105 protein-coding genes and 7 tRNA genes (2 of these 112 running past the window's edge) are annotated in these 115,343 nt (G+C 45.7%); 71 read left to right on the top strand and 41 right to left on the bottom strand.

What is annotated here, in order from left to right; all coding sequences use genetic code 11:
* From EE116_RS10360 to EE116_RS10310, 11 genes are all read right to left on the bottom strand, one after another.
* Positions 1-172: the 5' end (the start) of a NapH/MauN family ferredoxin-type protein gene (locus tag EE116_RS10360; protein ID WP_122874342.1), read on the bottom strand. Its footprint begins 734 nt before the window's first position; only the first 172 of its 906 coding nucleotides appear in the window; it begins with the start codon at positions 170-172; the stop codon falls past the left edge of the window.
* A gap of 3 nt (positions 173-175) precedes the next feature.
* A complete protein-coding gene (locus EE116_RS10355; RefSeq protein WP_122874341.1) occupies positions 176-631 on the bottom strand; it encodes a c-type cytochrome in 456 nt (151 codons plus the stop codon).
* Positions 632-640: 9 nt separating this feature from the next.
* Complete coding sequence (locus EE116_RS10350; RefSeq protein ID WP_122874340.1) at positions 641-1,213, bottom strand: c-type cytochrome; 573 nt, start codon at positions 1,211-1,213, stop codon at positions 641-643.
* 2 nt (positions 1,214-1,215) lie between these two features.
* On the bottom strand, positions 1,216-1,896 hold the full coding sequence (locus EE116_RS10345) for a 4Fe-4S dicluster domain-containing protein (RefSeq protein ID WP_122874339.1): 681 nt from the start codon (positions 1,894-1,896) through the stop codon (positions 1,216-1,218).
* On the bottom strand, positions 1,893-3,128 hold the full coding sequence (locus tag EE116_RS10340; protein ID WP_122874338.1) for a nitrous oxide reductase family maturation protein NosD: 1,236 nt from the start codon (positions 3,126-3,128) through the stop codon (positions 1,893-1,895). The genes EE116_RS10345 and EE116_RS10340 overlap by 4 nt, the downstream gene beginning before the upstream one ends.
* Positions 3,125-3,886 (bottom strand): cytochrome C, encoded by a 762-nt coding sequence (locus tag EE116_RS10335; RefSeq protein WP_122874337.1) that lies wholly within the window; start codon positions 3,884-3,886, stop codon positions 3,125-3,127. The genes EE116_RS10340 and EE116_RS10335 overlap by 4 nt, the downstream gene beginning before the upstream one ends.
* A 135-nt stretch (positions 3,887-4,021) precedes the next feature.
* Complete coding sequence (gene nosZ / locus EE116_RS10330) at positions 4,022-6,616, bottom strand: Sec-dependent nitrous-oxide reductase (protein WP_122874336.1); 2,595 nt, start codon at positions 6,614-6,616, stop codon at positions 4,022-4,024.
* Between the two features lie 15 nt (positions 6,617-6,631).
* A complete protein-coding gene (locus EE116_RS10325) occupies positions 6,632-7,711 on the bottom strand; it encodes a PQQ-binding-like beta-propeller repeat protein (RefSeq protein ID WP_122874335.1) in 1,080 nt (359 codons plus the stop codon).
* 156 nt (positions 7,712-7,867) lie between these two features.
* Positions 7,868-8,398 (bottom strand): SCO family protein, encoded by a 531-nt coding sequence (locus EE116_RS10320; protein WP_122874334.1) that lies wholly within the window; start codon positions 8,396-8,398, stop codon positions 7,868-7,870.
* A 28-nt stretch (positions 8,399-8,426) separates the two neighbouring features.
* Positions 8,427-8,888 carry a hypothetical protein gene (locus EE116_RS10315; RefSeq protein WP_122874333.1) on the bottom strand — a complete coding sequence of 154 codons (462 nt, stop codon included), beginning with the start codon at positions 8,886-8,888 and terminating at the stop codon, positions 8,427-8,429.
* The gene (locus tag EE116_RS10310) at positions 8,888-9,367 is read right to left on the bottom strand and encodes a copper chaperone PCu(A)C (RefSeq protein ID WP_122874332.1); all 480 of its coding nucleotides are present in this window, start codon (positions 9,365-9,367) and stop codon (positions 8,888-8,890) included. The genes EE116_RS10315 and EE116_RS10310 overlap by 1 nt, the downstream gene beginning before the upstream one ends.
* Before the next feature lie 132 nt (positions 9,368-9,499).
* Between EE116_RS10310 and pgp2 the strand changes: the two genes are divergently transcribed.
* Genes pgp2 through EE116_RS10295 form a run of 3 tightly spaced genes read left to right on the top strand, consistent with a single transcriptional unit; the run spans position 9,500 to position 11,672 of the window.
* A complete protein-coding gene (pgp2, locus tag EE116_RS10305) occupies positions 9,500-10,435 on the top strand; it encodes a cell shape-determining L,D-carboxypeptidase Pgp2 (RefSeq protein WP_122874331.1) in 936 nt (311 codons plus the stop codon).
* Complete coding sequence (gene cmeU / locus EE116_RS10300; RefSeq protein WP_122861840.1) at positions 10,436-10,678, top strand: CmeU family protein; 243 nt, start codon at positions 10,436-10,438, stop codon at positions 10,676-10,678. It abuts the gene before it with no gap.
* Entirely contained in the window at positions 10,671-11,672 is a 1,002-nt protein-coding gene (locus EE116_RS10295; RefSeq protein ID WP_122874330.1) for an alanine racemase, read from the top strand. Before cmeU ends, EE116_RS10295 begins: the two co-directional genes overlap by 8 nt.
* 413 nt (positions 11,673-12,085) lie before the next feature.
* On the opposite strand, the gene EE116_RS10290 is transcribed toward EE116_RS10295, so the two are convergent.
* The 7 genes from EE116_RS10290 to ribA form a co-directional block, all read right to left on the bottom strand.
* Positions 12,086-12,922 (bottom strand): TIGR01777 family oxidoreductase, encoded by an 837-nt coding sequence (locus tag EE116_RS10290; protein ID WP_122874329.1) that lies wholly within the window; start codon positions 12,920-12,922, stop codon positions 12,086-12,088.
* A gap of 151 nt (positions 12,923-13,073) precedes the next feature.
* The gene (gene htpX, locus EE116_RS10285) at positions 13,074-13,949 is read right to left on the bottom strand and encodes a zinc metalloprotease HtpX (protein ID WP_122874328.1); all 876 of its coding nucleotides are present in this window, start codon (positions 13,947-13,949) and stop codon (positions 13,074-13,076) included.
* 23 nt (positions 13,950-13,972) lie between these two features.
* Entirely contained in the window at positions 13,973-14,308 is a 336-nt protein-coding gene (locus EE116_RS10280) for a hypothetical protein (RefSeq protein ID WP_122874327.1), read from the bottom strand.
* Positions 14,305-14,682: a hypothetical protein gene (locus EE116_RS10275; RefSeq protein WP_122874326.1), complete on the bottom strand. Its 378-nt coding sequence runs from the start codon at positions 14,680-14,682 to the stop codon at positions 14,305-14,307. The genes EE116_RS10280 and EE116_RS10275 overlap by 4 nt, the downstream gene beginning before the upstream one ends.
* The gene (locus tag EE116_RS10270; RefSeq protein WP_122874325.1) at positions 14,679-14,903 is read right to left on the bottom strand and encodes a PP0621 family protein; all 225 of its coding nucleotides are present in this window, start codon (positions 14,901-14,903) and stop codon (positions 14,679-14,681) included. Before EE116_RS10270 ends, EE116_RS10275 begins: the two co-directional genes overlap by 4 nt.
* On the bottom strand, positions 14,893-15,450 hold the full coding sequence (rsmG, locus tag EE116_RS10265) for a 16S rRNA (guanine(527)-N(7))-methyltransferase RsmG (protein WP_122874324.1): 558 nt from the start codon (positions 15,448-15,450) through the stop codon (positions 14,893-14,895). Before rsmG ends, EE116_RS10270 begins: the two co-directional genes overlap by 11 nt.
* Positions 15,440-16,012, bottom strand: coding sequence for a GTP cyclohydrolase II (gene ribA / locus EE116_RS10260; RefSeq protein WP_122874323.1), 573 nt, complete (start codon positions 16,010-16,012; stop codon positions 15,440-15,442). The genes rsmG and ribA overlap by 11 nt, the downstream gene beginning before the upstream one ends.
* Positions 16,013-16,073: 61 nt before the next feature.
* Here ribA and hemB point away from each other — a divergent pair, with 61 nt between their 5' ends.
* The 35 genes from hemB to EE116_RS10075 all read left to right on the top strand — a co-directional run bounded on the left by hemB (position 16,074) and on the right by EE116_RS10075 (position 56,130).
* On the top strand, positions 16,074-17,045 hold the full coding sequence (gene hemB, locus EE116_RS10255) for a porphobilinogen synthase (protein WP_122874322.1): 972 nt from the start codon (positions 16,074-16,076) through the stop codon (positions 17,043-17,045).
* Between the two features lie 164 nt (positions 17,046-17,209).
* Positions 17,210-18,139 (top strand): ornithine carbamoyltransferase, encoded by a 930-nt coding sequence (argF, locus tag EE116_RS10250; protein WP_122874321.1) that lies wholly within the window; start codon positions 17,210-17,212, stop codon positions 18,137-18,139.
* Between the two features lie 13 nt (positions 18,140-18,152).
* Positions 18,153-18,644: a DUF2603 domain-containing protein gene (locus EE116_RS10245; RefSeq protein WP_122861850.1), complete on the top strand. Its 492-nt coding sequence runs from the start codon at positions 18,153-18,155 to the stop codon at positions 18,642-18,644.
* Positions 18,641-20,002, top strand: coding sequence for an oxygen-independent coproporphyrinogen III oxidase (gene hemN, locus EE116_RS10240; RefSeq protein WP_122874320.1), 1,362 nt, complete (start codon positions 18,641-18,643; stop codon positions 20,000-20,002). The genes EE116_RS10245 and hemN overlap by 4 nt, the downstream gene beginning before the upstream one ends.
* Positions 20,003-20,011: 9 nt before the next feature.
* A complete protein-coding gene (locus EE116_RS10235) occupies positions 20,012-21,265 on the top strand; it encodes a (Fe-S)-binding protein (protein ID WP_122874319.1) in 1,254 nt (417 codons plus the stop codon).
* Between the two features lie 91 nt (positions 21,266-21,356).
* Positions 21,357-21,797: a hypothetical protein gene (locus EE116_RS10230; protein WP_122874318.1), complete on the top strand. Its 441-nt coding sequence runs from the start codon at positions 21,357-21,359 to the stop codon at positions 21,795-21,797.
* Between the two features lie 119 nt (positions 21,798-21,916).
* Positions 21,917-21,992 (top strand) — tRNA-Thr (locus EE116_RS10225).
* A gap of 57 nt (positions 21,993-22,049) precedes the next feature.
* Positions 22,050-22,134, top strand: a tRNA-Tyr gene (locus tag EE116_RS10220).
* Between the two features lie 8 nt (positions 22,135-22,142).
* Positions 22,143-22,219, top strand: a tRNA-Gly gene (locus EE116_RS10215).
* Positions 22,220-22,351: 132 nt separating this feature from the next.
* A tRNA-Thr gene (locus tag EE116_RS10210) sits at positions 22,352-22,426 on the top strand.
* A 63-nt stretch (positions 22,427-22,489) separates the two neighbouring features.
* A complete protein-coding gene (gene tuf, locus EE116_RS10205; protein ID WP_122874317.1) occupies positions 22,490-23,689 on the top strand; it encodes an elongation factor Tu in 1,200 nt (399 codons plus the stop codon).
* 51 nt (positions 23,690-23,740) lie between these two features.
* Positions 23,741-23,911: a 50S ribosomal protein L33 gene (gene rpmG / locus EE116_RS10200; RefSeq protein WP_004322121.1), complete on the top strand. Its 171-nt coding sequence runs from the start codon at positions 23,741-23,743 to the stop codon at positions 23,909-23,911.
* Positions 23,912-23,919: 8 nt separating this feature from the next.
* Positions 23,920-23,995, top strand: a tRNA-Trp gene (locus EE116_RS10195).
* Positions 23,996-24,009: 14 nt separating this feature from the next.
* Complete coding sequence (gene secE / locus EE116_RS10190) at positions 24,010-24,189, top strand: preprotein translocase subunit SecE (RefSeq protein ID WP_004318614.1); 180 nt, start codon at positions 24,010-24,012, stop codon at positions 24,187-24,189.
* Positions 24,190-24,195: 6 nt separating this feature from the next.
* Positions 24,196-24,729, top strand: a complete 534-nt coding sequence (gene nusG / locus EE116_RS10185) for a transcription termination/antitermination protein NusG (RefSeq protein ID WP_100067254.1) — start codon at positions 24,196-24,198, stop codon at positions 24,727-24,729.
* A 10-nt stretch (positions 24,730-24,739) separates the two neighbouring features.
* Positions 24,740-25,165 carry a 50S ribosomal protein L11 gene (gene rplK / locus EE116_RS10180; RefSeq protein WP_004322124.1) on the top strand — a complete coding sequence of 142 codons (426 nt, stop codon included), beginning with the start codon at positions 24,740-24,742 and terminating at the stop codon, positions 25,163-25,165.
* A gap of 120 nt (positions 25,166-25,285) precedes the next feature.
* Positions 25,286-25,990: a 50S ribosomal protein L1 gene (gene rplA, locus EE116_RS10175; protein ID WP_122861859.1), complete on the top strand. Its 705-nt coding sequence runs from the start codon at positions 25,286-25,288 to the stop codon at positions 25,988-25,990.
* A gap of 110 nt (positions 25,991-26,100) precedes the next feature.
* Complete coding sequence (gene rplJ, locus EE116_RS10170) at positions 26,101-26,583, top strand: 50S ribosomal protein L10 (protein ID WP_002947610.1); 483 nt, start codon at positions 26,101-26,103, stop codon at positions 26,581-26,583.
* Positions 26,584-26,599: 16 nt separating this feature from the next.
* On the top strand, positions 26,600-26,977 hold the full coding sequence (gene rplL / locus EE116_RS10165; RefSeq protein WP_002947609.1) for a 50S ribosomal protein L7/L12: 378 nt from the start codon (positions 26,600-26,602) through the stop codon (positions 26,975-26,977).
* A 109-nt stretch (positions 26,978-27,086) separates the two neighbouring features.
* On the top strand, positions 27,087-31,223 hold the full coding sequence (gene rpoB / locus EE116_RS10160; RefSeq protein WP_122874316.1) for a DNA-directed RNA polymerase subunit beta: 4,137 nt from the start codon (positions 27,087-27,089) through the stop codon (positions 31,221-31,223).
* Positions 31,216-35,724 (top strand): DNA-directed RNA polymerase subunit beta', encoded by a 4,509-nt coding sequence (gene rpoC / locus EE116_RS10155; protein WP_122874315.1) that lies wholly within the window; start codon positions 31,216-31,218, stop codon positions 35,722-35,724. The genes rpoB and rpoC overlap by 8 nt, the downstream gene beginning before the upstream one ends.
* Before the next feature lie 106 nt (positions 35,725-35,830).
* Positions 35,831-36,220 carry a DoxX family protein gene (locus EE116_RS10150; RefSeq protein WP_122874314.1) on the top strand — a complete coding sequence of 130 codons (390 nt, stop codon included), beginning with the start codon at positions 35,831-35,833 and terminating at the stop codon, positions 36,218-36,220.
* 99 nt (positions 36,221-36,319) lie between these two features.
* Positions 36,320-36,727, top strand: coding sequence for a 30S ribosomal protein S12 (gene rpsL / locus EE116_RS10145; RefSeq protein ID WP_004322129.1), 408 nt, complete (start codon positions 36,320-36,322; stop codon positions 36,725-36,727).
* 75 nt (positions 36,728-36,802) lie between these two features.
* Positions 36,803-37,273, top strand: coding sequence for a 30S ribosomal protein S7 (gene rpsG, locus EE116_RS10140; protein ID WP_002947591.1), 471 nt, complete (start codon positions 36,803-36,805; stop codon positions 37,271-37,273).
* A 12-nt stretch (positions 37,274-37,285) separates the two neighbouring features.
* The gene (gene fusA, locus EE116_RS10135) at positions 37,286-39,364 is read left to right on the top strand and encodes an elongation factor G (RefSeq protein WP_122874313.1); all 2,079 of its coding nucleotides are present in this window, start codon (positions 37,286-37,288) and stop codon (positions 39,362-39,364) included.
* Between the two features lie 98 nt (positions 39,365-39,462).
* Positions 39,463-39,536 (top strand) — tRNA-Arg (locus EE116_RS10130).
* A 400-nt stretch (positions 39,537-39,936) separates the two neighbouring features.
* A complete protein-coding gene (locus EE116_RS10125) occupies positions 39,937-45,201 on the top strand; it encodes a DUF4214 domain-containing protein (protein WP_122874312.1) in 5,265 nt (1,754 codons plus the stop codon).
* 378 nt (positions 45,202-45,579) lie between these two features.
* Positions 45,580-47,136 (top strand): flavocytochrome c, encoded by a 1,557-nt coding sequence (locus tag EE116_RS10120; protein WP_122874043.1) that lies wholly within the window; start codon positions 45,580-45,582, stop codon positions 47,134-47,136.
* A gap of 323 nt (positions 47,137-47,459) precedes the next feature.
* On the top strand, positions 47,460-48,062 hold the full coding sequence (locus tag EE116_RS10110; protein WP_122874310.1) for a DNA-3-methyladenine glycosylase I: 603 nt from the start codon (positions 47,460-47,462) through the stop codon (positions 48,060-48,062).
* Complete coding sequence (locus EE116_RS10105) at positions 48,062-48,418, top strand: MmcQ/YjbR family DNA-binding protein (protein WP_206159268.1); 357 nt, start codon at positions 48,062-48,064, stop codon at positions 48,416-48,418. The genes EE116_RS10110 and EE116_RS10105 overlap by 1 nt, the downstream gene beginning before the upstream one ends.
* A 546-nt stretch (positions 48,419-48,964) precedes the next feature.
* Positions 48,965-50,281: a UDP-N-acetylmuramate--L-alanine ligase gene (gene murC, locus EE116_RS10100; RefSeq protein ID WP_122874482.1), complete on the top strand. Its 1,317-nt coding sequence runs from the start codon at positions 48,965-48,967 to the stop codon at positions 50,279-50,281.
* Entirely contained in the window at positions 50,278-50,625 is a 348-nt protein-coding gene (locus EE116_RS10095) for a hypothetical protein (protein WP_122874308.1), read from the top strand. The genes murC and EE116_RS10095 overlap by 4 nt, the downstream gene beginning before the upstream one ends.
* A gap of 192 nt (positions 50,626-50,817) precedes the next feature.
* On the top strand, positions 50,818-52,980 hold the full coding sequence (locus tag EE116_RS10090; RefSeq protein WP_420886360.1) for an endonuclease MutS2: 2,163 nt from the start codon (positions 50,818-50,820) through the stop codon (positions 52,978-52,980).
* Between the two features lie 562 nt (positions 52,981-53,542).
* Positions 53,543-54,136: a LysE family transporter gene (locus EE116_RS10080; RefSeq protein ID WP_122874306.1), complete on the top strand. Its 594-nt coding sequence runs from the start codon at positions 53,543-53,545 to the stop codon at positions 54,134-54,136.
* A 68-nt stretch (positions 54,137-54,204) separates the two neighbouring features.
* Positions 54,205-56,130, top strand: a complete 1,926-nt coding sequence (locus EE116_RS10075) for an EAL domain-containing protein (RefSeq protein WP_122874305.1) — start codon at positions 54,205-54,207, stop codon at positions 56,128-56,130.
* A 623-nt stretch (positions 56,131-56,753) separates the two neighbouring features.
* On the opposite strand, the gene hisG is transcribed toward EE116_RS10075, so the two are convergent.
* From hisG to EE116_RS10050, 5 genes are read right to left on the bottom strand one after another with little or no spacing between them, the layout of a single operon-like run.
* The gene (gene hisG, locus EE116_RS10070; protein ID WP_122874304.1) at positions 56,754-57,362 is read right to left on the bottom strand and encodes an ATP phosphoribosyltransferase; all 609 of its coding nucleotides are present in this window, start codon (positions 57,360-57,362) and stop codon (positions 56,754-56,756) included.
* A complete protein-coding gene (locus EE116_RS10065) occupies positions 57,356-57,985 on the bottom strand; it encodes a type III pantothenate kinase (protein ID WP_122874303.1) in 630 nt (209 codons plus the stop codon). The genes hisG and EE116_RS10065 overlap by 7 nt, the downstream gene beginning before the upstream one ends.
* The gene (locus tag EE116_RS10060; RefSeq protein WP_122874302.1) at positions 57,972-58,304 is read right to left on the bottom strand and encodes a hypothetical protein; all 333 of its coding nucleotides are present in this window, start codon (positions 58,302-58,304) and stop codon (positions 57,972-57,974) included. Before EE116_RS10060 ends, EE116_RS10065 begins: the two co-directional genes overlap by 14 nt.
* Positions 58,301-59,311 (bottom strand): PQQ-binding-like beta-propeller repeat protein, encoded by a 1,011-nt coding sequence (locus EE116_RS10055; protein WP_122874301.1) that lies wholly within the window; start codon positions 59,309-59,311, stop codon positions 58,301-58,303. The genes EE116_RS10060 and EE116_RS10055 overlap by 4 nt, the downstream gene beginning before the upstream one ends.
* Entirely contained in the window at positions 59,308-59,874 is a 567-nt protein-coding gene (locus tag EE116_RS10050) for a hypothetical protein (RefSeq protein ID WP_122874300.1), read from the bottom strand. The genes EE116_RS10055 and EE116_RS10050 overlap by 4 nt, the downstream gene beginning before the upstream one ends.
* A gap of 123 nt (positions 59,875-59,997) precedes the next feature.
* Between EE116_RS10050 and gatC the strand changes: the two genes are divergently transcribed.
* From gatC to EE116_RS10005, 9 genes are read left to right on the top strand one after another with little or no spacing between them, the layout of a single operon-like run.
* Entirely contained in the window at positions 59,998-60,285 is a 288-nt protein-coding gene (gatC, locus tag EE116_RS10045) for an Asp-tRNA(Asn)/Glu-tRNA(Gln) amidotransferase subunit GatC (RefSeq protein ID WP_122874299.1), read from the top strand.
* A gap of 11 nt (positions 60,286-60,296) precedes the next feature.
* Positions 60,297-61,412: a type IV pilus twitching motility protein PilT gene (locus EE116_RS10040; protein WP_206159250.1), complete on the top strand. Its 1,116-nt coding sequence runs from the start codon at positions 60,297-60,299 to the stop codon at positions 61,410-61,412.
* Entirely contained in the window at positions 61,412-62,005 is a 594-nt protein-coding gene (locus EE116_RS10035; protein WP_122874298.1) for a CvpA family protein, read from the top strand. Before EE116_RS10040 ends, EE116_RS10035 begins: the two co-directional genes overlap by 1 nt.
* Positions 62,002-62,475: a Fur family transcriptional regulator gene (locus tag EE116_RS10030; protein ID WP_206159267.1), complete on the top strand. Its 474-nt coding sequence runs from the start codon at positions 62,002-62,004 to the stop codon at positions 62,473-62,475. Before EE116_RS10035 ends, EE116_RS10030 begins: the two co-directional genes overlap by 4 nt.
* Positions 62,475-63,977 (top strand): lysine--tRNA ligase, encoded by a 1,503-nt coding sequence (gene lysS / locus EE116_RS10025; protein ID WP_241091699.1) that lies wholly within the window; start codon positions 62,475-62,477, stop codon positions 63,975-63,977. Before EE116_RS10030 ends, lysS begins: the two co-directional genes overlap by 1 nt.
* On the top strand, positions 63,977-65,221 hold the full coding sequence (locus EE116_RS10020; RefSeq protein ID WP_122874295.1) for a serine hydroxymethyltransferase: 1,245 nt from the start codon (positions 63,977-63,979) through the stop codon (positions 65,219-65,221). Before lysS ends, EE116_RS10020 begins: the two co-directional genes overlap by 1 nt.
* The gene (locus EE116_RS10015; protein ID WP_122874294.1) at positions 65,221-65,763 is read left to right on the top strand and encodes a DUF1882 domain-containing protein; all 543 of its coding nucleotides are present in this window, start codon (positions 65,221-65,223) and stop codon (positions 65,761-65,763) included. The genes EE116_RS10020 and EE116_RS10015 overlap by 1 nt, the downstream gene beginning before the upstream one ends.
* Positions 65,764-65,772: 9 nt before the next feature.
* Positions 65,773-66,699, top strand: coding sequence for an SPOR domain-containing protein (locus tag EE116_RS10010; protein WP_122874293.1), 927 nt, complete (start codon positions 65,773-65,775; stop codon positions 66,697-66,699).
* Positions 66,696-67,511 (top strand): shikimate dehydrogenase, encoded by an 816-nt coding sequence (locus EE116_RS10005; RefSeq protein WP_122874292.1) that lies wholly within the window; start codon positions 66,696-66,698, stop codon positions 67,509-67,511. Before EE116_RS10010 ends, EE116_RS10005 begins: the two co-directional genes overlap by 4 nt.
* Here EE116_RS10005 and pyk read toward each other — a convergent pair.
* Complete coding sequence (gene pyk / locus EE116_RS10000) at positions 67,487-68,941, bottom strand: pyruvate kinase (RefSeq protein ID WP_122874479.1); 1,455 nt, start codon at positions 68,939-68,941, stop codon at positions 67,487-67,489. The two genes, EE116_RS10005 and pyk, sit on opposite strands and share 25 nt — an antisense overlap.
* 80 nt (positions 68,942-69,021) lie before the next feature.
* On the opposite strand from pyk, the gene EE116_RS09995 reads away from it, so the two are divergent.
* Complete coding sequence (locus EE116_RS09995; protein WP_122874291.1) at positions 69,022-70,077, top strand: TRAP transporter substrate-binding protein; 1,056 nt, start codon at positions 69,022-69,024, stop codon at positions 70,075-70,077.
* Between the two features lie 246 nt (positions 70,078-70,323).
* Here EE116_RS09995 and recR read toward each other — a convergent pair whose 3' ends face one another.
* From recR to EE116_RS09980, 3 genes are read right to left on the bottom strand one after another with little or no spacing between them, the layout of a single operon-like run.
* Positions 70,324-70,896, bottom strand: coding sequence for a recombination mediator RecR (gene recR / locus EE116_RS09990; RefSeq protein WP_122874290.1), 573 nt, complete (start codon positions 70,894-70,896; stop codon positions 70,324-70,326).
* Entirely contained in the window at positions 70,880-72,133 is a 1,254-nt protein-coding gene (locus EE116_RS09985) for an ArsS family sensor histidine kinase (protein ID WP_122874289.1), read from the bottom strand. The genes recR and EE116_RS09985 overlap by 17 nt, the downstream gene beginning before the upstream one ends.
* On the bottom strand, positions 72,130-72,801 hold the full coding sequence (locus tag EE116_RS09980) for a response regulator transcription factor (protein WP_002948262.1): 672 nt from the start codon (positions 72,799-72,801) through the stop codon (positions 72,130-72,132). The genes EE116_RS09985 and EE116_RS09980 overlap by 4 nt, the downstream gene beginning before the upstream one ends.
* 160 nt (positions 72,802-72,961) lie before the next feature.
* Here EE116_RS09980 and dnaJ point away from each other — a divergent pair, with 160 nt between their 5' ends.
* Both dnaJ and EE116_RS09970 read left to right on the top strand, forming a co-directional pair.
* On the top strand, positions 72,962-74,134 hold the full coding sequence (gene dnaJ / locus EE116_RS09975) for a molecular chaperone DnaJ (protein ID WP_122874288.1): 1,173 nt from the start codon (positions 72,962-72,964) through the stop codon (positions 74,132-74,134).
* Positions 74,135-74,253: 119 nt separating this feature from the next.
* On the top strand, positions 74,254-74,847 hold the full coding sequence (locus EE116_RS09970) for a tetratricopeptide repeat protein (RefSeq protein WP_122874287.1): 594 nt from the start codon (positions 74,254-74,256) through the stop codon (positions 74,845-74,847).
* A gap of 255 nt (positions 74,848-75,102) precedes the next feature.
* Here EE116_RS09970 and uvrC read toward each other — a convergent pair whose 3' ends face one another.
* Together uvrC and EE116_RS09960 are read right to left on the bottom strand one after the other, a co-directional pair.
* Positions 75,103-76,917 carry an excinuclease ABC subunit UvrC gene (gene uvrC, locus EE116_RS09965; protein WP_122874478.1) on the bottom strand — a complete coding sequence of 605 codons (1,815 nt, stop codon included), beginning with the start codon at positions 76,915-76,917 and terminating at the stop codon, positions 75,103-75,105.
* A 64-nt stretch (positions 76,918-76,981) separates the two neighbouring features.
* Positions 76,982-77,464, bottom strand: coding sequence for a hypothetical protein (locus tag EE116_RS09960; RefSeq protein WP_122874286.1), 483 nt, complete (start codon positions 77,462-77,464; stop codon positions 76,982-76,984).
* A gap of 137 nt (positions 77,465-77,601) precedes the next feature.
* Here EE116_RS09960 and nhaD point away from each other — a divergent pair, with 137 nt between their 5' ends.
* From nhaD to EE116_RS09900, 12 genes are all read left to right on the top strand, one after another.
* Entirely contained in the window at positions 77,602-78,993 is a 1,392-nt protein-coding gene (nhaD, locus tag EE116_RS09955; protein ID WP_122874285.1) for a sodium:proton antiporter NhaD, read from the top strand.
* Between the two features lie 11 nt (positions 78,994-79,004).
* A complete protein-coding gene (gene guaA / locus EE116_RS09950; RefSeq protein ID WP_122874284.1) occupies positions 79,005-80,537 on the top strand; it encodes a glutamine-hydrolyzing GMP synthase in 1,533 nt (510 codons plus the stop codon).
* Positions 80,538-80,604: 67 nt separating this feature from the next.
* Positions 80,605-81,339 (top strand): HNH endonuclease signature motif containing protein, encoded by a 735-nt coding sequence (locus tag EE116_RS09945; RefSeq protein WP_122874283.1) that lies wholly within the window; start codon positions 80,605-80,607, stop codon positions 81,337-81,339.
* Between the two features lie 94 nt (positions 81,340-81,433).
* Complete coding sequence (locus EE116_RS09940; RefSeq protein ID WP_122874282.1) at positions 81,434-82,078, top strand: cupin domain-containing protein; 645 nt, start codon at positions 81,434-81,436, stop codon at positions 82,076-82,078.
* Between the two features lie 38 nt (positions 82,079-82,116).
* Positions 82,117-83,337, top strand: a complete 1,221-nt coding sequence (locus EE116_RS09935; RefSeq protein ID WP_122874281.1) for a PIN domain-containing protein — start codon at positions 82,117-82,119, stop codon at positions 83,335-83,337.
* Positions 83,338-83,419: 82 nt separating this feature from the next.
* A complete protein-coding gene (locus tag EE116_RS09930; protein WP_122874280.1) occupies positions 83,420-84,052 on the top strand; it encodes a uroporphyrinogen-III synthase in 633 nt (210 codons plus the stop codon).
* A 231-nt stretch (positions 84,053-84,283) separates the two neighbouring features.
* On the top strand, positions 84,284-85,537 hold the full coding sequence (gene purD / locus EE116_RS09925) for a phosphoribosylamine--glycine ligase (RefSeq protein WP_122874279.1): 1,254 nt from the start codon (positions 84,284-84,286) through the stop codon (positions 85,535-85,537).
* Complete coding sequence (locus tag EE116_RS09920) at positions 85,534-85,983, top strand: RDD family protein (protein ID WP_122874278.1); 450 nt, start codon at positions 85,534-85,536, stop codon at positions 85,981-85,983. The genes purD and EE116_RS09920 overlap by 4 nt, the downstream gene beginning before the upstream one ends.
* 15 nt (positions 85,984-85,998) lie before the next feature.
* The gene (locus tag EE116_RS09915) at positions 85,999-88,146 is read left to right on the top strand and encodes an LPS-assembly protein LptD (RefSeq protein ID WP_122874277.1); all 2,148 of its coding nucleotides are present in this window, start codon (positions 85,999-86,001) and stop codon (positions 88,144-88,146) included.
* Positions 88,146-88,856: a phosphoribosyltransferase family protein gene (locus EE116_RS09910; RefSeq protein WP_206159249.1), complete on the top strand. Its 711-nt coding sequence runs from the start codon at positions 88,146-88,148 to the stop codon at positions 88,854-88,856. Before EE116_RS09915 ends, EE116_RS09910 begins: the two co-directional genes overlap by 1 nt.
* Positions 88,841-91,039, top strand: coding sequence for a polyribonucleotide nucleotidyltransferase (locus tag EE116_RS09905; RefSeq protein WP_122874276.1), 2,199 nt, complete (start codon positions 88,841-88,843; stop codon positions 91,037-91,039). Before EE116_RS09910 ends, EE116_RS09905 begins: the two co-directional genes overlap by 16 nt.
* A gap of 16 nt (positions 91,040-91,055) precedes the next feature.
* The gene (locus tag EE116_RS09900) at positions 91,056-91,910 is read left to right on the top strand and encodes a universal stress protein (RefSeq protein WP_122874275.1); all 855 of its coding nucleotides are present in this window, start codon (positions 91,056-91,058) and stop codon (positions 91,908-91,910) included.
* Positions 91,911-93,215: 1,305 nt separating this feature from the next.
* Here the strand turns inward: EE116_RS09900 and EE116_RS09895 are convergent.
* From EE116_RS09895 to EE116_RS09870, 6 genes are all read right to left on the bottom strand, one after another.
* Positions 93,216-94,799, bottom strand: coding sequence for a coiled-coil domain-containing protein (locus EE116_RS09895; RefSeq protein ID WP_122874274.1), 1,584 nt, complete (start codon positions 94,797-94,799; stop codon positions 93,216-93,218).
* Positions 94,800-94,945: 146 nt separating this feature from the next.
* Entirely contained in the window at positions 94,946-95,260 is a 315-nt protein-coding gene (locus EE116_RS09890) for a hypothetical protein (protein ID WP_122874273.1), read from the bottom strand.
* Positions 95,261-95,325: 65 nt separating this feature from the next.
* On the bottom strand, positions 95,326-96,684 hold the full coding sequence (locus EE116_RS09885; RefSeq protein WP_163028053.1) for a hypothetical protein: 1,359 nt from the start codon (positions 96,682-96,684) through the stop codon (positions 95,326-95,328).
* Positions 96,685-96,792: 108 nt separating this feature from the next.
* On the bottom strand, positions 96,793-98,019 hold the full coding sequence (locus EE116_RS09880) for a tyrosine-type recombinase/integrase (RefSeq protein ID WP_122874271.1): 1,227 nt from the start codon (positions 98,017-98,019) through the stop codon (positions 96,793-96,795).
* A gap of 194 nt (positions 98,020-98,213) precedes the next feature.
* A tRNA-Leu gene (locus tag EE116_RS09875) sits at positions 98,214-98,297 on the bottom strand.
* A 44-nt stretch (positions 98,298-98,341) separates the two neighbouring features.
* Positions 98,342-98,641, bottom strand: coding sequence for a F0F1 ATP synthase subunit C (locus tag EE116_RS09870; RefSeq protein ID WP_122874270.1), 300 nt, complete (start codon positions 98,639-98,641; stop codon positions 98,342-98,344).
* Between the two features lie 270 nt (positions 98,642-98,911).
* Between EE116_RS09870 and EE116_RS09865 the strand changes: the two genes are divergently transcribed.
* The 5 genes from EE116_RS09865 to EE116_RS09845 are packed head-to-tail and all read left to right on the top strand — an operon-like array spanning position 98,912 to position 104,978.
* Positions 98,912-100,249 (top strand): sodium-dependent transporter, encoded by a 1,338-nt coding sequence (locus tag EE116_RS09865; protein WP_122874269.1) that lies wholly within the window; start codon positions 98,912-98,914, stop codon positions 100,247-100,249.
* 2 nt (positions 100,250-100,251) lie between these two features.
* Complete coding sequence (locus EE116_RS09860) at positions 100,252-101,592, top strand: sodium-dependent transporter (protein WP_122874268.1); 1,341 nt, start codon at positions 100,252-100,254, stop codon at positions 101,590-101,592.
* Positions 101,593-102,174 carry a TRAP transporter small permease subunit gene (locus tag EE116_RS09855; protein ID WP_122874267.1) on the top strand — a complete coding sequence of 194 codons (582 nt, stop codon included), beginning with the start codon at positions 101,593-101,595 and terminating at the stop codon, positions 102,172-102,174.
* Entirely contained in the window at positions 102,171-103,496 is a 1,326-nt protein-coding gene (locus tag EE116_RS09850; RefSeq protein WP_122874266.1) for a TRAP transporter large permease, read from the top strand. The genes EE116_RS09855 and EE116_RS09850 overlap by 4 nt, the downstream gene beginning before the upstream one ends.
* 51 nt (positions 103,497-103,547) lie before the next feature.
* A complete protein-coding gene (locus tag EE116_RS09845) occupies positions 103,548-104,978 on the top strand; it encodes a DUF4139 domain-containing protein (protein WP_122874265.1) in 1,431 nt (476 codons plus the stop codon).
* Here EE116_RS09845 and EE116_RS13085 read toward each other — a convergent pair.
* On the bottom strand, positions 104,968-105,093 hold the full coding sequence (locus tag EE116_RS13085; protein ID WP_277418952.1) for a hypothetical protein: 126 nt from the start codon (positions 105,091-105,093) through the stop codon (positions 104,968-104,970). The genes EE116_RS09845 and EE116_RS13085 overlap by 11 nt on opposite strands.
* 566 nt (positions 105,094-105,659) lie before the next feature.
* Positions 105,660-106,661: a hypothetical protein gene (locus EE116_RS09835; protein ID WP_122874263.1), complete on the bottom strand. Its 1,002-nt coding sequence runs from the start codon at positions 106,659-106,661 to the stop codon at positions 105,660-105,662.
* Positions 106,662-106,769: 108 nt separating this feature from the next.
* On the opposite strand from EE116_RS09835, the gene EE116_RS09830 reads away from it, so the two are divergent.
* From EE116_RS09830 to EE116_RS09820, 3 genes are read left to right on the top strand one after another with little or no spacing between them, the layout of a single operon-like run.
* Positions 106,770-108,590: a biotin/lipoyl-containing protein gene (locus EE116_RS09830; protein WP_122874262.1), complete on the top strand. Its 1,821-nt coding sequence runs from the start codon at positions 106,770-106,772 to the stop codon at positions 108,588-108,590.
* Between the two features lie 18 nt (positions 108,591-108,608).
* Positions 108,609-110,186, top strand: coding sequence for a phosphoenolpyruvate carboxykinase (ATP) (gene pckA / locus EE116_RS09825; RefSeq protein WP_122874261.1), 1,578 nt, complete (start codon positions 108,609-108,611; stop codon positions 110,184-110,186).
* A gap of 17 nt (positions 110,187-110,203) precedes the next feature.
* Positions 110,204-111,607: a CAP domain-containing protein gene (locus EE116_RS09820; RefSeq protein ID WP_122874260.1), complete on the top strand. Its 1,404-nt coding sequence runs from the start codon at positions 110,204-110,206 to the stop codon at positions 111,605-111,607.
* 312 nt (positions 111,608-111,919) lie between these two features.
* Here the strand turns inward: EE116_RS09820 and EE116_RS09815 are convergent, their stop codons facing one another.
* From EE116_RS09815 to EE116_RS09800, 4 genes are all read right to left on the bottom strand, one after another.
* On the bottom strand, positions 111,920-112,474 hold the full coding sequence (locus EE116_RS09815) for a hypothetical protein (RefSeq protein WP_122874259.1): 555 nt from the start codon (positions 112,472-112,474) through the stop codon (positions 111,920-111,922).
* Between the two features lie 141 nt (positions 112,475-112,615).
* The gene (locus EE116_RS09810; protein ID WP_122874258.1) at positions 112,616-113,194 is read right to left on the bottom strand and encodes an NAD(P)H-dependent oxidoreductase; all 579 of its coding nucleotides are present in this window, start codon (positions 113,192-113,194) and stop codon (positions 112,616-112,618) included.
* 137 nt (positions 113,195-113,331) lie between these two features.
* Entirely contained in the window at positions 113,332-113,454 is a 123-nt protein-coding gene (locus tag EE116_RS13080) for a hypothetical protein (protein WP_277418951.1), read from the bottom strand.
* A gap of 88 nt (positions 113,455-113,542) precedes the next feature.
* A complete protein-coding gene (locus EE116_RS09800) occupies positions 113,543-113,974 on the bottom strand; it encodes a cupin domain-containing protein (RefSeq protein ID WP_122874257.1) in 432 nt (143 codons plus the stop codon).
* Between the two features lie 108 nt (positions 113,975-114,082).
* On the opposite strand from EE116_RS09800, the gene argH reads away from it, so the two are divergent.
* Positions 114,083-115,343, top strand: the 5' portion of a protein-coding gene (argH, locus tag EE116_RS09795; RefSeq protein WP_122874256.1) for an argininosuccinate lyase. 137 nt of this gene lie beyond the right edge of the window; only the first 1,261 of its 1,398 coding nucleotides appear in the window; the start codon lies at positions 114,083-114,085; its stop codon lies beyond the right edge, outside the window.

The following is a 115,343-nucleotide window of genomic DNA, read 5'->3' as shown; positions in this document are numbered from 1 at the left end:
AAATTTGAATATCCGCGCGGTAAGAAAGCACGAACAAAATATGCACGAGCGCAATCGTCATGAGCCGCCAAGCGCGGATGCTAAGGCGCTTTTTGCCCTCGGCGTTTTTTACCGTGAGCGTGCTTAGAAACGGGACTTTGGCGACCGTGCAACGCGTGCTATATTTATCCATCCGCTACTCTTTAAATTTTGAAATTTCATCAGCTAACGCGCCTAAATCCTCGTCTGAAACATTTGTGAGAAGCCCCTTCATCAGGCTATTTGGCACCTTGCCCTCTTTGTAGTTTTTTAGCGAAGCTAGGATTTCGTCCTTGCTTTTGCCTGCGATGCTAGGCGCCATCACGCCCTTGCCGTTTGCTCCGTGGCAAGGCGCGCAGGAGGTTAGGTATCGCTTGCTAACGCCCTCGCTAGGCTGATTTGCGACGCTGTTTTGTAGCTGTTTTATCTTTTTAATCTCTTCGCTATCTTGCAAATTTAGCTCTTCGTTTACGACTTTCGGCTTTGTTTGCTGCGCCGGCTTTAGCTCGGGCCTGCTAGCGTCCTTTATGGGTGCCGACGGCTGGCTAGTCAGCATAAAAACCATGAGCGCAAGTACCAAAGCTCCAAAGATTATCGCTATTTTCTTTCCCATTTTAGCCTCCTATTTTTTTCTAAATTGCTCGTTAAATTCGCTGATTTCATTAGCTAGCGCCCTTATCTGCGTCTCGTCCATGCCGCGCACCAGATCTTTCATCAAAGGATTTGCCTTTTGCTTGCTCTTATACGCGGCGATCATGTCGTAAATTTGATCCGAGGTTTTATTTAGCAGCGACGGGCCGATGATGCCGTTAGCGTAGTCGTCGTGGCAGGCGGAGCATTTTACGATAAAGTCCTTGCTAAGGCGCCCCTTGATGAGTTTTAAATTTATGCTTTGCAGCGGGCTTCGCACCATCGCTAGAGCGCCTACCGAGCGGCTAGTCTCGCTCTCCTCGTCGTCTAGACCAAATTTGACTCTCTTTTTGCCGTTTATATCGTAGGTCATAAACTGGTCGTAGTCTTTTTGCGCGGTTGTGTTAGCGTCTGCTTTTTGCGTCTCTATCATGCCTGCGGCGGCGGGCGTCGCTTGTGTTTTTGCCGATTGCGTCGCCGGTTTTTTATCATCCTTGCTCTCGCAGCCAGTTATCAGCATGGCGGCGGCGAGGGCGACGAGACAGCCTAAAATTTTATTTCTCATTTTTATCCTTTGTAAATTTCGTCATAGCTGCGGTTTGGCGCTATATCTATGATCTGCGCCGGGCAAACCTCGGTGCACACTCCGCATCCGACGCAGCCTTGTTTAAATTCGGGCAAATTTCGCCCGTCGCTTTTAGCCATCGATATGGCGGCGTCTCCGACGGGACAGAGGCTAATGCACAGATCGCAGGGCTTATCCACGCTATTTTGGACGGCGTCTTTTACGGCTTGCTCGCGGTCGTTGTAAATTTTACGCTCAAGCATTTTCGTAACGCTGCTTAAATTTACGTTTTCGTTTTTGTACGCTAGACAGGCTTCGCGTCCTCGTAGCACGCCCACGCCCATCTTTACGTCGCTGATCTGCGTCGTGGCGTGATCTAGCGCGCCGCTAGGACAGGCCAAAACACAAGGGAAAAGGTCGCACAGATAGCAACCTCGCTCGTGCGGGTTTATGTAGGACGTGCCGTTTGAGTAGCCCTGCGCGATATCTAGTAGCTCGATACTGTGATACGGACAGACCTGCACGCACTGACCGCATTTTATGCAGAGCGATTCGAAATTTTTAACAGCTCCGGGAGGCCGTAAAAAAAGCTCGTCCGCGCGCGTTTTGGGTAAAAAATATCCGATGCTGTAGCCTGCGGCCGCCGCGCCTGCCGTTAGGGCGATAAAATTTCGTCTATTCATAGCGTTGCCTTTTGAGCGTTATTTGGGCGCATTTTAGGAGAGCCGTCCTCTAAAAGCTTAAGCGGCTCGGAAAAGGGAGCAAGCTTAGCTAGAAAATTTAGCCCGCTAATCACGGTGGAGCCGTAGAAAAAGCGCAGAGTCGGATAGTATTGCCAAAGCTTATCGGCGTAAACAAAGTGCAAGTATGGCGTATCGCCGATACCGTCTCTATTGACGTCTAAGCCCTCGTATTCGTCGAAATAATTACCGCTCCACTCGTTTAGCTCGATCTTTGAGCCCGGAGTGTCGTTGATAGCCGTTTCCATGTTGCCGATAAAATCATTGCCCTTAAACACGCTTTTTTCCTGCGTCGCGTGCATTTGCAGCCCGATGACGTTGTATAAAATTTGATTGTTTTCGAGGGTATTTACGGTGCCCGGATTTAGCGGCGAGCGGTCCGAGTAGATGCCGCGCGAGTTATATAAAAAGGTATTTTCTCTGATGTTAAATCCCGAGGCGTCTTTTAGCGCGATACCCACGCCAAACGCTCCGTTTGAGTTGATTATCACGTTTCGGCGCACGAGAGAATTTGTTGAAAACATAAAATACATCCCCACCGCGCCGCCGCTAAATTCGTTATCCTCGATGAGGTTACCCGCAGAGTACATCGTATGCACGGCGTAGCGGTTGTTTTGCCCGTAGTTCTTGCGGATTATATTGTTGCTGGAAAACCACGCCACGATGTCGCGGCTGTTATAGACGTAGTTTCGCTCGATCAAATTTTCGTGCGAATACCACGCGCGCACGGCGTCTCCGCGTCTAGGCACGTCAAAGCCCTCTTTTGAGGTGATGTTGTTATCTCTGATGACGGCTTGGTTGCACTCTGATAGCTCGATACCGAAAAGCACGTCTTTAAAGCGGTTTTTCTCGACTAAAATATTATTGCCCTTAGAGCAGCTGACGCCCGCGTCTAGCTCCATCTGGCTCGTGCCGCTGCCTTCGATGTTTAAATTTATGAGCTTGACGTTTTTTGCCGTTACTTTTATCACGCTTGATTTGCGGTCGCCTCGTATCACGGCGCCGTCGCCCTTGCCTATGATTGAGAGCGGTTTATCGATTATGATATTTCCCTCGTAAAGTCCGTCGTTTAGGCGCAAGATGTCGCCCGGTTCGGCGGCGTTTATAGCGTCTTGTAGCGGACTGGCGAAGGCCGTCAAATTTAGCGCACAAAAGAGCAAAAGCTTAAATTTCATTTCGCGTCTTTGAGCTCTTTTTTCTTTGAAAATACGGCTAGGATACAAAGCGCGCTCATAGCCATCATCACCCAAAATCCTATGCTAGGATACGAGTGCGTAGTAAACTGCGCGACCTTGCCGTCGCCAAGCACTGTCGGCATAAACGGTTTTATCTTAAACGCGCCCCACTCTTGCATATTGTGCCCGTACCAGTATAGCCAGCCCGCAAACGCGCCCATAAAAAGCAGCGGAGCGATGGTCGGAAGCACCATGAGCAGGGAGTTAAATTTACCGTCGTAGTATAAAAATGCTAGCATGCAAAGCGTGGAAATAAGCAGATAATAAGGCGCAATCGCACGCTCGACGTTGCCGCCGTGCTCCATCGGATACATGCCGATGTAGTGGTTTATGGTGTTCATCTCGTGCACGTCGCCGCTGTATCCGTCAACGTGAAAATAAACGGGAATGCCGTTTGGAAAGGCGTCTTTTGGGTAGTTTGGCGCTTCAAGCGCGACGTACCAGATAGGAAAAGACGGCGTGCCGATCTCGGCTTTTTGCTCGATCGCTTTTTGCAGGCTGGCTTTTACGTCGTCTGGCATCAAGTGATTTTTGTACTGAAACGAGGTGTAAAGGTCGTAAATTTTATACGAATACCCGGCAAGCGGCTCGCCCGCGGCGATCTTAGCCTTGGCTCCAAAAAAGCCCAGCACCGGGATCGTAAAACAAACGGTCATCAAGACTAACGCGATAATAGTGTAAATTTGATACTTCTTCATCGTTTCTCCTTTATTAAATTTAAAAAATTTTTCGCAAAACGCTTTTTAAATTTAACGTGGGAGGCTCGGGTTACGCGCGCCGAGCCTCAAATTTAGCGTACTGATTCGGACCGCTAAGCCCGAATCAAATTTTGATTACATTCCTGCGTTTTCGTCGATCCATTTTAGGTATTCGATGATATCTTTGATCTCTTGATCGCTCATGTGCTGATTAGGCATTCTTAGGTTAAAGTAATCGATCATAGACTTGATATACTCGTCGCCGTAAAATTTAGCTGGATCTTTGATAAAGTCAAACACCCATTTCTCGCCGTTTTCGTGACGCAAAAGAACGCCGGTTAGATCTGGACCCGAGCTAACCTGACCGATGACGTGGCAGCCGTTACAACCGCCTTTTAGATAGGCTTCCTCGCCTTTGGCGGCAGCCGGGCTCATAGGTGTGGCGATCTCTTTAGCGAGATTGTTTTTGGCTCTTAGGCCGACGTCCGCGGTTTTAACCATATACTGCCATACTTGGTACTCCCATAGTATCGCGCCGTTTACGTCGCCTTTTTTATAGGCTTCGTCGGCTTTTGCTTTTACTTCAGGGATTTTGCCGTACTGATCCAGCGCGTCCGTAACTAGTTCTTTTACCTTAGGATATTTTTCGTAATGCTTCTCTTTTAGATACGTAACGACGCTTTGGATAACCTCGTCGGTAGCTTTATTCGTAGCGATTACTTTATCGTATTCGGCTTTTAGAGCTTCCGGGCTTAGGGTTTTTAGCTTGCTTGCTTTGGCGGATTCGTATTTTTTGTTCGGATCTTTAACGAGCAAGTAACCCATCATCTCAAGGTGCAGCGCAGAGCAAAATTCGGTGCAGTAGTAAGGGAACACGCCCTCTTCGTCCGCTACGAAATTTACGGTCGCTGTTTTACCCGGCTCTAAAGAGGCGTGGATGTTGTAAAGATCCACTGTAAAGCCGTGCGTCTCGTCCTGGGCACGCTCTAGGTTCGTTAGGTGGATAGTTACGTTGTCGCCTTTATTTACTTCGATGTGCTCAGGGTTGATGTGGCTTCTGATCATCGTGGCGTAGACGGTTACGTTTTTGCCGTTACGCTCGATCCTCTCCTGTCCTGCAAGAGTTACGAACGGACTTTCTTTGCCCGTGCGAGAGTTTGTTCCCATCGTATAGGTAGTAGCCGGTTTTAGCTTGCTAGCCGCAATAGAAACTACGTCGTGAGGCTCGCCAAGAGGTATCGGCATATCGTATAAAAGCTCCATCTTAGCACCCGTGATGTCGATAAGCTGGTGGTTTTGCGGGTGAAGAGGACCTACCGGGTTAAAGCGATCGATCGAAAGTTTATCAAGAGCGATAGCGTATTTTCCCTTAGGTTTTGACGATTTTCCCTCCATAGTATCAAGGTGTCCGATGTTGTAGTGGACGTTGATCCTATCTAGGACTTTTAGATTTTTATAGTCCCATTTTACGATCTGGCTATCGACGTAAAGAGAGGTATAGATGATGCCGTCTTTCTCGTCAAAAGAGTTATGCAGAGGTCCAAGGCCAAGTTCGACTTGTCCTTGCAAGCTCTTTGCCATATCAAGCACAGGGATGCCGTACGGATCGGTGCCGGCAAACTCTTTTTTGTCGATTAGGTTTTTAATCTTTTTAAAATCATAAACCGTCGCGTGAGTATCTAGCTTGCCGCCGATGACGATATAGCGGCCGTCAGGAGTGACGTCTACGCCGTGTGGGCTCTTTGGCTCCGGGATCAAAAATAGCGCGCCGGCTTTAACCGCAGCGTCTATCGTAACTACTCTATGGCCGTTTATCTCCATGTAGTTTTTCTTATCCTGAGCTAGCTTTTCTAAAATTTGCCAGTTATAAACGTGCAAATAGTCAGTGTCGTTTCTGCTCGCGCCCGCTTCAAACGGAGGCAAGCCCTTTTCGATACCGCCCGTATACATCTCGGAGTTTATCGAGTTTGTAAACGCCCAGCCGAAGCTCTCGCCCTTACCGGCGTCGCTTAGGTCCTGCCAGTACGGAGGAAGCTCGAGCGAGAAGGAGGCTTTCTCGTCTATCTTGCCTTTTGGATAGTCGAATTTCCAAAACGTTACCGCGCCGCGGTATGCGCTTTCGTACTCGTCTATCGAGTGGTAGCCGTTATCTAGCGGAGCCGCGTACTGCGCCGCTTCGATGACGTATTCGCTATTTGGAGTGATGAAGCTGCCGCCGTGTTCGCTTTTTACGATTGGATTAACGACGATTTGAGTAGTTTCGAAATCGTGCAAATTTATAACCGCGATGCGAGGATTGGCTTTGTCATTGATGAAAAGATAATCGCCGACGTATTCGCCGTTTTTCTCGGTTAGAGCAGGGTGGTGAGTGTCGCCCCACGTGATTTGTTTGCCTCTGATGGCGCCGCTTTTTAGGATGGCTTTAGACTCCTCGTCGTAGCCGTATCCCTGCCAAGGCTCGGGCGTAAAGACGCCGATATACTTGTAAATCCTCATCGAAGGCACGCCGTAAACCATCACCTGTCCGCTTTGGCCTCCTGAGGAAAATACGATGTAGTCGTCTTTTTTACCGCTTGGCTGATATGTTTTAGCGGCCGCTAGGATGTCTTTTTCCGTTAGCCCGCGCGCTTTCATGATAGCTTGCAAATCGCTATCTGCCGCACACGCGCTACTAACGACAAACGCCAGGCCCGCAGCCGCAACGATACCGCAACTAAGTAGTTTGTTCATTGAAAATCTCCTTTCCTAAGATTTTTTCTTGTAAATTTGGATCTCGCCGTTTATGCTAACGGCTATGACGCTATCTTCGTCGTTAAAAATTTTTATCACGGCGTCAGAGTTTTTGCCTATTTTTTCTATCTGTTTAAACTCCGCGTCGCTTCGTAAAATTTCGCCGTTTCCAAGCCCGATATAAACTTTATCCTGCACGACCAGTAGGCTTTTAACGCGCGAATTTGAGATTTTGTAAATTTGAATTTCTGCGTCCGTCAAATTTGCGTTTGCTTTACCGCTAGTCAAAATTAGATCCGCTTTGTTTTGTGCGTTTTTGACGGCGGTTAAATTTACGCTTGCGTTTTCTTTGTCGCTTGTTTGAGTTAAATTTGCTTCGGCGGTCAAATTTGCCGCGCTAGGCTGCTTGCTTGCTAAATTTTCGTTCGTCAAATTTTCGTATGCGTCAAATTTGAGGCTCGCTATCTCGCCGCTAGCAAGCCCGAAAATCACGCCCGAGTTTATCTCCGCCGCACTCAAAGCTACGGATTTTAACTTGCCTAGATTTTTTGCCTGCATAGTGCTTAAATTTACAGTAAAAACCGATCTACCCCAGCTAGTTATCAGCGCGGCGCCGTTTAAAATTTTACAGGTCGCGATACGGTATGCGCCGTCAAGATTTGCGCGCGTCAGCTTTTTTGACGCAAGATCGTAGGAGATAAAGGCGTTTTTGCCAGCGACCGCGTAAATTTTGCCGTTTGCGATGTGAAGGTGCGTTATCTGCGCATCAAGGCTTAAATTTGAAAGATTTAGCATGCCGGCAAAAGAGCTAAAATCATCGCTAAATTTAGCTATCTCGCCGCTCGCAAATCCTGCATATAAATTTGCGCCGTCAAAGGCTAGAGAGGTTATCTCGTCCGTTTTAACGTCAAATTTGCTTATGGGTTTTAAGTCTTTTTGATTAAGTATTTTTAGCGAATTTTTGGCATCGTAGACGGCTAGTGTTTTGTTTTGCTCGCTACAGGCGCAGCTTTTTACGTCGAGGTTAGCCACATCGCTAACGTTGCTTGCGAAGGATAAAACAAATAGAGCGCATACGAGCGCTATAATTTTCATAAATGTCTTTCAAATTTAAATTTTCTATTAATGAAACTATACAACCGGAAGGCTTAAAGTGAATTGATTTAAATCAATATCGGTAATAATTGAGTATAAAAAAATATCTTTGTGTTATAACGTAACACCTAAATTTACGAAATAATAAAGCTGTTATTATTTCAGATTTTCTAGCGTTTTCTTGATATTTTGCGCCGTTAGATTGGAGATCTCGGCGACAAATTTATCGTTTTTGTCTAGTATGTATAGCGAGGAGCTATGAGCGACGGAGTACTCTATAGCGGATTTTTCGAGCAACACCTTTTGATACTTCACGCCGTAGCTTTTTGCAACCTTAGGCAGATCGTCTAACACTATGCCGTAAGAATTCGGATAAAAATACTTCGCATACTCGTCGACGTTTTTAGCCTCGTCGCGCTCCGGATCGAGAGTGACGAAAATCACGACGATATCGTCTCGTTTAAGCTCGTTTAAAACGCCCGAAAGGATACCTAGAGTCGCAGGGCAGACGTCTGGGCAGGTGGTGTAGCCAAAGTAGATAATCTTATTTTTGCCCTCAAAGCTCTTTAGACTCACCGCGCCGTTTGCGCCTTGGCCGGTAAGAGCGTATTTGTTTGAGTAGAGTGCGAGATAACCTGCGCCAAGAACCGTTAAAATCAGTATAACTGCGATAATAAGCTTTTTCATCATCCGCCCTTTTAAGTAAATTTTGCGTCTATTGATGCAAGTCGAAGTCTATATAAAGCCCGCTTCTTTTGCCATTTTCCAGCACCTCGAAACGGTATCTCATGATGTTTATCAGGCATGCGCTTAGCACGACGTTTGAGACGTAGGCGTTATCGCGCTTTTCGACTTCGGCCTTTATTATGCCCATATCCATATTTACGCCGTGGATCTCAAGGCTCGGGTCTTTAAACCCTTCTAGCCCCTCGATGCGCACGATCGTGGGTTGCATCGTGTAAACGGGCTTTGGCGAGAGGCTAAATTTGACCGTCTTGCCGCGAAACTCTACGCCGCAGGAGTGCTCTGTGTTCATATCGCAGGGAAGCGGGGTTAAATTTGCCCCCACGTCCTCTGCGCTCAAAAAGTCCTCTTGCACTTGCGGTTTAAAAAACAGGTACGCCGAAGTACCCAAAGCGCCGAGCAAAAGGACTAAAATTATGAGAAATTTTTTCATTAATGCTTGTGATGTCCGCCGTGATCGTGTCCGTGTTCGCCGTCTTTTTTAGCTACGACCGACTTTGCGACGATGTCTTTTAGCTCAAGTTTTTGTCCGTTGTCAAACTCTAGCGTAGCATCTAGTTTATCGCCCTCTTTGATCGGAGCTTTAATGTTCATCAACATTACGTGCAGACCGCCCGGTTTTAAATTCGCCTCGCCCATCGCAGGTACTTCGATGTTTTCTATTTGTATCATTTTTTTCATGCCGTCTACTTCTTTATGCGTGTGTATCTCGCCTGTAGCGGCTGCGGGAGAGCTAGCGCCGACTAGTTTTACCGGTTTATCGGTGTTGTTTTTGATATCGAAAAATAGAGCCGTATTTTTGGCGCCAGGAGGCGTAGCTTTAGCGTAGATATCAACGATCTCGATATCTGCGGCATTTGCAAAGCCCAAAGAGGCGACTACTAGCGATAAAGCTAAAAATTTGCTTTTCATTTTTTGCGTCCTTTTACGTGGAATTTTGATATTCGCTATTGTAACACAAAATAAAAGCTTTTTAAAATTTTTAAGAGAAAATGTAATATAATTCGATCCTTTATTACGAAATTACGCAACGTTAGGAAAATTTTGAAAAAACTACTCGGCTTACTTTTTTTTTCTGCTTTTTTTTCTCAAATTTTAGTCGCCGAGGCTTTAGCGGACGCAAATTTGACAGGCGCTAAATACTGGCTGGAAAAGCTAGGCGCAGCCGACGTCAGATACGGCTACTACGAGGCTAAGACCAAAATTATCGTAGTAAATAAAGCGCAAAAAACCCTGCAAAGCTTCGAGTACTCAGGCGGCGCGCTGGAGCAAATTTTTTCGCAAAGCGTGATAACAGGCAAAAGCGGGGATAAATTTAAAGAAGGTGACCTAAAAACGCCGGTCGGAGTTTACGACGTCACGGATAAATTTACGCCGCCCGATCCTTTTTACGGGCCGCTTGCGATGTCGCTATCGTACCCAAACGCCCACGATAAGGCCGCACAAAAAACGGGCGGAGGTATCTGGATACACGGACTGCCGATGAAAGGCAAGCGCGAGGACGAAGTAAAAACGCGCGGCTGCGTGGCGTTTAACAACGATGCGCTGGTGAAATTCGGCCAACTGATCGGCAGCGAGGGCGTCGTGATAATCAGCGAAAGCCAGAAGGTAGACGCTAGCAAAGACGACGTCGCGCGCGTACTGGCACATCTGCACGAGTGGCTACAGGCATGGCGAGATAACGAAACTAAAATTTACCTCGGCTTTTATGCGGACGAATTTGTAAAAATAGACGGCAAAAACGCGCTAACGAGGGCTAAATTTGCCGAAAATAAAAAAAGAATTTTCGCGCTAAACGAAAAAAAGAGCATAAAAGCTTCAAATTTTAGCGTGACGCCGTATCCAAACGTCAAAGGGCAAAATCTTTTTAGAGTGGTTTTTGACGAGGATTATACTGCGCCCAGTCACGAATTTAAGGGGCAAAAAGAGCTCTACGTACGGCTAGATAAAGATAAATTTAAAATCTTAACGGAGAAGTAAATGCAAGAAAAAAAAGAAATAGTAAAAAATCAGATCGAGGAAATTTTAAAGGCTAGGGGCGAGTTTTTCGCCGAGCTAGACCGCCAGGTGCCAAAGGTTGCGGGCACTGACGTGTTTGACTTCGCAGCGGTCAAAGAGGCCGATCTAAAGGCGCTTTACGCTAAATTTTACTCTTATGACTATAGTATTAGGAAGTTGCTTCCTAACGTTTATGAGGCGTTTGGTGTAAAATTCAATGTCTGAACTCGTTTTAAACAGATCTGCCTACATACATAATCTAACCAAAATTTGCGCCAAAGCCGGCGGCAAAGATCGCGTGATTTTGGTGCTAAAAGACAATGCCTACGGGCACGGAGCGGCGCTTGTGGGGCGCGAGGCGGCAAGCTACGGCATCAAATTTTGCGCGGTCAAAAACGAAGTCGAGGCGCGCGAGCTAGAACCCTTTTTTGAGCATATTCTCATCCTTTCGCACATCCCTACGGGCGGCGAAAGCGAGCGATTTATCTACGCGGTAAACGACATTTCGCTGATTGCTAAATTTAAAAAAGGCGCACGCGTGCATATCGCCGTCGATACGCTCATGCACCGAAACGGCGTCTCGGTGGGCGAAGTGCGCGCGGCATGCGAGTCGGCCTTGGCGCACGGACTGCAAATTTGCGGCGCATTTACGCACTTTAGAAGCGCCGAAGAGCTTAGTAGCGATTATTTCGTGCAGAGGCGAAATTTCGCCGCGGCAAAAGCCTTAGTGCGCGAAATTTGCGGCGAGGGTTTGGTCTTTCACTCGCATAACTCCGCTGCGACCGAGCGCTTCGGCGAGCTAGCGGACGAGTACGTGCGCGTGGGCATCGCCGCCTACGGCTACGCGCAGTTTGACGATAGTTTGGGGCTAAAGCGCGTGGCGTCGCTCTGGGCGCATAAGGTTAGCGGCAGAGTGCTAAAAAAGGGGCAATGCGCGGGCTACGGCGCTAAATTTTGCGCGAGCGAGGATATGCAAATCGCCGTTTACGACCTAGGCTACGGCGATGGACTGCTGCGCTATGCGGGCGAGGGCGAGCTAAAGACTGCCGGCGGACAGCAGTTGCTTGGCAAAATGTCGATGGATAGCTTTTGCTGCGAAGACGCGGGCGATAAAATTTGCGTATTTGACGACGCTAGCGTTTGGGCAGATTTTTTCGGCACGATTAGTTATGACGTCTTGACCAAGCTCTCGCCTAGCATCTCGAGGCGGTTTGAGTAAAACTTCTCGCAAGTACGCTTGAGCGCGCAGGTAGCAAACCCTGCGCGCAGAACTACCGATCAAAGTTAACTCTCCAAATTTATGAGCTTAGTTTGCTATCTTCAAAAGTGCAAATTTGTCGTCTGATTCAAATTTACGCCGAATTTTGCCTAAGCGTCAGGTTTGCTAAATTTTGTTTACCGATTTATAGCCCGCCATATCAGCGGGCAAAGCATTTTATGTTTTAGGGCGTTATCGTATTTGCTCTTATGCCTCTACGCCGGCGTTTTTAATTTGGATTTGCGATAAAATCGGACGGGACTCTATGCGGCTAAATTTTCGTAGCTAGATCAAATTTACACTGGGTTGGCGCGAGCCGCATTTTGCAAAAACCGAAGCGGAGCATTTGGCTAGGCAGGCAAAATTATTTAAATTTACTTCAAAACATCCTCAAGCGCTGTTTTTAGATCGCTAAATTTAAAGCTAAATCCGCTTTTTATCAAGGCTTTGGGATAGACTTTTGCTCCTTCAAGCAGTACGACAGACCCCTCGCCAAACATCAAATTTAACGCAAATTTAGGCGCTTTAAAAAATGTCGGTCGACCTAAAACTTCGCCTAAAATTTGAGTAAATTCGCCGTTTGTGCTAGGTTGTGGCGAAACGAGATTAAAAACGCCGCTTTGACGGTTTTGTAGGGTAAATTTAAACGCTTCCAGCAAATCAGCGATGTGAATCCAGCAAAACGCCTGCTCTCCGCTACCGAGCTTTCCGCCAAGACCGAGCCTGAATGCCGGCAGCATCTTAGCCAGCGCACCGCCTCGCCCCAGCACCACGCCTAGGCGAAATATCGCCGTTTGCGTCCGCGCTTTGGCGGCCTCGCTCTCCCACTCGCATGCTAGTTCGCCCAAAAATCCGCGGTCAAATTTGACCGAGCTCTCGTCGTGACTAAGGCCGTTTTCGTAGATACCCACAGCCGAAGCGCTGATGAAAAAGGGCGGATTTTCTAGCTCGTTTATAGCGCCTACTAGCGTGCGCGTAGTCTCTATCCTGCTTGCGTGAAGCTGCTTTTTATAGGTCTCGCTCCATCTGGCCGCGATAGAAGCACCCGCTAAATTTATAACCGCATCGCAGCCGCCAGCGAGGTTTTTGAGCGCGTCTTTGTTGGCGTAGGCGGCCCTTGGTATAGCTACGGCCTCGTGCCCCTGGGCTCTAAAAAAGCGGCAGAGTGCGCCGCCGATAAATCCGCTTGCGCCGTTTACGGCTATTTTCATATTTTGCCTTTTTGATAAATTTTATTTTGACGCGTGCTGTCAAATTTGACGCGGCGCAGGGTTAAATTTGGCGTTAAATTTAACGCCAAGAGTCAAGCTGTTTTGTTCAAATTTGATGGGCGAAACGAAAGTTTAAATTCGCCCGTCAAATTTACTTTCTAAAATACTCTTTCACGCCGTTTTCGCCATCTAGTTGCGAGCGTAAATTTTCTAGCGCGGCGATACGGTCTTGGGTGCTCGGGTGCGTGCGAAATAGCGAACCCAGCGCGCTTTTTACGCCGCTAAAAGGGTTGATGATAAACATATGCGCGCTTTGTTCGTCGGCGTTTGCCATCACGCGTCCGCGCGCGTAGTCCTCGAGCTTTCGCAGGGCGCCTGCTAGGTGCTGGGGCTTGCCCGTTATCATCGCTGCGCCTCTGTCGGCCTCAAACTCCCGCGCCCGCGAGATCGCCATGCGTATGATCGTGGCGGCTAGCGGCATGATGACGGCTATGGCGATTAACATTAGCGGATTTTGCTTGCCTTGACGGTTTGCCGCGCCAAACTGCGCGAAATTTGCCAGTATCGCGATCGCTCCCGCAAAAACCGCCGCGATAGAGCCCGTTAGGATGTCGTAGTGGCGCACGTGGCTTAGCTCGTGAGCTAGCACGCCCTCGATCTCGTCTTTGTTTAGTATATTTAGCAGTCCTTCAGTCACGGCTACCGCGGCGTGGCTCGGGTTGCGACCCGTGGCGAAGGCGTTTGGAACGGCTTCGGGGATGATGTAGATCTTTGGCATCGGCAAATTTGCCTTCGCGCAAAGCTCGCGCACGATCTGATAAAGTCCCGTCGCGTGCGCCTCGTCCACGGGCACGGCTCGGTAGTGCTTGAGCACGAGCGTGTCCGAGAAAAAATACGAAAAGAAGTTCATCCCAAGCGCTATTATAAACGCGACCATCATACCGCTAGTGCCGCCTATAGCGCCGCCGACCGCTACAAAAAGCAGCATCAGCACGGTCATCAAAAATGCGGTTTTAAAAAGTTCCATTTGTTTCCTTTGTTCGTAAAATTTTACGAAAATATCTCGCCGCCCTCTTTTATCTTTTTGATAAAGGCAAAAATATCTCGCTCCGCTATGCGCATCGGAGCCGAGCCCAGCGCGCCTAGATCGTTTAGATAAATCGTATCGTCCGAGTTTAATTTTATGAAAAATCCCAGGTCGCCGTCTTGACCTATCATATAAAAATTTGGCTCGTAAAGCGCCACTTCGTACGTTTCGTTTCGCTCGGCTAGAGCCGCGCGCCCGTATAGATACGCACCCGCTCCCGCCTCGTTAAAAACATCCACGCACTCCTCGCCATCGATACTTTCTAAAAATTTTAGATATAACGGCGGAAATTTTATCATCGTTTATCCTTGCCTATTACGGCGTTTTTAAATATCGCGGCGTCCGCGCCAGTCTCGCTAAGCTCGGCTAGCTCGTCTTCGCCTCCGATAACGACGCAAATTTGAGCGTCAAACAGATAATCCTGCGCCAGCTTTGCCGCTTTGCCGGCAAGCTCACGGGGCACGACGATAAATTTCGCTCCGGCAGCGTTTGCGATGATAGCTTCGTTTAGATTTTCAGCTTCGACGCAAAACTGGGCGCCGAGCTCTTGTGCGCGCTTTATCGCGGCTGCGTCAAATTTAAACAAATTTTGCTTGCCCGCTTCGATCTGCCGGGCATTCTCGCGCCAAAACAGCGGCTCATACGCCACTAGTTCGTGGCCGATTAGTTTCATTTTTTATCCTTTATGCAGTCCTCGCATATATACCCGCCGCCGCTTATTACGGCGTCTTTAGCTTCTATAAAGGTGCCGCACTTTTTGCATTCGACGAAATTTTCGGCATCTTTGTCCTCTTTTTTTGCGCTGCCTTTTACGCCTCTTTTTACGCGGGTTTTAAAAAATATCAAATAAATCGCAATTAAAACCGCTAAAAAAGCCAAAATTTTAAATAACATCGCCGCCCTTTATAAGTACGTAATTTCGGTTGCCGCGCCCGCAAATTTGAGCTTTGAGCCCCTCTAGCTCGCTTTGCACGCTGCTTCCTTTGTAAAGTAAAATTTGAGTTTGCGCGTCAAAAAAACCGTCGCAAATCCCTAGAAAATCTTTCGTTTTCATTAGCGCGCGGCTAGTGATTAGCTGCGCCGCGAAGGGCTCGCCGTCCTCGATCTTGCAAGGTTTTACGCGCACGTTGGTTAAATTTAGCTCGGCCTTGACGTAGCTTAGAAACGCCGATTTTTTCGGGCTGGGCTCAAAGAGATGCCACTCGCACTCCTTTAAAATCATCGCGAGAAATATCGCGGGAAGGCCCGCTCCGCTGCCCACGTCAATCGCTGTTTCGGCTCCCCAAATTTGCGGGAAAATTTCAAGCGGAGCTATGCTATCAGCGATCTGCTCGTTTAAATTTTTGTAGTTGGTAAGGCTGTGCACGCGGTTAAATTTAGCCAAAATTTCGCTAAATTTCGCCGTTTGCGCATCAAAGTCCCTCGGCAGGTCAATTTTCATCTAGCATATGCCCCATCTGCTCTTTTTTCACGCGCAGGTAGTTTTCGTTAAATTTGTTCGCGTGGATGACGATAGGCACGCGAGAGACGATCTGCACGCACTTTAGCCCCGACAGTTTTTTCGGATTATTGGTTAGCAAATTTATCTTTTCGATGCCGAAGTGTTTTAATATAAAATCCACGATCTCGTACGTGCGCTCGTCGGCCTTAAAGCCCAGCTGGTGGTTTGCCTCGATGGTGTCCAGGCCCTCATCTTGCAGGTGGTAGGCGTTTACTTTGTTTAGTAGGCCGATATTTCGCCCCTCTTGGCGCAGATAGATCACCATGCCGCCGTGCTCCTCGATGTATTTTAGGCTGGCTTCCAGCTGGTCGCGGCAGTCGCACTTTAGGCTGCCGATCGCATCGCCCGTTAGGCACTCGGAGTGGATGCGGACGTTTACGACCTCGCCGAACGGTTTTTTGTAAATCGCTAAATGTTCTTTCTCGCCCTCCTTAAAGGCCTGTATCTCAAATATCCCGAAACGAGAGGGTAAATTTGCTGTATTTGAAAGCTCGATATTCATAAATTTTTAACTCCTATTATGTTACACTAAGCGTAAATTGTAGCGAAGTAAAAGGAAAATTATGTTTAAACGTTTTAGAAGGCTTAGGATAAATCCCGCGATCAGGGAGATGGTGCGCGAAACTAGCGTTGCGGCGAGCGATTTTATCTATCCGCTTTTTGTCGTCGAAGGCAAGGGCGTTAAAAAAGAGATAAGCTCGATGCCGGGCGTCTTTCAGATGAGTTTGGACGAAATTTTAAAAGAGTGCGAAATCGTGCGAAATTTAGGCATAAAAGCGGTAATATTGTTTGGAATCCCGAGCCTAAAAGATAGCGTAGGCAGCGACGCTTTGAGCGATGAAGGTATCATAGCTACCGCGCTTCGGGCGATAAAGGATAAATTTGCCGATCTAGTCGTGATAACGGATCTTTGCTTTTGCGAATACACCGATCACGGCCACTGCGGTATCCTGGATCACGTCCATCAGACCGTCGATAACGACGCGACGCTGGAGATCTCGGCTAAACAAGCGCTGATCCACGCTAGAAACGGCGCTGATATGATAGCTCCAAGCGGTATGATGGACGGTATCATCGCTACCTTGCGCGGGGCGCTGGATGTGAGCGGATACGAAAATTTGCCGATTATGGCGTATTCGACCAAATTTGCTTCGGCGTACTACGGGCCGTTTCGCGACGTCGCAGAAAGCGCGCCGAGTTTCGGCGATAGAAAAAGCTACCAGATGGATAGCGCAAACCGCCTAGAAGCCGTGAGCGAGAGCCTAGAAGACGAGGCGCAGGGGGCCGATATCTTGATGGTAAAGCCGGCTCTGGCGTATCTAGATATCATCCGCGATCTGCGCGAGGCGACGAGACTGCCGATCTGCGCGTATAACGTGAGCGGCGAATACGCTCTGCTAAAAGCTGCGGCAAAAGCGGGCGTCATCGACTACGAGCGCGTGATGATGGAGACGCTGGTTGGATTTAAGAGAGCGGGGGCGGATCTGATAATCAGCTATCATGCTAAAGAAGCGGCTCAAATTTTAAGGGGATAGCGGCTTGTCTCGCGAGTATCTTTGCTTGATTTCGCAAATTTCGCCCTGCGATAGGCTACGTGCCTTATCTTGGGACGAAATTTACTTCAAAACAAGCAAATCTATCTCACGATACTTCGCCTTGTAAATTTTATGGGCAAATTTGGGAATTTAAAGGGGGCAAAATGCGGCACTTTTTAACGTTAAACGATTTTAGCAAAGACGAAATCATCGAAATTTTAAATTTGGGTTTGCAGATAAAAAAAGAGGCCAAGGCGCGAGATTTTAAGCCGTATCTAAAAGATCAAAAATTAGCGATGATATTTGAAAAAAGCTCGACTAGAACGCGCGTAAGCTTTGACGTGGGGATGAACGAGCTAGGCGGACACGCGCTGTTTCTTAGCTCGAGCGAGATTCAGATCGGGCGCGGAGAGCCGATAAAAGACACCGCGCGCGTGATCTCGCGAATGTGCGATCTAATCATGGCTCGCGTAAATCGCCACGAGACGCTAGAAGAGCTTGCTAAATTTAGCCGCGTACCCGTGATAAACGGACTTAGCGATAAATTTCACCCCGCGCAGCTGATGGCCGATCTCATGACGGCGGTCGAATGCGGACTAAAAATAGACGAGATAAAAGCGGCGTTCGTGGGCGACGGCAACAACATGGCGCACTCGTGGCTGATGCTAGCTAGCAAGCTAGGCTTTGAGCTAAGGATCGCGACGCCAAAGGGCTACGAACCGGACGCCGACGTCGTAAATTTAGCGATGAAAAACGCTCAAATTTCGGGAGCTAAAATTTATCTAACTCAGGACGTAAAAGAAGCCGTCTCGGGCGCTAACGTCGTCACTACCGATACTTGGGTCTCGATGGGACAAGAGGCGGAAAAAGAAAAGCGCTTGAGGGATTTTGCGGGCTTTTGCGTGGATGAAAATTTGATGAAATTAGCCGCACCGCAAGCGATATTTTTGCACTGCTTGCCGGCTTACCGCGGATACGAGGTGAGCGAGGCGGTGTTTGAGGCGCATGCGGATGAGATTTTTGCCGAGGCGGAAAATAGATTGCACGCGCAAAAAGGCGTGATGGTTTGGCTCGATAGGCACCAAAACGGGTAAGTTAAGGAAGTAAATGAAAGAAAAAAATCTACAAAAAACATACGAAAAAATCGACGAAATTTCGGGCGAGCTCGGGATAAAAGAGGGCGAGAAGACGATATTTGAGATCGTGCCGACAAGCGATCCGAGTCAAATGAGCCTTAGCCTAAAAAGCGGCTCGTGGGACGGAGTGGAGCCGTGGTTCGGCATTGACGAAAATCAAAATTTACACACGATGGTTTCGTTAAAATCGCTCTCGCAGCTCATCGAAGCCTACCGCAACGTCCAAAAGGAAAATTTCGAACTAAGGCTCGAAAAGACGATCTGGCAGAACGTGCCTATAGATTTTGCCGACGTTTGGGTCGTGGCGATGGACGAGATACGCAAGATCGCCGCAAAAAATAAAAATAAAAAAAGCATCGACGTAAATTTGGAAAAACTGGTAAAGGGTATCAAAAAGCAGTATCCAAATTTGTTCGTCGATATGGAGAATATAATGAAAAACGCAAGGAATAAAACGCTATGATAGATTTTGACGCTTACGTGAAGTATTCGCGCCCGGGACCGCGCTACACGAGCTATCCGACCGCGCCCGAGTTTAGCGATAAATTTAGCTACGAGGACTACCTGCGGGAGCTAAAAAACCGCGACGCCTCGCGCCCGCTTTCGCTTTATTTGCACCTGCCGTTTTGCCGCAGCGCCTGTTATTTTTGCGGTTGCAACGTAATTTATACGAGCAAAGAGGACCGCAAAACGCGCTATATGCAGTATCTACAAAAAGAGCTTGATCTACTAGCGGCAAATCTCGACACGAGCGCACCGGTGCTACAAATGCACTTTGGCGGAGGCACCCCGACGTTTTACGGAGCGGATCAGCTAGATGAAATCATCAAGATGATAAAGGCTAAATTTAAAAATTTCTCGCCCGAGGCTGAAATCAGCTGCGAAATAGATCCGAGATTTTTAACCCGCGAGCAGCTTGACGTGCTAGTCTCTCACGGCTTTAACCGTATCAGCTACGGCGTGCAGGATTTTGACGAGCGCGTGCAAAAAGAGATCCACCGCATCCAGCCCTACGAGATCACCAAAAACGCCGTAGATATGGCGCGCGCTAAGGGCATAAACTCGATAAATATGGACCTGATCTACGGCCTTCCGTATCAGACGCTAGAGAGCTTTAAAGCGACGCTGGATAAGGCTCTGACGCTATCCCCGGACCGCCTCGCGGTGTTTAACTACGCGCACGTGCCGTGGATAAAAAAATCTATGCGCAAATTTGACGAAGCCACGCTACCCAGCCCTAAAACCAAGCTTGAAATTTTAAAATATACGGCCGAGTTTTTTATCAAAAACGGCTACAAAATGATCGGAATGGATCACTTTGCAAAGCCAGGCGACGAGCTTTTCGGCGCGCTTGCTAACGGTACGCTACACCGCAATTTCCAAGGCTACACGACCAAGGGCGGAGCCGATCTCATCGGCATCGGGCTAACTAGCATCGGCGAGGGGCAAAGATACTACGCGCAAAATTTCAAGGACATGGACGAATACGAAAAAGCTCTGGATAGCGGCGTTTTGCCGTATTGTAAGGGTATATATCTAACTGGCGACGATCTAATCAGAAAAGCCGTGATAATGAGCCTGATGAGTAACTTCGCTCTTGATATCAAGGCGGTCGAGGATAAATTTGGCATCAAATTTTTCGAGTATTTTAAAGATGATTTGGTCGAGCTTGAAAATTTGAGCGAATTCGTAACCGTAATGCCAGAAAAAATCAGCGTAAACGAGACGGGCACACTGATCATCCGAAATATCGCGATGTGTTTTGACGCGTATTTGAAAAAAATACCTGAAAATTTACGCCGATTTTCAAAAACGGTTTGATGGGCGGACATGTTTAAATTTAGCGAAATTTCAGATAAATGCGTAAAATGCGGCAAATGCATCCAAATCTGCACGATCCACAAGATAAACTCCGACGAGACGACCTCTCCGCGCGGCTTTTTGGATCTCGTGGGAGCTTACGAGCGCGGCGAGCTGAAGCTTGATAAAAGCGCGAAAAATATCTTTGAGAGCTGTTTTTTATGCACGAATTGCGTCGAGGTATGTCCAAATTCCTTGCGCGTGGATACGGCGATAGAAAACGTCCGCCGCGATATCGCGGATAAATTTGGCATAGCGTGGTACAAAAAAGCGTTTTTTTGGTTGCTGCGCCACCGCGCGGTTATGGACTTTTGCGCGAGGCTGGGATATGTGTTTCAAAGCTGCGCGTTTAAGATCCGTGAAGGCGCGATGAGCCCGAGATTTAGCCTGCCGATGGTGAAAAAAGAGCGGCTTTTGCCAACCGCTAGTAAAAAGAGCTTTTTAAACTCGCACGCAGAGTTTATTGATAACGGCGGCGATAAAACGATCGGCGTTTTCATCGGATGTATGGGAAACTACGCGTATACGGGCATCGGCGAGGCTTTGGTTAAGATAGCGCGCGAGCTTGGGTTAAATTTAAATTTGATGAAAAAACAGGCCTGTTGCGGCGCGCCCGCGTATTTTACGGGGGATTTTGCGACGGTCGAGGTTTTGGCAAAGCGAAATATCGAGTATTTTGAAAAAATGCTGGGCGAGCTAGACGCCATCATCGTGCCAGAGGCTACTTGTTCGGCGATGATAAAGATCGACTACGAGCACTTCTTTCACGATGACGAGCAGTGGCGAGAGCGCGCAAAAGCTGTAAGCAAGAAGATATTTTTAGCGACGGAGTACTTTGAAAAATTTACGAATTTGGCTGAAATTTTGGCTAAAAAAGGCAAAAACTTAGCCTCCGTGACCTATCACGATCCTTGTCATGCTAGAAAAATGCAAGGCGTATTTAAAGAGCCTCGCAAACTGCTCGCTCAAAACTACGAAATAACCGAAATGGACGATCCAAACGAGTGCTGCGGATTTGGCGGCGTAACGATGCAGTCTGAAAAATATCACCTAAGCCGCGCAGCCGGACAAAGAAAATCCGAGATGATAAAAAACTCGGGCGCAACGATCGTAAGCGCAGAGTGTAGCGCCTGTAAAATGCAAATTTCAAATGCGCTACATATCGGCGGCTCAGACGTGAAATGCGAGAATCCGATAGAGTTAATCGCAAGGGTGCTTGGATAGAGTTTGACTGTAAGTTTATATTTTTTTGTTGTATAATGATAAGACGGTCGGTCGATACTGTAAAATTTGATAAATATCCTAAGGAAATTTCGTGAAAAAGGTGATATTCGTTATTTTGATGTTTTTTGGCGCCTTGCTTGCAAACGACGAATATCATATTTTTGTGAGCGCTTTTGGCGATGACGTAAGCGAAAAAGCAATAGAAAGCGCGAGAGTAGCCGTCGAAAGAAAAGTAGGCGACCTTGAGGGCGTCGAAAAGGTCGTTAGCGGTAAATTTGGTAGATACCGTGCCATCGCGATAAAAACACAGCCTCTAAGTGGAGAAAAAATTAAAATTTTAATTAATAAAATAAAATCCGCAGGATACAAAGAGGCATATGCTGGGATGGTAAAAAGCGAAAATAACGACGATAAAGGCGCCATTGATTCTAAAACCACAGCAGAAGAAAAAGACGTAACTATGCCAAAAAAACGAGGATTAAGAAAGAAGCCGGACCTATTTTTTAAAGAGGCTCCAGAACCAATGGGCTAAAATTTAGCTTGTATGTGCGGCTAAATTCTAATTTTTTATTCTTATTTTCCAAAAAATTTTAAAAAAAGCTTGACTTTGAAAAGAAATTGGGCTATAATCCAACTTTCATAAATCAGGATGCTGGTGTAGCTCAGTTGGTAGAGCTACTGCCTTGTAAGCAGTGGGTCGGCGGTTCAAGTCCGTTCACCAGCTCCATTTCATAACAGTGTTTGACCAGAAATACCATTGCAAAGCATTTATTTTTTAAAATAGGGTGAGATACTCAAGTGGCCAACGAGGGCAGACTGTAAATCTGCTGACTATGTCTTCCGTGGTTCGAATCCACGTCTCACCACCATGCTACGCGCGGGAGTAGCTCAGTTGGCTAGAGCATCAGCCTTCCAAGCTGAGGGTCGCGGGTTCGAGCCCCGTTTCCCGCTCCAGATTTTGGAACTAAACTGGGAGCTGTAAGATGATAAAAATATTAAATTTTATACATTTTCTACGGCACACCTTTTTAATTTCATTTAGTTGTTTATGCTTTTTCAAAAATTCTCTAATGCCAAGAGTTTGACGCTCATATGGCTCAGAGGTAGAGCACTTCCTTGGTAAGGAAGAGGTCGCGGGTTCAAGTCCCGCTATGAGCTCCACGGATTTTAGAGAAGAAAAATTAAGCATAAATTTAAAACGCAAATATCATTACGGAGGAAGAGATGGCAAAAGAAAAATTTTCACGTAACAAGCCACACGTAAACATTGGTACTATTGGTCACGTTGACCATGGTAAAACAACTTTGACAGCTGCAATTTCTGCTGTTCTTTCAAGAAAAGGTCTTGCTGAACTAAAAGACTATGATAATATCGACAACGCTCCAGAGGAGAAAGAGCGTGGTATTACCATCGCTACTTCTCACATTGAGTATGAGACTGAAAATCGCCACTATGCGCACGTTGACTGCCCAGGCCACGCCGACTATGTTAAAAACATGATTACCGGTGCGGCTCAAATGGACGGTGCTATCCTAGTTGTTTCTGCTGCTGACGGCCCAATGCCTCAAACTAGAGAGCATATCTTGCTATCTCGCCAAGTAGGTGTTCCATATATCGTTGTTTTCATGAACAAAGCTGATATGGTTGATGATGCTGAGCTTCTTGAACTAGTTGAGATGGAAATTCGTGAGCTTCTAAACGAGTATGATTTCCCTGGCGACGATACTCCAATCGTAGCAGGCTCGGCTCTTCAAGCTCTTAACGAGGCTAAAGCTGGAACAGAGGGCGAATGGTCTGCAAAAGTTCTTGAGCTTATGGCTAGAGTTGACGAGTATATCCCAACTCCGGTTCGCGCAACAGACAAAGACTTCTTGATGCCTATCGAGGACGTTTTCTCTATTTCTGGTCGCGGTACGGTTGTTACCGGTAGAATTGAAAAAGGTGTGGTAAAAGTCGGCGATACCATCGAAATCGTAGGTATTAGACCAACTCAAACTACTACAGTTACCGGCGTCGAGATGTTTAGAAAAGAAATGGACCAAGGTGAAGCAGGCGATAACGTAGGCGTTCTTCTAAGAGGCACAAAAAAAGAAGATGTTGAGCGCGGTATGGTTCTTTGCAAACCTAAATCAATTACTCCTCACACTAAATTTGAGGGAGAGGTTTATATCCTAACAAAAGAAGAGGGTGGACGTCATACCCCATTCTTTAACAACTATAGACCGCAGTTCTATGTAAGAACGACTGATGTTACAGGTTCTATCACTCTTCCAGAAGGAACAGAGATGGTTATGCCTGGTGACAACCTAAAGATAACTGTTGAGCTTATTGCGCCAGTTGCTCTTGAAGAGGGAACTCGCTTTGCGATCCGTGAAGGTGGTAGAACAGTCGGCTCAGGCGTTGTTTCTAAGATTCTAGCGTAATTTAATTTTATATTTTGGCGGAGTTTTTCTCCGCTTTTTTGAAGGGAATTTATGGCAAAAGGTAATAGAATAAAAGTCGGTCTTAAATGTTCTGAATCAGGTGATATAAATTATACTACGGTAAAAAATAGCAAAACGACAACCGAAAAATTGGAACTAAAAAAATATTGCCCAAGACTAAAAAAACATACTGTTCATAAAGAAGTTAAGTTAAAGAGCTAAGGCTTTTTAGGGCAATAGCTCCAACGGTAGAGCGCTGGATTCCAAATCCAATGGTTGGGGGTTCGAATCCCTCTTGCCCTGCCATCAAAAGGTTAAAAATGGAAAAAATGATAAATTATATAAAGCTTTCTCGTGCCGAAATCGGAAAGGTAATTTTTCCGCTCAAAGAGCAAATAAGAAATGCTTTTATAACAGTTTTTGCTGTAGTAGCCATTGTTTCACTTTTTTTAGCTCTTGTTGATGCAATTATGTCTTTCTCTCTTTCAAAACTGATTTAAGGTTGAATCATGGCACATAAATGGTATGCGATTCAAACTTATGCCGGTAGCGAAATGAGCGTAAAGAGAGCTATTGAAAATTTAGTTAGAGATAATCACATTGAAGAACAACTAAAAGAGATTATAGTTCCTACTGAAGATGTAATAGAAATCAAAAACGGCAAGAAAAAAATAAACGAAAGAAGTCTTTATCCTGGATATGCTTTTGCACATCTTGATTTGGATACAGCTCTTTGGCACAAGATTCAGTCTCTTCCTAAAGTCGGTAGATTTATAGGTGAAGCAAAAAAACCTACGCCGTTAAGCGAAAAAGATATAAATTTAATTTTAGAAAAAGTCCAAAAGCGAGCTGCTCCTAAACCAAAAATTTTCTTTGATAACGGAGAAAATGTTCGTATTACGGAAGGGCCTTTCGCGAATTTTACTGGTATAGTAGAAGAGTACGATATGATACACGGAAAGCTAAGGCTAAATGTTTCAATATTTGGCAGAAGCACCCCAGTTGAAATTTTATATTCACAAGTCGAGAAGATAGTATAAGGAGAAGTTTATGGCTAAAAAAGTTATAGGCGAAATTAAATTACACATTGCTGCTGCGAAAGCAAATCCAAGTCCTCCGGTAGGTCCGGCTCTTGGTCAGCAAGGCGTTAATATTATGGAATTTTGTAAAGCATTTAATGAAAGAACAAAGGATATGGCTGGCTTTAGGGTTCCGGTCGTTATTACCGTTTATGCTGATAGAAGCTTTACATTTATTACAAAACAACCGCCTGCTACGGATTTGATTAAAAAAGCTGCAGGAATAGAAAAAGGTTCGGATAATCCGTTAAAAAATAAAGTAGCCAAGCTCACAAAAGCTCAGGTACTTGAAATAGTTGAGAAAAAAATTGCCGACTTAAATACTAAAGATAGAGAGCAGGCAGCTAAAATCATTGCTGGTTCAGCTCGCTCAATAGGAATTACGGTAGTCGATTAATCCTTTTACCACATAAGGATTTTATAAAGTTAAATTTATGCACACGCGTTAATATTTATAGCGCGTGTATTTTAAATTTGACAATGTGGAAGCATAAAATTTAAAAATGCGGAGAAATTAATGTCAAAAAAAACTACAAAAAGATTTGGTAAGCTACTTGAAAAAGTTGATACCACTAAAGCTTACTCTTTAGCAGAAGCTATCGATACTGTAAAATTACTAAAAAGCGCTAAATTTGACGAAACAGTCGAAATAGCATTAAAACTTAACGTCGATCCAAGACATGCAGATCAAATGGTTAGAGGCTCAGTTGTGCTTCCTGCGGGAACCGGCAAAACCGTTCGTGTAGCCGTTATAGCAAAAGATGCGAAAGCCGACGAAGCAAAAGCTGCTGGTGCCGATATAGTCGGTAGCGATGAACTTGTCGAGGATATCCAAAAAGGAATTATGAATTTCGACGTTCTTATTGCCACTCCAAATTTAATGGGCTTAGTCGGTAAAGTAGGACGAATTTTGGGACCAAAAGGTCTTATGCCAAACCCAAAAACAGGCACTGTTACTATGGATGTAGCTCAAGCGGTTAATAACGCAAAAAGCGGTCAAGTTAATTTCCGCGTAGATAAGCAAGGAAATATACACGCCGGTCTTGGCAAAGTTAGCTTTTCAAAAGAACAGTTAAACGATAATATTTCAACCCTTATTAAAGCAGTAAATAGACAAAAACCTGCGGCAGCAAAAGGTAGATATATTAAGAGCGCCGCTTTATCATTAACTATGAGCCCTTCTGTTCTACTTGAGACTCAAGAGCTTATGGATCTACGCTAATTTTTAGCTAATAAATTTTTATCTTAGATTGGAGATAGCAGAGGCTTTTGCTTAATCGTGCTTTTATGCCACTCTGCTTGAAATCACTAGTCGGAAAGGAGAAAAACTAGATGACGAGAAACGAAAAATCTGAAATAATCAGTAAACTTGAGGCCGAATTTAAAGAAAATGAAGCGATTATAGTTTGCGATTATCGCGGTCTTAGCACTAAAAAACTAGAAGCATTAAGAGATGCTGCTAGAGTTTTAAACGTAAAAGTTCAAATCGTAAAAAATACTCTTGCAAATATCGCTCTTAATAACGTTGAAAAGTCTGGTATGGTCTTAAAAGATACAAATATCTTTATCTGGGGCGATCAGCTTTCAGCTACTAAGGTTGCGGCTAAATTTGAAGAGACCAACAGCGAACTATTCAAAATCAAAACCGCTCATATTGACGGCGAAGTTGCAAGCGTCGAGAAGGTCAAGGCTCTATCTAAGATGCCTAGCCGTGATGAGTTACTTGCTATGCTTTTGCAAGTTTGGAATGCGCCTATCCAAAATTTCACTATTGGACTAAATGCGCTTAAAGAGAAAAAAGAAAAATCAGCATAATATAAAAGGATAAAAAATGGCAATTACTAAAGAGGACGTATTAGAATTTATCTCTAATCTTTCAGTATTAGAGCTAAGTGAGCTAGTAAAAGAATTTGAAGAGAAATTTGGCGTAAGCGCTGCTCCGGTAATGGTAGCAGGCGGCGCAGCAGCAGGCGGCGCAGCCGATGCAGCTGAAGAGAAAACAGAATTTAACGTTGTTCTAGTTGACGGCGGCGACAAGAAAATCAACGTTATTAAAGTCGTTCGCGCTCTTACAGGTCTTGGTCTTAAAGAGGCTAAAGACGCAGTTGAGCAAACTCCTTCTGTTATTAAAGAGGGTGTTAGCAAAGACGAGGCTGAAGCAGCTAAAAAAGAGCTTGAAGAAGCTGGTGCTAAAGTCGAACTTAAATAATTTCACTTATTTTTACAAAGGAGGCGACGCCTCCTTATTTAATTTTTACAAAGATGCCGCAGACGTGCGGTTATTTACTTTCTTTCAAACTTATACCATGAGGTAGAATATGCTAAATAGTTTATACTCAGGAAATCGTCTTAGGGTTGATTTTTCAAATGTTGCCAAAGAGATCGATGTTCCTAACCTACTACAATTACAAAAAAAGAGTTTTGACCAGTTTTTAAACGTAGATAAAAATCAAGGCGAAAGCGGTATAGAAAAAGTTTTCAAATCAATATTTCCTATACACGATCCACAAAACCGCTTAAGCTTGGAATACGTAAGCTCTGAAATCGGAAAACCAAAATATACGATTAGAGAGTGCATGGAGCGCGGGCTTACTTATTCTGTAAATTTAAAAATGAAAATAAGGCTGATCGTTCACGAGAGAGATGAAAAAACAGGCGAGAAGATCGGTATAAAAGATATAAAAGAGCAGGAAATTTTCGTTCGCGAAATTCCTTTGATGACGGATAGAATTTCATTTATTATTAATGGCGTCGAGCGTGTCGTGGTTAATCAGCTTCACAGAAGTCCCGGCGTTATCTTTAAAGAAGAGGAAAGCCCGACAGTAGTAAATAAGCTTATTTATACGGCTCAAATCATTCCTGACCGCGGTAGCTGGCTATATTTTGAATACGACACAAAAGACGTACTTTATGTGCGTATCAACAAGCGCAGAAAAGTGCCGGTAACTATCCTATTTAGAGCGCTTGGATATAAAAAACAAGATATTATCAAGTTATTTTATCCTATACAAACTTTAACAATAAAAGATAATAAATTTTTGACGCCATTTAACCCAGATGATTATCAGGGCAGGGTTGAATACGACATAAAAGACGAAGAAGGCAATGTTTTACACGAGGCCGGAAAAAGACTAACCAAGAAAAAGGCTGATAAGATCATCGCTGACGGCGTCAAATTTGTCGAATATCCGACTGAAATTTTGGTAAATAGGTTTTTGGCTCACCCGGTTATTGACAAAAACAGCGGCGAGGTGCTTTATGATACTCTTGCACAGCTTGATGAAAATAAATTGGTTAAAATTTTGGCTGATCAAGAGAGTATCGAGATAGCAAACGACCTAGCGGCAGGCGTGGACGACGCTATCATAAATTCATTTATTGCCGATAACGAGACGCTCAAACTACTACGTCAAACCGAAAACGTCGATGACGAAAACGATCTTGCGGCGATAAGAATTTATAAAGTTATGCGTCCAGGCGAGCCGGTTGTCAAAGACGCTGCTCGCGCTTTCGTAAATGATCTATTCTTTAATCCTGAAAGATATGATTTGACGGGTGTTGGCCGTATGAAAATGAACCACAAGCTAGCGCTTGAGGTACCTGAGTACGTAACGGTTTTGACCAATGAGGACATTATAAAAACGGCAAAATATTTAATAAAGGTCAAAAACGGACAAGGACATATCGACGATCGTGATCACCTCGGCAACCGACGTATCCGCTCTATCGGTGAGCTTTTGGCAAACGAGCTTCACCTGGGCTTTGTAAAAATGCAAAAAGCTATCAGAGATAAATTTACGACGCTGGGTAATACCGAAGAGATTATGCCTTACGATTTGGTTAATCCAAAAATGATAACCACGACGATAATGGAATTTTTCACCGGCGGTCAGTTGAGTCAGTTTATGGATCAAACCAACCCGCTTAGCGAAGTTACGCACAAACGCAGACTTTCGGCGCTGGGCGAAGGCGGTCTCGTAAAAGATAGAGCCGGCTTTGAGGTGCGCGACGTTCACCCGACTCACTACGGCAGAATTTGCCCGGTAGAGACTCCGGAAGGTCAAAACATCGGCCTTATCAACACGCTTTCTACTTACGCGAAGGTAAATAATCTCGGCTTCGTCGAAGCCCCGTATAAAAAAGTCGTAGACGGTAAAGTAACTGACGAGATCGTTTATCTAACGGCAACTCAAGAGGAAAATTTGGTTATCGCTCCGGCCTCTACTGCGCTTGATGAAAGCGGCTATATAGTAGAGGACTTGATCGAGGCTAGACAAGACGGCGAGATGATACTGGCTAAACGCGAGGATGTTAAGCTTATCGACCTTTGCTCCGGTATGATAGCTGGTGTTGCGGCATCGCTTATTCCGTTTTTGGAGCATGATGACGCAAACCGTGCCCTCATGGGATCAAACATGCAGCGCCAAGCAGTGCCGCTACTTCGCTCGTCCGCTCCTATCGTTGGAACTGGCATGGAGAGTACTGTAGCGCGCGACGCATGGGAGGCGATCAAGGCTAGACGCGCTGGAGTAGTCGAAAAGGTGGACAATAAAAACATCTTTATCCTTGGTGAAGACGAGGCAGGTCCATATATCGATCACTACTCTATGGAGAAAAATTTAAGAACCAACCAAAATACGACATTCTCCCAACACCCTATCGTTAAAAAAGGCGAAAGCGTAGCGGCCGGGCAGATCATCGCCGACGGTCCGTCTATGGAGCGCGGCGAGCTAGCTATCGGTAAAAACGCCCTTATAGCTTTCATGCCGTGGAATGGTTACAACTATGAGGACGCGATCGTAATCAGCGAAAAAATGATCCGAGAGGATGCGTTTACGAGCGTGCATATTTACGAAAAAGAGATCGAGGCGCGCGAGCTAAAAGACGGCGTTGAGGAGATTACTAAAGATATCCCAAATATCAAAGAAGAAGATCTGCTTCACCTAGATGATAGCGGTATAATAAAAATCGGCACGCAGGTAAAACCCGGCATGATCCTAGTCGGCAAGGTTTCACCAAAAGGCGAGGTTAAGCCAACGCCTGAGGAACGCTTGCTTCGCGCGATTTTCGGAGAAAAAGCCGGTCACGTGGTAAATAAGTCCCTTTACGCGACAGCTTCTATGGAAGGCGTCGTCGTAGACGTTAAAATTTTTACTAAAAAAGGTCACGAAAAAGATAATCGCTCAAATAAAGTTTATGAAGAAGAAAAAGCGGCTTTTGAAAAAGAACACCACGATAGACTCTTGATGCTAGACCGCGAAGAGATGCTAAAAGTGGGCGCTCTGCTTTGCAAAACGCCTTTAAGCTCTGCTCAAACTATCGGTAAAAAAACCTATAAAAAAGGCGAGAAGATCGATAAAGAAGAGTTTGAAAACATCAACCGCTTTACTCTAAGCGCGATCGTTAAAGGCTTTTCAAAAGACGTTCAAAAATCATACGACGACATAAAAAATCATTTCCAAAACGAGAAGAAAAAGCTCAAAGAAGAGCACGACGCGAAGATGGAAATTTTGGAAAAAGATGATATCTTGCCAAGTGGCGTAGTTAAGCTCGTCAAAGTCTACATCGCGACCAAGCGCAAACTAAAAGTGGGCGATAAGATGGCGGGTCGCCACGGAAACAAAGGTATCGTCTCAAACATCGTCCCAGAAGTCGATATGCCGTATCTTCCGAGCGGTCAGCCGGTCGATATCGTGTTAAATCCGCTAGGTGTTCCTAGCCGTATGAATATCGGTCAAATTTTAGAAAGTCACTTGGGTCTTGTCGGCTACCGCTTGGGCGAGCAGATAAATCAAATTTTCCAAGAGAAAAAAGGCGAGTGGGTAAAAGAGCTACGAGCCAAAATGATCGATATAGCCTCTACATCTAAATTTATGGATGCTAAAAAGACTCTAGGTAAAATGAGCGACGAGCAGCTTTTAGACTACGCTAGAGATTGGGCTAACGGCGTCAAATTTGCCACGCCTATATTTGAGGGCGTAAGGGTCGATGAGCTAATGAAGCTGTTTGAGCTAGCTAAGATTGATATGGACGGCAAGACCGAGCTTTACGACGGACGCACGGGTTCAAAGATTAAGGAGCGCGTAAATGTCGGATGTATGTATATGCTAAAGCTTCACCACCTAGTCGACGAAAAAGTCCACGCTAGAAGCACGGGTCCATATAGCCTAGTTACTCAGCAGCCAGTCGGCGGTAAGGCGCTATTTGGCGGACAAAGATTCGGAGAGATGGAAGTTTGGGCACTTGAGGCGTACGGCGCAGCTCATACGCTTCGCGAGATGCTAACGGTTAAATCAGACGACGTCGAAGGACGTTTGTCTGCGTATAAAGCCCTAACTAGAGGCGAAAACGTGCCTGAAACAGGCATTCCTGAGACATTTTTCGTTCTAACAAACGAGCTAAAATCATTGGCGCTTGATGTCGAGATATACGATGAGGATGAAAATAATGAGTGAGTTAAAACCTATTGAGATAAAAGAAGAACGCAGACCGCGCGATTTTGAAGCGTTTCAGCTTCGTTTGGCTAGCCCTGAGAGAATAAAGTCATGGAGCCACGGCGAGGTCAAAAAACCCGAAACCATAAACTACCGCACGCTAAAACCTGAGCGCGACGGTCTATTTTGCGCTAAAATTTTCGGTCCTATTCGCGACTACGAGTGCCTTTGCGGTAAGTATAAAAAAATGCGTTATAAGGGCATCAAGTGCGAAAAATGCGGCGTCGAGGTAACTAGCTCAAAGGTGCGCCGCTCTAGAATGGGCCACATCGAGCTCGTGACTCCTGTTGCGCATATCTGGTACGTAAATTCGCTCCCAAGCCGCATAGAAACGTTGCTTGGCATAAAGATGAAAGACCTTGAGCGCGTGCTTTACTACGAGGCGTATATAGTCGAGAGCGTAGGCGACGCATTTTACGATACCGAAAATAGCAAAAAAGTAGAAATTTTCGACGTTTTAAACGAAGAGCAGTATGTCTCTTTGGCTTCTCGCTTTGAAGAGAGCGGATTTAGAGCTAGGATGGGCGGTGAAGTTATCCGCGATTTACTAGCAAATATCGATCTTGTCGAGCTTTTAAATACCCTAAAAGACGAGATCAGCGCGACAAATTCGGAAGCCAAGAAAAAAACCATAGTAAAAAGACTAAAAGTCGTTGAGAGCTTTTTAAATTCAGGCAACCGTCCTGAGTGGATGATGATTACGAATTTGCCGGTCCTGCCACCGGATCTTCGTCCGCTTGTTAGCCTTGACGGCGGTAAATTTGCGGTTTCTGACGTAAATGACCTATATCGCCGCGTTATAAATAGAAACGCGCGCCTAAAACGCCTTATGGAGCTTGACGCACCTGAGATTATTATCAGAAACGAAAAGCGTATGCTTCAGGAGTCCGTCGATGCGCTATTTGACAACGGGCGACGCGCAAATGCGGTAAAAGGTGCAAATAAACGCCCGTTAAAATCGCTTTCTGAAATCATTAAAGGCAAGCAAGGCCGCTTCCGTCAAAATTTGCTCGGTAAGCGCGTGGATTTTTCTGGTCGTTCTGTTATCGTCGTCGGTCCAAAACTACGTATGGATCAGTGCGGATTACCGAAAAGAATGGCGCTTGAGCTGTTTAAGCCGCATTTGCTAGCTCGCCTCGAGGAGAAGGGCTACGCCACGACCGTAAAACAAGCTAAAAAGATGATAGAGGATAAGACGAACGAGGTTTGGGAGTGCCTGGAAGAGGTCGTTAAAGATCACCCGGTCATGCTAAATCGCGCTCCGACGCTTCACAAATTATCTATCCAGGCGTTTCACCCGGTGCTCGTCGAGGGCAAGGCTATCCAGCTACACCCGTTAGTTTGCGCCGCATTTAACGCGGACTTCGACGGTGACCAGATGGCTGTTCACGTTCCGCTATCGCAGGAAGCTATCGCAGAGTGCAAAATTTTGATGCTTAGTTCGATGAACATCTTGCTTCCTGCAAGCGGTAAGGCTATCACGGTTCCTAGTCAGGACATGGTTTTGGGGATTTACTATCTAAGCCTAGAAAAGACCGATAGCAAGGGCGCAAATAAAATTTTCGCATCGGTAGACGAAGTAATGATCGCCGAGGAAGCGTACTGCCTAGAGGTGCACTCGAAAATCAAAACGATGATTGGCGGCAAGACTCTATTTACGACCGCGGGTCGCTTGATCATCCGCTCGATTCTGCCTGATTTTGTTCCTGAAAATATGTGGAACAGGGTTATGAAGAAAAAAGATATCGCAAATTTGGTCGATTATGTTTACAAAAACGGCGGCCTTGAGGTAACGGCGGGATTTTTGGATAAGCTTAAAAATTTGGGCTTCCGTTATGCGACCAAGGCCGGTATCTCTATCTCTATCGCCGATATCATCGTCCCTGATAGCAAGCAAAAATATATCAACGAAGCCAAGAAAAAAGTCCGAGAGATACAAAATCAATACGGCGCGGGCTTGCTAACGGACTCCGAGAGATATAATAAAATCATCGACATCTGGACGGATACGAACAATGTCGTCGCTGGCGAGATGATGAAGCTTATCCAGGGAGATAAGGGCGGATTTAACTCTATTTATATGATGGCCGATAGCGGCGCGAGAGGCTCAGCGGCGCAAATTCGCCAGCTAGCCGGTATGCGTGGTCTTATGGCAAAGCCTGACGGCTCGATCATCGAGACTCCTATCATATCAAACTTCCGCGAAGGTCTAAACGTTCTTGAGTACTTTAACTCAACCCACGGCGCTAGAAAAGGTCTTGCGGATACCGCGCTAAAAACGGCGAATGCCGGATACCTAACCAGGAAGCTAATCGACGTCGCGCAAAACGTAAAAGTCACTATGCACGACTGCGGTACGCACGAGGGCGTCGAGATCACTGAGATCACCGATAACGGCGAGCTTATCGAGAGCTTGGAAGAGAGAATTTTAGGCCGCGTGCTAGCCGACGACGTGATCGATCCGATAGCAAACGAGGTATTATTTAGCGAAGGTACGCTAATAGACGAAGAAAAAGCAAAAGCGATAACCGAAGCGGGCATAAAATCGGTCAGTATCAGAACGCCGATAACTTGCAAAGCAGCAAAAGGCGTTTGCGCGAAATGCTACGGCGTGAATTTGGGCGAAGGAAAGCTAGTAAAACCGGGCGAAGCCGTCGGTATCATCTCGGCTCAATCTATCGGCGAACCCGGTACTCAGCTAACGCTAAGAACCTTTCACATCGGCGGTACGGCATCGACTGAGCAGCAAGACTACCAAGTCGTCGCACAAAAAGAGGGCTTTATAAGATACTACAATCTAAACGTTTACGAAAACGGCGGCAAGAGAATCGTAGCAAATCGCAGAAACTCAGCCGTCTTACTCGTCGAGCCTAAGATAAAAGCTCCGTTTGACGGAAAGATCGAGATCGAGATCGCTCACGAGGACGTAAATATCATCGTAAAAGGTAAAAAAGAAGAGGTAAAATATACTTTAAGAAGAGGCGACCTAGCGAAACCTAACGAGCTAGCCGGCGTTAGCGGTAAGGTAGAGGGTAAAATTTACATCCCTTATGCCGATGGCGACTCAGTCAAAGAGAACGAGAGTATCGCAGAGGTCATCAAAGAGGGCTGGAACGTACCGAAACGTATCCCGTTTGCCAGCGAGATAAAGGTAGAGGACGGCGAGCCGATCGCTAAGAAAATCCTTGCAGGTGCAAACGGCGTGCTTAAATTTTATATCTTAAAAGGCGATTATTTAGAGCGCTTAAGAAATATCAAAAAAGGCCACGTCGTAACCGAAAAAGGACTATTTGTCGTAGTTGCCGACGAGGACGATAGAGAAGCGGTTCGTTACTATATCCCGCGAAACTCTATCATCAAAGCAAACGATAGCGATATCGTGGATAGCAAAGCAGTTATCTCTGAGCCGGAAAGCCAAGAAAAAACCGTCATAGCCGAGTGGGATCCGTACTCTACGCCGATCATCGCCGAGGCTGCAGGTAAGGTTACGTACGAGGATATCGAGCCAGGCTATAGCGCCGCCGAGCAGTACGACGAGGCGACCGGCCAGAGCCGTCTAGTTATCAACGAGTATCTACCTTCGGGCATCAAGCCTACGATCGTTATCAGCACCGATGATGGCAAAATGATCCGCTATCAGCTAGAGCCAAAAACCGCGATATTCGTAGCCAACGACGAAGTGGTGAAGCAAGCCGATATCCTAGCTAAGACGCCTAAAGCCGTCGCGAAGTCGAAAGACATCACGGGCGGTTTGCCGCGCGTATCCGAGCTATTTGAGGCTAGACGTCCGAAAAATACGGCTATCATCGCTGAAATCGACGGCACCGTAAGGTTTGAAAAACCGCTTCGCTCTAAAGAACGCATCGTGATCGAGGCCGACGACGGCGCTACTGCCGAGTACTTGATAGACAAAACTCGTCAAATTCAAGTTCGCGACGGCGAATTTATCCACGCCGGCGAGAAGCTAACCGACGGACTAATATCAAGCCACGACGTTTTGAGAATTTTGGGCGAAAAGGCGCTGCACTATTATTTGATCAGCGAAATTCAGCAAGTTTACCGCTCTCAAGGCGTTGCGATCGCCGATAAGCACATTGAGATCATAGTTTCTCAGATGCTTCGCCAGGTTAAGATCGTCGATAGCGGCGATACGAATTTCATCACCGGCGATATGATCTCTCGAACGAGATTTAAGGAAGAAAACGAGCGCATAATGCGAATGGGCGGCAATCCTGCGATCGCCGAGCCTATTTTGCTAGGCGTTACGCGCGCGGCTATCGGAAGCGATAGCGTGATCTCTGCGGCATCGTTCCAAGAGACGACTAAGGTTCTAACCGAGGCTTCGATCGCAGCCAAGATCGACCACCTCGAGGATCTAAAAGAAAACGTCATCCTAGGACGCATGATCCCTGTTGGAACGGGCCTTTATCAAGATCAAAAGATCAAGCTAAAACAAAACTAAAATTTAACTCCCTAAGCCTCGCTAAATTCGGCGAGGCTTAAATTTACCTCGCCTTAAAACTAATCAGATAAAATCCATTCTTTAAATTTGAAAATTTGGAGTAAAAATGAAAAATTTCGATTTGGGAATTTTGTTTGCGAGACTAGGGCTTGGTGTCTGTCTTTTTATGCACGGCTTTGCGAAAATTTCACACGGCATAGACGGCGTGAAAGGCATTTTGGCAAAAGTCGGCTTGCCTGAGATTATGGCTTACGGTCCATATGTCGGCGAGGTTATAGCTCCAATAATGATAATTCTAGGGATATTTTCAAGGATCGGCGCGCTACTCGTAATCGGCACGAGCCTAACGATAATGTACGCCTATCACGGGCTTGGAAATTTGCTAGAGCTTACAAATGCAGGCGGCTTTAAGGCTGAAATTTTGTATCTTTACATTGCCTTGTCGCTTTGCGTCATCTTTAACGGAAGCGGAAAATACGCGATTAGAAAAGATTAGCGCGATAAAACTCAGCTTAAAAGATGAAATTTACCTTATATTAAGGCAAATTTAAATAAAATCAAGTCTTTTTAATAAATTTAGTCGAAAGGAATTACTGTGCCAACCATTAATCAATTGGTCAGAAAAGAGCGCAAGAAAGTGACTTTTAAGTCAAAATCTCCAGCGCTAAAAGAGTGTCCTCAAAGAAGAGGAGTTTGCACTAGGGTCTATACTACGACTCCTAAAAAACCGAACTCGGCTTTGAGAAAAGTTGCCAAAGTTAGGCTTACAAGCGGATTTGAAGTGATCAGCTATATCGGCGGTGAAGGCCACAACCTACAAGAACACAGCATCGTGCTAGTGCGCGGCGGTCGTGTTAAAGACTTACCGGGCGTTAAATACCACATCGTACGCGGCGCTCTTGATACAGCCGGCGTTGCGAAAAGAACAGTTTCTCGCTCAAAATACGGCGCTAAACGTCCAAAACCTGGTCAAGCGGCAGCCGCAGCGGGTAAAAAGAAATAAAAATTTAGGTTCGCAGACCATGCCATTAGCGGCATAGGTTTGAGTAAAATTTATAAAATTTGAAGGAATAATCAAATGAGAAGAAGAAAAGCTCCCGTCAGGGAAGTAATGCCGGATCCAATTTACGGCAATAAGGTAATCACTAAATTTATTAACTCTCTTATGTATGACGGCAAAAAAAGCGTCGCTACCGAGATCATGTATGGCGCTATCAAAGCTATCGAGAAAAAAAGCGGCGACGTAAAAGGCATAGACGTATTTAACGATGCTATCGAAAACATTAAGCCTCTTATGGAGGTTAAATCTCGTCGCGTCGGCGGCGCTACCTACCAAGTACCGGTAGAGGTTCGCCCAGCTCGCCAACAAGCTCTTGCTATCCGCTGGATCATCGGCTTTGCTAGAAAAAGAAGCGAAAGAACGATGATAGACAAGCTAGCTAACGAGCTACTTGATGCGGCAAATTCAAAAGGCGCGTCTTTCAAGAAGAAGGAAGACACCTACAAAATGGCAGAAGCTAACAAAGCGTTTGCTCACTACCGCTGGTAAGAGGAGGCTGGTATGGCAGATAGAAAAACCCCTTTACATATGGTTAGAAACATCGGTATCGCCGCTCACATCGATGCTGGTAAAACTACGACCAGCGAAAGAATTTTGTTCTTTACGGGTATGAGCCACAAGATAGGCGAGGTTCACGACGGCGCTGCTACGATGGACTGGATGGAACAAGAAAAAGAGCGCGGCATCACGATTACGTCTGCGGCGACCACTTGCTTCTGGAAAGATCACCAGATAAATTTGATCGACACTCCGGGCCACGTCGACTTTACTATCGAAGTCGAGCGTTCTATGCGCGTTCTTGACGGTGCTGTTTCGGTATTTTGCTCAGTCGGCGGCGTACAGCCTCAGTCTGAGACCGTTTGGAGACAAGCAAATAAATATCACGTTCCAAGAATCGTTTTCGTAAATAAAATGGACAGAATCGGCGCAAATTTTTATAACGTCGAGTCCCAAATCAGAAACCGTCTAAAAGCAAATCCGGTGCCTATTCAAATTCCTATCGGCGCAGAGGATAACTTTAGAGGCGTAGTCGATTTGGTTAAAATGAAAGCTTACGTTTGGGAAGACGACAAAAAGCCGACTGACTATAAAGAGATAGAGATTCCGGCGGAAGTAAAAGAAAAGGCAGAAGAGTACCGCACTAAGTTAATCGAAGCGGTTTCTGAAACCGATGATAGCTTGATGGAGAAATTTTTCTCAGGCGAGGAGCTAAGCGAAGAAGAGATCAAAAAAGGTATTAAAGCAGGCTGCTTAAGAATGACCATAACTCCGATGCTTTGTGGCACGGCGTTTAAAAACAAAGGCATCCAGCCGCTGCTTGACGCGGTCGTAGCGTATTTGCCTGCACCTGATGAGATCGAGGCGATTAAGGGCGTTTATGAAGACGGTAGCGAAGTAACGGTAGAAAGCACCGATAACGGCGAATTTGCAGCTCTTGCGTTTAAGATTATGACCGACCCGTTCGTAGGACAGCTTACCTTTATCCGCGTTTATCGCGGTAGCCTTGAGAGCGGTAGCTATGCTTACAACACAGTTCAGGATAATAAAGAAAGAATCGGTCGCTTGCTAAAAATGCACTCAAACAAACGCGAGGAAATTTCGATTCTCCACGCGGGCGAGATCGGCGCGGTCGTAGGTCTAAAAAATACCCTAACCGGCGATACGCTTGCAAGCGAAAAAGACAAGGTTATCCTTGAGAAGATGGACTTCCCTGAGCCGGTTATCAGCGTTGCTGTCGAGCCAAAAACTAAAGCCGATCAAGAAAAAATGGCTATCGCGCTTCAAAAGCTAGCTCAAGAAGACCCAAGCTTTAGAGTAGGTACCGACGAAGAGAGCGGTCAAACCATCATCAGCGGTATGGGCGAGCTTCATCTTGAGATCATCGTAGACAGAATGCTACGCGAATTTAAGGTCGATGCCGAAGTAGGTCAGCCACAAGTTGCATATCGCGAGACTATCCGCAAAACCGTCGAGCAAGAGTATAAATATGCTAAGCAATCAGGCGGTCGCGGTCAGTACGGACACGTATTCTTGCGCCTTGAGCCGCTACCTGCGGCTAGCGGATTTGAGTTCGTTAACGACATTAAAGGCGGCGTGGTTCCTAAAGAGTACATCCCGGCGGTTGAAAAAGGCTGCAAAGAGGCGCTACAAAGCGGCGTGCTTGCCGGCTATCCGGTCGAGGACGTTAAAGTTACCCTATTTGACGGTAGCTACCACGAAGTCGACTCATCTGAAATGGCGTTTAAACTAGCTGCTTCTATGGGCTTCAAAGAGGGTGCTAGAAAAGCGGGTGCGGTTATCCTTGAGCCTATGATGAAGGTCGAGGTTGAGACGCCTGAGGATTATATGGGCGACGTTATCGGCGACTTAAACAAACGCCGCGGACAAGTAAACTCTATGGATGAGCGCAACGGAAGCAAGATCATCACGGCTTTCTGCCCGCTAGCTCAGATGTTTGGTTACTCTACTGACCTTCGCTCTATGACGCAAGGTCGCGCGACATATTCTATGGAATTTGACCACTACGAGGAAGTTCCAAAGAACGTCAGCGAAGAGATCATCAAGAAAAGAAACGGCTAAGCCAAATTTGGCGGGGATGCAAATCCTCGCCTTTAAATTTAATCCCCATTTTGCCCTTTGTGGTTAAAATGGCATTTTTTTACAAATTTCATATTTTTGTCCTCATAGCTCAGCTGGATAGAGCGCAGAATTCCTAATTCTGAGGCCGTGAGTTCGAATCTCGCTGGGGACATTCTTTTGGAATATACGAATTTAATCTCACTTTTTTGTTGAGTATTTGTTGTTTCTTAAACATAATATAGATTTTTAGTTTTTTCATGCCTATCGTATCTATTCTTTAAGTTGCAAAAATAAAAAGCTATCTAAATTTTCTGAAACAAGTATTTGTGGTATGTTATCGTAGCTATACGGGTACAATTTTTTTAACGCAATCAAATATATAATAGTAAGAAAATGCAGATAAATTATATAATATAAGCTAAATATCTTATGAATATAATCCATAAATTATAATTATTCAGCAATCATCAGTTAATCAAATAAAAAATCATTTCCCCCCTTTTTTTAGAAAATTATGGTATAATTGGCGATAGTATTCTGTAAAATAGAACACAACTTTAAAGGAGTCCTTAATGGCAGTAACACAAGCAGAGGTTGCGCAGCTTTATGTGGCGTTATTTAACAGAGCCCCCGAAGGCGCTGGATTCAAGGCATGGATTAATTTCGGCCACAATAAAACACAGGCCGAGATAGCCCAATTAATGCTAGAATCCCCGGCAGCTATAGAGTACTATGGCGGTAGAATAGACCAAGATAAAGACTATATAGAGCTTATCTATAAAAACATTCTTGGTAAAGATTACACAAAAGATCCTGATGGTATTAACGCATGGGTTAAGCACCTTCAGCTAGGTCACTCAAGAGGTGAAACTCTTGTAAAACTATTTGAGGTAGCTCAGTCTGCAGAAGCAAAAGCGGCAGATCCGGTTGCGGCTAAAATTTTCGAAAACAAGACGGCTATTTCAGCTTATATGGCTGAAAAAATCGCTAACATAGAAACAAGTGTTTCTGGAAGTTATGATTATAAACCGTTTCAGGAAATTATAAAAACTACGACCGATACGAATTATGAAGAGCAAAAAGCAAAAATAGACGCCCTTGCTGCTTCTACGGTTCATACTCTTACCACTGAACCAAATGATCTTACCGGTGGAGTTGGACAAGATATTTTTAACGCGGTTGCAGATTCGTTTGTTGCTACAAACACTCTCAAGCCTACCGATAAAATCGATGGCGGTATGGGCGAAAATACCTTAAATGTTACCGTAAAAGATAATTTTAATGGTATGACTACCGGTTTTATCAAAAATATCGATAACTTAAATTTGACAAGCACCGCTACAACTCAAAAAACCTTCAATGCACGAAATATAGAGGGTCTTAAAAAAGTAAGTTTAGATAGTCAAAATGGTATAAATTTCATAAATCCTCACAATTTAGTCGATTTAACCATTGAGAATTTAAAGAGCAGTACGGAGTCATTTAAATTAAATTATAACACCGGAACTATCGCTGGCACAAATGATACGCAAAATTTAACATTAGATAATGTAAATTTGCATAAAAAAGCTATAGATAACGTGGTTGGTGTAGATGGTACAGGCATAGATATCCCGAATATCGAAAATTTAAACATAGCCACAAAAGGCGAGAAAAGCACTGTATTTATAAAATCAGGCGACAACACAAACCACTATAAAACAATATCCGTTAAAGGTACTACCGATGTTAAGCTTATGGTGGAAAGCGATCGCTTAGAAAAGGTCGATGCTTCTGCATTTACTCACAATCTAGAGTATGAGTTTAACCCTAGCCAACATACCCCTATCGGCGCTACAAATGTTATAAAAGGCGGTAGCGGTAACGACACTATAAAGCTTGACTTTAAAGATGTAGATGCTACAAATAAAACAAATTTCGATATAGACGGCGGTGCTGGTAAAGATACGCTAAATATCGAAAGATTAAAAGCAAAAGAAAACAAATTTACCGTAAACAATATGGAAAAGGTAAATATACAAAAAGTAGACACCGGTACGCCAAATGATACTGCAAGTATAGATTTTGCTGGCTCAGACGTAACGGCTCTTAACACCACAAAAACAAAGAGCAATCTTGTGGTTACGAACTCTACCATAAAAAGCGTTACGGTAGACAAGCCTGATCCGGAAAATACCGATGTAGCATCTGGCCCTTACGGTAGAGTCGAGTTTAAAAACGGTTATTTGCAAGAGATCAATATAACAAACACAATCGATCCTCAAGACGTTAACGGCAATGCTATCATAAATGCTGTTACTCCTGGACTTCGCAGTCAAGTTACCGCTTATGTAGCTGCTGACGAGAGTGAAAGAGTGACTGTAAACGTAGATAAAAACGTATATGCTCAAAAGATCGGCGGAGCCGGCGCTACCGCTGCTTGGGTAGACTCAAACAAAATGCACGCAAACGAAGGTATAGGCATCATAGCTCCAAAAGCTAAAGACATAACCGTAAATTTTAACTCTATCGGTACATATGGCAATAGCGTAGCTAATATTACGGGTATGAGCCTTACAAACATAGCGGTTCACGACCTATCTTCTACTATTCCGTTGCCTCCAAAAACCCTTGAGAAGTTGACCGTAAATTCAAAGTCAAGCATTCTAAGTAACCTAGATGCTACTTTCTTTGAGAAGTTAAAAGCTTTCAACATTAATACCGATGACAACTTTGACGCTTACGGCACTAGAGAGTTTAATGACATCGAGCAGATCAACGCTAGAGGCCTTGCTTCAAATAATATCAAAACCGGTAATGTTTATTTCGTGGATAACATAATCGGTAAAGGTACTTCAGCGGCTGCTACTGCTACTCAGTCTATAGCCATCACTGCTGAGCACCTAAATTCATTTAAGGCGAGCAAAGGCGTATTTACAAAAGGTTCTATTTCTGTAACCTTGAATGACATCGGCGGTAATGTCGAGATGGTAAAGGGCATAAACAACATAACTACTGCCGCAAACAACCCGACTACCGGCTCTACGATGAAGAACTATTTTGATTCTACCCCTACGACTTGGAACTTCCAGTACGCAACAGCCGATAACTCTATCGTTACTGAGGGTACGTTTAGCGTAAACGGTAATAATATCACCAATCTTTTGATAGGCAATATAGCTGCGAGAGATATAGAGATCAATCCGGGTAATGCAAGAGGTAACGTTAGTATCGCAAGCGGCGGTGGACAGTATACTAGCTCATCTTCGTATGCGAATTCGGTAGGTAAAGTCGGTAACGACAAAACCATAAACAACACGATAGATATGTCTCAAATGGCAGGCTCATATAACATAGGCGAGCTGTTTGGACAAAATGTTAATTTCAAAGGAGCTGTATTTACTAGGCCTACGCATTATAGCCCTGAAATAGACACCGGACTAGAGAGCGATAGATGGAATACCGGTCAAGGCTCAACTCCAAATGCGATTAAAGTAAATTTCGGCGGAGCTAGAACCGGAACAAATCCTGGAGATAAGCAAGATGTCGTAAACCTTAACGTAAGCGGCGTCCAGACCGGTGAGAAAACCGACGTATATGTCAAATTTGATGACGGTACGGCTTCTCCTAACGACCTTAAAAAATTTGTCGCTAAGGGCGAAAACATAAACCTTATAGTAAATCCTAAATTTAACGCTGCGACTACTTCAAAGCTAGAGACTATCGATCTAAGCGAAGTAAAAGCAGGGTCTACCTCATGGGTAAACCTATCTGAAGTTCCTTATAGCACGGATACAACAAGCCATAGCGGAGGTACTAAACAAGGATATAGTAGCTGGCACAACAGTACCGCAAATCAAGGTTTCGGCAATGCAGGCAACTCAAATCTAAAAAATCCTCTTTCAGACAACTATGCAACACCTACGCCTACGAATAACTTTAAGGCTACTTCAACATTACCTGATTTCGGTGCCAGAACAGGAGTTACGGGTAATGATGCCCCTAACTTTACCGGTAATAAGTGGAGCCATAAAAATGTCGACGGGTCATCTACATCTTTAACAAGACCGTCTACTGAACTAGTAAGACAAAAGAGTGACCTGGGCACAAATGCTCACGAGAAACTTAAGGAGATTAAGGGCACTCAAGGTAACGACGTGGTATTGCTAGCTAACGATATGGCTGCAAATAACGGCACCGGTAAGCTAAACGTAGATCTAGGCGACGGAGATGATATCATCCACGTAGGTACTTTGGCGGCAAACACCGAGATCATCATCGACGGTGGCAAAGGACGCGATCTATTTGACGTAAGTAGAGCTAAAACCGATGCTACAGTAAGTAAAATCGTAACTATCAAAAATATCGAGGCAGGCGATAGGATCAAACTTGCCGACTGGTTTGCTCACGGCTATGATCCTAAAGACCCAAGCGGCGATAACAAAGACTCTAGTTGGGGCGCTGTACAAACATACGGTAGCGATAAAGTTCAATTCTATGCAGGCAACCACCCTGTTGCTAGTACCAGTGCGGCTGCGCACGGTCAGACCTTTAGCACGGCTAGAGGTACCGCTAATGCAGATAGCACTACTCCTCCGTTAACTATAACTGGAACAACTTCCGGTAATGCTACAAGCACGGTGCACGGCTACGATACTCCGACCGGAACAGCAGCTTTTGAGGAAAATCTCCAACAAACGCCAGTAGCTAGTAACCCTCCTAACGGTGGTCACTGGGGCGGCGACAGATATCAGTATAAGGCTAACCATGGCGACTTCGCTTGGCAAACGGGAAATGCTGCTGCTGCGGCGGCAAGCACCAATATCGCCACAGACGCAAGCGGTAATAGGGGCTTTAATAATTCTACCAGCCCTTTCTATGAGCCTGGTAAGGCGGCTGTGGAAGCTACTAAATCTGCAACTGTTACCGGTGCCGACGCTGGACAAAGTGTTCCTTCTGCATGGACGCTCGGTACCCCGCTAACCCCGCTTGACCCTAACGGTTTGGCTTGGGCCACATGGTCGGTAGCGCAAGTTGGCGGAGGTACGGCAAGCTACTATGCAAATAACGGTACTGCTGCGCCTTTCACGGGTCTTACCATGAAAAAGCAAGGAAATTTACTTTATGATACGACCAAACATACTGAAGTAAGCGGAGTAATGTACTACAACACATATACCGACGTTAACCAGGTAGCAGGCGGCGGAAGCCAGCAGGGTACTCCAATATCAGCACACGGTAAAGTAGTTATCCAAAACTCTGGCGTAGCAAGTACTAAGTCAGCTAACGCAGGTGCTATAACTGCTAATGACCTAATAAAGAGCGTAATCGTTCAAACATCTACTAATAGTGATAAATATACCGGCGGCATAAGCGCTAACGATCAGAGCTTCTATGACGCTCACAACACTATTAAAGTAACGGTTAACTCTAAGCTTACTGATTTGACTACGGTAGCGGGTCTAGATACCTTGATCCAGGCGGTAAACCATGCTATAAAAGACAATATACTATGGGGTAACGATACTACGTATTGGACTGCAAATTATGCGTATTTCAACAAATTTGCAGATGCCAATAGTACTAGTACAACCAGCGATAACGTAGTCATGGGTTATACTAGAACAATCTCTGCTAGCGGAAACTACGACGCTCACAACGATAGACTATATGCGTTCTCTTGGAAGGGCGATACGTATTTAGTTTACGATAAAGAGGCCAAAGCTCTAGGCAGTGTCAATAGCATAGGCCCTGAAGATACCATCGTAAGACTTGCGGGCGTAAACCTAGAAAACCTAAAATACACCGTTGATCCTGAAAAAGGTACTATTACTATCGATAGTCTTGATCAGGCTTAATCTTCTCTCAGGCGGCTTATGCCGCCTGATTTTTTATCTGACTTTATATTCTTATTATTTTTAGTAGATTTTTGTTCTATAATCCTTAGTTCATTCAAACCCACCCCCACCAAATTCGATTTTATTTTCATTCCACCCCCCCCCAGCCCGATATAGTCACGTTTTGAGGCTAAATAAATCTTTAAATATTACAAATAAATTCCAAATTACACCTTCATTTAAGCTTATTCTTTAAAGTTAAGTCCTATAATAACACTAGCTAAAATAAATTTAATCCAAGGAGGACGCCCAAAGACGCCAATAGTAATAAAGGTATTTAGAGTAGAGTCGTAAATTAAAGATTTACAGGTAATAGCTAAGTAAATTTAAGGAGAAGCTATGAAAAACTCAAACGTTTCAAGAAGAGATTTTGTTAAGTTAAGTATGGTAGGTGCCGGAGCTTTAGCTCTAGGCGGAGTAAATGCGCAAGCAGCCGTTAACACTAAGGACGTCAAATTTGACGAGGAGTGGGACGTAGTTATCGTTGGTTCCGGTTTTGCAGGACTAGCAGCTGGTATCACCGCAGCCGAAAAGGGCAATAAAGTCCTAATCCTAGAAAAAATGGGACGCGTCGGCGGTAACTCCGTTATTAACGGCGGTATATTTGCCGTTCCAAACAGCGACAAACAAAAAGCCGAAGGCATCAAAGATAGCAACGAGCTATTTATCAAAGACTGCCTAAAAGCAGGCCGCGGCCTAAACCACGTAGATCTCATCGACACCATCGCTACTCGTGCTCAAGACGCATATAAACTAACTCTAAAATGCGGCGCTAAATACATAGATAAAGTTACTCACGCAGGCGGACACAGCGTACCTAGATCGCTTCAAACAGCTAACGGCTCAGGATCGGGCATCGTTCAGCCGATGGTAGAATACTTTAAAAACCTACAAGGCTGCGAGCTAAGACAAAGGGCTAAATTTGACGAATTCGTCCTAGGCGAGGACGGCGGCGTAGACGGCGTGATCATCAGAGAGGATTATAAATTTGATCCAAAGAGCCAAAAAGACGATGCCGAAAACACTACGGGAACTAAAAAAGTTATAAAAGCTAAAAAAGGCGTAGTACTAGCTGCGGGAGGATTTTGCCGCGACGTATTCTTTAGACAGGTTCAAGACCCGTCTATCCTGCCTACTACGGATAGCACAAACCATCCGGGCGCAACAGCCGGCGCTATGAAAGAGGCGTTTAGGATCGGCGCTACACCTGTTCAGCTAAGCTGGATACAGTTTGGTCCATGGGCATGCCCTGATGAAAAAGGCTTTGGCGTTGGCTCTATGTTTAACGTAAACGGAAGCTTCCGCTACGGTATCTCAGTCGATCCAAGAACCGGCAAACGCTATATGAACGAGCTAGCAGACCGCCGCACTCGCTCTCAAGCTATGTTTAAAGTAATCGACGCAAAAGCCGATATCTATCCGATCAACTTCTGCGACTCTGAGGGTGTAAAAAACATGGTCATACCTGAACACTACACCAAACCGCTAGAGTCCGGCGTACTAAAGAAATTTGAAACCCTAGACGAACTAGCCGCAGCTTATAAAATCCCTGCTGCAGAGCTAAAAAAGACCGTCGAGAGATATAACAGCTTCGTTAAATCAGGCAAGGACGAAGACTTTGGCAAACCTATGGATAAAACCACTACAAACGGCGTAGATATCTCTAAACCACCTTTCTACGCTATGCGCGGTACGCCAAAACTTCACCACACTATGGGCGGTATCGATATCAATACCAAAGCTCAGGTCATCTCTCTACAAACAGAGATGCCTATCCCAAGATTATTTGCCGCAGGCGAGATCACGGGCGGCGTACACGGAGCCAGCCGCTTAGGTAGCGTAGCGATAGCCGACTGCTTAACGTTTGGTATGATAGCGGGAGAGAATATAGGCTAATTTGCGGCGTCTTTCGGACGCTTTTTGCGGATTTTGTTAAAATTTGACTCGATAGGCTACGTGCCTTATCTTTGTCAAATTTTAACTTCTTCTGCTTGCAGCTGCGAGCTTGCGAAGCAGAAAACCCCAAAAATCGCCTCGAAATACTTGCAAATTATTGCATTGCAGGTTAAATTTGATCTGCAATGCTTTTTAAATTTAAAGCATAAAATTTACCAAATTTAAAAATCAAATTTTGCCTGGTAAAATTTGATTCCACATCATCTTTCTTAACCCAAATTTCGCTACAATCTCTCAAATTTTATCAAAGCTAGGAGCTAAATTTGCAAAATACTCAAAAACCCAAAATCCGCTGCGACTGGGCGGAGAAAAGCGATCTGGAGCGCGTATATCACGACCGGGAGTGGGGCAAGCTCGTAAAAGACGATGCGAAATTTTTCGAGCTCATCGTGCTGGAGGGCTTTCAGGCGGGCATCTCGTGGCATGCGGTGCTGCTTAAGCGCGAGGCGATGCGAGCGGCATTTGACGGATTTGACGCGCGCAAAATTTCGCTCTACGGCGAGGAGCAGATGGCAAAATTTATGCAAAACCCCGCACTCATCAGAAACCGCCTAAAGCTAAACTCGCTTGCCGCAAACGCTCGCGCATTCCTTGCCGTCGTGGGCGAGTTTGGCAGCTTTTACGACTATCTTTGGGGCTATCTACTGCCTAAATTTGATCCAGAATTTGACGGCAAGCCCATCATAAATCACTACGAAAGCCTAAAACAGATCCCCGCTACCACGCCGCTTGCGGACTTCGTCGCAAAAGAGCTGAAAAAGCGCGGATTTAAATTTCTTGGACCCACGAGCGTCTATGCGTTTTTGCAAAGCGCGGGCGTAGTGGACGATCATCTGGACGCTTGCTTTTGCAAAGGGGGCAAGTGATGCTCGTGCAGAAGCGAGTTTTTAGCTACATAAAGGAGAAATTCGGCGCGCAGGGCGAGCGAGTATTTGACAAGCACCCGGAATTTGCCGTGTTTCGCCACGCGAAAAACCGAAAATGGTTCGCCGTTTTTATGCGCGTGGACGGCGGTAAATTTGGGCTTAAAAGCGCGCAGGAGCTAGAGATACTAAACCTAAAATGCAAGCCTGATCTCGCGGCGATTTTGCGCGACGGGGAGCAAATTTTGCCCGCCTATCATATGAATAAAAAGCACTGGATCAGCGTAAATTTAAACTCCAAAATCGCACCCGAGCAGGTGGAGGATCTGATCGATCTTAGCTTTGAGCTGACGCGGTAAAATGCCTGCTAAAATCCGCATAAATTTCATCTTTTCAGCATCTCAAAATTTCATTTTCGCTAAAATCGGGCTAATAAATTTAATGGGAAATCTTACAAACTTTGATCGCGGCCGCTAGCGTTTAATAGCATAGAGCTGTATCGCGGCGGACGATGTAGGGGGTCTTAAATTTCGCAAAATAAAGAAAAATGAATTTAGCGGCAAATATGCGAAAGAACTCATCTGTGCGTTTTCGCGCAAGACGACTGAACAAGAACCGAGAATATGGCGAATACGAAAAAATACGCGCGACGTATTTTTGCCGAGATTTGCAAGAACGACAAGCGTTATCTATTGCGCCGCAGGCGACGTAAATATAAATACTTTAAGAATTTACAAGGAAAACGAGTGGAAAATTTAAAACAAGGAAATTTTAACCAAGCAAGCGGGCTTCATCGCACGGTAGAAGCGGGCGGGGCGTCAAATTCGGGTCGCGAAAATTTAGCGCAGTCAAATTTAAACGCACAAGCGGCTAGCTTTAATGAAAGAGAGTGTGCAAGGGAGCGAATAGTCGAGTGTAAAAAGGTTCATTTTATCGGTATCGGCGGTATCGGTATCTCGGCGATCGCGCGCTTTTTGCACGAAAAGGGCTTCATCATCAGCGGTAGCGACATCAAAGAAAGCCCGACCACGCGCGAGCTAGCCGCGCAGGGCATCGACGTCATCACGCCGCACAGCAAGGCCGCGATCAAGGATCAGGACTTCGTCATCTACTCGGCCGCAATAAAACCCGATAACGTCGAACTAGTCGAGGCTCAAAGTAAAGGGCTAAAGTGCCTATCGCGCAAAGAGTCGCTGCCGATGGTACTTGAGGGCAAGCGCGTGTTTTCGGTAGCGGGCGCGCACGGCAAAAGCACGACCTCGGCGATGCTCTCTAGCCTCGTGGAGGGCTCGGTCATCATCGGCGCGATCAGTAAGCAGTTTGGCTCAAATATGAAATACGAGCCCTGCGACAACGTCATTTTCGAAGCCGACGAGAGCGATAGCAGCTTTCTTAACTCAAACCCGTATCTAGCCGTCGTGACCAATGCCGAGCCCGAGCATATGGAGCATTACGGCTATGATTTGGAGAAATTTCACGCGGCGTATCGAGGCTTTTTGGAGCGAGCCAAGGTGCGCGTGATAAACGCCGAGGACGAGTTTTTAGGTACGCTAAAGCTAGATGCCGTGCGCCTTTATCCAAGCGTCGATATCACCGAGCTTAGTATGATCGTACGCGATTTCGTGCCTTATACCGCGTTTAATCTAAAAAATTTAGGCAAATTTGAAGTGCTGGGCATGGGTGAGCATATCGCCGTAGATGCGTCGCTAGCGATCTTGGCCGCGCTAAATGAAACCTCTCTGGCGCAAATCAGGCAAAATTTGCTAAATTTTAAAGGTATCAAAAAGCGCTTCGATATCCTAACCGCGAGCCGCAAATTCGTACTCATCGACGACTACGCGCATCATCCGACCGAGATCAAGGCTACTTTGCAATCAGTCTTTGAATACGCCAAGCTGCTAGGCATCACCAAGATCACGTCGATATTTCAGCCGCACAGATTTACGCGCCTAAGCGCAAATTTGCAAGGCTTTAAAGAGTGCTTTGAGGGCATAGACGAGCTTGTTATCCTACCTGTTTATGCCGCTGGCGAGACGCCGATAGATATAAATTTAAAAGAGGAGTTTAAGCACTACAATCCCGTGATGACGCAAAAAGTCGCGCGCGAGGGCGAGGGGATTGCTTTTACGGACGAGTTTGGCGTGAAAAACTTGCTCGATGACGGCTTAGTGATCGGCTTTGGCGCTGGAGACATCACATATCAGCTAAGAGGCGACGCATGAGGGTCATAATCGTACTTTTAGGCGTACTTGCCGCGATTGCGATATTTAGCGTGAGCGACGAAAAGCTAAGCAAAAAGGCGAAATTTATCATCACTTTTTCGGTTATTTTTGTCGCGGCGGCGCTATATTTTTACGAGATCAGGCTAGAAAGTGAGCAGGGCAAAAGGCTGGAGCTAGTCGCGCTTTTCAACCAAGGCAAAACCCTAAAATGCGGAAATTTCGACGTAAATAACACTAAATTTAACTACGAGTTCGGCACGTCATCCTTCGTCGCAAAACGCTCGGCAAAGGAACTAAACAGCGTCAAGATCGCGCTTGATGGCTGCGAATTTAAAGGCGAATAATTGCGTAATTTTAAAGATAATCAAAATTTGACTCAAGGCGGCGTTTGGGAGGCAAACGGGCTGGAAAATAACATCTCGCGCGAGCAAAGAAACGGCGATGTTTCGGACGCCGCGGCGCACCGTGAGCAAAAAGAATTTACAAACGCGGAGGGCTTTGAGCGGCTTATAAAAATTTTAGATTTGCAAGGCTATATGGAGAGGTTTAACTCCTTTTTAGCGCGCCCCAAGCCGCTTTTTATGGCGGGCGACAGCAGGCTGCATTATGAGAAAATTTTAGAACTCTCGCAAAAGCAGTTTGACCCGCCCTCACCGGCTCAAAATCTAGACGACGCGCTCATGCGCCTAAGCAAACAAGCCACGCTGCACGTGAGCGAGATTTTTGAGTTTGCCAAGATAATCGGCTATTTTACCTACCTAAAAACGCTCAAATTTGAAGGCAAGCTAGGCGAGTGGCTCGCTAAAATCGAGATCCCACAGCCGATGCTAAAGCTCGCAAACTCGTTTGATAAAAACGGCGAGCTAAAAGACGAAGTGGACGAGCGCCTGGGCGGTATCAGAGACGCGTTTAGCGCCAAAAGAGCGCAAATAGACGCCGATCTACGCCGCCTCATCTACTCAAAATCCATCACGCCCTATCTCGTCGATACGCAGGTGCACTATATCAGCTCGGTCGAGGCGCTGCTCGTGCGAGGCGGGTTTAACCACGTGCTAAAGGGCACGGTCGTGGCTAGAAGCTCGGGCGGCTACTTCTACGTCGCGCCCGAAAACATCCAAAAACTCAAAAAAGAGCAAAGCGAACTGCTGGATAAAAAAGAGCAGATCGTCTACGAGCACTGTAAAATTTTTAGCTCCGCGATGCACAAGGGCTTGCCGTTTTTAAAATTTATAAACGGCGCGTTTGACGTATTTGACGCCTACTGCGCACGAGTTTTTACGGCTAAAAGCGCTGATTTTGAGTTCGTGCTGCCAAGCGGCGGGTCAAATTTAAAGCTGGCAAATTTCGCTCACCCCGCGCTAAAAAATCCAAAAAGCATCAGCATCGACTTTAGTAAAAAGGTGCTGTTGATCACCGGCGTAAACGCGGGCGGTAAATCAATGCTGCTAAAATCGCTGATAGCCGCGGCATTTTTAGCTAAATACCTGCTACCGATGCGCATAAACGCGCAAAATTCGCAGATCGGAAATTTCAAAGAATTTGACGCCATCATAGAGGATCCGCAAAACGTGAAAAACGACATCTCGACCTTTGCCGGGCGTATGGTGCATTTTTCTAAGCTTTTTACGAAGAAAAATCTGCTCATCGGAGTCGATGAGATCGAGCTTGGAACGGATTTTGAGGAGGCGGCGAGCCTATACGGCGTGATGATCGAGCGGCTGATGGGTCAGGATATCAAGATGATCATCACCACCCACCACAAGCGCCTTGCGATGCTACTAGCTAAAAACCCCGACGTAGAGCTAGTCGCGGCGCTATACGACGAGGAAAACTCGCGGCCTAAATTTGAGTTTTTAAAGGGCACGATCGGTAAATCATACGCCTTTGAGACTGCGGCTAGATACGGCATCGCGGCAAATTTGGTCGCGCAGGCGAAAAAAATCTACGGCGAAGACAAAGAAAATCTAAACGAAATCATCACAAAGACGTTAAATTTAGAGGTGCAGCTCAAAGAAAAGCTCGAAAGCGCGGAGAAAAAAGAGCAAAAGCTAGACTCGCTAATCGAAAATTTAAAAGAGCAAAAAGAGCGAGCCGAGGCCGAGCAACACGAGGTTATAACGCGGCTGGAGCGGGAATATTTTAAGGCGATAAACGAGGCTAGGCGAGCGATAAATCTAGACGACACCAAGGAAAAACAGCGCGCTCTAAACCGCGCAAACGAGGCCAAGCGCGCCGTGCAAAAGCCCGAAATCTCCGCCCCGCCCGAGCTAAAAGTAGGCGACCGCGTGAAATACGGCAAGATCAAAGGCGTCGTGGCGAGCCTTAGCAAAAATGACGCCGTGATACAAACCGATAACGTGAGCATGCGCGTGCCGATAAATCAGCTAAAAATCAGCGGCGAAACGCCCGCGCCGCCGAAAAAATCAGGTATAAACCTAAGCGTGCAAAAGCCGCAAAACGCCAGCGTCACGCTAGATCTGCACGGCCTGCGCGCGGACGAAGCGGTGCAAAAGCTCGATAAATTTATCTCAGATAGCCTAGTGATGGGCTTTGACGAGGTGCAGGTGTATCACGGCATCGGTACGGGCAAGCTCGCCTACGCGGTCAAAAACTTCTTGCGCGAACATCCAAGCGTGAAGGAGTTTTTCGACGCGCCGGCGGGGCAGGGGGGATTTGGAGCGCAGATAGTAAGGCTGTAAATTTGCCTTGCTACGGCTTGTCTCGCGAGTGCTTTTTGCGGATTTCGTTAAAATTTGACCAGATAGGCTACATGCCTAGCGCACGCTCAATTTTGCTTCAAAGCTCGAAAAATCATCTCGCGATACTTCGCCTTATCGTTTTACGTTCAAATTTGAAGTCAAATTTACAAATTTTATTCGCCGAGACCCGCACCGCGAAAATGCTAAATATTAAACTTGCGACGCGATAGCGTCAAATCTAAATCTGCGCATAGCGCAGCAACTTCTCACGTCGTAGGGGGAGGGGAATTAAAGGGGGTGGGGAGCGACTTCGCAATTTAAGCCCCCACCCCCTTTACAATAAAGTAAAAAATAACCTCAAACGGTTGTTTTTTACGCAAGGAAGCCAAACTCGCAACGCTAAATTTAACCAAACCGAATTTGACGCCTTAAAGGTGCGGGTCTCGGTGAGTAAATTTTCCAAATTCTAAATTTAAATTTGCGTGTTTCGTTCAAATTTAACGACCCCAAAATCTCTCAAATTTAGATAAAATCCAAAATACAAAAATCAAAAGGGACGAAGATGAACGCGTTTTTGCAGGGGTTGCTGCTGGGTTTTAGCGCGGCGGTACCGCTAGGGCCCGTAAACGTGATGATAATGAGCGCGGCGATAAGGTCGTTTTGGTCGGCGTTTGCTATCGGGCTTGGCGCTATGAGTGCGGACGTGGCGTATCTGCTGCTTTTAGCGTTTGGCGTGCTTGAGTATTTGCAGGGCGAAACGGCGGAAAAAATCATCGGGATTTTTGGATTTTGCTACCTAGCCTACATCTCCTATGCTATATTTAAAAATGCAAACAAGCCTATAACGGCGGACGCACAGGGCGGTGAAGTAAAATTTAGCAAAAACTACGCAAAAGGCTTTTTCGTCACGCTTGCAAATCCATATACCGTCGGATTTTGGCTCAGCATCGCAGGCTTTGCCAAAAGTTTTGAAAACGCGGGCGCGGTCGTGGCGGGGCTAGTCGCGGCGATATTTATCTGGATCGTTTCGATGCCGTTTGCCGTGCATAAAAGCGCCAAATTTATCTCGCAAAACGTCGCGAAATGGCTAAACTACGTGTGTGCGGTCATTTTGCTGGGGTTTGCGTTCTTCTTACTTTATAAACTATTTTTATAAAATTTAGCTTTTATAATTAACTTAAGTAAATAATGATAAAATGAGAGTAATTTTTTTAAAGAAGTTTTATGCAAAATTTAGATTTTAAAAAGTCGATGACGCAGTTCATCGTCCTGCCGATCGCCGTACTAGTGATCTGCTCTTGTCTGGCTATGGGTTTTATATTTTATAAAAAACTACAAGACTCCTCCAACTATATCTCAAACGTCGATATACAGAGTAAGGTAGAGTCTTATATGAACATATTGCAAATGATTTATAAAGACGTGGCAAAGCGCGATGTAGAGGAGTTTCAAAGACATAGCGAAGCGGCAAAGTCTATCCCTTCGTGGATCGTAAAGCAAACAGGCGAAAAAAACGAACTCATTATCCTAGCTAGTTCGCAACAGCCAAGTTTGATCGGAGAAAATTTGCCATATAAATTTTGCGGTATGGACGCTAATTCGCATGCGCAACTAGCTCGCAACGGCGCTTATAAAAGTATAAAACTAATTCCAGACAACAAAGCCGAGATTTGCTATTTTAAAAATATAGACGGCGCGATAATAGGCTACAATATGGTTCAGGGCGTTAAAATTTCGGGATTTAACGATCCGCTTTTTACGCAGTGGTTTATCGTAAATATGAAAAATACATTTATCGTAACGAGCGTAATGGTGCTTATTTGTATTTTTCAATATTTGCTTTTTTATAGAAGTATAAGAAATAATCAAGTCTCCCTAATGAAAACTAATGCCAAGCTCGTAGCCAATAATGCCGAGATGCAAAAGCGGCTTTACAGAGACACTCTTACGGGTTTGCCTAATAAAACAGCTCTGGAGCGTGATCTGGAGGCGATGAAAAGCCCTAAAATCATCATTGTGGATATCGACGAATTTAGAAAAATGAATAACTACTTCGGTACTGCAGTTTGCGACAGAATTTTAGTACGCATGACGCAAATTTCGCAAAAATTCGCAGATGATAATAATATGACGGTTTACCGAGTGGGGCCGGATCAGTTTGCGTTTATCGAGGATGCAGCGTTTTTTATCGATAGGTACGAAGATCTAGCGACCGAACTTTTAGATAACATTAAAGGCCTAGTCGTCGATATCGCCGCACTTGACGGCGAGCAAAGCGAGATAGAGATACACTGCACGGTGGGCTTTGCGCTTGATGAGACCGATACGTTTAAAAAGGCGATGGTGGCGCTTGAGTTTGCTAAACAAAGCGGAAAGGACTATTTTTGCTACTTTAAAAACATCGACGATACGCCGCAATACGCCGAGCAAATCACTCGCTCAAATATGATACGAAACGCTATCATAAATGATAGGATCGTGCCGTTTTATCAACCGATATTTAATAAAGAAAAGCAAATCGTAAAGCACGAAACTCTAATCCACATCCAAAACAGTAACGAAATCATATCTCCAAGCGTCTTTTTGGAGGTTTCAAAGCGCATCAAACGCTATACAGATATCGAAAAAATGTTGATCGAAAAAAGCTTTAAACTAATCGCCGATAGGCCCGACGCCGTAATCTCTGTAAATTTATCCGGGCGCGATATGACCGACGGCGACGTAAGCGTGTTTATCATCGAAAAATTAAATAAATACAAAGTTGCCGGACGCGTGATATTTGAAATACTAGAGGATGAAAACGTCGAAAATATCGAGCGTATAGGAACATTTATCGAGCGCGTGCGCAGGATGGGCGTAAAGATAGCGATAGACGACTTTGGCTCTGGCTATAGTAACTTCTCTTACATCCTAAAACTAAAGCCCGATTACATAAAAATCGACGGCTCCATCATAAAAAATATCGACACGAGCGAGGACTCTCGCGCTATAGCAGGCGCCATCATCGCCTTTGCTAAAAAGCTCGACATCACGGTAATAGCCGAATTTGTCCGCTCAAAAGAGGTGTTTGATGCATGCGTAGAGCTTGGCGTGGACGAGTTTCAGGGCTTTTATCTGGGCGAGCCTAGAGATAGCCTTTATGAGGATTAAAATTTAACTGCGACGCTATTTTGTCGGAGGCTTTAATCTTTTGCCGTCTTGTAAATTAGCCTTGATTTTTTGATGAATTATCGCCGATTTTTATATCATTTTAACTTTTAATAAAAACAATAATGTCTCTTGCGGAAATTTTAAAGCGGACCGGTTTTTGTAAATAAACTACCAATTAAAGCTTTATAAAATGAAATCTCGTTGAGATAATTGCCGAATTTATGCACTTGACACGCTTTAGGGCCTGCTTCATTAACTTTTGTAATTATTTATGGATCAATTGCCTTCTTGTGTTTGTACTAAGTTTGGTTTAGACTTTTGTTTTTGCGACATCGGCGTCAAATTTGACTTTAATTTTTATTGGGTTTTGGCGCTTCCTGTTTGATTACGAAAAAGCATTATATCGCGCAAGGATAAGATTTGTCCATGCGCCCAAAAATAAGTACATTTGGTTTTTGTAGTTTGGCTTGCGAGCTTTGTATGGTTTAAATTTTATCAAGATTGATCGCCGAGTATTGTGATTATAAACTATCAAATTTCAAGATATTTTTGCAGAAATAAAAAAGCTAAATTTAGCGACCTGCATCGTAAAGACGCAGGTTAATTCGACTTACAAATTTAGCTTAAATTTGCGCTTTGATTTTTTCGTAAAGCGATAAAATTTCGTCTTTTTTGATGATAAAGCTATTTTTATTTGCGATTAGGTGAGCGGAGCTGTGCATGATGGTCTCGGCGACTCTGAGTCCGTTTTGCTTCATCGTAGTGCCCGTTTCCACGACATCCACGATAGCGTCGGCTAGTCCAACCAGCGGCGCTAGCTCGATCGAGCCGTAGAGCTTGATGATCTTTAGCGCGGTGGCTTTTGCGGCAAAATAGTTGCGCGAAATGTGCGGCATTTTAGTGGCGATCTTTAGCTCTGGAGCGTTTAAATTTAGCTCCTCGCCATCCTTGATACCCACACAAACGCGGCATTTACCGATCTTTAGATCAAGTAGGCGCACGACGTCTGGACGGTGCTCTTCAAGTACGTCAAGGCCCACCACGCCGATATCTGCAGCGCCGTTTACGACGTAGGTCGGGATGTCTTGGTTGCGAACCATTAGAAATTTAAAATCGCCCTCGCTCATCAGCAGTTTTCTGTCCTCAAACTCAAACGAGCTTTGAAAAATTTTCCTAAAAATAGCAAGAGTTTCGTCGGCGATGCGGCCTTTTGGCAAAGCAACCGTTAGCATAAAATGTCCTTTTTTTGTTCGATTAGTTTTTGCATCCCGCGAAATACGAGCATGCGGTCGTAGATACTCGTGGTAAAAAAGCGCGATAAAAACTCGCCGTCGCCGCCCGTGAAGTAGATTTTCGAGCCGTTTGCCATATTTTCGATTAGAAGCAGGATTGGCTTTATGACTCCGTAGCTTACCGCGTCGGTTGTTTTTTGCGGGAGCGCGTCGAGGTCGATCTGCGAATTTAGCGAGATTTTTAGCCTAGGCGAAATTGCTTCGCAAGCTTTTAGGATGTGCGAAATGCCAGGCACTATCGCGCCGCCAAGGTGCATAGAGTCCATCATAACGTCTATGGTTACGGCGCTACCTGCATCGACAATAAGACCGTTTTTTACGGCATAACAGCTAGCCGCACGGTCGATACCAAGGCCTTTATAGATAGTATCTAGTTCAAAATAGGGCTCCAAATTTACGAATCTGGGCGAATTTTGCAACCTTTTGGTTACTTCGTCGTTTACGCTGATAAAATAAATCTTCTCATCGCTTCTAAAATATTTAAAATTTTCAATCCTGATTTTGGTGATTTTACCGTTTTCAAAAAAGGTGGCGTTAGTATTGCCTACGTCACATAGAGTCATGTTTGTAGCCGTTTTCTTTCATTAAATTTGCAGTTTTTGAGCAGATATCAGAGCTATAAAAAATAGCTTTTTTCTTAAAATTTACGCCTGTTTGCTCGGCGATTTTGCCGGCTATTTCGTTGATAGTTTCAAACTCTTTGCTTAAAAATCTAGCCTTTGCGCTGCGAAAAAACAAAAGCGTATAAAAGCCCTTCATATCAACGCCCGTGAGCGCGACAAGGGTCTTTTTTTTAGTAAATTTATCAAGCTCGACCCAGCTAAGATTTTTTAAGATAATCTTTTTGGCTTCCAGAACTTGATAAATTTCTTGTTTCGTCATTTAAGCTCTAAACTGTAATCGTCGTAGTAAAATTCTTTCGCGCCGGCGAAAATTTGGCTCTCGACCTCGTCTGAAAGCTCGTAAATTTTGGCGTTGTCGAGCGCTAGATCAGTCTTGATGAGATAGCCCGTTTTTTCCATTATATAAAGCGAGCCGTTATAGACGGTGGCGCTTGAAAAGATGGCGAATTTAAAATATGCGTCTTTGATTTGTTTCAAATTTAGGTCGCTAAGTACGATTTTGCCGTCTTTTAGCAAGATATATATATATTCGCCGTTTATGACGATGTCTTTGATCTCGCCGTTATAATAAACCGTTTTTTCGGGATTTATCGAGACGATACGTTTGCCGGTGGCAGCTATCATCGTGTCGTTTACGACGTTGAGCGAGATGATGTTGTTAAAAAACTGCTCACTACTCACAACCACGTCACGTAAAATTCGGCCTTGGTTTTTATCCGCGATCATGATCTTTCCGTCAAGCGTAGGAAATATAACGAGCGAGCTCATAAATAACGGCGCAGCGACGCGAGAGTCCTGGGCATAGACGTTTGAGCTTTCAAACTCTAGCAAAGTATCGTTTGTTGCAATGTCGATGAGATATATGACATTGCCCGCGCTTAAAAGGGCTAGTTTATTATCTTCTAGAGCGGCTGAAACGATTGCTTCATTGAAGCTTCTTTGAAATAAAATTTCGTTTGAGCTGTTTGCAACGATCAAATTTCCGTCCAAATCAGAGCTTATAATTTTATCGTCGCCGTAATTTAACAAAGTAGCACCTTTTGTCAGCTTTGTTTCAGGCGCTAGTAAACCGTTTTTAGTTATCGCCATACCGTTTTTTAGTACCGCTCCGTTTATGCTCGCCGTTGCGATGCTAGCCGGTAGCCTGTTTTCTGAAATTTTTTCATTTTGCACGTCGGTCGGCTCGAAATACTGCCTTTTTGTACTGCATCCGCCGAGTACCGTGACGCAGAGTGCAGCCGCTAAAATAGCTTGAAATTTTCTCATTTTGCATTTCCTTGATAGTGTTCTAAATTTTTGACGATGGATTGAAGCTGAGAATTTAAAGGAACCTTTTTAAATTCGTTTTTTGCTTCGTCGATTTTATTTTCTTTCATTAGCTCATACCCTCTAACAACGGCCTTGTATGAAGTCAAAATTTGACCGCTAGGCTCGTTTATCTGGGATTTTACGATATCTTTTAAAAGCGGATCTATTTGCTCGTTTGCTAGCGACTTTAGCGCGTTTGTGTCGTTGTTATCAACCGCTCTTTTAAACTCGTAAAGCGCGTAAAGCGAGGCGTCTTTTTGTTTTAGTTCGGCTTTTGCCTGCTCGTCTTTTGGATTAAGTATCAGTTTTGCATATGCGGCGTTTGCGGCTTTAAACTCTTTTTCTTTCAAAGCGCCGTTTATATAGTATCCCGCCGCACCGATGACGCCTAAAGCGAGCGCACCGATGATAATTTTTTTATATTTTTTAAAAAATCTTTCGCTTTTGATTATGTTTTCTAAAAATTGTTCTTGAGTATTTAACTCTTCCTTTATAGAATCAATATCATCTTTGATGGCCAAGTTTGTTCCTTAAATTTTAGTTATTGAAAGTTCGTAATTGTAGCATAATAAATATAAAACAGCATAAAAATCAAGGCAAATTGTGTTATAATGCGGAAAATTTTAAAAATTTGACGAGGTTTTATGCAGATAGACGATACTTTATTAACCAAACTCGAAAAGCTTAGTTCGCTCAAAGTCGAGAGTGGCAAGCGAAGGGAAATCGAAGGTCAGCTTAGTGAAATTTTGAGCTTCGCGGGAATACTAGACGAGCTTGATCTAAGCGCTTCTCAAGCGGTAGTAAGCTCTAGAGAGGGCGGAACTCCGCTAAGAGAAGACGTAAGTGTGAGCTCTGACGTGATAGAAACTATACTTAAAAACGCTCCAATGAGTAGCGAACACTTCTTTGTCGTGCCGAAAATTATAGAATAAGGAAATTTTATATGGAGCAAATAAGGCAAGAAACTCAAAATGATAGTTTAGAGCCCAAGAAGATAGACGTAAGCTTGGAGACGTTATTAAAAACGGTCGTCCACAATAAGGCCAGTGACTTGCACCTTGTTGCAAGAAGCGAGCCGCAGATCAGAATAGACGGAACCTTGAGGCCGCTTGAGCTCGGCGTGCTAAAAGGGCACGATATACAAGATATCTGCTATGCGCTCATAACCGACGTGCAAAAAAGCGATCTCGAGGAAAATAGGGAGCTTGACTTCGCAATAGAGCTTCCCGGCGTTGGACGTTTTAGAGGAAACTATTACTATACTATGAATGGCGATTTGGCTGCCGCATTTCGTATTATTCCGACAGATATTCCGTCTCTTGACGACCTTAGAGCGCCTGCTATTTTTAAAGAAGTGGTAAAGCGCGAAAAGGGACTAATTTTGGTCACCGGACCTACGGGTAGCGGTAAATCGACGACGCTTGCCGCGATGCTAAACGAGATAAATTTAAACGAAAGAAAGCATATTATTACTGTAGAAGATCCTGTCGAGTTCGTGCACACGAATAAAAAAGGTCTTTTTTCTCATAGAAACGTCGGCGTGGATACCAAGTCTTATGCCAAGGCGCTCAAAAGCGCGCTTCGTGAAGACCCTGATATTATTTTGGTGGGCGAGCTTCGAGACAGAGAAACGATATCTACCGCTATTACGGCAGCAGAGACTGGCCACTTGGTATTTGGCACGCTGCACACAAACTCGGCTATTCAGACTATCAACCGTATCATAGATAGCTTTGAGGGTGGCGAGCAGCTTCAGGTGCGAAATATGCTCTCGGTTTCGTTAACTGCGGTTATATCGCAAAGCTTACTTCCAAAAATAGGCAGCGGACGACTTGCTATACACGAAATACTAATTAACAATAATGCTATCGCAAACCTTATTCGAGAAAACAAGGTGCATCAAATTTACTCCCAAATGCAGCTAAACCAACAAGTAACCGGCATGATGACGCAAACGCAGTCCTTAATGAAAGCTATTAGAGCAAATCAAATCACGAAAGAAATGGCGATGAGATATTCAACCAATCAGCAAGAACTCGCGCCATTGTTAGGTATGTAATGGATTTTGTTACTCTATTTGACGTAGTCGTCGTTTCATTGGTTTTGATACTGGGTATAAAAGGCGTGATAAGCGGACTGATAAAGGAAATATTTGGCCTCATCGGTCTAATTGGCGGTATCGTGGTGGCTAGTAGATTCGGTATTAGAGTCGGTCATATAATAAGCGATAATGTTTATAAAATAGAGGGCGATTCTATTCTGTTTTTTGCTGGATTTTTAACGACGCTTATCGTATTCTGGATACTTTGCTTGGGTATCGGCGCATTTTTATCGAGATTAGTAGGGTTAAGCGGACTTGGATTTTTGGATAAAATGGGCGGATTTGTCATCGGAAGCGCTAAAATTTTCCTAGTTTTTGCGGTTTTGATAGTGACTATTTCAAATATTCAAGTTTTAAACAACAAAATAGAGCCGTATTTCAGGGGAAGTAAACTGTATCCGATTTTGCTGGATACCGGCAAATGGATAATGAATGTTAACGTAAAAGGCATATCAGGCGGCGTGGGAAATATCGAAACGCCGTTTGATGCATCTATGCAGGAGCAAAGACCAAATTTGGAGATAAATTCGACGATTAAGGAGTACAAATAATGATTGAGAATTTAGAATACGACGCGCTTCTTGATAAATTTAAAAAAATTTTGAGAGACAATGGCCTAAAATACACGCAACAGCGAGAAGTTCTACTAAAAACGCTCTACAACAACGACGAGCACTTCACTCCGGAGAGACTTTATTTTTTCATTAAAGAGACCTATCCCGACCTAAACGTCGGTATAGCAACCGTTTATAGGACGTTAAATTTGCTCGAAGAGGCCGAGATGGTAACCTCTATCAGCTTTGGCTCACAAGGTAAAAAATTCGAGCTTGCAACCAAGCCTCACCATGATCACATGATATGCCGCAGATGCGGAACCATCATAGAATTTGAAGACGCAACCATAGAAAAAAGACAAGCAAACATCGCAAAAGAGCACGGCTTTAAGCTAACGGGGCACATGATGCAGCTTTACGGAGTGTGCAAAGAGTGCGCCGCCAAAGAGGCAAAGGGTGGCAAGTGATATTTGAAAATCAATTAGAAATGCAAAGATTAGAGACGGCAAACGAACTAAGAAGCGCGGGCGTAAATCCCTATCCGCATTTTTTACGCCGCGATATGGATATAACTAAATTTAGACTTAAATTTAAACACATTATAGACACCGAAGAAAAGAGCGCTGAAGGTCAGCTAGTAAGCCTTGCCGGACGCGTTAAGCTTATCAGGGATGCGGGCAAGGCGATATTTGCCAACATCGAGGATGAGGATGGCAATCTTCAAATTTACTTTAGCAATAAAACTCTTGATCCAGACTGGTTTAAGGTCGTAAAGAAAAATATCGAAGTAGGCGACATCATATATGTACGCGGATATGCCTTCGTCACGCGAACGGGCGAATTTTCGATGCACGTTAGCGAGCTAACTTTGGCATCAAAGGCTATTTCGCCGCTTCCGGAGAAATTCCACGGACTAACGGATATAGAGACTAGATATCGCCAAAGATACCTAGATATGATAATGAACCCCGAGGTTAGGGCTGATTTTAAGCGCCGCTCTGTTATAGTTAGTACGATTCGCAGATTTTTCGAGGACAAGGGCTTTTTGGAAGTCGAGACTCCTATGATGCACCCGATACCTGGCGGAGCTAACGCTAAGCCTTTCGTTACGTTTCACAACGCACTTGGCGTCGAGAGATTTTTGCGCATCGCGCCCGAGCTTTATCTAAAGCGTCTCATCGTGGGCGGTTTTGATGCTGTTTATGAGATGAATAGGAATTTCCGCAACGAGGGTATGGACTTAACGCATAATCCTGAATTTACAAGCATCGAGTTTTACTGGGCGTGGCACACTTATCACGATTTGATGGGACTAACCGAGGAGCTATTTAATGTACTTCTTGATAAACTCGATATGCCTAAAATAATCGAATTTGACGGTATGCAGATTGATTTTAGCAAGCCGTTTAAGCGCATAAGCTACAAAAAAGCGCTCGTGGAAATCGGCAGCCTAGATGAGGCGATCATCGGCGATAAGGATAAAATTTTAGCTAAACTCAAGGCTGACGGCTTTGAGGCAAACGCTAAGCTTGATTTGGGCCATTTACAAGCCGAGCTTTTCGATAACTATGTAGAAAGCAAGCTAACCGATCCGACTTTTATCATAGACTATCCGATTTCGATCAGTCCGCTTTCACGCAGAAGCGATGCAAATCCTGATATCGCGGAGAGATTTGAGCTGTTTATCGCAGGACGCGAACTAGCAAACGGCTTTAACGAGTTAAATGATCCGATTGATCAATATGGCCGCTTCGCTTCGCAGATCGAAGCCAAAAACGCCGGCGACGACGAAGCTCATGAGATGGATGAAGACTATGTGCGAGCACTTGGCTACGCGATGCCTCCGACTGCCGGACAGGGTATCGGTATAGATAGGCTCGTGATGCTACTGACCAATAAAAAGTCCATCCGCGACGTGGTGCTTTTCCCTGCGATGAGACCGCAAAAAAACGAAACTAAGGAGAATTAATGAGTTTGCAAAGTTACGATAAAGAAATTTTTGATTTAGTAAATTTAGAACTAAAACGCCAATGCGACCACCTTGAAATGATCGCGAGCGAAAATTTTACCTACCCTGAAGTAATGGAGGTAATGGGCTCGGTTCTAACCAACAAATACGCAGAAGGCTATCCCGGCAAGCGCTACTACGGCGGCTGCGAATACGTCGATCAGATCGAGCAGCTAGCGATCGATCGCTGCAAAGAGCTTTTTGGTTGTGAATTTGCAAACGTACAGCCAAACTCGGGCTCGCAGGCGAACCAGGGCGTTTACGGCGCGCTTTTAAATCCGGGCGATAAAATTTTAGGCATGGATCTAAGCCACGGCGGACACCTAACTCACGGCGCAAAAGTAAGCAGCTCTGGCAAGATATATGAGAGTTTCTTTTACGGCGTCGAGCTTGACGGACGCATAAACTACGATAGGGTGATGGAAATCGCGCAAATCGTAAAGCCAAAGATGATCGTGTGCGGGGCAAGCGCATATACGCGAGAGATCGAATTTAAGAAATTCCGCGAGATCGCTGACGCGGTAGGCGCTATACTCTTTGCAGATGTAGCGCACATCGCCGGTCTAGTCGTAGCTGGCGAACATCAGAGTCCGTTTCCGCACTGCGACGTAGTGAGCTCGACTACTCACAAGACGCTTCGCGGACCTCGAGGCGGTATCATTATGACAAACAACGAAGAGTACGCTAAAAAGATAAATTCGTCTATTTTCCCTGGCATTCAGGGCGGACCGCTCGTTCACGTTATCGCCGCAAAGGCGGTAGGCTTTAAACACAACCTAAGTCCTGAGTGGAAAATTTACGCTAAACAAGTCAAAGCAAATATCAAAAAGCTAGCCGAAATTTTAGTAAAACGCGGCTTTGATCTAGTTAGCGGCGGCACGGATAATCACCTGGTTTTGATGAGCTTTTTAAACCGCGAATTTAGCGGTAAAGACGCTGACATAGCTCTTGGCAATGCGGGCATAACGGTAAATAAAAATACGGTTCCTGGCGAAACTAGAAGCCCGTTCGTTACAAGCGGTATCCGTATCGGGAGTCCGGCCCTTACGGCTCGCGGTATGAAAGAGGCGGAATTTGAGATCATAGCAAATAAAATCGCCGACGTACTAAGCGATATCAATAACGCAGCGCTTCAAAGCAAGGTAAAAGCCGAACTAAAAGAGCTTGCGAGCAAATTTATCATCTACGATAGGGCGACTTATTAATGCAGAGCATAGACACCGCGCTAATAAAAATGAACACGAGCCACTACTGGATCAAGCGCGACAGCATCGTAAGCAAGATCGAGTACAAAGGGCGGACGTTTTTTAATAAATTTGAGCTCATAAACGAGCCTCTAAGTTATCAGGTAATAAAAGATCACGACGAGGGCAAGATCACGGTCGCGCACTCGCTGATACTGCCTGGCGACAAGGTCGAAAATATCGTCTTTGATTACAACGGTAGGATGCCTGAGCGCTTTTGGCACCGAGCTCAACTTTTGCTCCGCGAGGAGGGGTTTATAAATTTTACCGCCTACGAGAGCAAGACGCCGGGGCACTTGCACCTTTATATACACAAAGGTCACACGACGCTAAATGAGGGCTACCAGATCGCAAATAAGCTATCTATGCTGCTTAGTTCGCGTTTGGTTAAAGAGTGGAGAGTGTTTCCGACGATGGAGCTACCGAAAGAATTTAATATCTTGACGTTGCCGTATAAGGTCTATCAAAAAGAGCGCGGCGCAAGCTGGTCAAAACATATGTAAGGAGAAAAAATGGAGTATAACGAGCTAAGAGACATTATGCTTGATAACAACGAAGATAAAAAGAGCAAAAACGTCAAGAGGATCCTCATCCTCGTCGCTGTTTTTGTCATTATCTTTTTAGCTGTTCTCATCGTGATGAAATTTTTAAATTCCTCCGAAACAAACGATCAGATTGCGCAAACGGACTCTAGGCTGGTTTTGCCGCCTGAGCCAGACAATACGCGAAGTATCCCTCAGCAAGTGAGCGTGCCTGCTACGCCGCCTAACGAGCCTGCGCCGCAAGTAGCGCAAACTAACGTCCCTCCAGTCGCTCCGCCTCCTCCGTCCGAGCCTCAGGCGCAGCAGCCTAATCCTGCCTTTGAGCAGGTGCCTATCGTACCTGAAAACAAAGGCCAAGATAGCTTTGAGGATATGGTAAAAGCGCTCAAGGAAAAAGAGGATAAAAGACAGCAAGATGCAGGCGCGGCAGCTTCTGCGCCGACCGAGCCTTCTACTATACAGGGCGCTTTAAAACAAAACGATACGCCAAATGCTCAATCAAGCGAGCCAAAAGCCGAGCCTAAGCAGCACGTAAACGTAGTAAAACAAAAAGAGCCTAAACAAGAAAAACCTGCAAAACAGCCTAAAAACGATGCGGCTAAAGAAAAGCAAGCAAAACAAAAGCCGGCCAAACAAGCTCCTGCAGCTAACGGCGGCGATGCTCACAGTGGTAGCTACGTGCAAGTTTTCGCCGTTAAGCACTTTAATGAAAAAGCGCCGGAGCTTGGCAAGTTAAAAGCCGCAGGATACGCATATAAGCTATATAGGACGAACGTAAACGGTAACGAAATCATCAAAGTGCTAGTCGGCCCTTATAGCGGCGAGCAGCTAAAAAGCGAGCTTGCTAAAATCAAGCAAAGCGCCGCTCCAAACGCCTTTATCGTAAATATAAAATGATGGTTTTTGCCGTTTTTGGCAACCCTATATCTCACTCCGTTTCGCCGAGGCTACATAACCTAGCTCTCGGCGAGCTCGGTCTATCTCGCGAAGCCCTCTATACTCGCTACGAGTTAGCGGACGGCTCGCAACTCATCTCCAAATTTAAAGAACTAAAATTAAGCGGCGCAAACGTCACTGTACCTCACAAAGAAGCCGCGCTCGCGCAGTGCGACGCCCCAGACGAAACGGCTGCTAAAATCGGCTCTGTAAATACTCTCGTATCTCGCAGCGATAAAATTTACGGCTACAACACTGACGCGCCCGGGTTTTTACGAGCGATAGAATATTTTGGGCAGATAAATTCAACTCTGATTTTGGGTGCCGGCGGGACGGCTAGAGCGGTCGCATATGCGCTAAAAAGCCGCGGCGTGCGAGTTTGCGTGCTAAATAGAAGCGAGGAGAGGCTGGCAAATTTTACTGAATTTGAAAAATTTAGCTGGGCAAATTTTGCCAAATTTAATGACGGCAAATTTGATCTCGTCGTAAATACGACCTCGGCGGGGTTAAAAGACGAAAATTTGCCCGCACCAATCGAGATTTTGCGCCCGATTTTGGACGAAGCTAAATTTGCCTTTGACGTGATTTATGGCAAAAAAACGCCTTTTTTAAATTTAGCTGCCGCTAGCGGGCTCACGCATAAGGACGGCTCAGAGATGCTACTTTTTCAGGCGGTAAAGGCGTTAAATTTATTTTTCGAGGGCTTGCTTGACGAGGCTAAAATCGAGGCCTCGATGCGAAAAGCCCTCTATTTATCGGCTTCTTCTAGATAATAATCTATCTGAGCTTTTCTTAAAATCCTGATCAGGTCCGAACTGCCCGCCACTCCCGTCGGATATCCAGCAGTCATAATATAGCTTTTGTCGTCTTTTATGTAGCCTTTTTCGACTGCGGCTTTGATCGATTTGGCCATGAGCGTGTGCAGCCTTTCTTCTTTTTCTATCACGAACGCTGCCGTTATACCCCAGCAAAGAGTCAGCCTATACGCAGCCTGCTCGTTGTGCGTTATAGCGATGATATCTATATCGGTGCGGTATCTGGCTAGTTTCGCCGCCGAGCCGCCAGATGAGGTTAGCGCGATTATGCCGTCAACTTTTAGCGCGGAGGCGAGCCTGGCGGTGCTAGACGCCATCATGTCCGTATCATCGTAGCGGTCAAAATCAAATTTGTTAAAAGGATAAATTTGCTGCGTTTGGATTATGGTGTTGCTCATCGCTTCTACGACGGCTACGGGGTTTATGCCGACCGCGCTTTCTTCGCTTAACATGACTACGTCGGTGCCGTCTAGTACGGCGTTTGCCACGTCGCTGATCTCGGCTCTAGTAGCTGTTTCGTGCTCGGCCATGCTTAGCATCATCTGTGTAGCCGTGATGACTGGCTTAACCGCTTCGTTTGCTTTTTTGATGATGAGTTTTTGGATCGTCGGCACCTTGTAGTAGGGCACCTCGATACCTAGATCGCCGCGTGCAACCATCACGCCGTCGCTAACCTCAATGATCTCGTCGATATTTTCTACTGCGTCAAATTTTTCTATTTTGGCGTAAATTTGAGCTCTGGAGCCAAAGCCCTTTAGTATATCTCTGGCTTTTTTTATATCGTTTGCGTTTTGAACGAAAGAGATCGCGACGAAATGCACGCCATTTTTTGCGCCAAATTCCAAATCTTTTAAATCTTTAGGCGTTATAACCTCGATATTTAGCTTGGTGTTTGGGAAATTTACGCCCTTGTTTGATCGGAGTATCCCGTCGTTTTCCACCACGGCTTCTACTTTTTGGGCGCTTGCGTTTATGATCTTAGCGCGGATCTGTCCGTCGCATAGATATATGTACTCGCCCGTTTTTAGCGCGGCTAAAATTTGAGGCTGGTTTATGCAAAGCTTATAGTGATTTTCGTCTATTTGCTCGCCGATTATTTCATCTTTTACGAAGATTAGCGTATCGCCGACTTTTAGTTTAAATTCGCTTCTGTCTAGTTTGCCGACTCTTATTTTAGGGCCGCAGATATCCTGAAATATGCCTATTTTGCGCCCGAGCTTTGCCTCTACTTGCCTGATTTTATCGATATTTGATTTGTGGTATTCGTGCGTGCCGTGGCTGAAATTTAGCCTAAAAGCATTGACTCCGGCTAAAACTAATTGCTCCATAACTTCTATGGATTCGCTGGCCGGTCCGACCGTGGCTAGGATTTTGGTTTTTTTATTCATGGATACCCCTTTTTCGCGCAATTTTACCAAATTTTTAAAAAAAATAAGTATAATCGGCCAATTTATTTTAAGGAGCAAAAATGAAAAAGTTTTTAGCGGTTTTGGCTGCTTTTGGCTTGGCATTAGGCGCGAACGCCGCGGACAAAACCTATAAGCTAAAGCTAGCCAGTACCTGGGAGAGCACGACTCCGGTTTTGGGCGACGCAGCAAAAGAATTTAAGCGCGTAGTCGAGACGCTAAGCGACGGCAGGCTAGAGGTGAGGATAGACTATCCGTCTAAGCACAAGGCGCCGTTTGGTATCCTAGACTTCGTTAAGGGCGGTCAGTACGATATCGGCTACACTGCGTCATACTACTACAAGGGCAAGGATGCAAACACTATGTTTTTTACAGCCGTACCTTTCGGTATGACTGCTAGCGAGCTACGCGCATGGTATGAGTTTGGCGGTGGCAAGCAGCTAGAGGAAAAAGTTTACGATAAATACAACATCAAAGTCTTTAACGCCGGCGACACGGGCACGCAAATGGGCGGTTGGTTTAAAAAAGAGATCAAAAACGTAGAGGATTTAAAGGGTCTAAAGATTAGGATTCCGGGCTTTGGCGGTGAGGTTATGGCGCGCGTGGGAGCGACTATAAACACGATCCCGACCGGCGAGCTATATATGGCGCTAGAGATGGGTACGATAGACTCGGTCGAGTGGGTTAGCCCTGCGTTTGATATGGGTCTTGGCTTTCACAAGATCGCTAAATACTACTACACGGGCTGGCAAGAGCCGAGCGGTCAGACTCAGTTTTTCGTAAATAAAAAGACCTACGAGAAACTACCTGCCGACCTTCAGGCTGTGATCGAGGCTGCGGCTAACGAGGTAGCTAGCATGCTAAATACGCGCTCGTTCTTTGATAATGCCGAATACTGGGCAAAGATGAAAGCGGAGTATCCTGATATCGAGGTTCGCTCGTTCCCGCAGGACGTTATGGACGCGCTTAGAAAAGCAAGCGACGAAATCCTAGACGAGGAGGCGGCGAAAGATCCGCTATTTAAGGAGATTTTGGACTCTCAAAGAGCGTTTTTGGCTAAAGCTCGCGAGTGGACAAAGATTTCCGAGTTCTCGTATATCCAAAAAACTACGAAATAACTTCTCTCGCCCATTTTGGGCGGCTTAAATTTACGGCCTTCGGGTCGTAAATTTCTCTTTTTAAATTTTCTTTTTATTCTTTGTTGCGCTTGTAAAATTTGATTTTAGTGCTACGTGTTAAATTTGAGGAGGTTTGTCGGTTTGCAATGCGATGGAAATTTGTTCGCCCAATCTTAAATTTAGACTTGAGCGAATTTAAAAACGTAGCGTTAAATTTATAAAAAGCCTCACGCGCCCGACTTAAATTTACAGCTCCGTCCTACTATCAAGCGCTTTCATAAGCGATAGAAGGTCGATGTTTTCGAGATTTACGCCTGTGGGTACGCCCTGGGCTATCTTGCTAAATTTGACGCCCAAATCGCTTAGCTTGTCCTCGATAAATACCATCACCGCGTCGCTGCTAAGCCCCGGCGTTAGCGCGAAAATGATCTCGGTCACGCCGTTTTGTTCTATGATCGCGCGCAGTTTTTCGGTTTGCTCCGGCGTTATCTCCTCAAGCACGAAGTAGCGCCCGCGGTAGATCGCGCTTTGCTCGAAAACCAGGATATCTTTTGGACTTTCGACGACGGCTAGCAGCTCCTTCTCGCGAGTTTCGTCGCTGCAAATGTCGCAAATCTCATCCTCGCTAAGCCCGCCGCAAATTTGACATTTGCCCGTAAATCTCACTGCGTCCTCGATGCTTTGCGCGAGTTTTAGCCCACCAAAGCTATCCTTTAGGCAGACGTGATAGGCGTAGCGCTGGGCGGATTTTTTACCCACGCCCGGTAACTGCTCAAAGGCCGCTACGAGTTCGTTAAATTTCTCAAGCCCTTTTTTCAACACTTTCCTTTGGATCGGTGCAAATTTTAAATGAGTGATAGCCGTCCTCGTATGAGTATTTTAGGCTAAATTTGTGCATGCGGCAGATGTGGTCGATGATGTATAGGCCTAGCCCCATGCCGCTGCTTTTGCTGCCCTTTTCGCGGATAAAGGCTTGCATGTAGTGCTCGATAGGATTTTGTAGAGGTTGGCCTAGATTTCTCACGACGATACCGTCTGCGTCGCAGATAACCTGCGCCTTTTTGTCGTTGGCGTATTTTAGGGCGTTATCTATGAGATTTTTGATCGCAAGCGAAAAGAGTCCGAAATCCACGCGCAGCAAGATATCTCGGCGGATATCTACGCCTACTTTTTCTTCAAATTTATCGAGCATCAGCATGTCGCGCGCCTGGTCAAGGATGTTTGAAAAGTATGACTCCTGATAGTTTAGCGCGTAGTTTTTGGATAGCAGCTGCTCGATCTTGCCAAACTCGTTTATGAGCATATCTAGACGCTCAAATATCGCTATCAAGCGGGTTTTGTGCGTAGGGTTTTGCACCATTTCAGAGACTATACGACCTTTACCGATCGGCGTTTTTAGCTCGTGCATGATCGTGCGTAAAAACAGCTGTCTAGAGCGCAAAAGCTCCCTGATCTTGCTAGCTGCGGCGTCAAATTCTATCGCGACCTTGGCGATCTCATCGTCGGAGTCGGGTTTGGCGATATTTACATCCATGTTTCCCGCGCCGAATTTCCTGATATCCGAGCTTAGTTTTTTAAGCGGCATCAGCGACTTCATCACCGAAACGTAGAGCGACACGAGAAGCGCCGTCGTGAGTATAAAGCCCACCCAAATCGGATCATTTATGTTTTTCGTATCGTCGCTTTCGAGTAAAATTTGAAACGAAGGATTTTTGATCTGCAGATATAAACTATCCTGAAAAAGCAGCGACTGAAAGAGTCCTAGCTGCGTTTGCTTGGCAAAGACCGTCTTGCCCGTGCTTATGACGTTTGCGACGGTTTTGTCGCTTTTGACGTAGGTTAGTCCAAAATTTCTAAAATAATTAGTCAAATCGCTAGGTGGATTTGACTTTTCGTATGAGGCAATGAGGTAGTTTATCGCGTTTAGCTGCTTGTTTTTTATCTTTTCTAGCGCGTTATCTAGCTGTATGTTCGCAAACGTATAGAACAAGATGCAAACAAGCGAAAACGCTAGCGCGAAAACTACCGAAATCTTCGTGGTTAAGGAGTATCTCATCCTATGAGTTTATAGCCTATTCCGCGTACCGAAAATATATGTTTAGGCGCTTTTGAGCTGTCGCCGATCTTGGTTCTTAGTCTGCCGATGATGACGTCTAGGCTCTTTGAGTCCTTGTCTTTTAGGCTTTTGCAGTTATAAACCAGTTGCTCGCGAGAGACTGAAAAGCTGTGTTGCTTGATAAGATAGCTCAAGATCTCATACTCTGCCGGCGTTAGCGTTAGGCTTTCGTTGTTGTAGTAGATTTCGTGTCTGCGCTCATCTATCCTAAACAGCGTATCAACGACCTCTTCTTGCACTTCGTTGGTCTTTTTGTAGCGGCGGATTAAGCTCATTATGCGCGCGTACATTTCCTTTGGATCGTACGGTTTTGGTAGATAGTCGTCCGCTCCTAGCTGCAACCCTACGACCTTGTCGCTGATGTCGCTGCGAGCAGAGGAGATGATGATAGGGATGTTGTATTTGCTGCGGATCTCTTTGCACACTTCTAGGCCGTCCATGCCAGGTAGCGTAAGGTCTAGGATGAGCAGGTCGAAATTTTTCACTCCGGCGCTTAGTCCCAAATAAGGATCTTCGAAATTTGTTACTTTTATATTAAAATCGCTCAAGTACTCGGATAGGATTTGCGCGAATTCCGGATCGTCTTCAATCATTAAAACATTAATCATTTTAAGCCTTTCAAATAGATTTAACGAAAATGATTATAACCAAAAAAAGTTAAATTTTTTTCCGAATTTACTATCCTCGTTTAAAATTCTCCTCCGCTTTGAATTTTTATAAATAATAAGATAAAATCGCCCTTTAAATTTAAAAATTTTAGGAGATTTTGTGGAAATAGACTACTACGAAATTTTAGAAATCAGCAAAAATAGCGACTCTGAAACCATAAAAAAAGCATTTAGAAAACTAGCACTAAAGTACCACCCGGACCGCAATCAAGGCGACAAAGAAGCGGAAGAAAATTTTAAAAAGGTAAACGAAGCCTACCAGGTGTTAGGCGACGAGGAAAAGCGCGCGATATACGATAGATACGGCAAGGCTGGGCTTGAGGGCAGAGGCGGCTTTAGCTCTAGCGGGTTTAGCGCGGATTTTGATTTGGGCGACATATTTAACTCGTTTTTTGGCGGCGGATTTAGCTCTGGCGCAAGCAGCCGCAAAAGAAGCAGCGACAAATATCCGCTCGATCTAGAGATAGCTCTTAGGATCAAATTTAACGAAGCGGTATTCGGCGCCGAAAAAGAGATAGATTTTACGATCAAAAAACCGTGCCAGACATGCAAAGGCAGCGGTTCGAAAGACGGCAAAACTCACGTATGTCCGCACTGCGAGGGTAGGGGCCGGATATCGCAGCAGCGAGGCTTTATGAGCTTCGTGCAGGAGTGTCCGTACTGCAACGGCACGGGCGAAACGGTCAAGGATAGATGCTCTGATTGCGGCGGTAGCGGCTTTAAAGAGGAGCGCCAAAGCGTCAAAGTAAATATCCCCGAGGGCATCGACGACGGCATGCGCATGCGCGTGAGCGAAAAGGGCAACGTCTCCTCAACGGGCGCCAGAGGCGATCTATACGTGCATATCGAGGTTGAAGCCGACGAGCATTTCGTACGTCACGAAAGCGACGTTTATATCGAGATTCCGGTATTTTTCACGCAAGCTATCCTGGGCGAGACGATCACGATCCCGACGCTAAAAGGCACGACCGAGCTAAAACTACCAGTCGGCGCAAAAGACAAGCAGCAGTTCGTATTTGACGGCCTTGGCGTAAAAAACGTAAATAGCAAAAGATACGGCAGGCTCGTAGCGCAAATCTCCATAAAAACGCCAAAAGAGCTAACGGGCGAGCAAATCTCTCTACTAAATCAGCTACAAGAAAGCTTTGGTATCAAGGCCGGCAAGGCGAGCTACGACGAAGAAGAGGACGAAGGAATCTTGGACAAGATAAAGGGGTGGTTTAAGGGCGAAGAGTCTGGCGACAAAGGCAAGAAAAAAGGCAAAAAGGCGTAAATTTAGGTCAAATTTGACTTTTGACGGGCGCAATATTTCGTCAAATTTGCTCAGTCGCTCGGGCTTAAATTTGCGTCCGTTACAAAACGGCGCGTTAAATTCGGCATTGAAAATACAAGATGAATAAATTTATATTTTTAGCTATTTTTACGGCGGTTTCTTTAAATGCGGCAAAATGCGATACGAGCGGACTGCAAAAAGATTGCGACGCGGGCGATTTTGAGAGCTGCGATAATTTAGGCCTTGCCTACATCGGCATCAAGCTTGAGGAATGCGACCTGGACAAAAACTATGAAAAGGCCTTTGCGCTGTTTAAAAAGGCGTGCGACGGGGAGTACGTGCGAGCCTGCGTAAATTTGGGCGTCGCCTACCGCAAAGGAGAGGGCGTCAAGGCCGATGCGCCAAAGGCCGCCGAGCTCTATAAAAAAGCCTGCGATAGCGGTTATTTGCTGGGTTGCGCAAATTTAGGCTCGCTTTATGAGCAGGGGCTCGGCGTCAAAAAAGACGCGCAAAAAGCGGGAGAAATCTGGCGCAAATCCTGCGAGGCAAAAGACGGGATGTCGTGCTTTAATCTGGGCGCACTCTACTACAACGCGATGCTTGGCGAAAAAGACGTAGCTAGCGCAAAAAACTATCTGCAAAAGGCGTGCGCTTACGGCTGGAAAGATGGCTGCGAAGCGGCGGAAGCGATAGAAAAAGCCGCGAAACGATAAATTTACCGAAATAGACCTTGGCGGCGGCGCGGAATTTAAATTTGCGCTACGTAATCGCTCGCTTAAATTTTACGTTTAGTGCGCAAATTTGATCGCTTTTTGCGTCAAATTTGACGGGTTGATTTGCGAATAACTACGGCGAAATTTATCCAAGAGCGGGGAGTTAAATTTGCGCTTTCAAATTTGACGAAAACAAATACGTCAAGTTTAGCTCAAATTTCAGGGCGGATTTTACAAAATAAGCCCCAAATTTCATCAAATTTCACTCTCTTTTAGTTGCTTGATCTTGGCTGCTACGCTCCTATTTGTCATCTTTTCTATTTCCTCGCTAGTCGCGGTCATTATCGCCTCAAAGCTACCGTAAAATTTAACGAGCTTTGCGATACTTCCCGCCGATACGCCCGCGTCTGCTAGCTTGCTAGCGCCCAGATCCTCCTTGCGCTTGGTTTTTTGATGAAAGGTAATGGCGAATCTGTGCGCCTCGTCGCGAAGTCGCTGGAAAAACTGTAGTCGTCTGTCGCCGACGGGTAGCGTAAATACGCCGCTGCTAGCGTAAATTTTATCCCTCGCGCCACCTTTTGCGCGGTGGGCTTTGGCGTCTATTTTTTCTTTTGAGATGGCGAGTATATCGACGTTTGCACCGCTACTAGCGATGATATCCGTAGCAAGATCCAGCAGCGCCTGACCGCCGTCGATGAGCCAGAGATCGGGCGGACTAAGTTTGTCAAACCGCAAAGCGCGCTCTGTAAGCATCTGGCGCATCTGATCGTAGTCGTTTGCGTGGGAGAGGTGCATGTGACGGTAGTGCTCCTTGGCGAAGTTTCCGTGCTCAAAGCGCACCATCGCGCCGACTGCAGCCGCGCCGAACATATGCGAGTTGTCAAAAGTCTCGATGGCATACGGCGCGCATGCGAGGCCGAAATACTCCTTTAGCTCGTCCAAAAACGCGTCGTCATGGGTTTTTAGGTACTTTTGGATAGAGACTTGCGCGTTTGTTAGCGCCATTTCGCAGATGCGCTTTTTCTCGCCGATTTTAGGAACGGAGATGCTAAATTTGCGGCCGTGACGAGCGGTCAAGATCTCCTCTACGAGGTTTGCGTCCTCAAAGGCTTCAAGCGCGTAAATTTTGGCGCTCACGACGGGCGCGCCAGCTGGAAAGCTCTCTAGGACGATTTGCTTGTAGGCGTCGTTTAGGTCGCCTTGCGAGCTCATTTTGGCGTTTGTGATGTTTTGATACACGCCGCTGATTTTGCCGCCGTGCACGCTAAAACGCACCGCACAAAGCAAATTTTGCTCCGCGCCCACGGCAAAAACCTCAAAATCTTCAAGCTTAGCTAGATCGACCTCGATTTTGACGTCTAGGTCTTTGATAGCGTTGATTTTATCGCGCACGAGGGCGGCTTGCTCGTAGTTTTCGTTTTGGGCGTATTTGTTCATCAAATTTACGAGCTTTGGCAGCATAGAAAGGGGATTGTTTAGCGCCGCGATCGCGCCCTCTACTACCTTGGCGTAGTCTGCGGGCGAAATTTTACTGATGAGCGGGGCTTCTGAATAGCCGATCTGATAGGGCAGATATGCGCCCGTGGCTTTGAGCGCGCTTTTGCTTTGCACGAGTTTAAAGCTCAGCCTAAGCGCATCCAAAAGCTCGCGCGCTCCGCGAAAATACGGGCCGAAATACTTGACGTTTTTGCCGCGGACGATCTTTCGCGTGATCTCAAAGCGCGGAAAATCCTCGTCTAAATTTACGTAGATGTAGGGGTATGTCTTATCGTCGCGTAGCAAGATATTGTATTTGGGCCTTAGCTGCTTGATGAAGGAGTTTTCCAGTATCAGCGCGTCAGCTTCGCTGGGAGTCACGATATACTCGAGGTGCACGGCCTCGCTGATCATCTTGTGTATGCGCGGGCTAACCTTGGGCGAGGGGGCGAGCGCGGGCGTAAACGAAAAGTAGCTTTTAACGCGGTTTTTTAAAATTTTAGCCTTGCCGACGTAAAGCAGCTTGCCGGCCTTGTCGAAATACTGATAAACGCCGGGCTGAGCAGGCAGCGAGCGGATCTCGTCGATTAGCAAAATTTGGCTCCCGCTAGTAAATTTGAGCTTTTGCCGTTTGGGGTTAAATTTGACCAAATTTGATTCATCGCGCCCCGCTTGATTCTTTAGCTAAATTTTGCTTTATGGCAAGGCGAATTTTTTCAAATCCTTCGAAAATCCGCTCGCTTTTGGCTAAATTTATAAACTCGCCTTTAGCAGGCTCGGCGTAGGTAAAAATTCGCTTTTTTTCGTATGGGTCGGTAGCTTTTTTAAATTTTAAATGCTTTGTCACAAAAAATTTAACGTCCGTTACGCGAGCGAGCCTACCGTCAAAATTTACGCTAGAATAGATTTTTAATAAGCCTTTTAACATTTTTATACTACTATCGCTTTTTAATTCCTGAAGTCCTAACGGATGAAACAGGGCAAAAAACAAAACGCCGTTTTTCTCGTAGCAAAAGGCGATGAGCCTGCGATGATTTAGGCTTAAAAGCTGTAAAAATTCTCCGCATTCGCTACGGTTTTTTAACTCTTTATAAAAAGGATTATCAACAATATGTCGAATAATAGTCTTAGCGTCTTTCATAAGGCGATTTTAGCATTTTTTTTGTTAATTTTTATAGCAGGCTGCGGCCACAAGGGCGATCCGTTCTACGAAGCGCCGTCTGAGCCCTCAAACAGCAAAACCGAAAAGATAAATAAACTATAAATCAAGGAGAGCAAATGAAGATCGTCGGACTTTTGAGTCTGTTTTTCGCTTTGGCCTTCGGTAGCGGCGACGCTGCGGGCGAGGCTTTAAATTTAACGACTACGTGGGTGGGTATCGCGAGCCTCATCATTTTCGTCGTGGGATATTTTTTCATCGCTACGGAGGAAAATTTTCACATCGATAAGGCTAAGCCGGCCATATTTATCGGCACTTTTATGTTCTTGCTTATCGGCTTTTATATGCTGGCAAACGGCCTAGATGTGCATTTGTTGCAAAATGAGGTAAATCACCTGATTTTAGAGATTTCGCAGATCGTATTTTTCCTCATGGTCGCGATGACCTATATCGAGGCGCTTATAGAGCGGGACGTGTTTAACGCGCTAAAATACAACCTCGTCTCAAAAGGCTACACGTATAAAAGACTCTTTTGGCTAACGGGCGTTTTGGCGTTTTTTATCAGCCCCGTCGCCGATAACCTAACTACGGCCCTTATCCTTTCTACCGTTCTTTTAACGATAGATAAGACCAATACGAATTTCCTAGTCGCAGGCGCGATAAACATCGTCGTCGCAGCAAATGCAGGTGGCGCATGGAGTCCGTTTGGCGATATCACGACGCTAATGGCGTGGGCTGCTGGCAAGGCTCCGTTTATCGACTTTTTCGCGCTTTTCCCAGCTTCTATTATCGGCTGGCTAGTTACGGCGTTTTTACTAGTACGCATCGTGCCTGCGGGTAGCCCGCATTTTGACCCTGCGACAGAGCCGAAGGTAAGCATCAAAAAAGGCGGCAAAGTCGTTATCGGTCTTGGCGCATTTACGATATTTTCGGCAGTTATGATGCACCAGCTCTTCCACCTACCTGCGATGTGGGGCATGATGTTTGGCTTCTCGCTTCTTAGCATCTACACATACATCTACAAAAAAACTAATAAAAACGAAGAGCCTATGCACGTCTTTCACTATATGTCAAAAATCGAAAACAACACGCTTTTCTTCTTCTTCGGTATCCTTGCCGCCGTCGGCGCGCTACACTTCGTCGGATTTTTGAACTACGCCGTTTCTCTTTATGATAAATTTGGCGCCACTGCCGTAAATATAGGCGTCGGCTTCCTATCCGCTATCGTGGATAACGTCCCTGTTATGTCCGCCGTGCTAAAAGCAAATCCTATGATGGGCGCGGATACGGGCGAAAATTTAAGCCAGTGGCTACTAGTTACCCTAACTGCCGGTATCGGCGGCTCGATGATTAGCTTCGGTTCTGCTGCCGGCGTTGGCGTCATGGGCAAACTAAAAGGCATCTATACCTTCGGCGCGCATATGAAATACGCTTGGACCGTGGTTGCCGGCTATATCGTATCGGTCGTGATCTGGTACATACAGTTTGAAATTTTCCATTTGTATTTTTAAAGGACGCGCTCATGAATAACACGATAATAGTTCTGGATTTTGGCTCGCAGTATACTCAGCTCATCGCTAGACGCTTGCGCGAGCAGGGCGTTTATACCGAGATTTTGCCTTTTAACGTCAAGGTCGATGAGATTAAAGCGAAAAAACCAAAAGGCATAATCCTAAGCGGCGGCCCTGCTAGCGTTTATGCTCCGGATGCGTATTTTTGCGACGAGGGCGTATTTAAGCTAAAGCTACCGATTTTAGGCATTTGCTACGGCATGCAGCTTTTGGCGCATAAATTCGGCGCAGAGGTCGCTCCGGCTTCTCACAAAGAGTACGGCAAGGCAAGCCTAAACGCCCTAAAATCCCATCCGCTCTTTACCGATACGCCTGAAAAGCAAATCGTCTGGATGAGCCACTCCGACCTCGTAAAAAACCTACCTAACGGCTTTGAGGCGATCGCGACTAGCGAAAATTCGCCTTACTGCGTATTTGGCGATGAAAAGCGCAAATTTTACGCGTTGCAGTTTCATCCAGAGGTACAGCACAGCGAGTTTGGTACTCAAATTTTAAAAAATTTCGCCAAATATATCTGCGGTTGCGAAAGCACGTGGAATATGGGTAGCTTTGCCAAAACCCAGATCGCTAAAATCAAAGAAACCGTGGGCAATAAAAAAGTCCTTTGCGCCGTTAGCGGAGGCGTGGATAGCTCTGTCACCGCCGCGCTTTTGGCTGCTGCGATACCGCAAAATTTGATCCTAGTTTTCGTCGATAACGGACTACTTAGAACGGGCGAGCGCGAGCAGGTTGAAGCGACTTTTAGGACAAAGCTTGGAGTCGAGCTAGTTAGCATAGACGCGAGTAAAACTTTTCTAGAAAGGCTCGCGGGTGTAACCGATCCAGAGAAAAAACGCAAGATAATCGGCGAAACTTTCATCGAAATTTTTGAAAAAGAGGCCAAAAAGCACGATAATGTCAAATTTTTAGCCCAAGGCACTCTTTATACGGATATCATCGAAAGCTCGGTTGTGGGATCTAGCAAGACAATCAAAAGCCACCACAACGTAGGCGGACTGCCTGATTGGATGAGCTTTGAGTTGATCGAGCCTCTAAGAGAAATTTTTAAAGACGAAGTGCGTCAGCTAGGACTTGAACTTGGCCTTTCGCGCGAGCTCGTGTTCCGTCATCCATTCCCGGGACCTGGTCTTGCGATCCGCATAATGGGTGAGGTAAATACTCCAAGCCTTGAGCTACTGCGCAAAGCCGACGTGATCCTGCGCGACGAGCTAAAATCAAGCGGCTGGTACAACAAAACGTGGCAAGCGTTTTGCGTACTGCTAAACGTGCACTCAGTGGGCGTCATGGGCGATAACCGCACCTACGAAAACGCCGTGTGCATACGCGTAGTGGACGCCAGCGACGGCATGACGGCCAGCTTCTCGCGCTTGCCGTACGACCTGCTAGAAAACGTCTCTCGCCGCATCATAAACGAAGTGGACGGCATTAACCGCGTAGTTTACGACATCTCGAGCAAACCGCCTGCAACGATAGAGTGGGAGTAGTAGCTTTTAAGCAATCTATAAATTTTATAGGTTGCTTTCTCCATATGGTTTAGTAGAAGGTATAGTCGTGAAAGAGAATAGTAAAATTTTATCTATCATAGCTTATTATTTGTCTGAATATGGCTCGAGAGCAGTTATTGATTTGGGGTTTAAGAATACGACTCAGGCTTTTGAAGAAATTTCTTTACACTTTGACCGAAATAAAAATTATATAAAGTTGAGAAGAGATGAATTTGATGCTTTGCCTGATAGTTCAAGTCACCGCAGAGGTTGGAAAAATAGACTACCAATAAAAGAAGTTGTTGATATCGCAGAGTATTTAAAGAGACTTTCTTATAGTGAATTAACTCAACTTGTAAAATCTTTTTTAAAACATGAAATAGATTCAGGGACAACCATTGCTAAGCAGTATGATATTTTATATGATTCTGAAACCGACATAGAAAACATTATAAATTTTCAAGATGATACCTCTGTAATTAAGTTAAAGGAGGGTGCAACGTCTGTAAGATTTTATAATAGGAATATAATAACTAGTCTAAAGCTTTTATATAAAGGTAAGTGTCAAATTTGCAATGAAGTACCATCTGATTTAGCTGATATTTCTGAGGCTCATCACATAGAATACTTTTCTGTGACACAAAACAATGATGCAAACAACATAATAATTCTATGTCCAAATCATCACAGATTAATACACAGATTGAATCCAAAATTTGATTATGAAACTTTAAGTTTTATATTTCCAAATGGAGCAGCAGAAAGTGTTGCATTAGATTTTCATTTAGGGCATTTAAAATGAGGATTGAAATTTTACCAAATAAAGATAATCCTTATCAATAAATCGTCCGAAAATTTTAGCTACAATGACGCGTAAATTTACGAAAGGAAGAAAAATGAGTAAAATTTACAATCTAAACGCCGACACGAAAGTTGTCGCAAAAAGCGTTGTTAGCAAGAGAATTTTTGATTGCGATAACGCTCACGTCGACGTGTTTGCCTTTGACACTGGCGAGGAGTTAGACCACGAGATGCTGTTTTGCGACAGCCTTGCGTGGGTCGTCGAGGGCGGCGCGAGCCTGCATTACGGCGAAAGACAAATGCGTCTAGGCGACGAGCAGGCTTGCCTGATAGAGAAAAAAGTTTGGCGAAAACTGGTTTTTAACGAACCGACGAAATACGTCTCAATCGATTTTAAGGAGGACTTAATGATAGATCATTTACCTAAGGCGGCTATTTTTAGCCTAGTAGATGCGGTCGAATACGAAGAAGGCAAAATCGTGAGCAAAACGCTCGTCAAAAACGAAAGCGGCTCGATGTCGCTACTGTCGTTTTCAAAAGACCAACAGCTCTCTACTCACGCGGCTCCGGGCGACGCTCTTTTGATTGCGCTTGACGGCGAGATGAAGCTAACCATCGGCGACGATCATTTTGATATCAAAAAGGGTGATACCATCGTGCTTCCGGGCAAAATCCCGCACGGACTAAAGATCCCGGAAAAATTTAAAATGTTACTCATCGTAACAAAAGATAAGATGTAGAGTTTTGGGGCGATTGCCCCGACTCCTTTAGGAAATATATGGCAAGATTTATAATAGACGACGAAAACATAAGCGTAGATAATCTAGCGACGCTAAAAAAGCTAGGACAAAAAGATAAAATTTACATCGTAACCAACAATAGGCAAAAGCTAAGCATCTCTGTTTTGGCGTGGTTTCTGGCGCGAAAAATCAAAATAAAAATCATACTTTTAGAAAGCGCTCACAAGGACTATGCCGATAAAATAATTACGTTTTTAATGGGCAAACTCTCGCACAAAAAAGACAAAATTTACATCGTCAGCAATGATAAATTTTACGACGACGTGATAGATTTTTTTAATAAACAAGATAAAAGCGGCGGTAAATTTCATAAGCTAAAATTTGACTTCAATCGCTCGCACACTGCGCAGCTCATCGAAGAAAATCAAGACGAAATCGCGATCTTGATACAAAATTCTGGCAGCCTCAGCGAGCTTCATATGAAATTTATCTCAAAATTCGGCAGCAAAAACGGCGCTGGCGTGTATAACGCGTTAAAAGAGGATGCGAGGAAAATTTACAAAAAACCTCAAATAGAAAACTCGCAAAAAGGCGAAGTAAAGCGTATCGCAGCGCCAAATTTCGCAAAATCTAGGCCGGTGACTCAAGGCGATGAGCAAAAACTTGACGAGCGAGAAAAATTAAAAACGGAGTCAAATTTAAGCGGCGAGGTTTTACACGCTCAAAGCGCTCAGACAAAAGAGCAAAATTTAGAAAATCGCTCGCAAATCGATCAAAATGTGGAGCCCAAAAAACCGCAGCCTTTAGATAGCGAAAACGACGCGGCGGCAAAAGAGGAGAAAAATTTACAAGAAGCCAAGGGCGTAGAGTCAAATTTAAGCGATGATCTGGGTCCCGCCGAGCATCCGAAAGACGCGGAGCAAAATTTGAGCGTCAAAGCTTCTAGCGAGGATCTTAAAGCGGATGAAAAAGGGCAAAATTTATCAAACAAGCGTCCGCCGCAAAAATCAAAGCAAGCTAACGCACCGCAAAACGAAGCAAAAAATAAAGCTGAAAATACGGCAAAATCGCAGCCCTCGCCCAAGATAGACGAGGTTAAAAAGCAAGAGATTAGAAAAATCGCGTTTGAGAGTAAAAATTTGGGCGATTTCCACAACGGACTGGTTAAAAAATACGGCGCAGACGAGGCTGGCAAGCTGTATAAAGCGCTAAAACAAAAGGCAAAAGAGTATCTAAGTAGGCGGGGCGTGGCGAAATAGAGTTTGCTTTTTGGCTACGGCTTTTAAAATTTGAGGATTTGCGGTAAAATTTGGTCGTAAAATCATAAATTTAAGGGCGAAAATGATCTATCTGGTCGGGTCAAATTTGGAATTTGATGGCGTAAAGACGCTGGTTTTAAACGAGATAAAATTTAATAAATTTAGCGTAAATTTAGCCGAATTTGACGCGCTGGTTTTGACCTCCAAAAACTCCGTAAACGCGCTAAAATTTAATCAAATTTCGCCAGATAATTTACAAATTTACTCCATCGGCGAAGGCACTAGCCGTGCGGCTATGGAGTTTGGTTTCGCTCAAATTTACACTGCAAAAAACGCTCACGGAAACGACTTTGCTGCCGAGATCGCACCACTTTTGCGGGGTAAAAAAACGCTATTTTTAAGAGCGCGAGAGACGGCTTCGAGCGTGAGCGAAATTTTGCGAGAGAACGGCATAAATTTGACGCAAATAATCGCTTACGAAAACGTTTTTAAACCGCTTGGCGAGGAGCAAAAACCGCCTAAAAATTCGGCGATTATTTTTACTGCCCCCTCGGCGGTACGAAATTTTACTCGAAATTTCGGCTGGGACGAGAGCTATAAAGCCGTTGCTATCGGGCTTACGACGGCAAAAGAGCTAGAAAATTTTACCTCGCCTGCAATAAGTGCCCAGCAAAATATAAATGCCTGCGTAAGCCTCGCAAAAACGCTACTTTAAGCTAAAATTTTATATAATAACCTTGCCTGAGTGATTTGGCAGCGTATTTTTACAGGGTCCAACACATTAGTATCGGCGAAGATGTGCGGAACTGTGTGACGTGGCTTCGTTTGAGCGTGCGAGCGCGAGAAGTTGCGACCTAAAGGAACCGCCTATTTGCAAGGTTGGCTTTGAATTTTCGGGCCACTTATATGCGCACCGCTCACTTGGGTTTTTATTTTTGGAGAAATTATGAAAATTTTGATAATCGGAAGCGGCGGGCGCGAGTACTCCATAGCCCTAAAACTTCAAGAATCCCGCAAACACGAGCTTTTCTTTGCTCCAGGCAACGGAGCCACCTCAAAACTCGGCACGAATCTAAACCCCAAAGACTATAATCAGCTCGCAGAATTTGCCGAGATGGAGCAAATAGAACTAACGATCGTCGGACCTGAAGCGCCGCTAAGCGACGGCGTAGTGGATATCTTTAAGGCGCGAAATTTAAATATTTTTGGACCGAGCAAGGCTGCGGCTAGGCTTGAGGGTAGCAAGGCGTTTATGAAGGATTTTTTGGCTAGAAACGCTATTCGAACGGCTGCTTATCTAAATACCGACGATTATGATGCTGCGGCTAAATTTATCGACTCTCTTGCCGCTCCGATCGTCGTTAAGGCCGACGGACTGTGCGCGGGCAAAGGTGTGATAATCGCGCAAAGCCGCGAGGAAGCAAAGACCGCCACTCGCGATATGCTAAGCGGAGAGAGCTTCGGCGAGGCGGGCAAACGCGTGGTCGTGGAGGAGTTTTTAGACGGATTTGAGCTTAGCTTTTTTACGATTTGCGACGGCGAAAATTTCGTTAGCTTGCCGGTAGCCCAAGACCATAAGCGCCTAAAAGATAACGACGAGGGCCCAAATACCGGCGGTATGGGCGCATACGCTCCTAGCCCGCTAGCAAGCCCCGAGCTAATAAAACAGGTCGAGGAAGAGGTCGTAAAACCGACTCTAAAAGGTATGAAAGCCGAGGGAAATCCTTTCTGCGGCGTGCTTTTCGTGGGGCTTATGGTGGTTAAGGGCGTGCCGTACGTGCTTGAGTTTAACGTGCGTTTCGGCGATCCTGAGTGCGAAGTGCTAATGCCGCTGATCGACGGCGATCTGGGCGAAATTTTACTAAACGCGGCAAAAGGCGATCTAAAACCCGTGAAGCTAAAAGACGAATTTGCCGTCGGGGTCGTGATGGCTAGTAAAAATTATCCTTTTTCAAGCTCGCCTAGGGCCAAGATCAGCGTAAAAAACGTGCCTGAAAACTCGCACATAGCATTTGCCGGCGTGAGTGAGCAGGGCGGCGAGATATATGCCGACGGCGGACGAGTGCTTGTGTGCGTGGGGCTTGGCAAAAGTATAAAACAAGCGCAACAAAAGGCCTATGAGCTTTGCGAAAATGTAGAATTTGACGGCGCGCAGTACCGAAAAGATATCGCCTGGCAAATACTAAAAGGGCGCGAATGAGCAGGAGCGTCATAGATAAGCTCGAAAACGAAAATATCACGCTCGCTAGCGTCGGCAAAAGAGCCGTCGCGTGGGGGATAGATAAATTTCTCATCTCGTTTTTGTTTTATGCCGTTTACTATGATAAATTTGACGGTCTAGACTACGAGCAGATCAGCGCGCTAGCCATGGAAATGATACCGCAGATAGTCTTGCTCGAGGTTATTTATCAGACGTTTTTTACGTGGTATTGTGGCGCTAGTATTGGCAAGGTCGCGATGAAGATCGTGTGCGTGGATATCGATCTGCTCGATAAGCCAGGCTTGCTAAATTCTCTCACTCGATCTTTGGTTCGCATCATCGGTGAAAACGCATTCTTCCTAGGTTTTGCATGGGCGTTTTCAAATCCATTATTTCAAACGTGGCAAGATAAGGCCGCGAAAACGGTAGTTATAAATGTTTACTAGAATTTTTTGTTATTAATGTTTGGGGCTTTTAGTTGCTTTGCGGCTCAAAATTTTGAGCTTTTGGCTGATGACGTAAAACGCGATAAGGGTATAGTTACCGCAGATAAAAACGTGCTTGTGTATTCGCAAGATTATTTGATGAGCGCAGACAGAGCTGTTTACGATCAGCAAAAAGAGATCTTGGAGCTTTTTGGTAACGTAAATTTGATAAGAAACAAGGACGAAATCTCGCGCTGCTCATACGCAAAGATCGACCTAAATAGTAAAGATAGTAGCTACGAAACGCTATTTATGATGAACCGCGACATGGAAGTCTGGATGCAAAGCGACGAGAGCAATAGTACGTCTAAATTTTATGAGGTAAACGGCGCGGTCGTATCGAGCTGCAACGTCCAAGATCCGGACTGGAAGATCAAATTTAGCAGCGGCAAGCTAAACCGCGAGAGTAAATTTTTACACCTTTTTAATCCCGTGTTTTACGTAGGAAACGTCCCTGTGTTTTATCTGCCGTATTTTGGCTTTTCTACAGACACTCGCAGACGCACAGGCCTTTTACCGCCTGAGTTTGGTTACGGCAAAAACGACGGATTTTACTACAAACAACCGATCTATATCGCCGAATACGACAGCTGGGACTTGCAGTTTGATCCGCAAATTCGCACTAGACGCGGTACGGGCATCTACGGCACGTTTAGATTTGCCGATTCGCCTTATTCTAAGGGTTCGGTGACACTTGGAGCATTTAGAGATACCGAGGGATACCGCCAAAGACAGATCGAGAAAAACTCGCTAAGACTCCCGTTAAAAAATAAAACGCATAAGGGCGCTGACGTAAAATATGAGCGCGATAGGCTCGTTAAACATCTGATAAACGAGGATTTGCAGGAGGGCTTGTGGCTCGATGCGACGGCTCTAAACGATATCGACTATATAAATTTGAAAAAACGAGGCTCGGGCAGCGACGACAATCCCCTCGTAACCTCAAAACTAAACTATTTCTTAAGCAGCGACAAGCATTACTTCGGCGCATACGCGAGGTATTACACGGATACGTCAAAGATCGGTAGTCCGAACGAAAATAAAGACACACTTCAAGAGTACCCGAGCTTTCAATATCATAAATTTACCGATAGCTTTATCTTGCCGAATGTGCTTTACTCTGTCGATCTCCACTCGCACAACTACACGAGAAAAATCGGCGTAAAGGCGACGCAGTACGAATTTAACCTACCGGTTTCATTTCACCTACCTTTAGCGGACGATTATCTGAAATTCTCGTATTATCACTATTTATACGCTACCCACGTGGACTATGCAAAGAAAATGTACCGTCCGACCGGAGACGAGGATAGGAGCGCAAACTACATAGAAAATTATCATAAATTTTCGCTCCAGACCGACTTAGCTAAGGCTTACGAGAGCTTCTATCATAGTTTAAATTTGGGCGTGGATTACGTAGTTAAAGCTTATAATGAAGGTGACCTGCCAGATAGATATGAGACAGCCGAAGACGATGGCAACGTATACGTCTACGACATGCTTGGACGAAAATATCAGAGCTTTATCAATCCTCAGCACACTAGAGACGAGGTTTCGGCTAGAGCGACGCAGTATTTCTTTAACAAAGACGGAAGAAAATTTTTGCGCCATACGATTTCGCAGGGTTATTACACCAAAGAGAACAAGCGCTCAAATTTGAAAAACATCATCGGCTGGTATCCGTTACCGAATTTGTCTTTTTATAACAGGCTTGAGTACTCTTATGACAATAAATACTTTGAAAAAGTTCAAAGCGGCGCGAGCTGTACGCATGATAAATTCGGCGCTAGCCTCTGGCACACAATGCAAAGAAAAAATGCGCAGGAAAAGCAAAACTATCTGCACCTAAACGGCTACGTCGAGCTTCCGCATAACTATAGGCTATTTAGCGGTACTCAGTATGACCTTGAGCGCGACTATAACAAGCAGTGGCAGCTAGGCGTCTCTCACCGCAGAAAGTGCTGGAACTACACGTTTGTCTACGAAGAGGAGCTTGAACCGACTACGACTACCAGCGGAACGGCCGCCAAAAAATCAAGAGGTGTTTACTTCTTTATAAATTTCTATCCGATGGGCGGCGTGCATTACGACTTTTCGGTAGGACAGACGACGCAAGGTAGCTGATGAGCGATTACCGGGATCTTATGTTTGAAAACCAGCTCGAAGCAGCCGAAAAGTTGCTCGAAATTTTGCCCAAGAAGGAGTTGGTTGCAGGCGAATATCTGATAATATGTAGCTCTATAGACTCTGTTATCATGGTCGATAGCGTGGCTCGCGGGCTAAATTTGAGCTATGAGATGTTGTTTTGCGAACGTATTCTTGCGCCGAATAACCCAGAGTGTGAGATCGCGATGGTTAGCGAAAAGGATGATGTGGTGCTAAACGATGAGCTGATTAAGAGCTTTGGTATTAGTTACGATTTCGTTTATGGCGAGGCGGATCGCAAATATGACGAAAAAATCCTAAAAAACGTATATAAATTTAGAAAAGGAAATTTAATCGGCGATCTAAAGGATAGAAATATCCTGCTCGTCGATGAGGGCTGCGAGACGGGTCTTACAGCGCTAACCTGCCTAAAAACGCTCATGCGCGAGCGAGTAAAATCAGTCACCTACGCCACGCCGCTCATCGCTACCGACGTCGCCGCAGCTATCGCGCCGCTGGTGGATGAAATTTACGCCGTGCATAAGATCGCAAATTTTATCGAAGTGGATTTTTACTACGAAAACAAAATCGAACCAAAACCCGAAACCGTGCTTTCCATATTAGAGGAGAGTCCGTTTTATATACCATTACAAAAACAAGGAGATATCAGGACATGCAGTATTCAATAGAAGTCAATAATCAAGTCGAAATTTACGATATAAACAAGGTCGCCAAGCAAGCTAGCGGCGCGGTGCTTTTGCGCGTAAAAAATACCGTCGTTTTGGCCACCGTCGCTCGCGAGGATACGCAAGTTACCGAGGATTTTTTACCGCTAACAGTGCAATACATCGAAAAAACGTACGCAGCGGGTAGAATTCCCGGCGGCTACGTAAAAAGAGAAACCAAGCCGGGGGATTTTGAGACGCTAACTTCGCGTATCATCGACCGTTCGCTTCGTCCGCTCTTTCCAAAAGGCTACGCCTATCCGACGCAAATCGTCGTGATGGTGCTATCCTGCGACCCCGAGGTTGATCTGCAAGTCGTCGCTCTAAACGCTGCTTCAGTCGCGCTTTATCTTAGTGACATCCCGGTAAATGCGCCTGTTTGCGGCGTACGCGTGGGATATATAGATAACAAATTCGTGATAAACCCTAGCAACTCCGAGCTAAAAACTTCCGCACTCGATCTTTACGTAGCAGGCGTTAAAGATGAGCTTTTGATGATCGAGATGAGAAGTATCGCTACCGAAAAAGACGAGATAGTGCCTATCGCGCTAGATCCTATGATGGATCCAAATTTAGGCGGCGGCATGATAGCGATGCAGGACATGAACGAATTTAGCGAAGATCTCATCGTGGAGGCGATCGCAGAAGCTGGCAAAGCAATACTTCGCGCCTCAAACGCTTATGAAGAGGCATTTAGCCAGCATAAAAAAGAAGACGCACAGCTCGAGTTAAAACCCGAGATTGAAAACGAGAGTGTCGCGGTTTATCTAAACGAATTTTATAAAAACGACGTCAAGGCTGCGATAAATCAGATGGCTAAAAGCGAGCGCGCCAGTGAGCTAACAAAGATCGCTAAACAAATTTTGACCGACGAAGTAGCGCAAAAAGAGGGCTGGGGGGAGGAGGTCGTCTCTAACGTCCTAGCTAAATTTAAGAAAAAAATCGTCCGCGAGCAGATCATAAACGAGGGCATACGCGCCGACGGCAGGGGACTTAAAGAGGTCCGCCCGATCAGCATCGAGACGAATATCCTGCCAAATGCTCACGGCAGCTGCCTCTTTACCCGCGGCCAGACGCAAGCTCTCGTGGTGGCAACTTTAGGCACCGACGGCGATGCGCAGATGTATGATATGCTAACGGAAAAAGGCGCCGTGACGGATAAATTTATGTTTAACTATAACTTCCCGGGCTTTAGTGTCGGCGAGGCCAGCCCGTTAAAGGCTCCGGGTAGACGCGAGTTGGGCCACGGCAATCTCGCTAAACGCGCGCTTGCGCCTAGCATCGACGCAAATTCGCCTTATACCATTAGACTCGTGTCCGAAATTTTAGAAAGTAACGGCTCAAGCTCGATGGCTAGCGTTTGCGGCGGTTCTTTGGCACTGAGGGCTGCGGGCGTCGATACACCAAAACTAGTCGCGGGCGTTGCGATGGGACTGATTTTTGAGGGCGAAAAACACGCCGTGCTAACCGATATCATGGGACTAGAGGATCACGACGGCGACATGGACTTTAAGGTCGCAGGTAGCAAAGACGGCATAACCGCGCTTCAGATGGATATAAAGCTAGGCGGTATTAGCCTTGACGTGCTAAAAGAGGCGCTTTTGCAGGCGCGCGAGGGCAGGCTGCATATATTAAATTTGATGGAAAAAGCAAACAAAAACATCTCTGTAAACGAAGATATACTCCCTAAACTAGAGCTTTTTAGCGTAGACCCGGGCAAGATCGTTGACATCATCGGACAGGCTGGCAAAACGATAAAAGAGATCATCGAAAAATTTGACGTCGCTATCGATCTAGATCGCGAAAAAGGCGAGGTAAAGATCGCCGGCGCGCAAAAATCAAGCGTCGATGCAGCAAAAGACTATATCATCCAAATCGTCTCAAAAGACGGCGGCAAGGGCTTTGGCGGTAAAAGAGGCGGCAGAGACGGCAAGCCTCACAAGACGCCTGAGTTTAATATCGGAGACGAATTTGAGGGCGAGGTAAAAAGTGTAGTAGAATTTGGCGCCTTTATCGGGCTTCCTGGCGGCGTGGACGGACTTTTGCATATCTCAAAAATCAAAACGCCTCTAAAAGCCGGCGATAAAGTTAAGGTAAAAATCAGCGAGCAAAAAGGGCACAAAATCTCCCTTTCTCTAGCGCAATAAATTTAAAGGAGAAACGATGCAGTATAAAAAAATATTTTTCCCAATCGGCGCGGGCGACGACGTAAAAGAGCGTATCAGAGGGGCTTTGCTGGTCGCTAAGCATTTTAACAGTCACATCGAGATTTTGGCTTGCCAGCTGGATCCCGGCGTCGTTTATAATATGAAAATGACGCTTAGGGGCGGAGTTCTTTACGATGAGTTTTTGAAGGCGGCGAAGGCTGAGCTTGGCGTCGAACACGAGCGTAACGAGACTATTTTTCACAAACTTTGCGAAGAGCTTGACGTGCAGGTCAGCGACGAGCCGATCGAAGGCAAGACGACGGCTAAATTTGTCACCAAAAGTGGTAAACGAAGTGTGGTGGTCGAGCAGGAGTCTAAATTTTGCGATATGGTAGTTGCCGCAGTACCGCTTGACGGTAAGATTACTGGTACGTTTGAGGCGGCGGTGCTAAAAAGCGGCAAAACGGCTATCACGATACCAAGGCGCATAACGAGCTTTAAGGCCGACAATATCCTAGTTAGCTGGAACGGCTCGACGCAAAACTCTCGCGCCGTGAGCAGCTCGATCGAGCTGCTAAAAAAAGCTAAAAAAGTGCATTGTATCACTTGCATGCCGCATTCTGGCGATGGTAGCGCAGAGGAAAATCTAAAAAAACTAGAAGAGTACCTAAAACTGCACGACATACAGGCGACTTACGAGGTCGTGAGCACGACTTCGGTACCGGGCGAGGCGTTGCTGCGAAGCGCTAAAGAGGGCGGATTTGACCTGATCGTGGCGGGCAGATACGGCGAAAACGGCTTTTTAGAGATATTTTTGAGCGGCACTTCGAGATATTTCCTTAAAAATACGACGATACCGGTATTTATGTAAAACAAAATTCGGAGTCGAATTTTTAAATTTGACGTTTGGCTCCAATACAAATTTAAGCGACCGGCTTCTTATAGGAGTTCGGTCGCTTTTTTATTTTAGAATTGACTCCAGGCTCTTGCCGATTAAGTTTGAGATTTTCCTTTTCTCATGTTTTTCTATTATTGTAAATTTAGATATAAATTATAGCGGATTAAATTTGTCTTACAGAGCTGTTACTTTTGACGATTTTTAAAATTTAAATTGTTTATTTGATTCTTTGCGGTTATTTAAATTTGCAAACCGCTTTGTAAATTTGATCGTATAAAGAATTGTGGCGACCACTAAAACAATCCAATAGACTTTTAAGCCCTTTGATATATGATGATAATCGTAAGAACATTTGTGTATATCGACTTAATTTTTGCACGGTTACATTTTAGGCTAGCAGATCATTGATGGTTTTAAGAGTTTTTCTTGAGAGTTAATAAGAATTATGGTGCGACCTGCGTGTCTGCAATTTAGAGAAAAAAGCCCAAAAAATCGAGGCTTTCGCAAAAATAGGAAGTGAAAAAACCGACTTCCTAGGTTTTTAAGGTTTTTAAAGAAAACGTAGCGTTTTTTTGAAAGTTTAACTCGAAACTTAAGAGGATTTGGACTATTTTTGATTAGATAGTAAATCAAAAATAAACCATTTAAGGATTGAACCTTAAGCAGATAGTTAATTCTCTCTTAGCCCGCCTGTTCTGATTGACATGTTAGCATTTTTTTCCCTGCTTGTCAAATTACCCATTATTTCCCACTACTTCGGTCAAGCGGAACGGATTTTTGAGAGTGGCGAGAAAATCCGAGGAGCGTAAATAAATACAATTTTTATGGCATAAGCAACAAAAGACGGCACGGGCGGGCGCTTTGGCACTCGAAACTCGTGCCCCGTCTCGTAAGCTGTGCCGCAACACCCTAAAGGGATATTGCGTCAGAGCAACGAGCCGACGCTCTGCATTTTCGCTTTTATCGCTAAAATTGTAGCGAGCCGTTTCGGGCAGTCAAGGGTCGAGATAAACGGATTTTACGGGCTCGCTTTGCTTGCCACGTAAAAGTCCGCCCTTGACTAAACCCGAAGCCGTTCGCATCCATCGCGAAGCTAGACAAAAACAAAAAACAGCCGCCACCGTGCCTTTTGTATTGCTCTGCTTTTGCCTTGAAGTTGTTTTTTAATTGGACGCTTTTATAGATTTTTGGTTTTTGCCTAAATTTATATTATTACTATTAAGAAACGACAAAAAAGGCGAGCAAAGCCCCTATTTATCGAGGGGCAAAGAGATTTTTTTATTTGAAATCAAGATCGTTTTTTGGAGCATGAATAGCGGGGATGTAGCTCAATAAACCACTTTTAATACCCTCGAAGTTGGCAGGAGGATACTCTCCTGAAATAATACTATCAAGCCCAAGCAAGAGAGAGTGACCTTTTGGCTCAATACAGAGCTTTTTACTATTAATCAATTCAGACAATAGCGTAGCTTGACCGAGGTAAAAGTGATCGTTAGCGGCAACACCAAAACCCTCTTGATCCGATTTTTTAAAAGCCTCGATTTCGATATCTTTTTGTTTAACAAGGTCAGTAGCAGCTTTTAGCGTCTTTTGAAGGGCTTTATTTTGTTTTTGTAGCTGATCGACCGTATCGACTAGCCCCATTTTTTCCCGTTTTAACACAGAGACATCGACATCCATTTTGCTAGCAGTAGCCCCAAGAAAACCGCCCAAGGTTTTATTTTCGCGTAGAGCCGCTAATTGCGCCTTCGTGCTAATTTCTTTTTTAACGGCAAGTTCATGTATGAACGTCTGTGCTTTTTCTAGAGTTTTATTCGCGGCATTATAGCGAGCTACGGATCCCAAAACATAAGCAGATACGCTTTCCTTAGAATAACCGCCAAAGGTTACAGGTTTTAAGATTGCCTCATTGTTTAAAGTCTGTTCGGCAATTTCTTTAATCTTTGAGTGTTTCATAAGCTCCCTAATCTTATCCTCGAAAGATTTTTTAAAATCCTCAATGTTACTGATATCAGGCGCTTTTTTAAGTTCAGCAAGCTCGTCTTTAAGTCGCTTGTTTTCGGCTTCAAGCACAGAATAATCCTCGCGCTTACCCCCTTGTGCCTGCAAGTCAGCGCGGGCTTGCTTGTTCGCGGTCTTGAGTTGTTCCTCTAGCTCTTTTATTTGCTTTTTGGCGCCTTTGAGCTCATTTTTTACGGCTTCAAGTTTGACTTGCAAAGGCTCCTGCAAGCTCATTGCTTGCCGATATTGTCGAGGGGTTAAGTGAGTCCGGTTCGTTATTTTCTTGCTTATACCCCGCTCCATTCCGAGAGCTTGAGCAATTTCCGTTTGAATTTGGCTAACAAGGTTGGGTTTTCCAAAGTTTCGCCGATGTAGCGAATTTCCATTCTCGTCCAGCGAAAACATACCGACATGAAAATGATCGTTGTTGATAAAAGGCCTTTGGTCGCCAGACGAGAGCCCTAACTCATCCATCTCATCGTCGGTGGCTAGATGACCCTCATCACGATGCCGAGTCCAAAAAACGGTTCGATAGCCGAGCCTTTTTTCTAAAATTTTAACTACCTTTTCGACATCCTCGCGAGTGTGAAAATCACGCAAATTCACCGTAGCTTCCCAATAGATAGATTCGGCATTGTAGCTAGGCGCTCTCCCCGTTCGCGCTCGATAGGCAGCGTCAGCTTCGTCTTTCATTTGCTTAGCCCTAGCCCGAGCTTCCGCAAAGGTGCAAGAATATTCATTATCCTTTGTCCTTTCGCCTTGAACGTTTGAGGCTTGAAAGCCCTGTCTAAAATCGTGCCAATATGCAAACTCCGATTTCATAGGGTCGATCCGAAAACAAGATTTAGCATTATTGTCCATAGATTTTCCTTAATATGGTATCATTGCATTTATATTTTTTAGGGGTCTTGCACCCCTAAAAAAACGAGCGTCGCTTTATGCGATTAGTGAGCTCACTAATCAGCTACGGCATAAAGCCTTAGCTGAAAGTTCGCCCGCAAGGGGGTTTACGCGGTGGTAGAGTTCGCAAGCTCGAACTTTTTAGCAAGCGCCTCAACTTCAGCGCGTTCCTCTTCGATTTTCGCCACAGCTTTTTTGGCGTTCTCCAAGGCGTTTTTCGCCTTAGCCTCGCGTTTGTCAATGCCTTTTATTTTCAGAACAAGAGCATTTAGTTCTTTAACGAGCTTCCCTCGAGGACTTAGCTCTTTTTTATCCGTAACCTCAGCATGTTTTAGCGCGACTTGAGTCGCTTTTTGGTCTTGAGGTTGAACAGGTTTTTGGCTCTGCGGTTGAGCAACATTTGCGAGAAAATCGTTTGCCATTTAAGGCCTCCTTTTGCTTAATTTTAGATATAAAAACATGATAGATCAAAAGTAGTTAAAAATCGCTACACACTACAAAACTCGGGCGGAGCAGGTTCGGGGATAGGTCGAAAGAATTCATCGAGCCCACAAGTAGCAAGGAAAGCGATAGCATCAAAATCGGAAGCGTCGTCTTGTTTTTGAGCGCGAATAAGCGGGGAAACAAAAGCGAGCCAAGAGCGAATATTGTAGCGATTTTCTACGAGTTCACGATCGTATTCGGACAAGTCCTTTGGAGCAAAATCCAACATTCGCAGAGGGTCGCGACCGCATATTTTCTTTCCCGAAAAAAGCGTACGGCAAAGCACTACTAAATCGTTTTTGTTTCTACATCGCTTGCCCCAAAGTTTCAGGTTTTTAATCCGCGTTTCGGTAAGATAGACGTTTTTTAAATTAATATGATAACGTTCGATATTATCGCAGCACCAAAGAGTTACGTCGAGTTGCACGAGATCGTCATCGACTTTGGTTTTTAATTTGCAATGCGGGTCACGACCAAAGCAGCCTAAATTTGGTTGAGTGATAACAAATTTACTTACGGGGAAAGGTTCAGAGTCGTAGGGTTCGTTTTCGTTTTCGTCCTTTATACCAAGAATAAGTCGATCGTATCGGTTCACATCCTCGGCGACCCTTTCTCGTTTTGAGCGGCAATGGGCATACTTCCAGTATCGCCACAACTCGAAAAATAGATTCCCCAAAGCTAGCTCGGCGTTAGGATATTTTCGCCTTAATTTTGCGTTGCAAACGCTGTGAAGCTCTTTTGTATCTTGAACATCTTTCACCCTCGCCACGTTTCGGCGGACGAGCTTGTCCTTAATAGGATCGATTTCAGCGGTAGTTCGGGCTAAAAGTTTAGAGCAAAGAGCAGCAGAAAAATTGGTCTCTTTTTCGACCAACTCCCACTGCCATTTTTCATCCTTGAAAACATACATCGGGCTTAGCGTGTTCACTTGTACGGATTTAGAATCGTATAACCGCTTGCAGAGGGCTATCACGTGAGCAAGATCGCGCACAGGACAAAACAACATAGCGTGAATATGGGGAGAGCCGTTTCGGTGCCTCTCATAGACCCATGCTACCCAAAGAGGGATAGCCGAGAGAGTTTTTTTAACAAGCGAATAGAGCTCTTTTTTTAGGGCTTCGGCAAGCTCTTTATTATTTTTACGACCAGGCGTGCCGTTTTTCCAAACACCGGTATTGTCTGCCGTCAGAGTAAGCCCTATGCAAGAAAAGCCGAGGGAAAGGAAATCAGCAGAGATATCGAAGGTCGAAATTTCCAAAGCACGAGAATCAAGAGGCTGTTTTATCTCTTTGCTTAACAACTTTTGCCTTAAATGAAGCTCGCGAGGATTAAATTTATCGAGATCAGAGTGAAAATTATTCATTTACGCCCACTTCCCGAGATAAATTATTGAAAAATAAAGAAACATTGAATATAATTTGCTTGTTCTTATGGCAAAGAGCTAATTCTCTTTGCCCGCCTCTTTTGTTTCTCATAATTTCAATCCCCTATCTTTTAGATAATTAAACCACCAAGTCAAAACCCGACGCGTAGTCGCGATTGCTTTGGATTTGTTGTAGCGTTTCTCTACACCTTTTATTGCATGTGACAAAGTCCGAGACATATCATAGTCGCTAACGTCGCCTTCGTCTACTTCGTGAGCGAAGGTCGAGAGAATACTGCGGAACGAGTGAAATACGATACGACCCTTTGGATTTTCAGGCTCATAGTCTTTTAGAGCCTTTGATAATATCGCATCGGAGAGTGCCTTTTCCCCGCTTCGACCCATAAAAAAATACGTGCCGACGTCCATAGAATCTAGCCACTCGCCAAGCTCAAGCGGAAGGCCGAGATACATATCGCCGTTGCGCTTAACTTTCATCTCGTCTTTGGTAAAGGCGAAATAATAGCCGTTTTCGTCACGCACTAGGTTTTCCCGAGATAAAAAGCGAACATTTGCCGCCCGTAACGCCGTGCAGAGGCCGAGGACGAGGGCGTTGCGAACATCGTGCGACCCCGCATAATCGCAGCAATAGGCGATTAACGAGCGTAAATCATTGTCGGTTTCGACATACCCGAAGCCGTCACTCTCGGGCATGACGTAGATTTTAGAAAAATCAACGTCGGCTAAAGGGTTTTTGTTGATTTTTTGGCGGTTTTTTGCATAGCTAAAAACCATTTTCGCTTCGATGAGAAAGTCCTTCAAAGCAGCAAACTTTTCAGCATGATAAAGCTCGTCCGCGATAGCAAATATCGAATCGGCTTTTATACGGCTTATATCTTTGTCTTTTATAGGGGCGAATTTTTTATAGATTTTGAGTTTTTTTGCCATCGTTTGCGGCGCCCAGCGCTTAGAGCCGAAACTAAGATATGAGTCAAAAACCGTAGCCAGAGTAGCAAAAGCCTTTCCGTTAGGCGTAGCCCCTGCGTTCAACTCTTTAGCCATTTTTAGCGCGGTTTTGTAGCTGATATCTTTCGCGGAGCCTAAAAACTTAACGAGCTTGCCCTGTTCGCCGTAGTAGTAGTCCTTCTTGAGCTTGACTTTTTTACTCTTGCGGGCAGTCGTTTTTAGGATTTTGAGCCAAAGTCCGCATTCGTCGAGCTTTTGACGGCTTTCTTTTTTGCCAATAGGGAGAGTATACGACGAAATAGTTTCGTCAGGGTGAGCTTTAAAGCCGACAAAATCCGTAAGTTTGTCAAGTTGTGAGGTAAATCGCATGCGCGTCCTTTTTCTCTTAATTATAAGATTTCAGACGGGTAGCGCGAGTTTTCTAAAAAAATACTTCCTAACCGAGATAGGAAGTCATCAAGGAAGTTTTAGGAAAGCAATTCGATAAATTTCGGATTACTTTGCTTTGACGCCTATTTTGCAAAAGCCGGATATTGGGATGTTTTTGGGAGAATTTGTCTAAATGGTGCGACCTGCGAGATTTGAACTCGCACACCCTTCGGCACTACCACCTCAAAGTAGCGTGTCTACCGTTCCACCAAGGTCGCACGTGGATTAAAACAACAAAAGAGCGGGACGAACCCGCCCGATATTAAAACATTGGGTTTGCGTAAAGAACGATTAGCGCGATAACTAGCGCGTAGATAACTTGCGCTTCGATCATCGCAAGAGCAACGAACATCGTCGTAGTTAGCTTGCTGCCCACGCCCGGGTTTCTAGCCGTGCCTGAAATTGTCGCAGAAGCAGTATTTCCCATACCGATAGCGCCGCCAAGAGCCGCTAGGCCTAGACCGACTGCTGCCGCAAGAACAGAGTAAGATCTTAACATCTCGCCGTCGCCCGCAAACGCGAAGCTAGCAAGAGCCATCATTAAGAAAACAACTTTTTTCATAAAGTCTCCTTGTAAATTTAAGCTATTTCGGATCAGACCCCTACTTTGAAGCTTTGAGAGCGCATTTTATAAAAATTTAGCTTTGAGTTACTTAAAACCGAGAAAATTTTCATAAATTTTCTATTCGTCAAATTTGTCGCCGCTAGTGCTACAAATTTACAAAAAATTTCAGCGATGTTTCGTTTTTCTACGAATTTATTTAAAAATTAGAATTTTAAAAGCTTTTTTATGCTAGCCTCGCTTCTGAAATTTTAAATACTAAGGTTAAATTTGGCGCAGGATAAATTTTCAAAAATCGGCTTTATCTTAGCCGTCGCGGGCTCTGCGGTGGGGCTTGGAAATGCGTGGAAATTCCCGTATTTAGTCGGCCAAAACGGCGGTTCGGCCTTCGTGCTTTTGTATCTTTTTATGACGTTTTTTATCGGACTTGCGATATTTTTCGGCGAGATAGCTATCGGTAAGCTTTCCGAATCCGACCCCGTAAATGCCTTTAAAAAGCTTGCTCCAAGGCGCAAAGAAACGTGGAAATTTGCAGGTTTTACGATGATAGGCGCGATCATCATCGCCTCTTTTTACACGGTCATCATCGGATGGATACTAAAATACGCAGTAATGGTAATAACCGAGCTGCCAAAAGACGTCGAAGCTTCGGAGAAAATTTTCGGAAATTTCTACGCCAACGACGCCGCATCTCAAATTTTTTACTTCACGATCGTGTTTTTTCTTTGTATTTTTATCGTTTCAAAGGGCATAAAAAGCGGCATCGAGCGCGTAAACATCTGGATGATGCCATCGCTTCTTATTTTACTTATCATCATGCTTAGCTACTCTTTTACGATGGACGGCTTCGTGCAGTCGGCTAAATTTTTGCTGGTTCCCGATTTTTCAAAACTAGGCGTGAGTAGCATTTTAACCGCGCTTGGACTCGCGTTTTTTACGCTTTCTCTTGGCGTTGGCGTTATCATCGTTTACTCTGCGTCGCTGCCCGATAATACGAATCTCGTTAGCTCCTCGATCATCATCGTCGTGATAAACGTCGTGATGGGCATTTTGATGGGGCTTGTTATCTTTACCTTCGTGTTTGAGTTTGGCGCGACGCCTAGTCAGGGCGTGGGACTCGTGTTTATCTCGCTGCCTACGCTGTTTGCGAAGCTGGGTACGCTCGGACACGTGCTGGCGTTCGCGTTTTTCTCGGCTCTGCTTTTTGCTGGCATTACCTCGGCCATCTCGATGCTAGAGCCGTTTACGCACTATCTTATCCGCGAATTTGGTTTTTCTCGTAAAAAAGCCCTCGCGCTAATCGGCGCTTTCATCTACTGCATGGGCATTTTGTGCATACTTTCAAGCATAGATGGCATAAAAGAAAATTTGGTATTTTTCGGCAAGAGCTTTTTTGACTGCCTTGATTTTCTTAGCTCAAATATCATCATGCCAATAGGCGGCATCGCGGTGTCGATTTTCGTCGGCTTTGTGATCAAAAAAGACGCACTTTATATACTTTTTGGGCCGTATATGAGCAGGGCGGTTTTTGAAATTTGGTATTTTATGATTAGATTCGTAGCTCCCATCAGTATCGTCATCATCACGATAAATGCGCTAAGGGGCTAAGCGTGGCAAGCGATAAATTTTCTAAAATCGGATTTATATTATCCATCGTGGGTGCCGCGATCGGACTTGGCAATGCGTGGAAATTTCCATATATGGTCGGCGCAAACGGCGGCTCGGCTTTCGTGCTTTTGTACCTAGTTTTTGCCGTTGCGGTCGGGCTTAGCATATTTTTTGCCGAGATGGCGATGGGTAAAATTTCAAACGTCGATCCCGTTAACGCCTTTCGCTCGCTAGCTCCTAAAAACGGCAAATTTTGGGGGTATGCGGGCATCATAATGATAACGGGCGTTTTGGTCGCGTCGTTTTATACGGTTATCATTGGCTGGGTTATTAGGTATTCGGTCTTGTCGCTGGGCGAGCTTCCGCAAAGTATCGCGGTTTCGGGCGAAAATTTCGGCAAATTTATAAGCTCTGACATCTCGAGTCAAATTTTATACTTTAGCATCGCGTTCGCGGCCTATTTTTTCATCCTTTCAAAGGGCATAAAAGGCGGCATCGAGCGCATAAATTTATGGCTTTTGCCGACGCTTTTTTTACTGCTTATTTTTATGCTGATTTACTCGATGCAAATGGGCGGATTTTCGCAGGCGGCGGAGTTTTTGCTGGTGCCTGATTTTTCTAAGATCACGAGCGAGGCGGTGTTTGTAGCTCTTGGCCTAGCGTTTTTTACGATGTGCGTCGGTATCGGCGCGATCGCGACGTATTCGGTAAGTCTAGATGACAAGACCAATCTTTTCACCTCTTCGCTCTACGTCGTCGCGCTAAACATCATCGTTAGCGTCGTCATCGGGCTCATCGTTTTTACCTTTGTTTTTGAGTACGGTGAGCAGCCTAGCCAGGGCGTGGGGCTTGCGTTTATATCGTTGCCTACGCTGTTTGCTAAGCTAGGAGCGATGGGAAACGTCTTAAGCTTTACGTTTTTTACAGCGCTTATTTTTGCGGGGCTTACGTCGGCTATCTCGATGGTCGAGCCGCTCGTTTTTTATCTCATAAACGAGTTTAAGATCCCTCGCCTGGGCGCTATCGCGATCGTTGGCGTTTGCGTTTATTGCCTGGGCACGCTTTGCGCGCTTTCAAATATTACCGAATTTAAAGACGCTCTAACGTTTTTCGGCAAGGGATTTTTTGATGTTTTAGACTATCTTAGCTCAAATATCATGCTTCCGCTTGGCGGTATCGTGATAGCGGTATTTGTCGGCTACGCGATGAAAAGAGGTAGCCTAGAGGAGCTATTTTTACCGTATATGGGTAGGGCGGTTTTTGAAATTTGGTATTTTTTACTGCGATTCGTTGCGCCGATTTGCATTTTGGCGATAATGATAAGACAAATTTTGGGGAGTTAAATGGAACGAAATTTAAAAAAAGTAGAGAGGTTTTTCGATAAATTCGGCAACATCGTGGGCTACGTCTGTATCTTTGTGATGTTTTTGATGATCGCGGACGTTTTTTTTAACGTCACGGCGAGATATTTTTTCAAATACGGCAACGTCGGCCTCCAAGAGCTCGAGTGGCACTTTTTTAGCGTCATCATCTTGCTTGGCATGAGCTACGCGCTAAAAGACGATACGCACGTGCGCGTGGATATATTTTACGAAAAGATGAGCGTAAAGAAAAGGGCGCTCATAAATATGGCGGGCGTCATCCTTTTTATCCTGCCGCTTGCGCTTTTAGTCGCGTGGCTGAGCTGGGACTATGTCATAGAGGCGTACGAGAGCGGCGAGGGTAGCGCGGATCCTGGCGGTTTGCCGTATCGCTGGGTTATCAAGGCTTTTATACCGTTTAGCTTTTGGCTGCTTATATTTTTTAGCGTCGGCTACTTTATAAAGTGGCTAAACGTCTATCTGGACGCTCGCTCAAATTTAAGCGAGGCGGGCAAATTTGACGCAAATTTAAGCAAAACCGCGCAACAAGGAGAGGGAAAATGACCGGCATAGTAATGTTTTTAGCCGCGCTTTTTATGCTTGCTATCGGCTTTAGCGTCGCATTTACATTTGGCGCGATAGCCGTCATTTTCGGACTCATCGGTGGTATGGTCGAGAGCTTTGGCGACGGTAACGGCTTTATGGGCGGGCTTGAGATATTCAAAGAGACCTTTAACTTTATGCCTTACCGCATCTACTCGATAATGGAAAATAAAATCCTCATCGCCGTGCCGCTTTTCGTTTTTATGGGTATTATTTTACAAAAGACCAAGCTAGCCGAGAGATTGCTCGAGTCTATGGCGTTTTTATTCGGCGAGATTCGCGGAGGCGTGGCGATCAGCACCGTGCTAGTGGGCGCGCTGCTTGCCGCATCTACGGGCGTAGTCGGAGCCAGCGTCGTAGCTATGGGCGTTATGAGCTTGCCAGTGATGCTAAAGTACAACTACAACAAAGCTTTAGGCTGCGGCACTATCTGCGCTTCGGGCACGCTTGGACAGATCATCCCGCCTTCGATCGTTTTGATTATCCTAGGCGACGTCTTTACGGTGCCAGTCGGCGATCTTTTCCGCGAGGCGATATATCCCGGTCTTGCGCTTGTTGGCGCATATATAGCCTATATCCTCATCGTCTCTTACGTCAAAAAGGACTACGCGCCTCCTGTCATCGTAGAAAGCGACGTGCCTAAGTCAAAGCAAATTTTAAACGCTATACTTGCGATTTTGCCGCCGTTGGTGCTCGTCGTGCTGGTGCTTGGTTCGATATTTGAAGGCATCGCTACGCCGACGGAGAGCTCGGCGTTTGGCTGCGTGGGCGCGATCGTGCTTTCGCTTTTTTACAGGACTTTTTCGTTTAAAATGCTAAAAGAAGCGCTCGAAGAGAGCGTCAAAACTACGGCCGTCGTCTTTACTATCCTTATCGGCGCGACAGCATTTTCGATGGTGTTTAGCTACACCGGCGGCGACGAGATCGTTGAGGAAGTGATGTCTAGTTTGCCGGGAGAAAAATGGGGCTTTATTATCTTAGCGATGATTACGATTTTTGCGCTAGGATTTTTTATAGATTTCGTCGAGATTTCTTACATCGTGCTGCCGATCTTAGCGCCGATAGCCGTAAATTTAGGCATAAATCCGCTATATTTCGCTATCGTTATCGCGATGAATTTACAGACTTCGTTCCTCACGCCGCCATTTGGTTTTAGCCTCTTTTATCTAAAAGGCGTGGCGCCGGCAGAGGTCAAGACCTCCGACATCTACCGCGGCGTGGTGCCCTTTATCGCGATACAAATTTTAGTTCTGATCATCTTTACGATTATCTTGCTAGGCTAAAATTTATCTTTGTAAGGCTATAATCTCTTAAATTCACTCAAAGGAGAGAAAATGAGAGAGATAGCCTTAGTTTCGGCGTTTGCCCTGATCGCGAGCGCCGAAAGCAACCTGATAGAAATCTACAAGAACGCCTCATTTATCCATCAAAACTTTAGCAACCAAAAAAGCGAATTTAGCCTCAATTTGCCCGATTTCGTCGAGCTTGAGGATATCGACGTGGCCGCGTCGTGCGAGCTCGTGAGTCTAAATTTAAACGAAGCAAAGCCCGCAGAAAACGAGGCCTACGCTAAATTTAAGCAAAACGAAAAAGAGCTTGGGGAGCTAAACGATAAACTAAACGCGCTAAACTCCAAAAACGCTTTTTTAAATAACTTCCCGGCATTTAAAGAGCAAAGCGTCGCAAATTTGGACGCCGACGGTGATAAATTTTACGAAGCCGTGCTAAAAAATCTAGCTCAAATTTCGCAAACCAAAAAGCAAATCGATGAGCTGAAAAAGAAAATGGGTGCGACCGAGGTTAAAAATTTTCAAAAGCTTGATTTGAAATTCGAATGCGACCCAAAACAGGTCAAGATCTCCTATCCCGTGGGCGTTAGCGTAAATTTAAAAAATAAAATCCATGCCGACGTCGCCAAAGGCAAGGTCGAAATCTCGCAAAATTTGACCGTGACAAATCCTTTGGGCATCGATCTAAACTCCCTTACGATCGCGCTTTATCCGTTTTACTACTCGTCAAATTTGACGCCAGCGCCGTTTTATCCGCGCTATGAGGGCAAGCCAAAACCGCGAAATATGATGCCGCTAGCAGCCGCGCCGATGATGGAGGCGAGCGCAGATATGGCCGTGGCTAGGGCGCCTGCGAAGAAAAGTAGTGTCAAAGACATGCAGTCGATCAACGAGCAAAACGCGCTCGCAAACGCATGGCGCATCGAGGGCGTGAGCCTAAAAGCGGACGAAACGGCGGACTTTGCCTACGACAAGCAGAGCCTGGATGCTAAATTTGACCTCGTGATCGACGGCTACGGCAGCGCGGGCGCGTTCGTTAGAGCCGCGTTTAAGCCCGAGCGAAGCATAGAGGGCGCGCAAAGCGAGTTTAAGATTGACGGTATAAATATCGGCAAAAGGTACGTAGGCTACGCCGCCGGCGAGGAGGCGAAGGAGTTTTTCGGCAAAAACGAGCTTGTTAGCGTGAAAAAAGAAGCCAACGGCGAATATACGAAAGAGTCGTTTTTCGGCTCAAAAAACAAGATCTCGCGCGGGTATAAGTATAGCGTAAAAAACGGCTCGAAACTCGCGTGGGACGTGGTTTTAGAGGAGCAAGCGCCAGTCAGTACGCATGAGAGCGTAAGCGTAAGTGTGAAAAACGATCCGAAAGAAAACGAGATAGGCAAAGACGGCAAGGTAACGTGGAAATTTGCGCTTAAGCCAAATGAGAGCAAGGAAGTAAATTTCTCATATGAGTTAACTAAGCCTAGCGAGTAAATTTCTTGTCGCGGCTCGTCTCTTGCGCGCCTTTAAATGAGCTAGAAATTTCCTTCCTCGATGAACTATGTGTTCTATCTTCGGTCGGAAATTTCGTCGCAACATTTAAATTCATCGCAAGATACTTCGCCTTATCGCTTTACGCTCAAATTTGAAGTCAAATTTTACTCGCCGAGACCCGCACCGCGAAAATGTAAATTTAAATTTGCGGCGCGTAAGCGTCAAATTCAAACCTACACGCAGTGCAGCAACTTATAACGTGCAGTGGGGTTGGAGAGGGCATGGGAGAGGGTCTGCTTTGCAGTTGCGAGTGCGTAGCATGACGCAAAGGAAGGCGACGCTCTACTTTGCTTCGCTCGTAGCTGCAAGCAGACCGTAAGTAGAAACCCCTTCCTCCCCCAAAGAAAAGAAAATAGATAAATTGCTAAGGAGCTCTTTTGCTTCGGCTTTACCTCGCAACTGCAAAGCAGAGCGCAATTTAAGCCCCCACCCCCTTTATATAAAGTAAAAAACAACCTCAAAATGGTTGTTTTTTTACTCAAGGAAACCAAGCTCGCAATGCCAAATTTTAACTAAACCAAATTTAGTACCTTAAAGGTGCTGGTCTTGGCGAGTAAAATTTGCTAAGTTTATATCGGTCAAATTTGCCGAATTTATACGTAAAATTTAACCCGCAAAAAGCTAAAAACCAAACTCGGCATAAAATTCGTTCAGGTAGTCCGAGTAATAGGTATTGCCGTTTCTAGCGTCAAATTCGCCCGCTAGCCGTAAAGCCGTTTTATAGTCGTTCTCGTCGCCAAACGCGCTAACTGCGATGAAAAATCGCAGGTCGTTTAGATCGTCGTTGCCATCTAAGATCGCCGCGGAGTGCTTGCGCGCCAAATTTAGCGCCGCCTCGCGCTCATCCAGCCTAACGGCGATCTCGATTAGCGGGGCGATCTCGTTTATGACGCGAGGATTTGACTCGATCGTCGCCGCGGCCTTTGGCAAAAGGGCTTTTACCTCTTCTATCTTGCCCGTTTTTATCATGCTAAAAAGTATCGGCGCGTAGGTCGTGTGAGGCACTTCGGCACAGGTTAGCTCGCCTGAGAGTACCGGCGCGGCAAGCTCAAGCGCGGCCTCATGCTCGCCGGCAAAATTTAAATACGCGATCTCATCGCTTGCTTCGCACGCCTCGCAATCACCCATATCGTCCTTGGCGAGCTTTTTCCACAGCTCATAGTTTGCCTTCGCCTCCCTAGCGTCGCCCATATCGATGTTTTGATTCATCAAGGCCTTGTAGTAGGCTGCCAGCGAGAGCTCCATGCGCTCGTAGTAAAACGCCATCGCTTCGTTTACCTTGTCTATGAGCTCTTTTTCTATCATGGAGCTTTTGGCGATGCCCGAGACGATCCATTTAAATTTCCACAGGCAGTCCGTAAAGTCGTTAAAATTCGGGTATTCGCTTTCTTTTAAATTTTGCGCGATGTAGCCCGTGAGCCACATTAGCGCTCTGGTTCTTAAAAATGCGCCGAATTTTTCAAATTCCTCGTTTAGCACAAAGTCGCAAATTTGCGCGGCAAACGCCAAATCCTGCGCCTCTACGGCGTCTCTTATCTCGTCAAGTAGATACTCCTCTTTATCCATCAGCCTATCAAATTCTTTTAGCTTTTTATAAAGCTCTTCTAGCGTGCGCTCTTGCATTTGCTCCCCTTGCTAAACATTTTTGTGATAATGCTTTGATTTATTATATCCACTTAATCTAAAACTAGGTAAAATTAGCACGATTTTGAAATTTTATAAGGCGGCAAAATGGCGAAAAAATTTATAGACGTTATGGATACTACCTTTAGAGACGGCTTTCAGTCGGTTTTCGGCGCGCGCGTGGCGATGGCTGATTTTTTGCCCGCGGTTAGCGCGGCTAAAGAGGCCGGTATAACGCACTTTGAGTTCGGCGGCGGGGCACGGTTTCAGAGCCTTTATTTTTATCTAAACGAAGACGCGTTTGCGATGATGGATAAATTTCGCGAAACCGTCGGGCCCGAGGCAAACCTGCAAACTCTAAGCCGCGGCGTAAATACCGTGACGCTAGACACAGGCAGCCGCGAGCTAGTTGATCTACATGCGAAGCTCTTTAAAAAGCACGGCACGACCACGATACGAAACTTCGATGCGCTAAATGACGTAGAAAATTTAAAATTTTCAGGCGAGCGTATCGCTCATCACGGGCTAAAGCACGAAGCGGTTGTCACGATGATGGATCTGCCAGCAGGCTGTTCGGGCGCGCACGATGTGGCGTTTTACGAGCGGATTTTGCGCGAAATTTTAGACGCTGGCATCCCGTATCACAGCGTTTGTTTCAAAGACGCCAGCGGCACCTCTAGCCCGCAAAAAGTATATGAGACCATCAAAATGGCTCGCAAACTCCTCCCGCAAAACACTCACATCAGACTCCATACTCACGAAACCGCAGGCGTTAGCGTCGCGTGCTATATGGCCGCTTTAGAAGCGGGCGCAGACGGCATCGATCTAGCCGCAAGCCCGGTTAGCGGCGGCACTAGCCAGCCAGATATCCTAACGATGCTACATGCCGTTAAGGGCAAAAACTACGATCTGGGCGGACTTGACGTGGAGAAAATTCTAAAATACGAAAGCGTGCTAAATGAGTGCTTGAAAGATTATTTCCTGCCGCCTGAGGCCGTGCAGGTTAGCCCGCTCATCCCGTTTAGCCCGATGCCCGGCGGCGCGCTAACGGCAAATACCCAGATGATGCGCGATAATAATATCTTGGATAAATTCCCAGAAGTTATCCTTGCTATGCGCGAAGTCGTGCAAAAGGGCGGCTACGGCACGAGCGTGACGCCTGTGAGTCAGTTTTATTTCCAGCAGGCGTTTAATAACGTGATGTTCGGTCCATGGAAAAAGATCGCCGAAGGCTACGGTAAAATGGTGCTTGGCTACTTCGGCAAGACGCCCGTAGAGCCCGATAAGAGCGTAGTTAAGCTAGCTAGCGAGCAGCTAGGCTTAAAACCGACCAAAGAGCACGCCATGGATATCGCGGACAAAGACGAGAGCAAGTCGCTTAAATTTACGCGCGAGCTGCTTAAAAAAGAGGGTATCGAGCCTAGCGAGGAAAATATCTTTATCGCTGCGGCGTGCAAGGAAAAAGGCATCGCGTTTTTAAAAGGCGAAGGCAAGGTAAATATCCGCAAAAAATCGACAAATGCGTGCGAAACGAGCGCGCCGACCCCTCGCGCAAAAACCCCGATAAACGAAAAATACAGCGTCACCGTAAACGGCAAGAAATTTGACGTCGAGGTCTCGGACGCTGAGGGCAAAGCCGAGATAAAAAGCGTAAAACCCGCAAGCGTAGCGCATATGCCGCCTCCGGAGCTCTCTCCGGCTAAAACGACCGGCGGCAGCGGCGAGCCGGTAAAAAGCACACTTCCGGGAAACGTGTTTAAAATCCTAGTCGCAGTGGGCGATAGCGTGAAAAAGGGACAAAGGATGTTCGTGCTAGAGGCCATGAAGATGGAAATAGACGTAAACGCTCCAAAAGACGGACTCGTGACGTCTATAGAGGTACAGCAAGGGCAAACCGTAGCAAACGGTCAAATTTTAGCGAAAATTTAATCCAAAAAAGGAAGAAAAATGGTAAACGAAATAGAAAAATTAGGTCTTAAGGGCATCAAAAAAATCAACCACAATTTAAGCTACGATGAGCTTTTCGAGCTTGAAAAGGCGATGGGTGAGGGACGCGTGTCAAGCAACGGCACCTTTATGGTCGATACAGGCATCTTTACGGGTCGCAGCCCAAAGGATAAGTACTTCGTAAAACAAGATCCGAGCCAAAAATACATCGCTTGGGGCAAGGTAAATCAGCCCATCTCAAAAGAGCTTTTTGACAAGCTTTTAGCCAAAGCAAAAGCTCAGCTAAGCGGCAAGGAAATCTTTATCCAAGACGCATTTTGCGGCGCGAGCGAAAAGAGCAAAAAATCGGTTCGTTTCGTGACCGAAGTCGCTTGGCAAGCGCATTTTGTAAAAAATATGTTCATCCGTCCAAACGAGGCCGAGCTAGCTAAATTTAGCCCGGATTTCGTCGTTTATAACGCGTGCAAATGCAAAAACGAAGAGTGCAAAGAGCAGGGGCTAAACTCCGATGTTTTCGTTATCTTTAATGTCGAGGAAAACGTCGCGGTCATCGGCGGTACGTGGTACGGCGGCGAGATGAAAAAGGGAATTTTTTCCATGATGAACTACTGGTTACCGCTTGAGGGCAAGCTGAGCATGCACTGCTCGGCAAACGTGGGCAAAGAGGGCGACACGGCGCTATTTTTCGGTCTAAGCGGTACGGGCAAAACGACGCTATCGACCGATCCAAACCGCAAGCTAATCGGCGATGATGAGCACGGCTGGGACGATGAAGGGATATTTAACTTCGAGGGCGGCTGCTACGCGAAGTGCATAAATTTAGACCCGAGCAGCGAGCCTGAAATTTACGCCGCTATCAAACGCGACGCGCTGCTTGAAAACGTGGTCGCGGATGAGGCGGGCGTAGTAGACTACAAAGATGGCAGCAAGACCGAAAACACCCGCGTTAGCTACCCGATCTATCATATCGACAACTACGAGCCAAGCTCTGCTGGCGGCCATCCGAAAAACATCATATTCCTAACCGCCGACGCGTTCGGCGTTTTGCCTCCGGTCGCAAAACTAACCAAAGAGCAGGCGATGTATTATTTCCTAAGCGGCTACACGGCGAAAGTCGCGGGCACCGAGCGCGGTATCACAGAGCCTGTAGCGACCTTTAGCGCGTGCTTTGGTGAGCCGTTTATGCCGCTACACCCAACCGTTTACGCTAAGCTGCTAGGCGAAAAGATCGATAAGCATAATGTCAGCGTCTATCTCGTAAACACGGGCTGGAGCGGCGGCGCGTACGGCGTGGGCAAGCGAATGAGCATCAAGGCTACGCGCGCGTGCATAAACGCGATCCTTGACGGTAGCATCAAAAAGTGCGAATTTGAAAATTTTGAAAAATTTAACCTAGCGATCCCAAAAGAGCTAGCAGGCGTCGAAACGAAGCTGCTAAATCCGATCAACACATGGGAAAACAAGAGCGAATACGTCGCGACTCGCGATAAACTAGCGGGTATGTTTGAGGCAAACTTCAAACGCTACGAGGACGTAAAAGAGGGCGTGGAGTACGCAAAAGCGGGACCTAAGGCTTAAATTTAAAGGGCGCGGGATTGAAATTTTACTCTGTGAAACGCGGGCTTAAATTTAGCCTTTTAGCCTGCGCCTTTTTTCTTGCTGGTTGCGATATCTTGGGCGGGCAGGGTAAAGACTCCGCGCTAAAGTCCGCCAAGCAGCCCGAGTTTTCTTTTGTTCCCGATTCAGACGCGGTCGCGTATCTAAACGAATATCGCCGAGGCTCCGGACTCTCCGGTCTAAAACCAAATCAAATTTTAAGCCAGGCTGCAAAAAATCACGCCGAATACAGCGCCCAAAACGAATACATGGGGCACGACGAGACGGCCGGACGGGCCAAATTTAGCGGCGCGACCCCAGCTGATAGAGCCCTAGCGGTGGGCTACAAATCAACTCTAGTGCTTGAAAATATCGCCTATAAAAGCGACTTTAAAGAGGCGGTGGATGGGCTGTTTGCCGCGATCTATCACCGATTTGCATTTTTAAATTTGAGCGTCAATGAGGTCGGCTACGCGCTTGCGTCTAAGGACAAATTTAACGCCTTCGTATTTGAGATGGGCAACTCTAGGCTCAGTGCCTTTTGCGCTAGGGGTGCGAGCGATACGGGCGCGGGGCGGTTTTATACCAACGTCTGCGCCGATAAAAATCTAAAAATCAAAGACGCCAAATTTGACAACTTCACGGGCGCGATGAAGCCTTTCGTCAAATTTCCCGACGCTACTGCCGTGACGCCCTATTTTAGCGGCGAGATCCCGGACCCATTCCCTGAGTGCAAGATCACGGCAAATCCCGTTAGTATCGAGTTTAACGCGAACGCTGGCGAGGTAAAATTTAAAGATTTTGAGATATTTAAAGACGGGCGAAAGATCCAAAATTTGCACATCATCACGAGCGCCAACGATATAAACTCCAAATTTTCGTCCAAGCAGTTTGCAGCCTTTTCGCGAGATGTTTTTGACTTTGGCGCGCAGTACGAGGCGGTTTTTAGCTACGAGCAAGCAGGCGCGCGAAATCAAAGCGCGCAAAACGCGGGCGCGCAGGTAAAGCAAATAAAATGGAGCTTTAAAACCAAAACGCCGCAAAATTCGTATTTTGACGCGCGCGACGGCGACGTGCTGGGCGTGGATGCGGATAAGACCTACGAGATATTTTTCCGCCCCAAAGACTGCAACGACCTCATGACGCGCTACTCTTATAAGGCTTCGGGCTTTATGACGCCTACGGTCGCGCAAAGCGGCACAAACACGCTAAGCGTGAAGCTAAAAGGCATGGCGGGCGATACGCTAAGCATCGTAGCGGGCGGCATGGACGTCAAGGTGCAGCTCAAAACCAGCTCGCCCGAAGCCGTGCGCGATAGAAGGGCGTTTTACATGAAGGCTGGGGCGATGATCGCCGGCGTGATCGTAGTTTTTGCGCTGATTGGCAGAAAGATGAGGCGGTAAATTTACGCCGCTTTTTTTGGATCGTGCCTTCAAAATTGAGCTTTTTGAGGCGAATTTGCTTTGTAAATTTAGCGACACAAGAGGCAAAATAAATTTACCTGCAAATTTGACGACTGCTCTCCCGCAGACGTTGCTTTTATTAAATTTGATAATGCTTGAGGCGCGATAGTTTAGCTTTTTGCTAAATTTTGTCGTCTGTTGCTTGCTTAAAGCTGTTGATTAATTTGATAACTATGCATGGTTGTGCCGGTAAGCGTTATGCGTCATTAAATTTGACGACTCATTTGCCTGCAAGGTCGTAAAGCGTATATTTTAAATTTCGCCCCCGTTTATCTCATCCGCAAGCTTTGAAATTTTATCCTGCACCGCCTCAGGAGCGTAGATATCCATCCACTCTATCCCGTTTGATGCGCTAAAAAGCACTGCGATCCGCCCCTCGCTCATCGCGCGCTTGGCAAGCTTGGTCGCCGCTGGGCTGTTGCCCATATTGGGCGTTTCGTCTATACTTATCTCGGCGCAGCGGCGTAAAATAGGCGCCAAATCAAACTCGCCCTCAAGCAAAATAATAACTGAGCCGCGCCTAAAACTGCAAGCGTTCCAAAAAATCTCGGCGCCGTTTACGCATTCGCGCGAGAGATCGAGGCGAAATTTACCCCGCTCGCCCACGAGAAAACTAAAGTCGCTCAAATTTAACGGGTGCTCCACACTACCGAAAGCCCCCGCGATACTATCTTTGCGCCCGTTATAGACATAGGCGGCGAGCGCGTTTTGCAGTAGCGGCGCGATGATCTGCTCGTGCGTGCTCGTGCGATCGTCATCTCTGGCGCGCCCTGCGATCTTTACAAAAAATGGCTTGAAATACTCCATGAACGCTCCTTAAGCTTAAATTCCATCTAAAACGCGCTAAACGCCTCGCCGTACTTTCGAGTAAAAAGGCTTGCCAGCTTTGTTCATTAGCCAAACCGCATTAAAAAGATCGCTTAGCAGCCTCTCGCTCTTTAGCGGCTTTTAGCCGAAAACCCTTTTTAAATGCGCTTCGTAATCTCTCGTAAAACGCTCTACGTCGGGATTTTTAATGACGTCGTTGCACATAAAAGTAGGCAGCCTTTTCGTGCCTAAAAACTCGTTGGCTTTATGGAAATGCAAATAAACGCCGTCCACGCCTACGCCCTCGAAAAAATCCCCCGGCTTGTCAAACGCCTGAAGCGGCGCATTCCACGTGACGCTTAGCATATGTGATTTGCCCTTTATCAGGCCGCCGGTGCCGTATCCGTCGTTTGGACTCGCGCTGTGCCGTCCGTCGTTTGCCACTATCTTGCCCATGCCGCTCATAAACACCTCGTCGATATATTTTTTAACGACCCAAGGCTCGCCCATCCACCACGCGGGCATCTGCCAGATCACGGCATCCATCCATAGAAATTTCTCTACCTCGCCCTCTAGGTCGTAGCCCTCATGTATCGTAGTTTCGCGCGTTTCGTGCCCTAGGGCTTCCAGCGTATTTTTGGCTAGCTCGTGCAAGGTTTTGCTTAGCTTGCCGCCATTGCCGTTAAACGGCGCTCCGCCGTTGATAAGTAGTATTTTCATCTTTTATCCTTTTGATTAAATTTATTCGTTAGCGGCTTACCGCATCTAAATTTAAATTCTGCCTTGCGCCTTATATGCGAACGCAAGCGTAAATTTTACAAAGCGCTTATTGCTAAATTTTACTTTCGCGCCGCAGTTTAGCGTCCTAAAATTTCAAATTTATCGCCGTGCACCGCGATCGCTTCAGCGTTATTTATCGGCGTCAAATTTAGCTTGCTGCCGTAAATTTTTAAAATTTCGCCGCTATGTGCTTTTGTCAAATTTACACGCAGCAAAAATCAACAAATACCTAAAATGCTACAAATTTTCATTTCCCACGCGATAAGCCCCACTCTTGCTAGCTTAAATTTACCCCAGCGCCACGTAATCAGCGGGCAACGGCGTGATAACGCTGATAAAGATAAAATCCTCCTTGCCGGTGTTTTTCATGCCGTGGCACTCGCCCTTAGCCGAGATCACCACATCGCCCTTTTTGACCGAGACTTGCCTGTATTTAGCGGGTCGCTCACTCTTAAAATTTACCTGCTCGCCGTTATCCAAAAGTCCGCCCGCCGTCTTTTCGGCCTCGCTCGTACCCTCTTTGCTAAGATAAAACACGCCCTCGCCTTGCAAGCACACCCACACGTCGTCGCTTTTAGTGTGTGCGTGCACCGCGACTTCTTGGCCGGCTCGCACGACCCAGACCGCGCAGCTAGTGGCGTCCGTCTCGCAAAATATCGTTTTTCTCGCCTTTTCTCCGCTCTTTGCGACCTCGCTTACGTGATAAATTCGCTTTTTCATTTTTGCTCCTTTTTCGTTCATTTTAGCCGCGCAGAGTGAATACGGCGTGAAATTTAAGTGGATTTGAGCTAAAATCAAAGCCAAAATTTAGCGCAAAAAGGAAAAACGATGCAAGAAAATCCAAAAAAAATGTGGTCGGGTAGGTTTAGCGGTGAGAGTAGCGAGCTTTTGGAGGAGTTTAACGCCTCGATCGGCTTTGATAGGGCGCTTTGGCAGGAGGACATCGCGGGCAGCAAGGCGCACGCAAGAATGCTCGGCGCCTGCGGGATTTTAAAGCCTGAGGAGAGCGAAAAGATCGTCGCGGGGCTTGACGCCGTGTTTGAGGAGATAAAAAGCGGTAAATTTGAGTTTAAAACCGCCGACGAGGACATTCATATGGCGGTCGAAAAGCGCCTAAGCGAGCTCATCGGAAGCGATCTTGGCGGCAGGCTACACACCGCGCGCAGCAGAAACGATCAGGTCGCGCTTGATTTTCGCCTCTACGTGCTTAAAAGCGGTGTCGAGATCTCCGAAAAAATCCGCGAGCTAGTCGCTGCGCTACGAGATATCGCTAGCAAGCACGCGGACACGCTGATGCCAGGCTACACGCACCTTCAGCACGCCCAGCCCGTGAGCCTTGCCTATCATCTGCTAGCTTACGCGTTTATGTTTCGCCGCGACTACGAGCGCTTTACTAGCTCGCGCGAGCGAAATAACCTCTCTCCGCTGGGCTCCGCCGCGCTTGCCGGCACGCCGCATCCGATAAATCGCGAGCTAGTCGCGCGAGAGCTTGGGTTTGCGGGAGTAACGCCAAATGCGATGGATAGCGTCAGCGACCGCGATTTCGCGCTGGAGATTTTGTTTAACGTAAGCGTGCTGATGACGCATGCGTCACGCCTGTGCGAGGAGCTCATCTTGTGGAGCTCGCAGGAGTTTGGATTCATCACGATCAGCGACGCGTACAGCACGGGCAGCTCGATCATGCCGCAGAAGAAAAACCCCGACGTCGCCGAACTCATCCGCGGCAAAACGGGGCGCGTAAACGGCAATCTCGTCGCGCTGCTAACGGTAATGAAGGGCTTGCCGCTAGCATACAACAAGGATATGCAAGAGGACAAGGAGGGCGTTTTTGACAGCGTTTCCACCGCTCTTGCGAGCCTTGGAATTTTAAAACAGATGCTAAAAACGGCTAAATTTAACGAGCAAAATATGCTAGCGATGACGCGCCGCGGGCACCTCACGGCGACCGATCTGGCGGACTATCTCGTGCGGGAGAAAAACGTGCCCTTTCGCCAGGCGCACTTCATCACGGGCAAGGCCGTGGCGTATGCGGAAAATTTGGGCCTAGATTTGAGCGAGCTAGATGCGCAGCAGCTTGCAAGCGTGGATG

The organism is Campylobacter showae (assembly GCF_900573985.1).
In the GTDB taxonomy this organism is placed as follows: domain Bacteria; phylum Campylobacterota; class Campylobacteria; order Campylobacterales; family Campylobacteraceae; genus Campylobacter_A; species Campylobacter_A showae_E.
The sequence above is the reverse complement of the archived record's forward strand: the minus strand, read 5'-3'. Positions and strand labels throughout refer to the sequence as shown.

Bases quoted from the DNA above. Each gene is read 5' to 3' on its own strand.
- EE116_RS10355 (WP_122874341.1), bottom strand. From the start codon at position 631: ATGGGAAAGAAAATAGCGATAATCTTTGGAGCTTTGGTACTTGCGCTC.
- EE116_RS10350 (WP_122874340.1), bottom strand. From the start codon at position 1,213: ATGAGAAATAAAATTTTAGGCTGTCTCGTCGCCCTCGCCGCCGCCATG.
- EE116_RS10345 (WP_122874339.1), bottom strand. From the start codon at position 1,896: ATGAATAGACGAAATTTTATCGCCCTAACGGCAGGCGCGGCGGCCGCA.
- EE116_RS10340 (WP_122874338.1), bottom strand. From the start codon at position 3,128: ATGAAATTTAAGCTTTTGCTCTTTTGTGCGCTAAATTTGACGGCCTTC.
- EE116_RS10335 (WP_122874337.1), bottom strand. From the start codon at position 3,886: ATGAAGAAGTATCAAATTTACACTATTATCGCGTTAGTCTTGATGACC.
- nosZ (WP_122874336.1), bottom strand. From the start codon at position 6,616: ATGAACAAACTACTTAGTTGCGGTATCGTTGCGGCTGCGGGCCTGGCG.
- EE116_RS10325 (WP_122874335.1), bottom strand. From the start codon at position 7,711: ATGAAAATTATAGCGCTCGTATGCGCTCTATTTGTTTTATCCTTCGCA.
- EE116_RS10320 (WP_122874334.1), bottom strand. From the start codon at position 8,398: ATGAAAAAGCTTATTATCGCAGTTATACTGATTTTAACGGTTCTTGGC.
- EE116_RS10315 (WP_122874333.1), bottom strand. From the start codon at position 8,888: ATGAAAAAATTTCTCATAATTTTAGTCCTTTTGCTCGGCGCTTTGGGT.
- EE116_RS10310 (WP_122874332.1), bottom strand. From the start codon at position 9,367: ATGAAAAGCAAATTTTTAGCTTTATCGCTAGTAGTCGCCTCTTTGGGC.
- cmeU (WP_122861840.1), top strand. From the start codon at position 10,436: ATGCAAGAAAAAAAAGAAATAGTAAAAAATCAGATCGAGGAAATTTTA.
- EE116_RS10295 (WP_122874330.1), top strand. From the start codon at position 10,671: ATGTCTGAACTCGTTTTAAACAGATCTGCCTACATACATAATCTAACC.
- EE116_RS10290 (WP_122874329.1), bottom strand. From the start codon at position 12,922: ATGAAAATAGCCGTAAACGGCGCAAGCGGATTTATCGGCGGCGCACTC.
- htpX (WP_122874328.1), bottom strand. From the start codon at position 13,949: ATGGAACTTTTTAAAACCGCATTTTTGATGACCGTGCTGATGCTGCTT.
- EE116_RS10280 (WP_122874327.1), bottom strand. From the start codon at position 14,308: ATGATAAAATTTCCGCCGTTATATCTAAAATTTTTAGAAAGTATCGAT.
- EE116_RS10275 (WP_122874326.1), bottom strand. From the start codon at position 14,682: ATGAAACTAATCGGCCACGAACTAGTGGCGTATGAGCCGCTGTTTTGG.
- EE116_RS10270 (WP_122874325.1), bottom strand. From the start codon at position 14,903: ATGTTATTTAAAATTTTGGCTTTTTTAGCGGTTTTAATTGCGATTTAT.
- rsmG (WP_122874324.1), bottom strand. From the start codon at position 15,450: ATGAAAATTGACCTGCCGAGGGACTTTGATGCGCAAACGGCGAAATTT.
- ribA (WP_122874323.1), bottom strand. From the start codon at position 16,012: ATGAATATCGAGCTTTCAAATACAGCAAATTTACCCTCTCGTTTCGGG.
- hemB (WP_122874322.1), top strand. From the start codon at position 16,074: ATGTTTAAACGTTTTAGAAGGCTTAGGATAAATCCCGCGATCAGGGAG.
- argF (WP_122874321.1), top strand. From the start codon at position 17,210: ATGCGGCACTTTTTAACGTTAAACGATTTTAGCAAAGACGAAATCATC.
- EE116_RS10245 (WP_122861850.1), top strand. From the start codon at position 18,153: ATGAAAGAAAAAAATCTACAAAAAACATACGAAAAAATCGACGAAATT.
- hemN (WP_122874320.1), top strand. From the start codon at position 18,641: ATGATAGATTTTGACGCTTACGTGAAGTATTCGCGCCCGGGACCGCGC.
- EE116_RS10235 (WP_122874319.1), top strand. From the start codon at position 20,012: ATGTTTAAATTTAGCGAAATTTCAGATAAATGCGTAAAATGCGGCAAA.
- tuf (WP_122874317.1), top strand. From the start codon at position 22,490: ATGGCAAAAGAAAAATTTTCACGTAACAAGCCACACGTAAACATTGGT.
- rpmG (WP_004322121.1), top strand. From the start codon at position 23,741: ATGGCAAAAGGTAATAGAATAAAAGTCGGTCTTAAATGTTCTGAATCA.
- secE (WP_004318614.1), top strand. From the start codon at position 24,010: ATGGAAAAAATGATAAATTATATAAAGCTTTCTCGTGCCGAAATCGGA.
- rplK (WP_004322124.1), top strand. From the start codon at position 24,740: ATGGCTAAAAAAGTTATAGGCGAAATTAAATTACACATTGCTGCTGCG.
- rplA (WP_122861859.1), top strand. From the start codon at position 25,286: ATGTCAAAAAAAACTACAAAAAGATTTGGTAAGCTACTTGAAAAAGTT.
- rplJ (WP_002947610.1), top strand. From the start codon at position 26,101: ATGACGAGAAACGAAAAATCTGAAATAATCAGTAAACTTGAGGCCGAA.
- rplL (WP_002947609.1), top strand. From the start codon at position 26,600: ATGGCAATTACTAAAGAGGACGTATTAGAATTTATCTCTAATCTTTCA.
- rpoB (WP_122874316.1), top strand. From the start codon at position 27,087: ATGCTAAATAGTTTATACTCAGGAAATCGTCTTAGGGTTGATTTTTCA.
- rpoC (WP_122874315.1), top strand. From the start codon at position 31,216: ATGAGTGAGTTAAAACCTATTGAGATAAAAGAAGAACGCAGACCGCGC.
- EE116_RS10150 (WP_122874314.1), top strand. From the start codon at position 35,831: ATGAAAAATTTCGATTTGGGAATTTTGTTTGCGAGACTAGGGCTTGGT.
- rpsG (WP_002947591.1), top strand. From the start codon at position 36,803: ATGAGAAGAAGAAAAGCTCCCGTCAGGGAAGTAATGCCGGATCCAATT.
- fusA (WP_122874313.1), top strand. From the start codon at position 37,286: ATGGCAGATAGAAAAACCCCTTTACATATGGTTAGAAACATCGGTATC.
- EE116_RS10125 (WP_122874312.1), top strand. From the start codon at position 39,937: ATGGCAGTAACACAAGCAGAGGTTGCGCAGCTTTATGTGGCGTTATTT.
- EE116_RS10120 (WP_122874043.1), top strand. From the start codon at position 45,580: ATGAAAAACTCAAACGTTTCAAGAAGAGATTTTGTTAAGTTAAGTATG.
- EE116_RS10105 (WP_206159268.1), top strand. From the start codon at position 48,062: ATGCTCGTGCAGAAGCGAGTTTTTAGCTACATAAAGGAGAAATTCGGC.
- EE116_RS10095 (WP_122874308.1), top strand. From the start codon at position 50,278: ATGAGGGTCATAATCGTACTTTTAGGCGTACTTGCCGCGATTGCGATA.
- EE116_RS10090 (WP_420886360.1), top strand. From the start codon at position 50,818: ATGGAGAGGTTTAACTCCTTTTTAGCGCGCCCCAAGCCGCTTTTTATG.
- EE116_RS10080 (WP_122874306.1), top strand. From the start codon at position 53,543: ATGAACGCGTTTTTGCAGGGGTTGCTGCTGGGTTTTAGCGCGGCGGTA.
- EE116_RS10075 (WP_122874305.1), top strand. From the start codon at position 54,205: ATGCAAAATTTAGATTTTAAAAAGTCGATGACGCAGTTCATCGTCCTG.
- hisG (WP_122874304.1), bottom strand. From the start codon at position 57,362: ATGCTAACGGTTGCTTTGCCAAAAGGCCGCATCGCCGACGAAACTCTT.
- EE116_RS10065 (WP_122874303.1), bottom strand. From the start codon at position 57,985: ATGACTCTATGTGACGTAGGCAATACTAACGCCACCTTTTTTGAAAAC.
- EE116_RS10060 (WP_122874302.1), bottom strand. From the start codon at position 58,304: ATGACGAAACAAGAAATTTATCAAGTTCTGGAAGCCAAAAAGATTATC.
- EE116_RS10055 (WP_122874301.1), bottom strand. From the start codon at position 59,311: ATGAGAAAATTTCAAGCTATTTTAGCGGCTGCACTCTGCGTCACGGTA.
- gatC (WP_122874299.1), top strand. From the start codon at position 59,998: ATGCAGATAGACGATACTTTATTAACCAAACTCGAAAAGCTTAGTTCG.
- EE116_RS10040 (WP_206159250.1), top strand. From the start codon at position 60,297: ATGGAGCAAATAAGGCAAGAAACTCAAAATGATAGTTTAGAGCCCAAG.
- EE116_RS10035 (WP_122874298.1), top strand. From the start codon at position 61,412: ATGGATTTTGTTACTCTATTTGACGTAGTCGTCGTTTCATTGGTTTTG.
- EE116_RS10020 (WP_122874295.1), top strand. From the start codon at position 63,977: ATGAGTTTGCAAAGTTACGATAAAGAAATTTTTGATTTAGTAAATTTA.
- EE116_RS10015 (WP_122874294.1), top strand. From the start codon at position 65,221: ATGCAGAGCATAGACACCGCGCTAATAAAAATGAACACGAGCCACTAC.
- EE116_RS10010 (WP_122874293.1), top strand. From the start codon at position 65,773: ATGGAGTATAACGAGCTAAGAGACATTATGCTTGATAACAACGAAGAT.
- EE116_RS10005 (WP_122874292.1), top strand. From the start codon at position 66,696: ATGATGGTTTTTGCCGTTTTTGGCAACCCTATATCTCACTCCGTTTCG.
- pyk (WP_122874479.1), bottom strand. From the start codon at position 68,941: ATGAATAAAAAAACCAAAATCCTAGCCACGGTCGGACCGGCCAGCGAA.
- EE116_RS09995 (WP_122874291.1), top strand. From the start codon at position 69,022: ATGAAAAAGTTTTTAGCGGTTTTGGCTGCTTTTGGCTTGGCATTAGGC.
- EE116_RS09985 (WP_122874289.1), bottom strand. From the start codon at position 72,133: ATGAGATACTCCTTAACCACGAAGATTTCGGTAGTTTTCGCGCTAGCG.
- EE116_RS09980 (WP_002948262.1), bottom strand. From the start codon at position 72,801: ATGATTAATGTTTTAATGATTGAAGACGATCCGGAATTCGCGCAAATC.
- EE116_RS09970 (WP_122874287.1), top strand. From the start codon at position 74,254: ATGAATAAATTTATATTTTTAGCTATTTTTACGGCGGTTTCTTTAAAT.
- EE116_RS09960 (WP_122874286.1), bottom strand. From the start codon at position 77,464: ATGAAAGACGCTAAGACTATTATTCGACATATTGTTGATAATCCTTTT.
- nhaD (WP_122874285.1), top strand. From the start codon at position 77,602: ATGAAGATCGTCGGACTTTTGAGTCTGTTTTTCGCTTTGGCCTTCGGT.
- guaA (WP_122874284.1), top strand. From the start codon at position 79,005: ATGAATAACACGATAATAGTTCTGGATTTTGGCTCGCAGTATACTCAG.
- EE116_RS09940 (WP_122874282.1), top strand. From the start codon at position 81,434: ATGAGTAAAATTTACAATCTAAACGCCGACACGAAAGTTGTCGCAAAA.
- EE116_RS09935 (WP_122874281.1), top strand. From the start codon at position 82,117: ATGGCAAGATTTATAATAGACGACGAAAACATAAGCGTAGATAATCTA.
- EE116_RS09930 (WP_122874280.1), top strand. From the start codon at position 83,420: ATGATCTATCTGGTCGGGTCAAATTTGGAATTTGATGGCGTAAAGACG.
- purD (WP_122874279.1), top strand. From the start codon at position 84,284: ATGAAAATTTTGATAATCGGAAGCGGCGGGCGCGAGTACTCCATAGCC.
- EE116_RS09920 (WP_122874278.1), top strand. From the start codon at position 85,534: ATGAGCAGGAGCGTCATAGATAAGCTCGAAAACGAAAATATCACGCTC.
- EE116_RS09915 (WP_122874277.1), top strand. From the start codon at position 85,999: ATGTTTGGGGCTTTTAGTTGCTTTGCGGCTCAAAATTTTGAGCTTTTG.
- EE116_RS09910 (WP_206159249.1), top strand. From the start codon at position 88,146: ATGAGCGATTACCGGGATCTTATGTTTGAAAACCAGCTCGAAGCAGCC.
- EE116_RS09905 (WP_122874276.1), top strand. From the start codon at position 88,841: ATGCAGTATTCAATAGAAGTCAATAATCAAGTCGAAATTTACGATATA.
- EE116_RS09900 (WP_122874275.1), top strand. From the start codon at position 91,056: ATGCAGTATAAAAAAATATTTTTCCCAATCGGCGCGGGCGACGACGTA.
- EE116_RS09895 (WP_122874274.1), bottom strand. From the start codon at position 94,799: ATGGACAATAATGCTAAATCTTGTTTTCGGATCGACCCTATGAAATCG.
- EE116_RS09890 (WP_122874273.1), bottom strand. From the start codon at position 95,260: ATGGCAAACGATTTTCTCGCAAATGTTGCTCAACCGCAGAGCCAAAAA.
- EE116_RS09885 (WP_163028053.1), bottom strand. From the start codon at position 96,684: ATGAATAATTTTCACTCTGATCTCGATAAATTTAATCCTCGCGAGCTT.
- EE116_RS09880 (WP_122874271.1), bottom strand. From the start codon at position 98,019: ATGCGATTTACCTCACAACTTGACAAACTTACGGATTTTGTCGGCTTT.
- EE116_RS09870 (WP_122874270.1), bottom strand. From the start codon at position 98,641: ATGAAAAAAGTTGTTTTCTTAATGATGGCTCTTGCTAGCTTCGCGTTT.
- EE116_RS09855 (WP_122874267.1), top strand. From the start codon at position 101,593: ATGGAACGAAATTTAAAAAAAGTAGAGAGGTTTTTCGATAAATTCGGC.
- EE116_RS09850 (WP_122874266.1), top strand. From the start codon at position 102,171: ATGACCGGCATAGTAATGTTTTTAGCCGCGCTTTTTATGCTTGCTATC.
- EE116_RS09845 (WP_122874265.1), top strand. From the start codon at position 103,548: ATGAGAGAGATAGCCTTAGTTTCGGCGTTTGCCCTGATCGCGAGCGCC.
- EE116_RS13085 (WP_277418952.1), bottom strand. From the start codon at position 105,093: ATGAATTTAAATGTTGCGACGAAATTTCCGACCGAAGATAGAACACAT.
- EE116_RS09835 (WP_122874263.1), bottom strand. From the start codon at position 106,661: ATGCAAGAGCGCACGCTAGAAGAGCTTTATAAAAAGCTAAAAGAATTT.
- EE116_RS09830 (WP_122874262.1), top strand. From the start codon at position 106,770: ATGGCGAAAAAATTTATAGACGTTATGGATACTACCTTTAGAGACGGC.
- pckA (WP_122874261.1), top strand. From the start codon at position 108,609: ATGGTAAACGAAATAGAAAAATTAGGTCTTAAGGGCATCAAAAAAATC.
- EE116_RS09815 (WP_122874259.1), bottom strand. From the start codon at position 112,474: ATGGAGTATTTCAAGCCATTTTTTGTAAAGATCGCAGGGCGCGCCAGA.
- EE116_RS09810 (WP_122874258.1), bottom strand. From the start codon at position 113,194: ATGAAAATACTACTTATCAACGGCGGAGCGCCGTTTAACGGCAATGGC.
- EE116_RS09800 (WP_122874257.1), bottom strand. From the start codon at position 113,974: ATGAAAAAGCGAATTTATCACGTAAGCGAGGTCGCAAAGAGCGGAGAA.